The organism is Celeribacter halophilus (assembly GCF_018860305.1).
In the GTDB taxonomy this organism is placed as follows: domain Bacteria; phylum Pseudomonadota; class Alphaproteobacteria; order Rhodobacterales; family Rhodobacteraceae; genus Celeribacter; species Celeribacter halophilus_A.
In genome coordinates this window covers 56,724-169,977 of sequence record NZ_JAHKPE010000021.1, presented here as the reverse complement: position 1 = coordinate 169,977, position 113,254 = coordinate 56,724, and the positions used below count along the sequence as shown (strand labels likewise).

General features: G+C 56.7%; 112 protein-coding genes, 1 tRNA gene and 1 riboswitch (2 of these 114 only partly in view). Of the genes, 63 read left to right on the top strand and 50 right to left on the bottom strand.

Annotated elements, in window-relative coordinates:
- On the top strand, window positions 1–765 hold the 3' portion of the coding sequence (locus KO492_RS08305; RefSeq protein WP_216044525.1) for an L-malyl-CoA/beta-methylmalyl-CoA lyase. 195 nt of this gene lie to the left of the window's left edge; 765 of the gene's 960 nt are visible here — the last part of the coding sequence; its start codon lies beyond the left edge, outside the window; its stop codon occupies window positions 763–765.
- Window positions 766–972: 207 nt separating this feature from the next.
- Window positions 973–1,935, top strand: a complete 963-nt coding sequence (locus tag KO492_RS08300) for an acetyl-CoA carboxylase carboxyltransferase subunit alpha (protein WP_216044524.1) — start codon at window positions 973–975, stop codon at window positions 1,933–1,935.
- A gap of 163 nt (window positions 1,936–2,098) precedes the next feature.
- Here the strand turns inward: KO492_RS08300 and KO492_RS08295 are convergent, their stop codons facing one another.
- Window positions 2,099–3,022: an N-acetylneuraminate synthase family protein gene (locus tag KO492_RS08295; protein ID WP_216044523.1), complete on the bottom strand. Its 924-nt coding sequence runs from the start codon at window positions 3,020–3,022 to the stop codon at window positions 2,099–2,101.
- A gap of 728 nt (window positions 3,023–3,750) precedes the next feature.
- Between KO492_RS08295 and KO492_RS08290 the strand changes: the two genes are divergently transcribed.
- Complete coding sequence (locus KO492_RS08290) at window positions 3,751–4,071, top strand: Hpt domain-containing protein (RefSeq protein ID WP_216044522.1); 321 nt, start codon at window positions 3,751–3,753, stop codon at window positions 4,069–4,071.
- 7 nt (window positions 4,072–4,078) lie between these two features.
- Here KO492_RS08290 and ilvA read toward each other — a convergent pair whose 3' ends face one another.
- Window positions 4,079–5,329: a threonine ammonia-lyase IlvA gene (ilvA, locus tag KO492_RS08285; protein ID WP_216044521.1), complete on the bottom strand. Its 1,251-nt coding sequence runs from the start codon at window positions 5,327–5,329 to the stop codon at window positions 4,079–4,081.
- On the bottom strand, window positions 5,322–6,074 hold the full coding sequence (locus tag KO492_RS08280; RefSeq protein ID WP_216044520.1) for a hypothetical protein: 753 nt from the start codon (window positions 6,072–6,074) through the stop codon (window positions 5,322–5,324). Before KO492_RS08280 ends, ilvA begins: the two co-directional genes overlap by 8 nt.
- 147 nt (window positions 6,075–6,221) lie before the next feature.
- Here KO492_RS08280 and KO492_RS08275 point away from each other — a divergent pair, with 147 nt between their 5' ends.
- The gene (locus KO492_RS08275) at window positions 6,222–7,445 is read left to right on the top strand and encodes an argininosuccinate synthase (protein WP_066600941.1); all 1,224 of its coding nucleotides are present in this window, start codon (window positions 6,222–6,224) and stop codon (window positions 7,443–7,445) included.
- A gap of 103 nt (window positions 7,446–7,548) precedes the next feature.
- Here KO492_RS08275 and KO492_RS08270 read toward each other — a convergent pair whose 3' ends face one another.
- Together KO492_RS08270 and KO492_RS08265 are read right to left on the bottom strand one after the other, a co-directional pair.
- Entirely contained in the window at window positions 7,549–8,424 is an 876-nt protein-coding gene (locus KO492_RS08270) for a ribokinase (protein WP_216044519.1), read from the bottom strand.
- Window positions 8,425–8,447: 23 nt separating this feature from the next.
- Entirely contained in the window at window positions 8,448–10,712 is a 2,265-nt protein-coding gene (locus KO492_RS08265; protein ID WP_216044518.1) for an NADP-dependent malic enzyme, read from the bottom strand.
- Between the two features lie 168 nt (window positions 10,713–10,880).
- Between KO492_RS08265 and mutS the strand changes: the two genes are divergently transcribed.
- A complete protein-coding gene (mutS, locus tag KO492_RS08260; protein ID WP_216044611.1) occupies window positions 10,881–13,496 on the top strand; it encodes a DNA mismatch repair protein MutS in 2,616 nt (871 codons plus the stop codon).
- Window positions 13,497–13,555: 59 nt separating this feature from the next.
- Here the strand turns inward: mutS and KO492_RS08255 are convergent, their stop codons facing one another.
- Both KO492_RS08255 and hrcA read right to left on the bottom strand, forming a co-directional pair.
- Window positions 13,556–14,137: a nucleotide exchange factor GrpE gene (locus KO492_RS08255; RefSeq protein WP_416351223.1), complete on the bottom strand. Its 582-nt coding sequence runs from the start codon at window positions 14,135–14,137 to the stop codon at window positions 13,556–13,558.
- A gap of 10 nt (window positions 14,138–14,147) precedes the next feature.
- Window positions 14,148–15,212, bottom strand: a complete 1,065-nt coding sequence (gene hrcA / locus KO492_RS08250; RefSeq protein ID WP_216044517.1) for a heat-inducible transcriptional repressor HrcA — start codon at window positions 15,210–15,212, stop codon at window positions 14,148–14,150.
- A 121-nt stretch (window positions 15,213–15,333) separates the two neighbouring features.
- Between hrcA and rph the strand changes: the two genes are divergently transcribed.
- The 4 genes from rph to hemW are packed head-to-tail and all read left to right on the top strand — an operon-like array spanning window position 15,334 to window position 18,207.
- Window positions 15,334–16,047, top strand: a complete 714-nt coding sequence (gene rph / locus KO492_RS08245; protein ID WP_216044516.1) for a ribonuclease PH — start codon at window positions 15,334–15,336, stop codon at window positions 16,045–16,047.
- A complete protein-coding gene (rdgB, locus tag KO492_RS08240) occupies window positions 16,047–16,667 on the top strand; it encodes an RdgB/HAM1 family non-canonical purine NTP pyrophosphatase (RefSeq protein WP_216044515.1) in 621 nt (206 codons plus the stop codon). Before rph ends, rdgB begins: the two co-directional genes overlap by 1 nt.
- On the top strand, window positions 16,664–17,050 hold the full coding sequence (locus KO492_RS08235; RefSeq protein ID WP_216044514.1) for a RidA family protein: 387 nt from the start codon (window positions 16,664–16,666) through the stop codon (window positions 17,048–17,050). The genes rdgB and KO492_RS08235 overlap by 4 nt, the downstream gene beginning before the upstream one ends.
- Window positions 17,050–18,207, top strand: a complete 1,158-nt coding sequence (gene hemW / locus KO492_RS08230) for a radical SAM family heme chaperone HemW (RefSeq protein WP_216044609.1) — start codon at window positions 17,050–17,052, stop codon at window positions 18,205–18,207. Before KO492_RS08235 ends, hemW begins: the two co-directional genes overlap by 1 nt.
- Window positions 18,208–18,227: 20 nt before the next feature.
- Here the strand turns inward: hemW and KO492_RS08225 are convergent, their stop codons facing one another.
- The 7 genes from KO492_RS08225 to hemJ form a co-directional block, all read right to left on the bottom strand.
- Window positions 18,228–19,139: a ParB/RepB/Spo0J family partition protein gene (locus tag KO492_RS08225; protein WP_216044513.1), complete on the bottom strand. Its 912-nt coding sequence runs from the start codon at window positions 19,137–19,139 to the stop codon at window positions 18,228–18,230.
- Window position 19,140: 1 nt separating this feature from the next.
- Complete coding sequence (locus KO492_RS08220) at window positions 19,141–19,941, bottom strand: ParA family protein (protein ID WP_216044512.1); 801 nt, start codon at window positions 19,939–19,941, stop codon at window positions 19,141–19,143.
- Complete coding sequence (rsmG, locus tag KO492_RS08215; RefSeq protein WP_216044511.1) at window positions 19,934–20,551, bottom strand: 16S rRNA (guanine(527)-N(7))-methyltransferase RsmG; 618 nt, start codon at window positions 20,549–20,551, stop codon at window positions 19,934–19,936. Before rsmG ends, KO492_RS08220 begins: the two co-directional genes overlap by 8 nt.
- Window positions 20,551–22,419, bottom strand: coding sequence for a tRNA uridine-5-carboxymethylaminomethyl(34) synthesis enzyme MnmG (gene mnmG / locus KO492_RS08210; protein WP_216044510.1), 1,869 nt, complete (start codon window positions 22,417–22,419; stop codon window positions 20,551–20,553). The genes rsmG and mnmG overlap by 1 nt, the downstream gene beginning before the upstream one ends.
- 22 nt (window positions 22,420–22,441) lie before the next feature.
- Window positions 22,442–23,728, bottom strand: coding sequence for a tRNA uridine-5-carboxymethylaminomethyl(34) synthesis GTPase MnmE (gene mnmE / locus KO492_RS08205; protein ID WP_216044509.1), 1,287 nt, complete (start codon window positions 23,726–23,728; stop codon window positions 22,442–22,444).
- 28 nt (window positions 23,729–23,756) lie between these two features.
- Window positions 23,757–25,028, bottom strand: a complete 1,272-nt coding sequence (rho, locus tag KO492_RS08200) for a transcription termination factor Rho (RefSeq protein ID WP_066600965.1) — start codon at window positions 25,026–25,028, stop codon at window positions 23,757–23,759.
- A 124-nt stretch (window positions 25,029–25,152) separates the two neighbouring features.
- The gene (gene hemJ / locus KO492_RS08195) at window positions 25,153–25,605 is read right to left on the bottom strand and encodes a protoporphyrinogen oxidase HemJ (protein ID WP_216044508.1); all 453 of its coding nucleotides are present in this window, start codon (window positions 25,603–25,605) and stop codon (window positions 25,153–25,155) included.
- A gap of 382 nt (window positions 25,606–25,987) precedes the next feature.
- Here hemJ and KO492_RS08190 point away from each other — a divergent pair, with 382 nt between their 5' ends.
- From KO492_RS08190 to dnaQ, 4 genes are read left to right on the top strand one after another with little or no spacing between them, the layout of a single operon-like run.
- Window positions 25,988–26,593, top strand: a complete 606-nt coding sequence (locus KO492_RS08190) for a Maf family protein (protein ID WP_216044507.1) — start codon at window positions 25,988–25,990, stop codon at window positions 26,591–26,593.
- Entirely contained in the window at window positions 26,590–27,420 is an 831-nt protein-coding gene (locus tag KO492_RS08185; protein WP_216044506.1) for a shikimate dehydrogenase, read from the top strand. Before KO492_RS08190 ends, KO492_RS08185 begins: the two co-directional genes overlap by 4 nt.
- Window positions 27,417–28,016 (top strand): dephospho-CoA kinase, encoded by a 600-nt coding sequence (gene coaE / locus KO492_RS08180; RefSeq protein WP_216044505.1) that lies wholly within the window; start codon window positions 27,417–27,419, stop codon window positions 28,014–28,016. Before KO492_RS08185 ends, coaE begins: the two co-directional genes overlap by 4 nt.
- Window positions 28,009–28,752, top strand: coding sequence for a DNA polymerase III subunit epsilon (dnaQ, locus tag KO492_RS08175; RefSeq protein WP_066600979.1), 744 nt, complete (start codon window positions 28,009–28,011; stop codon window positions 28,750–28,752). Before coaE ends, dnaQ begins: the two co-directional genes overlap by 8 nt.
- A gap of 3 nt (window positions 28,753–28,755) precedes the next feature.
- Here the strand turns inward: dnaQ and secB are convergent, their stop codons facing one another.
- Entirely contained in the window at window positions 28,756–29,265 is a 510-nt protein-coding gene (secB, locus tag KO492_RS08170; protein WP_066600980.1) for a protein-export chaperone SecB, read from the bottom strand.
- Between the two features lie 58 nt (window positions 29,266–29,323).
- The gene (locus KO492_RS08165; RefSeq protein ID WP_216044504.1) at window positions 29,324–29,821 is read right to left on the bottom strand and encodes an FxsA family protein; all 498 of its coding nucleotides are present in this window, start codon (window positions 29,819–29,821) and stop codon (window positions 29,324–29,326) included.
- Between the two features lie 106 nt (window positions 29,822–29,927).
- Between KO492_RS08165 and KO492_RS08160 the strand changes: the two genes are divergently transcribed.
- The 3 genes from KO492_RS08160 to KO492_RS08150 are packed head-to-tail and all read left to right on the top strand — an operon-like array spanning window position 29,928 to window position 32,235.
- On the top strand, window positions 29,928–30,593 hold the full coding sequence (locus KO492_RS08160; protein ID WP_216044503.1) for a Tim44/TimA family putative adaptor protein: 666 nt from the start codon (window positions 29,928–29,930) through the stop codon (window positions 30,591–30,593).
- The gene (gene mltA, locus KO492_RS08155; RefSeq protein WP_216044502.1) at window positions 30,593–31,633 is read left to right on the top strand and encodes an MltA domain-containing protein; all 1,041 of its coding nucleotides are present in this window, start codon (window positions 30,593–30,595) and stop codon (window positions 31,631–31,633) included. The genes KO492_RS08160 and mltA overlap by 1 nt, the downstream gene beginning before the upstream one ends.
- Before the next feature lie 50 nt (window positions 31,634–31,683).
- The gene (locus tag KO492_RS08150) at window positions 31,684–32,235 is read left to right on the top strand and encodes a Smr/MutS family protein (protein ID WP_303578305.1); all 552 of its coding nucleotides are present in this window, start codon (window positions 31,684–31,686) and stop codon (window positions 32,233–32,235) included.
- Here the strand turns inward: KO492_RS08150 and hslU are convergent, their stop codons facing one another.
- The 9 genes from hslU to regB all read right to left on the bottom strand — a co-directional run bounded on the left by hslU (window position 32,236) and on the right by regB (window position 45,866).
- A complete protein-coding gene (gene hslU / locus KO492_RS08145; protein WP_216044500.1) occupies window positions 32,236–33,540 on the bottom strand; it encodes an ATP-dependent protease ATPase subunit HslU in 1,305 nt (434 codons plus the stop codon).
- Window positions 33,537–34,094 carry an ATP-dependent protease subunit HslV gene (hslV, locus tag KO492_RS08140; RefSeq protein ID WP_066600992.1) on the bottom strand — a complete coding sequence of 186 codons (558 nt, stop codon included), beginning with the start codon at window positions 34,092–34,094 and terminating at the stop codon, window positions 33,537–33,539. Before hslV ends, hslU begins: the two co-directional genes overlap by 4 nt.
- A gap of 123 nt (window positions 34,095–34,217) precedes the next feature.
- On the bottom strand, window positions 34,218–34,538 hold the full coding sequence (trxA, locus tag KO492_RS08135) for a thioredoxin (protein WP_066600994.1): 321 nt from the start codon (window positions 34,536–34,538) through the stop codon (window positions 34,218–34,220).
- Between the two features lie 56 nt (window positions 34,539–34,594).
- The gene (gene addA, locus KO492_RS08130; protein WP_216044499.1) at window positions 34,595–38,002 is read right to left on the bottom strand and encodes a double-strand break repair helicase AddA; all 3,408 of its coding nucleotides are present in this window, start codon (window positions 38,000–38,002) and stop codon (window positions 34,595–34,597) included.
- Window positions 37,999–40,980, bottom strand: coding sequence for a double-strand break repair protein AddB (addB, locus tag KO492_RS08125; protein WP_216044498.1), 2,982 nt, complete (start codon window positions 40,978–40,980; stop codon window positions 37,999–38,001). The genes addA and addB overlap by 4 nt, the downstream gene beginning before the upstream one ends.
- Complete coding sequence (locus KO492_RS08120; RefSeq protein ID WP_216044497.1) at window positions 40,980–41,657, bottom strand: nucleotidyltransferase family protein; 678 nt, start codon at window positions 41,655–41,657, stop codon at window positions 40,980–40,982. The genes addB and KO492_RS08120 overlap by 1 nt, the downstream gene beginning before the upstream one ends.
- On the bottom strand, window positions 41,630–42,682 hold the full coding sequence (locus tag KO492_RS08115) for an aminoglycoside phosphotransferase family protein (RefSeq protein WP_303578306.1): 1,053 nt from the start codon (window positions 42,680–42,682) through the stop codon (window positions 41,630–41,632). Before KO492_RS08115 ends, KO492_RS08120 begins: the two co-directional genes overlap by 28 nt.
- 87 nt (window positions 42,683–42,769) lie before the next feature.
- Window positions 42,770–44,356 carry a PAS-domain containing protein gene (locus KO492_RS08110; protein ID WP_216044496.1) on the bottom strand — a complete coding sequence of 529 codons (1,587 nt, stop codon included), beginning with the start codon at window positions 44,354–44,356 and terminating at the stop codon, window positions 42,770–42,772.
- 115 nt (window positions 44,357–44,471) lie between these two features.
- The gene (gene regB / locus KO492_RS08105) at window positions 44,472–45,866 is read right to left on the bottom strand and encodes a sensor histidine kinase RegB (RefSeq protein WP_216044495.1); all 1,395 of its coding nucleotides are present in this window, start codon (window positions 45,864–45,866) and stop codon (window positions 44,472–44,474) included.
- Between the two features lie 86 nt (window positions 45,867–45,952).
- On the opposite strand from regB, the gene KO492_RS08100 reads away from it, so the two are divergent.
- Together KO492_RS08100 and KO492_RS08095 are read left to right on the top strand one after the other, a co-directional pair.
- Window positions 45,953–46,579: an SCO family protein gene (locus KO492_RS08100; RefSeq protein ID WP_216044494.1), complete on the top strand. Its 627-nt coding sequence runs from the start codon at window positions 45,953–45,955 to the stop codon at window positions 46,577–46,579.
- A 76-nt stretch (window positions 46,580–46,655) separates the two neighbouring features.
- On the top strand, window positions 46,656–47,210 hold the full coding sequence (locus KO492_RS08095; protein ID WP_066601012.1) for an ActR/PrrA/RegA family redox response regulator transcription factor: 555 nt from the start codon (window positions 46,656–46,658) through the stop codon (window positions 47,208–47,210).
- Between the two features lie 18 nt (window positions 47,211–47,228).
- Here the strand turns inward: KO492_RS08095 and KO492_RS08090 are convergent, their stop codons facing one another.
- Window positions 47,229–48,143: a LysR family transcriptional regulator gene (locus KO492_RS08090; RefSeq protein ID WP_216044493.1), complete on the bottom strand. Its 915-nt coding sequence runs from the start codon at window positions 48,141–48,143 to the stop codon at window positions 47,229–47,231.
- 115 nt (window positions 48,144–48,258) lie between these two features.
- Between KO492_RS08090 and KO492_RS18790 the strand changes: the two genes are divergently transcribed.
- A complete protein-coding gene (locus KO492_RS18790) occupies window positions 48,259–48,390 on the top strand; it encodes a hypothetical protein (protein ID WP_289847577.1) in 132 nt (43 codons plus the stop codon).
- A 79-nt stretch (window positions 48,391–48,469) separates the two neighbouring features.
- Here KO492_RS18790 and KO492_RS08085 read toward each other — a convergent pair whose 3' ends face one another.
- Window positions 48,470–49,060 (bottom strand): HD domain-containing protein, encoded by a 591-nt coding sequence (locus KO492_RS08085; RefSeq protein WP_216044492.1) that lies wholly within the window; start codon window positions 49,058–49,060, stop codon window positions 48,470–48,472.
- 180 nt (window positions 49,061–49,240) lie between these two features.
- On the opposite strand from KO492_RS08085, the gene ahcY reads away from it, so the two are divergent.
- Complete coding sequence (ahcY, locus tag KO492_RS08080; protein ID WP_216044491.1) at window positions 49,241–50,629, top strand: adenosylhomocysteinase; 1,389 nt, start codon at window positions 49,241–49,243, stop codon at window positions 50,627–50,629.
- A gap of 153 nt (window positions 50,630–50,782) precedes the next feature.
- On the top strand, window positions 50,783–51,124 hold the full coding sequence (locus tag KO492_RS08075; RefSeq protein WP_216044490.1) for a DUF2853 family protein: 342 nt from the start codon (window positions 50,783–50,785) through the stop codon (window positions 51,122–51,124).
- 263 nt (window positions 51,125–51,387) lie between these two features.
- Here the strand turns inward: KO492_RS08075 and KO492_RS08070 are convergent, their stop codons facing one another.
- Genes KO492_RS08070 through KO492_RS08060 form a run of 3 tightly spaced genes read right to left on the bottom strand, consistent with a single transcriptional unit; the run spans window position 51,388 to window position 53,054 of the window.
- A complete protein-coding gene (locus tag KO492_RS08070) occupies window positions 51,388–51,810 on the bottom strand; it encodes an EVE domain-containing protein (RefSeq protein ID WP_066601021.1) in 423 nt (140 codons plus the stop codon).
- Entirely contained in the window at window positions 51,807–52,082 is a 276-nt protein-coding gene (locus KO492_RS08065) for a YciI family protein (protein WP_216044489.1), read from the bottom strand. The genes KO492_RS08070 and KO492_RS08065 overlap by 4 nt, the downstream gene beginning before the upstream one ends.
- A 3-nt stretch (window positions 52,083–52,085) precedes the next feature.
- The gene (locus tag KO492_RS08060; protein ID WP_216044488.1) at window positions 52,086–53,054 is read right to left on the bottom strand and encodes an NAD(P)H-dependent glycerol-3-phosphate dehydrogenase; all 969 of its coding nucleotides are present in this window, start codon (window positions 53,052–53,054) and stop codon (window positions 52,086–52,088) included.
- Between the two features lie 109 nt (window positions 53,055–53,163).
- On the opposite strand from KO492_RS08060, the gene KO492_RS08055 reads away from it, so the two are divergent.
- The 4 genes from KO492_RS08055 (at window position 53,164) to KO492_RS08040 (ending at window position 56,830) form a co-directional block, all read left to right on the top strand.
- Window positions 53,164–53,850, top strand: a complete 687-nt coding sequence (locus KO492_RS08055) for a uroporphyrinogen-III synthase (protein WP_216044487.1) — start codon at window positions 53,164–53,166, stop codon at window positions 53,848–53,850.
- 113 nt (window positions 53,851–53,963) lie between these two features.
- On the top strand, window positions 53,964–55,181 hold the full coding sequence (locus KO492_RS18885; protein ID WP_216044486.1) for a COG4223 family protein: 1,218 nt from the start codon (window positions 53,964–53,966) through the stop codon (window positions 55,179–55,181).
- Window positions 55,182–55,195: 14 nt separating this feature from the next.
- A complete protein-coding gene (locus KO492_RS08045) occupies window positions 55,196–56,686 on the top strand; it encodes a heme biosynthesis protein HemY (protein WP_216044485.1) in 1,491 nt (496 codons plus the stop codon).
- A 68-nt stretch (window positions 56,687–56,754) separates the two neighbouring features.
- A tRNA-Thr gene (locus KO492_RS08040) sits at window positions 56,755–56,830 on the top strand.
- Window positions 56,831–56,931: 101 nt separating this feature from the next.
- On the opposite strand, the gene KO492_RS08035 is transcribed toward KO492_RS08040, so the two are convergent.
- Together KO492_RS08035 and KO492_RS08030 are read right to left on the bottom strand one after the other, a co-directional pair.
- Entirely contained in the window at window positions 56,932–57,705 is a 774-nt protein-coding gene (locus tag KO492_RS08035) for a pyrroline-5-carboxylate reductase (protein ID WP_216044484.1), read from the bottom strand.
- Window positions 57,706–57,820: 115 nt separating this feature from the next.
- Window positions 57,821–58,540: a GntR family transcriptional regulator gene (locus tag KO492_RS08030; protein WP_252735443.1), complete on the bottom strand. Its 720-nt coding sequence runs from the start codon at window positions 58,538–58,540 to the stop codon at window positions 57,821–57,823.
- Window positions 58,541–58,653: 113 nt separating this feature from the next.
- Here KO492_RS08030 and uxuA point away from each other — a divergent pair, with 113 nt between their 5' ends.
- The 5 genes from uxuA to KO492_RS08005 all read left to right on the top strand — a co-directional run bounded on the left by uxuA (window position 58,654) and on the right by KO492_RS08005 (window position 63,839).
- On the top strand, window positions 58,654–59,871 hold the full coding sequence (gene uxuA, locus KO492_RS08025) for a mannonate dehydratase (protein ID WP_216044483.1): 1,218 nt from the start codon (window positions 58,654–58,656) through the stop codon (window positions 59,869–59,871).
- Between the two features lie 227 nt (window positions 59,872–60,098).
- Window positions 60,099–61,100: a TRAP transporter substrate-binding protein gene (locus KO492_RS08020; RefSeq protein WP_252735442.1), complete on the top strand. Its 1,002-nt coding sequence runs from the start codon at window positions 60,099–60,101 to the stop codon at window positions 61,098–61,100.
- Window positions 61,101–61,189: 89 nt separating this feature from the next.
- On the top strand, window positions 61,190–61,684 hold the full coding sequence (locus tag KO492_RS08015) for a TRAP transporter small permease (protein WP_216044482.1): 495 nt from the start codon (window positions 61,190–61,192) through the stop codon (window positions 61,682–61,684).
- Complete coding sequence (locus tag KO492_RS08010; protein ID WP_216044481.1) at window positions 61,681–62,988, top strand: TRAP transporter large permease; 1,308 nt, start codon at window positions 61,681–61,683, stop codon at window positions 62,986–62,988. Before KO492_RS08015 ends, KO492_RS08010 begins: the two co-directional genes overlap by 4 nt.
- A 155-nt stretch (window positions 62,989–63,143) precedes the next feature.
- Window positions 63,144–63,839, top strand: a complete 696-nt coding sequence (locus tag KO492_RS08005; protein WP_216044480.1) for a GntR family transcriptional regulator — start codon at window positions 63,144–63,146, stop codon at window positions 63,837–63,839.
- A 75-nt stretch (window positions 63,840–63,914) separates the two neighbouring features.
- Here the strand turns inward: KO492_RS08005 and KO492_RS08000 are convergent, their stop codons facing one another.
- Complete coding sequence (locus KO492_RS08000; protein WP_216044479.1) at window positions 63,915–64,916, bottom strand: Gfo/Idh/MocA family protein; 1,002 nt, start codon at window positions 64,914–64,916, stop codon at window positions 63,915–63,917.
- Window positions 64,917–65,166: 250 nt separating this feature from the next.
- On the opposite strand from KO492_RS08000, the gene KO492_RS07995 reads away from it, so the two are divergent.
- From KO492_RS07995 to KO492_RS07985, 3 genes are all read left to right on the top strand, one after another.
- The gene (locus KO492_RS07995) at window positions 65,167–66,171 is read left to right on the top strand and encodes a Bug family tripartite tricarboxylate transporter substrate binding protein (protein WP_216044478.1); all 1,005 of its coding nucleotides are present in this window, start codon (window positions 65,167–65,169) and stop codon (window positions 66,169–66,171) included.
- Between the two features lie 69 nt (window positions 66,172–66,240).
- Window positions 66,241–66,729 (top strand): tripartite tricarboxylate transporter TctB family protein, encoded by a 489-nt coding sequence (locus KO492_RS07990; RefSeq protein WP_216044477.1) that lies wholly within the window; start codon window positions 66,241–66,243, stop codon window positions 66,727–66,729.
- Window positions 66,730–68,277 (top strand): tripartite tricarboxylate transporter permease, encoded by a 1,548-nt coding sequence (locus tag KO492_RS07985; protein WP_216044476.1) that lies wholly within the window; start codon window positions 66,730–66,732, stop codon window positions 68,275–68,277.
- 67 nt (window positions 68,278–68,344) lie between these two features.
- Here the strand turns inward: KO492_RS07985 and KO492_RS07980 are convergent, their stop codons facing one another.
- From KO492_RS07980 to KO492_RS07965, 4 genes are all read right to left on the bottom strand, one after another.
- On the bottom strand, window positions 68,345–69,124 hold the full coding sequence (locus KO492_RS07980; RefSeq protein ID WP_216044475.1) for an iron ABC transporter ATP-binding protein: 780 nt from the start codon (window positions 69,122–69,124) through the stop codon (window positions 68,345–68,347).
- A complete protein-coding gene (locus KO492_RS07975; RefSeq protein WP_252735441.1) occupies window positions 69,121–70,047 on the bottom strand; it encodes an iron chelate uptake ABC transporter family permease subunit in 927 nt (308 codons plus the stop codon). The genes KO492_RS07980 and KO492_RS07975 overlap by 4 nt, the downstream gene beginning before the upstream one ends.
- Before the next feature lie 61 nt (window positions 70,048–70,108).
- On the bottom strand, window positions 70,109–71,080 hold the full coding sequence (locus tag KO492_RS07970; protein ID WP_252735440.1) for an ABC transporter permease: 972 nt from the start codon (window positions 71,078–71,080) through the stop codon (window positions 70,109–70,111).
- Window positions 71,081–71,086: 6 nt separating this feature from the next.
- On the bottom strand, window positions 71,087–71,989 hold the full coding sequence (locus KO492_RS07965) for a siderophore ABC transporter substrate-binding protein (protein ID WP_216044473.1): 903 nt from the start codon (window positions 71,987–71,989) through the stop codon (window positions 71,087–71,089).
- 225 nt (window positions 71,990–72,214) lie between these two features.
- Between KO492_RS07965 and KO492_RS07960 the strand changes: the two genes are divergently transcribed.
- The 7 genes from KO492_RS07960 (at window position 72,215) to KO492_RS07930 (ending at window position 77,000) form a co-directional block, all read left to right on the top strand.
- Window positions 72,215–72,826: a ribonuclease D gene (locus tag KO492_RS07960; RefSeq protein WP_216044472.1), complete on the top strand. Its 612-nt coding sequence runs from the start codon at window positions 72,215–72,217 to the stop codon at window positions 72,824–72,826.
- A 20-nt stretch (window positions 72,827–72,846) separates the two neighbouring features.
- Window positions 72,847–73,809 carry a KpsF/GutQ family sugar-phosphate isomerase gene (locus KO492_RS07955; RefSeq protein ID WP_216044471.1) on the top strand — a complete coding sequence of 321 codons (963 nt, stop codon included), beginning with the start codon at window positions 72,847–72,849 and terminating at the stop codon, window positions 73,807–73,809.
- 9 nt (window positions 73,810–73,818) lie between these two features.
- A complete protein-coding gene (lptC, locus tag KO492_RS07950) occupies window positions 73,819–74,418 on the top strand; it encodes an LPS export ABC transporter periplasmic protein LptC (protein ID WP_216044470.1) in 600 nt (199 codons plus the stop codon).
- A gap of 26 nt (window positions 74,419–74,444) precedes the next feature.
- A complete protein-coding gene (lptA, locus tag KO492_RS07945) occupies window positions 74,445–74,939 on the top strand; it encodes a lipopolysaccharide transport periplasmic protein LptA (RefSeq protein WP_436835699.1) in 495 nt (164 codons plus the stop codon).
- On the top strand, window positions 74,939–75,670 hold the full coding sequence (gene lptB, locus KO492_RS07940) for an LPS export ABC transporter ATP-binding protein (protein ID WP_216044469.1): 732 nt from the start codon (window positions 74,939–74,941) through the stop codon (window positions 75,668–75,670). Before lptA ends, lptB begins: the two co-directional genes overlap by 1 nt.
- 246 nt (window positions 75,671–75,916) lie before the next feature.
- Complete coding sequence (gene hpf / locus KO492_RS07935; protein WP_066601069.1) at window positions 75,917–76,492, top strand: ribosome hibernation-promoting factor, HPF/YfiA family; 576 nt, start codon at window positions 75,917–75,919, stop codon at window positions 76,490–76,492.
- Between the two features lie 43 nt (window positions 76,493–76,535).
- The gene (locus tag KO492_RS07930) at window positions 76,536–77,000 is read left to right on the top strand and encodes a PTS sugar transporter subunit IIA (protein ID WP_216044468.1); all 465 of its coding nucleotides are present in this window, start codon (window positions 76,536–76,538) and stop codon (window positions 76,998–77,000) included.
- Window positions 77,001–77,168: 168 nt separating this feature from the next.
- Here the strand turns inward: KO492_RS07930 and aroC are convergent, their stop codons facing one another.
- On the bottom strand, window positions 77,169–78,269 hold the full coding sequence (aroC, locus tag KO492_RS07925) for a chorismate synthase (protein WP_216044467.1): 1,101 nt from the start codon (window positions 78,267–78,269) through the stop codon (window positions 77,169–77,171).
- 108 nt (window positions 78,270–78,377) lie between these two features.
- Entirely contained in the window at window positions 78,378–79,145 is a 768-nt protein-coding gene (locus tag KO492_RS07920; RefSeq protein ID WP_216044466.1) for a DeoR/GlpR family DNA-binding transcription regulator, read from the bottom strand.
- A gap of 168 nt (window positions 79,146–79,313) precedes the next feature.
- On the opposite strand from KO492_RS07920, the gene KO492_RS07915 reads away from it, so the two are divergent.
- From KO492_RS07915 to KO492_RS07890, 6 genes are read left to right on the top strand one after another with little or no spacing between them, the layout of a single operon-like run.
- Complete coding sequence (locus tag KO492_RS07915; RefSeq protein ID WP_216044465.1) at window positions 79,314–80,282, top strand: ABC transporter substrate-binding protein; 969 nt, start codon at window positions 79,314–79,316, stop codon at window positions 80,280–80,282.
- Window positions 80,282–81,985: an ABC transporter permease gene (locus KO492_RS07910; RefSeq protein WP_216044464.1), complete on the top strand. Its 1,704-nt coding sequence runs from the start codon at window positions 80,282–80,284 to the stop codon at window positions 81,983–81,985. The genes KO492_RS07915 and KO492_RS07910 overlap by 1 nt, the downstream gene beginning before the upstream one ends.
- A complete protein-coding gene (locus tag KO492_RS07905; protein ID WP_216044463.1) occupies window positions 81,973–83,022 on the top strand; it encodes an ABC transporter ATP-binding protein in 1,050 nt (349 codons plus the stop codon). Before KO492_RS07910 ends, KO492_RS07905 begins: the two co-directional genes overlap by 13 nt.
- Window positions 83,023–83,073: 51 nt before the next feature.
- Window positions 83,074–84,090 (top strand): MBL fold metallo-hydrolase, encoded by a 1,017-nt coding sequence (locus KO492_RS07900; protein ID WP_252735439.1) that lies wholly within the window; start codon window positions 83,074–83,076, stop codon window positions 84,088–84,090.
- Entirely contained in the window at window positions 84,087–84,629 is a 543-nt protein-coding gene (locus KO492_RS07895; protein ID WP_216044461.1) for a histidine phosphatase family protein, read from the top strand. The genes KO492_RS07900 and KO492_RS07895 overlap by 4 nt, the downstream gene beginning before the upstream one ends.
- Window positions 84,626–85,087: an HAD family acid phosphatase gene (locus KO492_RS07890; RefSeq protein ID WP_216044460.1), complete on the top strand. Its 462-nt coding sequence runs from the start codon at window positions 84,626–84,628 to the stop codon at window positions 85,085–85,087. The genes KO492_RS07895 and KO492_RS07890 overlap by 4 nt, the downstream gene beginning before the upstream one ends.
- A gap of 21 nt (window positions 85,088–85,108) precedes the next feature.
- On the opposite strand, the gene tenA is transcribed toward KO492_RS07890, so the two are convergent.
- From tenA to KO492_RS07865, 5 genes are all read right to left on the bottom strand, one after another.
- Window positions 85,109–85,798, bottom strand: a complete 690-nt coding sequence (gene tenA, locus KO492_RS07885; protein ID WP_216044459.1) for a thiaminase II — start codon at window positions 85,796–85,798, stop codon at window positions 85,109–85,111.
- Window positions 85,795–86,604, bottom strand: a complete 810-nt coding sequence (gene thiD / locus KO492_RS07880) for a bifunctional hydroxymethylpyrimidine kinase/phosphomethylpyrimidine kinase (RefSeq protein ID WP_289847576.1) — start codon at window positions 86,602–86,604, stop codon at window positions 85,795–85,797. Before thiD ends, tenA begins: the two co-directional genes overlap by 4 nt.
- Window positions 86,601–87,212: a thiamine phosphate synthase gene (thiE, locus tag KO492_RS07875; protein WP_216044457.1), complete on the bottom strand. Its 612-nt coding sequence runs from the start codon at window positions 87,210–87,212 to the stop codon at window positions 86,601–86,603. The genes thiD and thiE overlap by 4 nt, the downstream gene beginning before the upstream one ends.
- Before the next feature lie 8 nt (window positions 87,213–87,220).
- Window positions 87,221–88,009, bottom strand: a complete 789-nt coding sequence (thiM, locus tag KO492_RS07870; protein ID WP_216044456.1) for a hydroxyethylthiazole kinase — start codon at window positions 88,007–88,009, stop codon at window positions 87,221–87,223.
- A gap of 68 nt (window positions 88,010–88,077) precedes the next feature.
- Window positions 88,078–88,175: riboswitch (TPP riboswitch) on the bottom strand.
- A 118-nt stretch (window positions 88,176–88,293) separates the two neighbouring features.
- On the bottom strand, window positions 88,294–88,815 hold the full coding sequence (locus KO492_RS07865) for a CBS domain-containing protein (RefSeq protein WP_216044455.1): 522 nt from the start codon (window positions 88,813–88,815) through the stop codon (window positions 88,294–88,296).
- A gap of 78 nt (window positions 88,816–88,893) precedes the next feature.
- Between KO492_RS07865 and KO492_RS07860 the strand changes: the two genes are divergently transcribed.
- Together KO492_RS07860 and KO492_RS07855 are read left to right on the top strand one after the other, a co-directional pair.
- Window positions 88,894–89,091, top strand: coding sequence for a hypothetical protein (locus KO492_RS07860; protein ID WP_252735438.1), 198 nt, complete (start codon window positions 88,894–88,896; stop codon window positions 89,089–89,091).
- A 16-nt stretch (window positions 89,092–89,107) separates the two neighbouring features.
- Window positions 89,108–89,974 (top strand): phosphotransferase, encoded by an 867-nt coding sequence (locus KO492_RS07855; RefSeq protein WP_216044454.1) that lies wholly within the window; start codon window positions 89,108–89,110, stop codon window positions 89,972–89,974.
- Here the strand turns inward: KO492_RS07855 and ubiB are convergent.
- Together ubiB and ubiE are read right to left on the bottom strand one after the other, a co-directional pair.
- Window positions 89,971–91,506 (bottom strand): 2-polyprenylphenol 6-hydroxylase, encoded by a 1,536-nt coding sequence (ubiB, locus tag KO492_RS07850; RefSeq protein WP_216044453.1) that lies wholly within the window; start codon window positions 91,504–91,506, stop codon window positions 89,971–89,973. The two genes, KO492_RS07855 and ubiB, sit on opposite strands and share 4 nt — an antisense overlap.
- Window positions 91,506–92,255, bottom strand: a complete 750-nt coding sequence (ubiE, locus tag KO492_RS07845; RefSeq protein ID WP_216044452.1) for a bifunctional demethylmenaquinone methyltransferase/2-methoxy-6-polyprenyl-1,4-benzoquinol methylase UbiE — start codon at window positions 92,253–92,255, stop codon at window positions 91,506–91,508. The genes ubiB and ubiE overlap by 1 nt, the downstream gene beginning before the upstream one ends.
- Window positions 92,256–92,342: 87 nt before the next feature.
- Between ubiE and mutM the strand changes: the two genes are divergently transcribed.
- From mutM to KO492_RS07800, 9 genes are all read left to right on the top strand, one after another.
- On the top strand, window positions 92,343–93,194 hold the full coding sequence (gene mutM, locus KO492_RS07840) for a bifunctional DNA-formamidopyrimidine glycosylase/DNA-(apurinic or apyrimidinic site) lyase (protein ID WP_216044602.1): 852 nt from the start codon (window positions 92,343–92,345) through the stop codon (window positions 93,192–93,194).
- Between the two features lie 60 nt (window positions 93,195–93,254).
- Window positions 93,255–94,031, top strand: coding sequence for an enoyl-CoA hydratase (locus KO492_RS07835; RefSeq protein ID WP_216044451.1), 777 nt, complete (start codon window positions 93,255–93,257; stop codon window positions 94,029–94,031).
- A gap of 169 nt (window positions 94,032–94,200) precedes the next feature.
- Entirely contained in the window at window positions 94,201–94,464 is a 264-nt protein-coding gene (gene rpsT, locus KO492_RS07830; protein WP_066601111.1) for a 30S ribosomal protein S20, read from the top strand.
- Between the two features lie 794 nt (window positions 94,465–95,258).
- Window positions 95,259–96,644, top strand: a complete 1,386-nt coding sequence (gene dnaA / locus KO492_RS07825; protein WP_216044450.1) for a chromosomal replication initiator protein DnaA — start codon at window positions 95,259–95,261, stop codon at window positions 96,642–96,644.
- A gap of 178 nt (window positions 96,645–96,822) precedes the next feature.
- Entirely contained in the window at window positions 96,823–97,941 is a 1,119-nt protein-coding gene (dnaN, locus tag KO492_RS07820) for a DNA polymerase III subunit beta (protein ID WP_216044449.1), read from the top strand.
- 34 nt (window positions 97,942–97,975) lie between these two features.
- Window positions 97,976–99,085 (top strand): DNA replication/repair protein RecF, encoded by a 1,110-nt coding sequence (recF, locus tag KO492_RS07815; protein ID WP_216044448.1) that lies wholly within the window; start codon window positions 97,976–97,978, stop codon window positions 99,083–99,085.
- A complete protein-coding gene (locus KO492_RS07810; RefSeq protein WP_066601117.1) occupies window positions 99,082–99,702 on the top strand; it encodes a LysE family translocator in 621 nt (206 codons plus the stop codon). Before recF ends, KO492_RS07810 begins: the two co-directional genes overlap by 4 nt.
- 101 nt (window positions 99,703–99,803) lie before the next feature.
- Window positions 99,804–102,239: a DNA topoisomerase (ATP-hydrolyzing) subunit B gene (gene gyrB, locus KO492_RS07805; RefSeq protein WP_216044447.1), complete on the top strand. Its 2,436-nt coding sequence runs from the start codon at window positions 99,804–99,806 to the stop codon at window positions 102,237–102,239.
- A gap of 201 nt (window positions 102,240–102,440) precedes the next feature.
- Window positions 102,441–104,903, top strand: coding sequence for a beta-propeller fold lactonase family protein (locus KO492_RS07800; protein ID WP_216044446.1), 2,463 nt, complete (start codon window positions 102,441–102,443; stop codon window positions 104,901–104,903).
- A 116-nt stretch (window positions 104,904–105,019) separates the two neighbouring features.
- Here the strand turns inward: KO492_RS07800 and nqrM are convergent, their stop codons facing one another.
- Entirely contained in the window at window positions 105,020–105,256 is a 237-nt protein-coding gene (gene nqrM / locus KO492_RS07795) for a (Na+)-NQR maturation NqrM (protein WP_216044445.1), read from the bottom strand.
- Between the two features lie 37 nt (window positions 105,257–105,293).
- Window positions 105,294–106,325 carry an FAD:protein FMN transferase gene (locus KO492_RS07790; RefSeq protein WP_252735437.1) on the bottom strand — a complete coding sequence of 344 codons (1,032 nt, stop codon included), beginning with the start codon at window positions 106,323–106,325 and terminating at the stop codon, window positions 105,294–105,296.
- 169 nt (window positions 106,326–106,494) lie between these two features.
- On the opposite strand from KO492_RS07790, the gene KO492_RS07785 reads away from it, so the two are divergent.
- From KO492_RS07785 to nqrF, 6 genes are read left to right on the top strand one after another with little or no spacing between them, the layout of a single operon-like run.
- Window positions 106,495–107,838, top strand: a complete 1,344-nt coding sequence (locus KO492_RS07785) for a Na(+)-translocating NADH-quinone reductase subunit A (protein WP_216044444.1) — start codon at window positions 106,495–106,497, stop codon at window positions 107,836–107,838.
- 4 nt (window positions 107,839–107,842) lie between these two features.
- Entirely contained in the window at window positions 107,843–109,042 is a 1,200-nt protein-coding gene (locus KO492_RS07780) for an NADH:ubiquinone reductase (Na(+)-transporting) subunit B (RefSeq protein WP_216044443.1), read from the top strand.
- On the top strand, window positions 109,035–109,847 hold the full coding sequence (locus tag KO492_RS07775) for a Na(+)-translocating NADH-quinone reductase subunit C (RefSeq protein WP_216044442.1): 813 nt from the start codon (window positions 109,035–109,037) through the stop codon (window positions 109,845–109,847). Before KO492_RS07780 ends, KO492_RS07775 begins: the two co-directional genes overlap by 8 nt.
- Window positions 109,847–110,500, top strand: a complete 654-nt coding sequence (locus tag KO492_RS07770) for an NADH:ubiquinone reductase (Na(+)-transporting) subunit D (protein WP_066601134.1) — start codon at window positions 109,847–109,849, stop codon at window positions 110,498–110,500. The genes KO492_RS07775 and KO492_RS07770 overlap by 1 nt, the downstream gene beginning before the upstream one ends.
- Window positions 110,500–111,108: an NADH:ubiquinone reductase (Na(+)-transporting) subunit E gene (nqrE, locus tag KO492_RS07765; RefSeq protein ID WP_066601138.1), complete on the top strand. Its 609-nt coding sequence runs from the start codon at window positions 110,500–110,502 to the stop codon at window positions 111,106–111,108. Before KO492_RS07770 ends, nqrE begins: the two co-directional genes overlap by 1 nt.
- Window positions 111,109–111,121: 13 nt before the next feature.
- Window positions 111,122–112,345 (top strand): NADH:ubiquinone reductase (Na(+)-transporting) subunit F, encoded by a 1,224-nt coding sequence (gene nqrF, locus KO492_RS07760; RefSeq protein ID WP_066601142.1) that lies wholly within the window; start codon window positions 111,122–111,124, stop codon window positions 112,343–112,345.
- A 140-nt stretch (window positions 112,346–112,485) separates the two neighbouring features.
- On the opposite strand, the gene arfB is transcribed toward nqrF, so the two are convergent.
- Both arfB and KO492_RS07750 read right to left on the bottom strand, forming a co-directional pair.
- Entirely contained in the window at window positions 112,486–112,902 is a 417-nt protein-coding gene (arfB, locus tag KO492_RS07755; protein WP_216044441.1) for an alternative ribosome rescue aminoacyl-tRNA hydrolase ArfB, read from the bottom strand.
- 241 nt (window positions 112,903–113,143) lie between these two features.
- Window positions 113,144–113,254 carry the 3' end of a queuosine precursor transporter gene (locus KO492_RS07750; RefSeq protein WP_216044440.1) on the bottom strand. 531 nt of this gene lie beyond the right edge of the window, so 111 of the gene's 642 nt are visible here — the last part of the coding sequence; its start codon lies off the right edge, out of view — the gene reads right to left on this strand; its stop codon occupies window positions 113,144–113,146.

Here is a 113,254-nt window from a genome sequence, read left to right as displayed (position 1 = left end):
ATTGATTGGGGTAAAAAGACCCTCGCCGTGCGTATCAACTCTCTGGACACTCCTTACTGGTATCGCGATGTGGTCGATCTTCTGGAGCAGGCCAGTGAACGTCTGGACCAGATCATGATCCCGAAAGTAGGCTGTGCCGAAGACGTCTATGCGGTCGATGCGCTTGTCACTGCAATCGAAGCTGCGAAAGGCCGCCAAAAGAAAATCAACTTCGAAGTTATCATCGAATCGGCCGCCGGCATCGCTCATGTCGAGGAGATTGCAAAAAGCTCTCCACGTCTCGTTGCCATGAGTCTTGGGGCGGCCGATTTCGCGGCCTCAATGGGGATGCAAACCACCGGCATCGGCGGCACTCAGGAGAATTACTATATGCTCCACGGTGACACGCGGCATTATTCCGACCCGTGGCACTGGGCCCAGACCGCCATTGTCGCCGCCTGCCGCACTCATGGCGTCTTGCCCGTGGATGGTCCTTTTGGTGATTTCTCTGATGATGAAGGCTATCGTGCTCAAGCACGCCGGTCCGCGACGCTTGGTATGGTCGGGAAATGGGCAATTCACCCGAAACAGATTGCGCTGGCCAATGAAGTCTTCACCCCGTCCGATGAAGCGGTGGCTGAGGCCCGCGAGATTCTCGCCGCTATGGAACAAGCCAAAGCAAACGGTGAAGGCGCAACTGTTTACAAAGGACGCCTTGTCGATATAGCGTCAATCAAGCAAGCTGAAGTGATTGTGGCGCAAGCCGAGCTGATCACGAACAGTTGATATTCCTCCAGTCGGGAGGGGAGGCCCGACTGTTGAGGGAACCGCGCCCCGAGGCTTATGTTTCGGGGCGCTCTTCCACCACAGACAGATCCTGAAGGACATGACAGAAGGCAAAGGAGCAATTCCTGTGCCTTTCCAAGCCTTGCCGAGTTGCACCTTTGGACGAAAATAGCCATATACGGGATCAAGTATGGTTCGGAGGTCCGCATGACTCACTATCTCGAATTCGAAAAACCGCTCGCTGAGATCGAGGGGAAAGCCGAAGAGCTGCGCGCTCTGGCACGGAACAATGAAGAGATGGATGTCGAGAAAGAAGCCGCAGCACTCGACAAGAAAGCGGCTGATTTGCTCAAGGATCTGTATAAAGGTCTGACGCCCTGGCGCAAATGTCAGGTTGCACGCCATCCCGAGCGCCCGCACTGCAAGGACTACATTGACGCCTTGTTTACCGAATACACCCCGCTCGCAGGGGATCGGAACTTTGCCGATGATCATGCCGTGATGGGGGGGCTTGCCCGCTTCAATGATCAGCCCGTCGTGGTGATTGGTCAGGAAAAAGGTCATGACACCAAATCCCGAATCGAACGCAATTTCGGCATGGCGCGCCCCGAGGGCTACCGCAAAGCCATCCGCCTGATGGATCTTGCTGATCGTTTCGGCCTTCCGGTAATCGCATTAGTCGATACTCCCGGTGCCTATCCGGGTAAGGGCGCAGAAGAGCGCGGCCAGTCAGAAGCCATCGCGCGTTCAACCGAAAAATGCCTGAATCTCAAAGTCCCGATGATTTCCGTCATCATTGGTGAGGGTGGCTCTGGTGGCGCTGTGGCTTTTGCCTCGGCCAATAAACTCGCCATGCTGGAACATTCCGTCTATTCCGTAATCTCTCCGGAAGGCTGTGCCTCGATCCTTTGGAAAGACGCGGAGAAGATGCGTGAAGCGGCTGAAGCCCTGCGTCTGACGGCACAGGACTTGCATAAACTCGGTGTGATTGATCAGATTATTCCCGAACCGCTCGGCGGTGCCCAGCGCGACCGGGAGGCAACAATCGCCGCTGTCGGAAAAGCCATCGAAGCGATGCTTGCGCCGCTCAAGAAGAAGAAACCCGAAACGATCCTCAAGGACCGTCGCAAGAAGTTTCTTGAAATCGGCTCCAAGGGGCTGGCTGCCTAAATAAGCGTTTCCCCGTTAATTTCTGCTCATTCTACAAAAGAGCTCTTCAAGGCCACATACGAAAGGTGGCCTTGAAGCGGGCTGTATGAATAGACAATAACCAACTATGTCTCACGACATATAGGATGCCCCTACATACAGCTTTGGCGCTCACAACGATGCATCACGCAAAAGAATGTTCACGGGCAACCCATTTCAGCTTGTCACGCTGAACCTGCTCCACAGGCAGGATTTCCGTGGACTTATAAGCGAGAGCCATATCTACATTCTTCAAATCGCGACAAAGACGGCGCAGCCCATCCGGCTCAAGACTTGCCGCGTGGTCCGTGCCTTTCCATGTCCGATCAAGGGTAAAGTGCCGCTCAATATGGGTGAATTTGCCTTTACCATCAGCCTCCATCGCACGCCCCACCGCCAAAGCAGCTACATCAGCCGCAATTCCAAGGTGGTGACCAGAGAAGCCGATCCCTTTGACTTGGGTGCCGTATTTTTCCATCAGATTGCGGATTTCGAGCAGACAAATATCTTCAAACGCAACCGGATAACCAGAGGTGCAGCTATAGACGACAAGATCTTTGGCACGACCTCGTTCACTATAGAATTTGATCAGGTCTGCAATCTCCTTGCCGGTGGACATACCTGTAGAAACATGAATTTCGCCGCCAAAATTTTCGCAAAGATAATTCTGCAGTTCATAGTGCTGGTTTGTCGCCGACGGAATTTTTAGCAACGGCGGGTTAAGCGGCGCAATTTCTTTGGCCGAAGTCAGGTCCCAGACAGACGTCGAATATTTGATGCCGTTGATCTTACACTCTTCTAGAAGCTCTTGATGCTGATCCTTGTCGAATTCAAGAAATTCACGATGGGCACCATATGTATCCCCATAAGAATTTTTCGGCACAGGATGGGGTGCGTTAAATTGATCGGGTGAGAGCAGTTCACGGTTATGCCGCTTCTGAAACTTCGCAATATCTGCTTTGCAGACATGCGCCGCAACACGAATGAGCTCTTTGGCGATACTCATTTCACCTTTGTGATTGCAGCCAATTTCAGCGATAACTTGAACAGATTTTTTCTCGGTCGTCATATTCAGATCCATCTACAAATAGGGCATCCGGCAAATCTGTTTGCTCATCACCCCGACCTTCACTCATGTGTAGTGAAGAGACGTAGGTAAGGACCAAAGCCCGCATGCGTTCATCTGTGATGTTTATCGACGACAGAGATTTCTAAATGGTTAACAGAAACATAAACGCCTGATATTTGTATTTTACCATTTAGATCAGCTTTGATTTTTCAGGCCTTAAAAATTCTAAGTATTATCGCAACTGATTTTACGTCATTTTAAATAAGTTCTGAGATGAGTTCATGGAGTTTCGATGATAAATATGTATGTAGGGACGACATGATTACTTGGCTGAAACATACTCGCATGGGTAGATTGCTTCACCGCATAAAAAAGCGCTCTCATCTATTTGGCCGGATCGATTGTCTGGAAACGACAGGTTATTTGATTGCACAGGTAAAGCCGGCGCACTTCAGGCATAATCTGAAGCAGAAATCCATGATTATGGCTTTTCGCGAGGACACTAAAACCTGCTCCCGTGAATTATCTGCCTCGCGAAATATGGGCCAAGGATCGTAGTTTCCTGGTGCCCAGTTTCAAACCAACAGCACGTTTTTGAATGGCTGTCTGATGAATTCAAAACCTTCGCGATAGTGAGCCCAATTCGTATCTCACAGCCAGAACTCAACAATTAGAAACAAAAGTTTAGTCATGATTCTCCCACCTGATTTTCGAGAATTGGAGAGCCAATGATTGATTGGAAACACATCGAAGAATTGCGGACTGAGGTTGGCGAAGAAGATTTCACCGAGGTCGCCAGCATTTTTCTAGAGGAAGTTGACGAAACGGTCGCAAGAATACGGAATGATCCAAACCCGAATAGCTTGGAGCAGGATTTACACTTTCTTAAAGGCAGCTCCCTGAACCTCGGCTTCACTGCATTTTCATCCCTTTGCTATGAAGGCGAAATAGCAGCACGCCGAGGTGATTTCGCTCTAATTGATCTACCGAAGCTCTTTGAAACCTACACACATTCCCGCGCAGAATTTCTAAAAAACGTAGCGCTATGAGTAAAAGTTAAAGCACAAATTCGGCAAGCGCCTGATCATTTGTAATGTCGCGATAAACCAAACCTGCCGCATCCATTTTTTCAAACAGCTGGGCAAAATTATCTGGGTTATCCGTTTCAATCCCGATCAAAACCGAACCAAAATTGCGCGCCGATTTCTTCAAATACTCAAACCGCGCAACATCGTCAGTCGGCCCCAGCATATCAAGGAACTCCCGCAATGCCCCCGGGCGCTGAGGCATACGCAGAATGAAATATTTCTTCAGGTTTCGGAATCTCTGCGCCCGTTCTTTGACCTCCGGCAAGCGTTCGAAATCGAAATTGCCACCAGAAGTCACACACAAAACCCGTTTTCCGCGAATTTCATCACGAATGTCTTGAAGCGCATCAATCGACAAAGCACCGGCAGGTTCCAGAACGATACCCTCAACATTCAGCATATCGATCATGGTAGAGCAGATGCGATCCTCCGGACAGGCCAGAATGTGATCGGGGGAAATGTCCTTGAGAACATTAAAGGGCAACGCACCGATACGCGCCACAGCTGCGCCATCCACAAAACTGTCAATGTCAGTCAGGGTCACCGGATGCCCCTCCTGAACAGCCGCCTTGAGCGACCGTCCCCCCATCGGTTCTACAAAATAGATCTCGGCATCGGGGGCTTCTGTTTTGAGGTAGGACAAAACACCCGAAGAAAGCCCGCCGCCACCGACCGGTAGCACAACGATATCAGGCGTCATTTGCGACATGAACTCCACCGCAACAGTCGCTTGCCCCTCAATCACATCAGAATCGTCAAATGGCGCGAGAAAATGGCCGCCCTCTTCCGCACAATATGTTTGCGCGGCTTCAAGAGTATTGTCGAAATAATCCCCGACAAGGCGGATTTCGACCATCTCGCCGCCAAAGACCTTTGTTTTGTCAATCTTCTGCTGCGGTGTCGTAACGGGCATGAAAATCACCCCCCGCACTCCGAACTGACGACAAGCAAAAGCCACGCCCTGAGCGTGATTGCCCGCAGAGGCACAAACGAACAGGCCAATGTTCGGGTTCTTTTCGCGCGCCTTGATCATCGCATTCCACGCCCCACGCAATTTGTAGGACCGAACCGGCGTCAAGTCTTCGCGCTTTAACCAAACGTCACAATCGAACGCCTGAGACAGGTGATCATTGCGCAAACACGGGGTGGGCTCGAAAAGACGGCGCACCAAAGTTTCAGCCGCGCGCGCGTTTTGCGCAAATTCTTTTGGATCAGTCATGCAACTGCCCCTTCAAGGAAAGCTCATAGATCGAAGACAGAAGGCTGACATTGACCATCAACAACAGCCAGCCGACAGCGAGTTCATATAGAAGACCGACAATTCCGCTACCGAACACAGGCGCAACGAACTGAACCACGATTAAAGCAGCAATCGACAGGATCGCGGCCTGAAAAATGGAGGCCGAATACGGTTTCGTCGCGTTCCAAGCGTCTCCAAAAGAAAGTTTGTTCCCCAAGGCAACCGCAGGCAAAACGGGTGAAATCCTCAAGAACATGAACACCGCAGGCAAGCCGATCACAACGATAAGAAACAGCCCGCCAATCGATTGGGACAGCATTGTTCCAAACAGGGAAAACAATACGCCGGCAAAAAGCCCAACAGCCATTCCGATGCCAATGCCAATCAGAATGGAAAGGAAGAAATAGCTAAGGATCCTCTTGCCGTTCCAAGACGGGAAAGCGGATGTCGGGCGTTTGCCCTCAAGCGCGTAACAGTGCCACTCAACCGCGATCCAGCAGGACCCGATCACCATCGCCAGATTGGCGATAAAGAGCAGCATCAACCCATTACCCGACACAGCCGCAGGATCACCCGCCTCAAGGCCCTCCATATCCACCGCGCCGAAGCTCAAAATCTGTATAATCAGGATACCGATCCAGATCAGGCCAGACACAGCCAAGGCTTCGTCGAGATGGTGCAGCACACGCAACACGGCGTTTCGAAAGAGGATAAAACCCGTCATGATGACCCTTTTTGATTATCTTAATCGCAGGTTTAGTGGTTTTTCCCCCCAAGCTAAAGCATTCTTGGTATGAAACCTTGCTCAATCCTTGCTCTCGGGGCAAAAAACCGATAATCGCGCCTGCGATGTCCGAAAAAGGAAAGTCTTATGTCTGCGCCCAAAAAAGTGGTTCTCGCCTATTCCGGCGGCCTTGATACCTCGATCATCCTGAAATGGCTCCAGACCGAATACGGCTGTGAGGTTGTGACCTTTACCGCCGATCTCGGCCAAGGTGAGGAACTGGAACCGGCACGACAAAAGGCTGAGATGCTCGGCATCAAACCGGAAAACATTTACATCGAAGACGTGCGCGAGGAATTTGTTCGTGATTTCGTCTTCCCGATGTTCCGCGCCAATGCGGTGTATGAAGGTCTCTACCTTCTGGGCACGTCCATTGCGCGCCCGCTGATCTCCAAGCGCCTCGTCGAGATTGCCGAAGAAACCGGCGCCGATGCTGTGGCCCATGGCGCAACCGGCAAGGGCAATGACCAGGTGCGTTTCGAGCTGTCCGCCTACGCGCTCAACCCCGATATCAAAGTGATCGCACCGTGGCGCGAATGGGACCTGTCGTCCCGCACGAAGCTGCTTGATTTTGCTGAGAAAAACCAGATTCCGATCGCAAAAGACAAACGGGGCGAGGCGCCCTTCTCTGTTGATGCGAACCTGTTGCACACCTCTTCCGAGGGCAAGGTGCTTGAAGATCCGGCGCAGGAAGCACCGGATTACGTCTACCAGCGCACGGTTCATCCCGAAGATGCGCCGAACGAGCCGGAATTCATCGACATCACCTTTGAAAAAGGCGATGCGGTGGCGATCAACGGTGTGGCGATGAGCCCCGCGACTGTTCTGACCGAGTTGAACGAATACGGTCGCAAGCACGGTATCGGGCGTCTCGACTTTGTGGAGAACCGTTTTGTCGGCATGAAATCCCGTGGTGTTTATGAAACTCCGGGGGGGACTATTTTGTTGGAGGCGCATCGGGGGATTGAGCAGATTACACTCGATTCCGGCGCCGGTCACCTCAAAGACAGCCTGATGCCGCGTTATGCGGAGCTGATCTACAACGGTTTCTGGTTCTCGCCCGAACGTGAAATGCTTCAGGCCGCAATCGACAAATCGCAGGAGCATGTCTCCGGCAATGTTCGCCTAAAACTCTATAAAGGCTCGGCTTTTACGGTTGCACGGTCTTCCGAAGCCTCGCTCTATTCCGAAGCGCACGTCACCTTCGAAGACGACGCTGGCGCTTACGACCAGAAAGATGCGCAGGGCTTTATCCAGCTCAACGCGCTGCGCCTGAAACTTCTGGCCGCACGGAATCGTCGCCTCAAATAAGGGTCGGCAAAGCGTCGGATACCTGTCGGACTTCTGTCGGGCATCATGTAAATCAAAAGGGCGCCCGTCGAGGCGCCCTTTTCAATGCGAGATCACAGCGGCCTCACGCCCCGCGAAAGGCTTTCACCTCATCAGCAGACGGAATCGCATCCGCCGTGCCCGCGCGGGTCACTTTCAGCGCCGCCGCCTGTGTCGCCCATTCCATCGCCGCCTTGATCGGCATTCCAAGATCAAGCCCCGCCGCGACATAGCCGATGTAAGTGTCTCCGGCAGCCGTGGTGTCCACTGGCGTCACCTTCGGAGATGTGACCTCGATCACCTCGCCCGTCTCGTTGGACCGCCACATCGCGCCCTTGCTGCCCAAAGTGACCATGATCTGCGGCACGGGAATCTGATCCAAAGACACACCCATCCCGGAGCTGAGCTGGCTGGCCTCCACGGCGTTCATCACCAACATGGAGAGATCGGGAATGATGTTCTTCACCGCCTCGATGGAAAACGGCGCGGCGGAATAAATCACCCGCATGCCTTTGACCAAGGCAAAGGTGGCGGCGGGCGGTTGCAGGTTGGTTTCGTTTTGCAACAGCAAAGTGTCAGTCGATTTCGCCTGATCAATCGCATTCACAACAAATTCGCTGTCCTGCTTCACATTCGCACCCGGAGCCAGCACGATCGTGTTTTCACCGGCAGCATCGACATAGATCACCGCGTGACCCGTCTCCTCATCCACCTCGCGCAGATATTTGCAATTCACACCATAGCTTTCAATCCGCTCGCGGACCCAGCCATCGCTCTTGCCAATTGCACCGATGTGAAACACCTCGGCCCCTGCTTTCGCCGCGGCAACGGACTGGTTCATCCCTTTGCCGCCGAGGCCGAGTGTGTGATCCAGAGCGCTCAGGGTTTCTCCGGGTTCGGGAAAATGGGCAAGCTTGTAGAAATGGTCGATATTTACCGAACCGAGATTAAAGATTGCCATAAGCGCCCTCCAACAGTATCACATTACGTTGTTTGACCCACCTTGCACGCCGCAAGAACAGCCATGTTCAGAATGTCATTTACCGTGGAAACAGTTGAGCAAATCTGAATCGGCTTATCCACACCGGTCAAAATCGGACCAATCACGGTTGCCTCGGCCATTTCCTGCATCAATTTGACGGAAATAGAGGCAGAGTGACGGGCGGGCACCACGAGAATATTGGCCGGCCCCGACAGACGACAGAAAGGATAAGCCGCCATCACATCGGGATTGAGCGCCACATCAACGGTCATTTCGCCATCATATTCGAAATCGACGCCACGCTTGTCGAGGACTTGCGGTGCCATGTGCATCTTGTTGGCGCGTTCGGACACCGGATAGCCGAATGTCGAGAAGGAAGCAAAAGCCACACGCGGCTCGATCCCCATTTTGCGCGCAACGGCAGCGGCGGCTTCGGCAATATCGGCAAGGTCTTCTTCCTCCGGCCATTCATGCACCAGCGTATCCGCGATGAAGATGATCCGGCCCTTGAGCAGAACAGCCGTTACACCAACCGCGCCATCTTCGGCCTTGGCGTCAAAGACCGAATTGATCCGGTCCAGCACATGAGCCGATTTGCGGGTCGCACCGGTAACAAGGCCATCAGCATGACCATGCGCCAACATCAAAGCGGAGAAGGCATGGCGGTCACGGGCGGCAAGACGGTGGATGTCTTTTTGGTCGAAACCGGAGCGCTGCAACCGTTTGTAAAGGAAGTCCTTGTATTCCGGCAGGTGCTCGGTGTTCGCGGCGTTGACGATTTCGATTTCGGAGATCGCCTCGCCCAGCCCTTCTTCCTGAAGTTTGGCTTGCACATCATCGGTGCGGCCAACGACCAAAGCGCGGCCAAACCCGCCACGATGATAGGCTACGGCAGCACGCAAGACGCGCGGATCGTCGCCCTCGGCAAACACCATCGTTGCCTGAGCCTGACGTGCGCGGGCATAGAGCCCTTGCAATATCTGTGCTGTGGGGTCCATGCGGGCCTTGAGATCCTGCGCATAGCCTTCCATGTCGATGATCGGACGCCGCGCCACGCCGGTGTCCATGCCAACCTGCGCCACAGCGGGCGGGATTGTGTAGATCAGTCGCGGGTCGAACGGGGTCGGAATGATGTAATCGCGCCCGAAGGACAGTTTGCGCCCGTAGGCCAGCGCCACCTCGTCCGGCACATCCTCGCGTGCCAGTGCGGCCAGCGCCTCTGCACAAGCGATTTTCATTTCATCATTGATCGCACGGGCATGAATGTCGAGCGCACCACGGAAGAGATAGGGAAAGCCCAGAACGTTGTTAACCTGGTTCGGGTAATCCGAGCGCCCCGTGGCGACAATCACATCGTCACGCACTTCGTGGGCTTCTTCGGGGGTGATTTCCGGATCGGGGTTGGCCATGGCAAAGATCACGGCGTTGGGCGCCATGCTTTTGACCATGTCCTGCGTCACGGAGCCTTTGGCCGACACGCCAAGGAACACATCAGCATCCACCATTGCCTCGGCGAGCGTGCGGGCATCGGTGGTGGCGGCGTGGGCGGATTTCCATTGGTTCATGCCTTCGGTGCGACCCTGGTAGATCACGCCTTTGGTGTCGCACATGATGCAGTTGTCATGTTGCGCGCCCATGGATTTGATGAGTTCGAGACAGGCGATCCCTGCGGCACCGGCACCGTTTAGGACGATTTTGCAGTCCTCGATCTTTTTGCCGGAGATATAGAGCGCATTGATCAGACCCGCAGCACAGATCACCGCCGTGCCGTGTTGGTCGTCGTGAAAGACCGGAATGTCCATTTCTTCCTTGAGCCGCTGCTCGATGATGAAACATTCCGGTGCTTTGATGTCTTCGAGGTTGATCCCGCCAAAGCTCGGCCCCATGAGGCGGACGGCCTGAATGATCTCTTCGGGGTCTTCGGTATCCAGTTCGATGTCGATGGAGTTCACATCGGCAAAGCGTTTGAACAGAACCGCCTTACCCTCCATCACCGGCTTGGACGCCAGCGCGCCAAGATTGCCAAGGCCGAGAACGGCGGTCCCGTTTGTAATCACGGCGACAAGGTTGCCCTTGTTGGTATAGTCATAGGCGGTTTCGGGAGACTTTGCGATTTCCTCGCAAGGCACGGCCACACCCGGAGAATAGGCCAGAGAGAGGTCTCTTTGAGTGGTCATCGGAACGCTGGGCGCCACATCGAACTTGCCCGGACGGGGTTCCATGTGAAAGGCGAGCGCTTCTTCACGGGTTTGTTTGGTCTTGGACATTCGGGTAGTCTCCTCGCGGTCAATTGGGACTACTTACCCACACCCTGCGCAGGTCTCAACAAAAAGAAAACGATATGGGCCTTTACGCCACATATCGGGCCGCTAAGTTGGGCGGAAAATAAGACAAGGGACAGAACTTTGGCCACCCAAACCTCCGCCCCCACGCCGATGATGGCGCAATATCTCGAAATCAAATCGCGGCATCGCGATGCGCTTTTGTTTTATCGTATGGGCGATTTTTACGAGATGTTCTTCGACGATGCGGTTGCCGCGGCTGAGGCGCTTGATATTGCGCTGACCAAGCGTGGCAAACATGCCGGCGATGACATCCCCATGTGCGGCGTGCCGGTTCATGCCGCCGAGACCTATTTGCTCAACCTCATCCGCAAAGGGTTCAAGGTCGCGGTTTGCGAACAGCTTGAAGATCCGAGCGAGGCGAAAAAGCGCGGGTCCAAGTCTGTGGTCAAGCGTGATGTGGTGCGGCTTGTGACGCCGGGCACGCTGACGGAAGACACGCTGCTCGATGCGCGCCGCCACAATTTCCTCGCCGCCTATGCCGAAATCCGCGAAGAAGGGGCGCTGGCGTGGATTGATATTTCTACGGGTGCGTTTCATGTCATGCCCTGCCCGCTTGTGGGGTTGGGGCCGGAGCTTGCGCGGCTCAACCCGTCGGAGATCGTCGTTTCCGAGGCCCATGAGGCGAATTGGGCCGAGTTTGTGCCTGATTTTCACGACCGCATGACCGAACTCTCCCGCGCCTCTTTTGACAGCACCTCGGCGCAGAACCGCCTCACCGAACTTTTCAGCGTCTCGTCGCTTGAGGCCTTCGGACAGTTCAGCCTGCCGGAAATCGCCGCGATGGGGGCGATTGTCGATTATCTCGACATCACACAAAAAGGCAAACTGCCGCTGGTGCGACGCCCTGTGCGCGAGTCCCTGCGCGGCACGATGCAGATTGACGCGGCCACACGGCGCAACCTTGAGATCTCGCACGCGCTGTCCGGCGGGCGCGACGGCTCCCTGATCGCCACGATGGACCGCACCGTGACCGCCGCAGGTGGACGGCTTCTTGAGCGTAGACTGTCCAGCCCCTCGCGCGATGTCGACATCATCACCGCACGTCTCGACGCCATAGATTTCGCCATCGAAAACACCCGAACCGCAGAGTCCCTCAGAGACGCCCTGCGCAAGGTACCGGATATGGAACGCGCCCTCTCGCGGATCGGCCTGGAGCGCGGCGGCCCGCGTGATCTGGCCGCCATTCGCAACGGGTTGTCACAGGCGGAAAACATCTACAGCCTCTTGGAAGCCGCGCCGGTATCGACCCTAATCCAGCAGAAAATGGGTTTCCTGACCGGACAGGCCGAACTGATCGACCTGTTGGACGCGGCTCTGGTGGCGGAGCCGCCCCTGCTGGCCCGTGACGGCGGGTTCATCGCCGCTGGCTATGACGAGGAACTCGACGAATGTCGCACCCTGCGCGACGAAGGACGCGGGGTCATTGCCTCCTTACAGGTGAAATACGCGGAAATGACAGGGGTGCAGTCGCTCAAGGTGAAGCACAACAACGTCCTCGGCTATTTTATCGAGACGACCGCAACACATGCGGAAAAGATGCTGTCCCTCTCCGACACCTTTATCCATCGCCAGACCACAGCAAATCAGGTGCGGTTCACAACGCTCGAACTCAGCGAACTTGAAACCAAAATCCACAACGCTGGCGGACGTGCGCTTGAAATCGAAAAACGCCTTTTTGAAAAACTGCGCATGGCCATTCTGGAACATGCCCCCGCGATCAACGATGCCTCCGGCGCGCTGGCCGAACTTGACCTGATTACCGCGCTGGCCGATCTGGCAAAAGCCGAAGGATGGACCCGTCCCAAGGTGGATTTGGGTCGGGAATTTCTTATCAAAGGCGGGCGTCATCCCGTTGTCGAACGCGCTCTGCGCAAACAGGGCGGCGACAAATTCGTGGCTAACAGTTGCGATCTCTCAGATGGGCATGATGGCGCGGCGATCTGGCTTTTGACCGGTCCGAACATGGCCGGTAAATCCACCTTTCTGCGCCAGAATGCGCTCATCGCCCTCATCGCGCAGGCCGGTTCCTATGTCCCTGCCGAAAGCGCTCATATCGGGATCGTTTCACAACTGTTTTCCCGTGTCGGCGCCTCCGATGATCTGGCGCGCGGGCGTTCGACATTCATGGTCGAAATGGTCGAAACCGCAGCCATTCTCAATCAGGCGGATGATCGCGCTTTGGTCATCCTCGATGAAATCGGACGCGGCACGGCAACCTATGACGGGCTGTCGATTGCCTGGGCAACGCTTGAGCACCTTCATGACGTCAACAAATGCCGCGCACTTTTTGCGACCCACTACCATGAAATGACCAGCCTCTCGGACAAGCTGTCCGGAGCGGAGAACGCCACCGTCGCCGTCAAGGAGTGGGATGGCGAGGTGATTTTCCTGCATGAGGTGATCAAGGGCAAAGCCGACCGCTCCTATGGTGTGCAGGTCGCACGGCTTGCAGGTCTGCCGGATGCGGTGGTTGAACGGGCGAAATCCGTGCTTGAGGCGCTTGAAAAAGGTCAGGCGGAACACGCGGCCAACCCGAAGGCGATCATTGATGATCTTCCGCTTTTTGCAGCGGTCCCAACTCCGGCGCCATCCGAGAAGCCGAAGGAAAGTGATGTGGAGAAAGCCCTGAGCGAGATCATCCCAGATGAACTGTCGCCGCGTGAGGCGCTTCAGGTTCTCTATGATCTGAAAGCAAAACTGGCATAAGAAAAGGCCCCTGCATTTGCGGGGGCCTTTTGAATTCCGGATCGTTTATATCACAGCGCTTATTTGGACGGTGTCGAAGAGACGCCAACCTGTGCCGGACGCAACAACCGGTCATGAAGCATGAAGCCCACGTTCATCACCTGAATGATGTCGCCCGCCTTGGTATCGGGCACGGCCGCTTCGAACATGGCCTCGTGAATTTGCGGATCAAACGTTTCGCCAACTTCGGGATTGATGATGTGAATCCCGTGTTTGGAGAACGTGTTGAGCAATTCACGCATGGTCAGCTCGATGCCTTCGATCAGAGCGGCTTGCGCCTCGCGCTGGTCTTCAGCAATCGCGTCAATCGCACGTTTCATGTTGTCGAAGACGGGCAACATGTCACGGGCCAGCTTTGAGCCGCCGTAGTTTTCCGCTTCCTTACGATCCCGCTCGGCCCGTTTGCGCGAATTTTCCGCATCGGCCACCGCCCGCATAAAGCGGTCGCGGAATTCATCGCGCTCTGCACGAAGCTGTTCCATTTCTTCCGAAACATCCTCATCTTCCGGCGTTTCAAGCGCCTCTTCTGAGGTGATGTCGATCATCTCGTCATCATTGTTAGCTTCGAACCCTTCGGACATATCTTTCTTCGAATCCGTCATGTTTCACCTTTCACGCTTTGCCGGACAGAATCCGCCCCACAAGCTGGGCCGTATAATCGACAATCGGCACGATCCGCCCATAATTCAGACGAGTCGGTCCAATGACGCCCACGGCACCGATAATTTTTCGTTCAGCGTTCATATATGGAGAAACCACCAAAGAGGAACCCGAAAGTGAGAAAAGTTTGTTCTCTGAGCCAATGAAAATGCGAACACCCTCGCCATCTTCGGTCAGTTCGAGAAATTCGGCGATGTCGCGCTTCTTTTCGAGGTCATCAAAGAGGGTTCTGATCCGGTCCAGTTCCTCGGCTTCCGTGCTTTCTTCCAAAAGATTCGAGCGCCCCCGCACGATGAGACGTTCGTAGTTCGAGCCCTCACCTTCCCAGAAGGCGGCGCCGTTTTCGATCAGGTTTGCCGCGAGGCTATCAAGTTCCTGCCGCCGCGTCTTGATTTCGCGCTCGACGACGGAGCGCAATTCCGCAAGTGTCTTGCCCTCGACCAGCGCATTGAGAAAATTGGTTGCCTCCCGCAAGGAGGACGGGGTTTGCCCGACGGGCGGTTTGAAGATCCGGTTTTCGACGTGACCATCGGCAAAGACCAGCACCACCAAGGCACGGTCAGGTGCGAGGTTGACGAATTCCACATGTTTTACAGGGGCTTCGTGTTTTGGCGCGAGGACAAGGCTGGCCCCGTGGGTCAGGCCGGACAGGGCCGAGCCGACACGATCAAGCATACCCGTGACATCGCTTTGCTCGCTACGGATCGTATCTTCCATCTTTTCGCGCACATCATCGGTCACAGTGCCGACTTCGAGCAAGCCATCGACAAAGAGCCGGAGCCCGAGCTGTGTCGGCACGCGCCCTGCGGAGACATGCGGGCTGTCGAGAAGTCCGAGATACTCCAGATCCTGCATCACGTTGCGCACGGTGGCGGCGGAGACCTTTTCACTCATGCTCCGCGTCAGGGTGCGCGACCCGACAGGCCCGCCGCTATCGAGATAGCCCTCGACCACGCGGCGAAACACTTCCCGCGAACGGTCACTCATTTCAGCGATAAGATTTACACGATCTGTCATTCTACCTGCGTCTTCCGAGACCCTCCGCCATTAAAAGACATCGAGACCGAGGGTCAATGAGGCTTGCGCGTCCGAGCTGCTCTTCGTTATGTCTGCCGCAACAGATGCGGAAGGATATATCATGCGACCCTCAGGTAGAAATTTAGACGAAATGCGCGCGGTTTCAATCGAGACCGGCATCACAAAACACGCAGAGGGCTCTTGTCTGATCCGTTGTGGCGATACGCATGTGCTTTGTACAGCCACTATCGAAGAGCGCGTGCCGCCGTTTATGCGCAATTCCGGTCAGGGTTGGGTCACCGCGGAATACGGAATGCTGCCGCGGTCGACCTCCTCGCGGATGCGTCGTGAAGCCACACAAGGCAAACAAGGTGGGCGCACGGTGGAAATCCAGCGTCTGATCGGTCGCTCCCTGCGCGCCGGCGTGGATCGCGTCGCCCTTGGCGAACGTCAGATCACCGTGGACTGCGATGTCATTCAGGCCGATGGCGGCACCCGTTGCGCTTCCATCACCGGCGGTTGGGTTGCCCTGCGTCTGGCTGTGAACAAATTGCTGAAGTCCGGCGCGGTCACTTCCGATCCGCTGATTTCCAATGTCGCGGCTGTGTCCTGTGGCATCTATGGCGGCCAGCCCGTGCTTGATCTCGACTACCCCGAAGATTCCGAAGCCGGCGTCGACGGCAATTTCATCATGCTGGCCAATGGTCAGATGATCGAAACACAAATGAGCGCCGAAGGGGCAACCTATTCCCGTGCCCAGATGAACGAGCTTCTTGATCTGGCCGAAAAGGGCGTTGCCGAGCTGGTTTCGGCTCAAAACGCAGCGGTGGCGTGATGCGGGCTTTCGATAGCGACAAACTAGTGATCGCCACCCACAACAAAGGCAAGCTGCGCGAAATTGCGGAGCTTCTCGCCCCTTTCGGGATCGAAGTTGTTTCCGCCGGTGATCTCGGTTTTGAAGAGCCGGAAGAGACCGAAGACACTTTCGCGGGAAACGCACGGATCAAAGCGCATTTCGCCGCAAAAGCCAGCGGCCTGCCCGCCCTTTCCGATGACAGCGGTATCATGATTGATGCGCTCGATGGTGCCCCTGGTGTATATACCGCCGATTGGGCGGAGACCCCGAATGGCCGCGATTTTCCGATGGCAATGAAAAAGGTCTGGGACCTGCTGGAAGAAAAGAACGCGCCGGAACCCCGCACCGCCCGTTTCTGTGCCACGCTTTGTCTGGCATGGCCTGATGGACATGACGAGATCTTTGAAGGCACTATCGAAGGCCGCATCGTCTGGCCCATGCGCGGTGAACACGGGTTCGGTTTCGACCCGATTTTCCTGCCTGACGGTGAAACAGAGACGTTCGGAGAAATGGACCCCGAGCGCAAACAGGCCATAAGCCATCGCACGGACGCTTTCCGTCAACTGGTGTCCGGCCCTTTCAAGGATCTCGCAAAATGAGCACCCGCAAACTGGTCTCCTCTGGCTCCGACTTCGAGAAAGTCATGGGCTATTCCCGTGCGGTTGTTCAGGGGGACTGGTGTTTTGTCTCCGGCACCACGGGTTATGATTACACCACAATGACCATGCCGGAGAGCGTCGCAGATCAGGCGCGGAATTGTTTCAAGACGATTTCCGCTGTGCTGGAAGGCGAAGGTTTTTCCCTCTCCGACGCTGTGCGCGTGCAATATACGATCAAGGACGCCACTCTGGTGGATGACGTTGTTCCGGCTTTGGGCGAGTTTCTATCCGACATTCGCCCCGCCGCAACGATGGTGGTCGCCGATCTCATCAAGCCAGAGATGAAAATCGAGATCGAAGTCACGGCGTTTCGGGGCGAATGATGGAAGATTGGCAAAACGGCGGCTTTGGCCTCTACATTCATTGGCCGTTTTGCCAGTCGAAATGTCCCTATTGTGATTTCAATTCCCATGTGGCCGCGACAATCGACCAATCAGATTGGGAACGCGCCTACCTTTCCGAGATCGAGCGCGTTTCACGGGAAACATCGGGACGCGTCCTGAACACGGTGTTTTTCGGCGGTGGCACCCCGTCGCTCATGGATCCGGAGCTTGTAAATTCTATTTTGAGCAAGGTTAGAGACTGTTGGACATTGTCCAATGATGTCGAAATCACCTTGGAAGCCAACCCGACTTCTGTCGAATCCGGTCGGTTTCAAGGCTATCGGGACGCGGGTGTGAACCGTATCTCTATGGGAATTCAATCGCTCAAGGACGAGGATCTCAAACGTCTCGGGCGGTTGCATTCCGTTGCTGAGGCGCAAAAGGCCTTTGATATTGCGCGCAGCACCTTTGATCGGGTGAGTTTTGACCTGATCTATGCACGACAAGGGCAAACAATCGACGCATGGCGCAGCGAACTTCGTGAAGCGCTTTCCATGGCGATCGATCATCTGTCGCTCTATCAGCTCACCATCGAACAAGGCACGGCCTTTGGCGATCGCTACAACCGTGGCCAGTTGCGTGATCTGCCATCCGATGACAGTGCGGCGGATATGTATTTTGTCACACAAGACGAATGTGAAAAGGCCGGTATGCCCGCCTATGAAGTCTCCAATCATGCCCGAGAAGGCTCCGAAAGCCGGCACAACCTGATTTACTGGCGCTATGGGGATTATGTCGGCATAGGTCCGGGAGCGCATGGCCGCCTGACATTGGATGGCAAGAAATATGCGATAGATACACCGCTTGCCCCGACAAGCTGGCTTCAATCCGTCACAGAAAAAGGCCACGGCGAAAACCCGCGAGAGGTATTGAGCGGCTATGATCAAGCTGTAGAATATCTGATGATGGGTCTACGCATCACAGAAGGTATCGATCTGAACCGCCTGTCTTCGCTCTTGGGAAATGAATTTACGTTTAAAAACAAATACTTGATAGAAGACGGGTTTATTTCTACCGAAAGCGGCCGCCTTTCCATAACCGGGAAAGGCAGACCGGTGTTAAATGCCATTATCCGGGAATTGATCCCGGATAACTAAGCTGTTTCACGGGAAACAGGTTACGCGCCGCGTGAAAGGATGCCGCACAGAGCATCCAGCTCATCCAGAGACTCGTAAGAGATCGAGACAACGCCCTTTTCCGTGCCCTCTGTGTGGTTGATGCTCACCTTCATCCGGATGGCTGCGCTGAGATCGGACTCAAGCGCCCGCGTGTCCGCATCTTTTTCCGCAGATTTGCTTTTTCTGGATGTTTTAGGCTGTGTTTGGGTCTTTTCAGCCTTCGCCAGCTTCTCCGTTTGACGGACAGACAGCCCGCCCTGAATAACCTTTTGAGCAAGTTCGGACGGGTTTTCAGCGGTAATCAACGCACGCGCATGTCCGGCAGACAGTTGCCCTGTCACGACGAGGTCTTTCACATCATCAGGCAGATTGAGCAAGCGCATGAGGTTGGCGATATGGCTACGGCTCTTGCCAAGCGCATCGGAAAGTTTTTCCTGCGTATGGCCGAAACGCTCCATCAACTGCTGATACCCTGCCGCCTCTTCGATGGCGTTGAGGTCGGAGCGTTGAATGTTCTCGATAATCGCGACTTCAAGGACTTCTGTGTCCGAATATTCACGGATTAGAACCGGAAGCTCATGCAAACGCGCAATCTGGGATGCACGCCAGCGGCGCTCCCCTGCGACGATTTCATATTCGCCGGCTTTCCGAGGGCTTTCTCGGACAATCAAAGGCTGAATCACACCCTTTTCACGAATTGAATCGGCCAGTTCATCGAGAGCGGATTGATCAAATGTCCGGCGCGGCTGGTCAGGATTCGGGACAATTTGTTCAATCGGAACCATCATATCAGCGCGACGCGGTTCATCCGTCGATGTATTTTCACCGGACGTCTCGGGAGCAACATCTGCCATTAAAGCAGACAAGCCCCGCCCAAGACCTCTATTTTTTGGTTTGCTCGGATTCGCCATTTTATCGTCCTTTTTTTGCGATCACTTCTTTCGCCAGAGCCTGATAGGCCAAACTGCCCTTGGACATAGGATCATAATCCAAAACGGGCAAAGCAAAAGAAGGAGCCTCACTAATCCGCACATTGCGCGGAATTACGGTCTTAAACACAAGATCTCCAAGGTTGTCTCGCGCGTCCTGCTCAACCTGCCGCGACAAATTGTTCCGCTGATCATACATGGTGAGCACAACACCTTCGATGCGCAATTTCGAATTGGCGGTTTGCCGCACTTCGCGCACCGTCAGCATCAACTGGGAAAGCCCCTCCAGTGCGAAAAACTCACTCTGGAGCGGAACAAGAACGGATTCAGCAGCAACCATCGCGTTTACCGTCAGAAGACTCAGGGACGGCGGGCAATCGATCAGGATGAAATCGAAATTGAAGTCATCAATCGCGTGCTGCCGCAGGGCGTCATGCAAAAGAAAGCTCCTTTTTTCATTGGCAACCATCTCGATATCTGCCGAACTCAGATCAACCGTCGCAGGCGAAATCCAAAGATTTTCAAACTCGGTCGTCTGAATGACCTCATGGAGATCGGCGTCTCCGAGAATGAGGTCATAAGTCGTATAACCACGGCTTTCGGTTTCAATACCTAGTCCGGTTGAAGCGTTGCCCTGCGGATCGAGATCAACAACAAGAACGCGGCAACCGTTTTTAACAAGAGCGGCAGCGAGATTGATTGCGGTTGTCGTCTTCCCGACCCCGCCTTTCTGGTTCGCCACGGCAATGATTTTCGGGCCATTTGGACGGGAAATGTCAGACACGCTCAATATCTCCAATCAGTAGGATGACGGATTCAGAATCCGTTAAGCTCGCATATTCTTCGTGGTTGAAACGCCAGGTTTCAAGCGATTTGCTTAGTTCATCGCGAAAAGACGTTCCTTTAAGGAAAATACCGCGGCCGGTCTTCACCAGATGCCGTTCTGCATAATCCAAAAGCTTGGGAAGCGGCGCCAATGCTCTTGCGGTTACTATATCTGTTTGAAGCGGTTCAATATCTTCAATCCGTTTGGAGATCACATTAGCGTTCAAATCCAGTTCCCGAACAACGGTGCGAAGGAACGTGGCTTTGCGCTGGTCGGATTCAACCATTGTAAAGACTATATCCGGAGATTCCTCCTTCGCCAGAGTTGCACAAACCAGACCGGGGAACCCTCCCCCGCTTCCGAGGTCACACCACTTGGACATTCCTTGCGGCGCATAGCGAAACACCTGAGCGGAATCTACAAAATGACGTTCCCACGCCATTTCTATCGTCGATTTGGCGACGAGGTTAATCGCGGGATTCCACTTTTTAAGAAGCAGCCGATAGGCTTCCAAACGGTCCAATGTTTCACGTGAAACATTCAGACCGGCCAATTTTTCCGAAGACATCAGGACGCCTTTGCTCTTTGGTTCTGTTTCAGGCGCGCCAATATCAGCGTTACTGCCGCTGGCGTCATGCCCTCTACCCGTCCCGCTTGCGCAATCGTCTGCGGGCGTGTGTGGCTAAGTTTAGTCCGCAACTCATTGGAAAGCCCGCTCAGAGCGGAATAATCAAAGTCATCAGGGATCAACTGCGTTTCATCACGCTTCATCGCTTCAACATCGCGCTTCTGGCGTTCGATGTAATTCGCGTAGAGAGCATCCCGCGCCAGTTGCACTTGAACCTCAGGCGAAATCTGCGCCACGTTCGGATTCAATGCCGAAATATGATCGAAGGTGACATTCGGGAAAGCAAGAACCTGATATGCTGTGCGACGAGACCCGTCGGAACTGACTGCAACGCCGGCTGCTTTAAGTTCTCTCGGCGTATAGCTTTCGCTCTCGAGAATCTCGCGGCCTTTCTCAAGCTCTTCCATTTTTTGCGTAAACGAAACCTTTCGGTCTTCGTTCACAACCCCAAGTTCAATCCCCATAGGGGTAAGGCGCTGATCCGCGTTATCCGCGCGTAGAGACAAGCGGAATTCGGCGCGCGAGGTAAACATCCGGTAAGGTTCGCTCACACCGCGCGTAACAAGATCATCAATCATTACGCCGATGTAGCTCTCGGAACGGGTAAATGTGGCCTCGTCCTGCCCCATAGATCTACGCGCAGCATTAAGCCCTGCCACAAGACCTTGTGCTGCTGCCTCTTCGTAACCCGTTGTGCCATTGATCTGTCCGGCAAGAAATAGTCCCGGAACATCGCGCAGTTCCAAAGTAAGGCGAAGAGCACGCGGATCGACATAGTCATATTCAATTGCATAACCTGGTTGAAGAATTTCAACATTCTCAAGACCACGAATGGAGCGGACATAGGCCTCCTGCACATCAACAGGCAAAGAAGTCGAAATTCCGTTCGGATAAACCGTGTCGTCAGTCAGCCCTTCCGGTTCGAGAAAAATCTGATGCGATGTCTTGTCGGCAAAACGCACGATTTTATCTTCTATTGATGGGCAATAGCGAGGTCCTACCCCATCGATATGCCCGCCATACATCGCAGAACGCGATAGATTTTCGCGAATTATGTCATGGGTTTTCTCATTTGTATGTGTAATCCCGCAGGACACCTGACGCGCGAATGGTTGACGGTTCATAAAGGAAAACACAACGGGGTCTTCATCACCCGCTTGTTCTTCCAGAATATCCCAAGCAATCGTCTTGCCGTTCAGGCGCGGCGGAGTGCCTGTTTTCAGCCGACCCATCGGCAGATTCAAACCATAGAGACGTTCAGCTAGCGCGATGGAAGGTTTATCGCCCATCCGACCGCCGGCGTGCTTTTCTTCGCCGATATGAATTAGGCCGTTCAAAAATGTTCCTGTCGTCAGGACAACAGCCTTGGCATTGATTCTAGACCCATCACCGAGCACAACACCACTCACAGTTTCCCCTGTAAGAATTAAATCAGAAACCTCGGCTTCGATGATGGTGAGATTTTCTGTTGCTTCCAATTCAGAAAGCATCTCTGTGCGATAGATCGCGCGATCTGCTTGGGCGCGCGGACCTTGGACAGCCGGTCCCTTGCGACGGTTCAAAAGACGGAACTGAATTCCTGCCTTATCCGCGATCCGACCCATAACGCCGTCCAACGCATCGATTTCGCGCACGAGGTGGCCTTTTCCAAGACCTCCAATCGCCGGATTACAGGACATAACCCCGATACCGGATTTCTTCAGCGTGACAAGAGCGGTTTGTGCCCCTGCTCTCGCAGACGCAGCCGCAGCGTCACAACCAGCATGGCCGCCACCTACGACGACAACATCGAAGTCGGTATGTTTCACGTGAAACACTCCTCGCGTTTATTCATTTACCGATGCAAAAACTGGAGAAGATTTCCCCGAGAATGTTCTCGACATCAATCCGCCCGACAAGGCAATTCAGCGCATAGACCGCGCGCCGCAACTCTTCGGCAGCGAGCTCCGCACGATCTGCGCCAATCAATACCTCATTTCGCGCTGATTCCATAGAGACCAGTGCGTCCTGAATTGCAATACGGTGCCGTTCACGAATTGCTGTTGACGCATCGGAAGCGCGTTCGGAGAGCGTTAGCGCAATATGGGAAACCATCGCGTCAATTCCGTGACCGGTTTTTCCGGAAACAGAGTTGGACAGCGCTCCCTGATCATCTTTACCGACCAGAACAAGATCACCCTCTTGCGGCGGCATTTCCGGGTCCGCCCCCTCTGAAGGAAGAAGAATCACACGCAGGTCGGCCTGTGCAGCGCGGTTGCGCGCGCGGTCGATGCCGATTGCCTCAACCACATCAGATGTCTCGCGCAGCCCCGCCGTATCGAGGAGCGTGACTGGCAAGCCCTTCAAGTCCATTCGGACCTCGATAATGTCGCGGGTTGTTCCGGCAAATTCGGACGTGATCGCCGCCTCCCGCCCTGCAAGCGCATTGAGGAGTGTAGACTTTCCTGCATTCGGCGGCCCGACAATCGCGACTTCAAAACCATCGCGAATCCGTTCAGCCATTTTCGAGCCGGCGATTTCCTCCTCCAGTTCCGTCATCGTTCGAGAGATCAGATCAAGGACTTCCGGTGAAACGTCTGTGGGAACTTCTTCATCGGCAAAATCGATGGTCGCTTCGATCAATGCCGCAGCCCGCAACAAAGATGAACGCCAGCGCTCCGCCTTATCCCCAAGCGCGCCGGAAAACACCTTTAGCGCCTGACGCCGTTGCGCCTCTGTTTCCGCTTCGATGAGATCAGCAAGACCTTCGACCTGCGCCAGATCCAGACGTTCATTTTCCAAAGCGCGACGGGTAAATTCCCCCGCTTCTGCAAGGCGCAGTCCCTCTATCTCCGAGAGAGATTGGAGCACAGCATTGATGATGGCGACAGAACCATGAAGCTGAAGCTCCGCGCTTTCTTCTCCGGTAAAAGACGCGCCTTTTTCAAAACAAATAACCAAGGCTTCGTCGAGAACTATTCCCTCGGAATTCTTTAAAACGCGCAACGCTGTCCGGCGCGGAGACGGCACATCTCCTGCCAGTTTTTCAACGGCCAAAAACGCAAGCGGCCCGGAAATCCGGACCACTGCGACGCCCGCCTTACCGCGGGCCGTTGCCAAGGCATATATCGTATCCATAGGCTTAACCTATTGATATCCTTTAATATTAAGCGTTCATCGAGTCGAAGAATTCAGCGTTGGATTTGGTCTGTTTCAACTTGGAAATCAGGAATTCGATCGCATCTGTGGTGCCCATCGGGTTCAGAATACGGCGCAGCACATAGGTTTTCTGAAGGTCTTTGGAATCCACCAGAAGCTCTTCTTTCCGCGTGCCGGATTTGAGGATGTCCATAGCCGGGAAGACGCGTTTGTCAGCGACCTTGCGATCCAGAACGATTTCCGAGTTACCCGTCCCTTTGAATTCCTCAAAGATGACCTCGTCCATCCGCGAACCCGTGTCGATCAGGGCCGTGGCGATAATGGTCAGGGAGCCGCCTTCCTCGATGTTCCGTGCGGCACCGAAGAAACGCTTGGGGCGTTGCAGCGCGTTGGCATCCACACCACCGGTCAGAACCTTACCAGAGGACGGGACAACCGTGTTGAAGGCACGACCAAGGCGGGTGATGGAGTCGAGCAGGATGACGACGTCACGCTTGTGCTCAACCAGACGCTTTGCCTTCTCAATGACCATTTCGGAGACGGCAACGTGGCGTTGTGCCGGTTCGTCAAAGGTTGAGGACACAACCTCCCCTTTCACGCTCCGCTGCATGTCCGTCACCTCTTCGGGGCGCTCATCGATCAGCAGAACGATGAGGTAGCACTCCGGATGGTTCGTCTCGATTGAATTGGCGATGTTTTGCAGCAGAACGGTTTTACCCGTCCGCGGCGGTGCGACGATCAAGGCCCGCTGGCCTTTCCCGATCGGAGATACGAGGTCAATGATCCGCGCAGAACGATCCTTGATCGTGGGATCTTCGATCTCCATTTTCAACCGTTCATCGGGATAAAGCGGCGTCAGGTTGTCAAAGTTGATCTTGTGGCGGGCCTTCTCGGGCGCCTCAAAGTTGATCAAGGTGACTTTGGTAATCGCAAAATAGCGCTCGTTCTCGTCCGGCGCCTGCATCACCCCCTCAACCGTGTCACCGGTGCGCAGACCATGCTGGCGAATGACCTCGGGAGAAACGTAAATATCGTCAGGGCCCGGAAGATAGTTGGCCTCGGGAGAGCGCAGGAACCCGAATCCGTCCTGAAGCACCTCAAGAACGCCATCGCCGGAAATGATCCATTCATCCTCGGCGCGTTCCTTGAGAATCGAAAACATCATCTCGCCTTTACGCATGGTCGAGGCGTTTTCGATTTCCAGCTCTTCTGCCATTGCCAGAAGGTCTTTGGGGCTCTTGGCTTTAAGATCAGCCAGGTTCAGAGTGTTGTCGCTCATAAAAAATCCATATGGACCGGCGTTTTACGCGGGTCTTTCAGTCAAGTCATATCGGAGAATCCCTTGGCCGGACGGCTAGGGTTTGCGCATTGATAGAAACAGAACGGGATTAAGTCAATCTTTCTCAGAATGGCTTGGCAATAATCATCACAACGATGAAAATCATCAAAAGCGTCGGAAGCTCGTTCATCATGCGGTAGTGACGCCCTGTGCGCGTATTTGTTCCGCTAACAAAATCCTTTCTCCGCGCTGCGCACCACATATGAAACCACGTCATTCCAAGCACACTTCCGGCCTTGATCCACGACCAACCGGCGCTCCAGTCGACGATGCCTGGCGTAAAGACCAGACAGAGACCGAAGATCCAGCTTGAGATCATGGCCGGATTCATAATCATCTTCAGCAGTTTTTTTTCCATGTCCTGAAAGAGAAGGTCAGTTTCCGATCCTGCAGTGACGCTTTCAGTGTGACGCACATAGAGGCGGGGCAAATAGAAAATACCGGCCATCCATGCAATGACGGAAATGACATGCATGGATTTGGTCCAAGGATAAATACTCGCGAGAATGTCACTCATTTCGTGTCCCTTCGTTTCCTCCTAAATAAAATAATAAAAGAAAAAGAAAAGGATGATGATTTAGTAGGGCCTGTGGATAATCTGGATTAATGAGTTTTACACAGAGTTTTGCATGTTGTTAAAAACTTCTTACTTCTTATCCACATCTCTGGATAATTCAGATTTTCATTTACATAACAAATGTTTGAGTATCTGGTATAGAGGATGAAACTTACAGAATTCGGGAGAAGACGGCTTTTCCGCCCACAGGCAGATTCTCTTACCCCCAGTGATAAGATGCCTTGGAAGATCATCAGAACTTCCTGTTTATCCCCCGCAACGGTATGAAGCGAGAAACAGGCCCTTTGGTCCTCTGGTTCACACAGGAGTTTTCAACAGATCTATGAACACCTCTGAAAAACTCATTCTGGCGTCGGGATCGGAGATCCGGCAGACGCTTTTGCGCAATGCGGGCGTTTCCTTTGATGTCAGTATCGGTCGAATTGATGAAGAATCTGTAAAAGATGCTCTTCTTGGCGAAGGTGCATCGCCTCGGGACATTGCCGATGCCTTGGCCGAGGGCAAAGCGCGCAAGGTGTCTTTGAAAAATCTTGATGCAATGGTGATCGGCTGCGACCAGACCTTGTCTTTCAAGGGGCGGCTTCTCTCGAAACCGAAAACTGTGGATGAAGCGCGGGCGCAGCTCAAAGAGATGCGCGGCGAACGGCACAAGCTTCTGTCTGCGGCGGTGATATACGAGAACAGAGAGCCGAAATGGCGGCATGTCGGGGAGGTTCGGCTTGAAATGAACCGGTTCAGCGATGCCTATCTTGAGGACTATCTCGCGCGGAATTGGGAGCAGATACGCCATTGTGTCGGCTCTTATATGTTGGAATCCGAAGGCGTGCGGCTGTTTTCGCGGATTGACGGCGATTACTTTACAGTGCTGGGTTTGCCCTTGTTGCCGCTTTTGGCCTATCTTTCCGAACGGGGGGTAATTGCATCATGAGTGATAAGATTTTGTTGGCAGGGGTGATCGGTGCGCCGATTGCTCATAGTAAATCGCCGCTTCTTCATGGCTATTGGTTGAACCGCTACGGAATTGCGGGCCATTATGTTCCGCTTCACGTTGAACAGATGGATTTGGAAGAGGTCCTTCGCATGATGCCTAAAATGGGGTTTGTCGGTGCGAATGTGACGATCCCGCATAAGGAAACCGTGCTGGGGCTGGCCGATATTGTAACCGACCGTGCGGCTTTGATCGGGGCGGCGAATACGTTGATTTTCCGGTCTGACGGGAAATTGCACGCCGATAATACGGATGGGTTCGGGTTTGTGGAAAACCTGCGCTGTAATGCCGATTGGGCGCCGGAGGCCGGCCCTGCGGCAGTCTTGGGTGCGGGGGGTGCATCGCGTGCGGTGATCGCCTCCTTGTTGGAGGTAGGGGTGCCGGAAATCCGTCTGTCCAACCGGACACGCGCCCGCGCAGATGCGCTCAAGGACGAATTTGGCGCGAAAATATCCGTTGTTGAATGGGTTCATGCGGGAGATATGCTCAAAGGTGCGCGTACGGTTGTGAACACGACGTCGCTTGGTATGCATGGACAGCCGGAGTTGAAAATCTCCTTTGATCATCTGGAGGCTGACGCCGTGGTAACCGATCTTGTTTACACGCCACTGAGAACCAGCTTTCTCACGCGCGCGGCGGAAAAGGGCTGCCAGACGGTCGATGGGCTGGGCATGTTGCTTTATCAGGCGGCTCCAGGGTTCGAGCGGTGGTTTGGCAAACGTCCCGAAGTCGATGACGCCACTCGCCAGTTTATTCTTTCCACATGAAAAAGCCTTTCATCATCGGCCTTACCGGCTCTATCGGCATGGGAAAAAGTACCACGGCAAAGATGTTTGCCGAGGCGGGTATCCCCGTTTGGGACGCAGATGCGGCTGTGGCGCGGCTCTATGACCTTGGCGGCGCTGCAGTTGCGCCGATGGCAGAGGCGTTTCCCGATGCTGTGCGTTCCGGAAAAGTGTCGAAAGACCGGCTCAAAGAGATCATTTCCGAAACGCCCGCAGCGTTAAGGAAAATCGAGGAAATCGTTCACCCTCTGGTATCCCAGGATCGGAAGAAATTCATAGAAACCACGGATGCGGAGATCGTCCTTGTTGATATTCCCCTGCTTTTCGAAACAGGGGCAGAGCGCTCCGTCGATGCTGTGGTCGTTGTCTCCGTCGATGCAGAAACCCAAAGAAAACGTGTTTTGGCCCGTGCGGGAATGACAGAGGCGCATTTCGAGACGATTCTTGCCAAACAGGTGCCGGATGCCGAAAAACGTGCCCGCGCTGATTTCGTGATTGAAACAACAAGCCTTGAAGCTGCCAAATCTCAGGTGCAAAACATAGTCGCAACCCTGAGGAGGCAAATCGCCGATGCGTGAAATCGTGCTCGATACAGAAACCACCGGTTTTGATCCGTTCAGCGGGGATCGTCTCGTTGAAATCGGGGCGATCGAACTTATCAATCACATGCCATCGGGCAGCACCTATCACCAATATATCCATCCGGATCGCCACATGCCGGATGAAGCCTTTGGTGTCCACGGGATCGGGCCGGATCTGTTGCAACCCCCGCGCCCGCCGAAAGAGGGAGAAGTCATTCTCTCGGATAAACCGTTTTTCAAGGCGGTCGGGCAAGATTTCCTCGATTTTATCGGCAATGATTCAAAGCTCGTGATCCACAACGCCAGCTTTGACATGAAATTTCTCAATGCCGAGTTGAAATGGATCGGCCTGCCAGAAATTCCTTATGAACGGGCGATTGATACGCTGATGATTGCCCGCAAAAAGTTTCCGGGCTCTCCGGCTACTCTGGATGCGCTGTGTCGTCGCTTCGGGATCGACAACTCGTCGCGGACGCTGCACGGGGCCTTGCTCGACTCCGAAATTCTGGCCGAAGTCTATCTTGAACTGATCGGCGGACGTCAGCCCGATCTCGTGCTTGCGCCGGTTTCAAAGAAAAAGAAAAATGCGGCTGCACGGGAGGCCGAAGATAACTGGCGCCCGACGCGCCGCCCTACCCCTCTTCCGCCACGCATTACAGAGGAAGAAGCCGCCGCCCATGCCTCTTTTATCAAAGAGCTGGGCGACGACCCGATTTGGAACAAGTTCGACTGAACCTTAGTTCGGTGTCGCAGCGGCCTTCTGGGCTTCTGCGCGGCGTGCCATGTCCTGACGGTAAAGCTGGACAAAGTCGATGTTGTCGAGGTTCAGCGGCGGGAAGCCACCGTCACGGGTCACATCATTGACCACACGACGCAGGAACGGGAAGAGCATCCGCGGGCATTCGATCATCAGGAACGGATGCATTTGCTCGTCCGGCACGTTTTCGATGTGGAAAACACCGGCATAATCCAGTTCCAGAATGAAAAGCGTTGCATCACCGGATTCGGTTTTGGATTCGACTTTCACCTTTGTGGCAACTTCGAACTGGTTTTCTTCTTCGCGTTTTTTGGCGTCCAGAGCGACCTGAACGGAAATCGCGGGGCGACCTTCGACCTTGAGCGACTTTTGAGCGAGAATATTCTCAAAAGACATATCGCGGATGAACTGACCCAGAATTTGCATTTTGACTGGGTTCGGCTGGGCGGCAGCCTCGGGTTTCGGAGCGGTGGTGCCGTTTTCGGCCATCTTGTCTGTCCTCAAAAATATAACGTTCGCGGTTTTGTATCAGGTTGAACTCAGCCTCTCAATGGCGAGTCCAGCCCGATGGCCCTTGTTTGGTTGTGTTTTCATCTACCTCTTCCCACTCACCGTCTATGATATTCGGGTTTTGTGAGGGGGAGCGAAACGGATCCGCGCTTTGTCGGGTGGTTTGCTGACCCATGGTAAAGCTCTGAACCTTCACCCTTTTACGCAGTTCTTTCAGCACCAGAGCGCGAAAGGCAGGAACCAGCAGGAGAAATCCCAAGGCATCTGTGAAAAATCCCGGTGTCAGCAGGAGTGCGCCGGACAACAGGATCATCGCCCCGTGTGCCAAAGGTTCGGAAGGATCGTTGAGTTCGGCAAAGGACTGACGCAGTTGTGACATCGCCAAAGCGCCCTGTTGGCGCACCAAAGCGGTCCCCAGAATGGCGGTCACAATGACGATCAAAAGCGTCGGCCACAGGCCGATCAGACCGCCCACCTGTATGAACAGAGCGATCTCGATGATCGGAATAGCGACGAAAAGGGCGAAAAGCCACATGAGAAGTCCTTTCTTATCTCTCTCCCGCAGGTAGACTTAGCGGGGTCCGTCACCTACATAAGGTCGGTAGACAGATTTTGCCACGTTGCACGGAGATCAATCGCCGATGGGGAATTCCCTTCTTTCAATTCTTGTCCTTGCGGGCATTGCCATTTTTCTGATCCTGCGCCTGCGCAGCGTTCTCGGGACGCGCGAGGGGTTTGAAAAACCGCGCGCTGAATTCCCCGGTGCCGAAGAGGCCACGAAAGTGAAACGGGATTTCGAAGTCATCGAAGGTGGCGTGGATCATGACATCATCGACAATGTTGAGGCCGGAAGTCGCACAGCGGACAATCTCGCGGCGATTAAACGTGTCGATCCGAGTTTTAGCGTCAGCGAGTTTCTCTCCGGTGCGCGTGGTGCCTATGAGATGATCCTGATGGCTTTCGAGCATGATGATCTGGACAGCATCAAGCCGTTCCTCTCCGAGGACGTGTTTGAAGCCTTCTCCGAAGTTGTCGCGGACCGTCAGGCCAAGGGTCTCACCATCGAGAGCCAGTTTATCGGTCTGCGTGAACTTCAGATTATCGATGCCGATCTGGACCGCGCCACCGAAGAGGCCGAGATCAAAATTCGCTTCGTCGGCGAAATCACCTCTGTTGTGCGCAATGCGAACGGGGATATCGTCGAAGGCGATGTCAAAGCCATCAACCGCCAGAAAGATATTTGGACCTTTGCCCGCCATCTGGGCAGCGATGATCCGAACTGGCAGCTTGTCGCGACTGGTGCCTGATGTGGAGAAAGCTGGCGAGTGCGGGCTTTGCAGCCTTGCTGGCTTGGACGACGCCGGCAGCATCTTCGGATGATCTGATGGTGCGTGTTCTTTCATTTGATGACCTACCCGGATGGGCCGCAGACGATCACGCTGCGGCTCTTTCCGTTTTCCGCGAGACCTGTTCCCTGATCGACGGACCGGAATGGCCGCAGATTTGCGCCTTTGCGCAGAGCACCACTGATGCGCGCGGTTTTTTCGAGCTTTTGTTTCGTCCGGTTCTGATCGAGGACGGCAATGATCCTCTGTTTACAGGGTATTTCGAGCCTGAATTGCGCGGCTCCCGCCATCAGACGGGACGTTATCGTTATCCTGTCTATCGTATGCCGCCGGATGTGGTGTCCGGCGCGCCCTATCTGGCGCGGCAGGACATTTCTGAAGGCGCTCTTGCGGGGCGTGGTCTGGAAATCGCGTGGGTGGATGATCCGGTCGAACTGTTTTTCCTTCAGGTTCAGGGGTCGGGTCGTATCCGTCTGGAAAACGGCTCTGTCATCCGGATCGGCTATGCGGGTCACAACGGGCGCAATTATCGTTCTATTGGCAAGGAATTGATCCGTCGGGGCGTGTATGATGCCCATCAGGTCTCTGCCAAGGTCATCCAGAACTGGGTGCGTCGCCATCCGGTCGAGGGTGAGGCGCTTTTGAATTTCAATCCGTCCTATGTGTTCTTCCGCGAATTGCCGAAACTACCCGCAGATAAAGGCCCGATTGGCGCGATGCATCGTTCGATCACGACCATGCGTTCAATCGCTGTGGACCCGAAGTTTGTGCCTTTGGGCGCACCTGTGTGGATCGAGAAAGAGGGCGAAAACCCGCTTCATCGTCTCATGATTGCCCAAGATACCGGTTCCGCCATTAAAGGGGCTCAACGCGCGGATATTTTCTTTGGCACGGGTGATTCCGCGGGCGATCAGGCCGGAAAAATCCGTGATCCGGGTCGGATGGTTGTGCTTTTGCCGATCCAGCTTGCCTATGCCTATGAGGAAAGGGCGGAGGGGTGAGCAGGCGGAAAAAACATCTAAGCGATGAGGATAAGGATCTGTGGAATGCCGTGAAGAAAACGGCACGGCCTTTGCATCCTTCATCTTTTCCGGCGCCTTTGGCCCGTCCTGAAAAACCGGACCTCCCGAAACCGGCAAGCGTGCCTGTGCGCGAACCTTTCGAGTTTGACTTGGAAATCGGTCGCAAGGCGCGGTCACAGTCAACGGGTCATAACCTTGCACCTTCAGTGTCTGACACGCTGGCGCAGGCTCCGCTCAGAATGGATCGCAAGAAATTCGGTAAAATGCGTAAAGGTAAACTCGTGCCGGAAGCGCGGATCGACCTGCATGGCATGACCCAAGCACAGGCCCATCCGGCGCTCACACGGTTTATCCTTAACTCATGGGCGATGGATTTCAGGCTGGTGTTGGTGATCACCGGAAAAGGCAAGCATCAGGAGGATGACGGACCAATTCCGGTGCGCAAAGGCGTCCTGAAACATCAGGTGCCCCATTGGCTGCACAGTTCACCTCTGCGCGAAGCGGTGCTGCAAGTCTCCGAAGCACATCTCAAACATGGCGGCACAGGCGCGTATTACGTCTACCTGCGCCGCAAAAAGTGATCAGAGCATATAGCGGCTGACATCCGCAGCCTTGGCCATTTCGTCGACATGGGCATGGACATAGGCCGCATCAATGACGATCTTTTGACCGGGCGTATCGGGAGCCGCAAAAGACAGTTCCTCGAACACCCGCTCCATGATCGTATAAAGCCGCCGTGCGCCGATATTTTCGACCGATGTGTTCACATCTGCGGCGAGTTTTGCAATGGCGGCAATACCGTCTTCCGAGAAGGTCACTTCGACCTCTTCGGTCTCCATCAATGCCGTGTATTGCAGGGTTAGAGCATTGTCTGTTTCGGTCAGAATACGCACAAAATCGCCCTCTTCCAACGCACGCAGCTCTACGCGGATCGGTAGACGGCCCTGCAATTCGGGCAGCAAATCCGAAGGTTTCGCAATATGGAAGGCACCGGAGGCAATGAAGAGGATGTGATCGGTTTTCACAGGCCCGTATTTTGTGGACACTGTCGTTCCTTCGATCAGGGGCAACAGATCGCGCTGGACTCCTTCACGTGAAACATCACCGCCACGGGCTTCCTGTCGGGCGCAGACCTTGTCAATCTCGTCAAGAAAAACGATCCCGTTTTCCTGAACCGATTCCAGCGCCACGCGAGTGACGGTTTCATCGTCCAGTAGTTTGTCAGCTTCTTCACTGATCAAAACGTCATAGCTTTGCGCAACGGTCATTTTCTTTTTCACGGTGCGCCCGCCAAAGGCCTTGCCGAAAATATCACCGAGGTTCATCGCCCCGCCCATTTGCGGCTGACCGGGAATTTCGAACATGCCGACAGAGGGTGCGCTGTCTTGCACATCCAACTCGATTACCGTGTCATCAAGCTCGCCGGAATGGAGCTTTTTGCGAAACATTTCGCGGGTCTGTTCACGCGCATCCGTGCCTGCAATAGCCTCGATAACACGCTCTTCGGCGGCACCTTTGGCCTTGGCTTTTACATCTTCGCGCATGTGTTCGCGGGTCTGGGAAATCGCGGCATCTGCGAGATCGCGAATAATCTGTTCCACATCGCGACCAACATAGCCGACTTCGGTGAATTTCGTCGCCTCGACCTTGATAAAAGGTGCTTTGGCGAGTTTGGCGAGGCGTCGGGAGATTTCCGTCTTGCCGACGCCAGTCGGTCCGATCATCAGGATGTTCTTCGGATAGACTTCATCGCGCAGATCATCCGGCAACTGTTTACGCCGCCAGCGGTTGCGCAGGGCCACAGCGACAGCTCGTTTTGCGTCGTTCTGGCCAATGATAAAACGGTCCAGTTCGGATACGATTTCGCGGGGGGTCAGGTCGGTCATTTGCTAATCTTCTCAACCGTAAGGTTGCCATTGGTGTAAACACAGATGTCGGAGGCGATTTTCATTGCCGCGCGCGCGATGGCTTCGGCATCTTTGTCGGTTTCCATGAGGCCACGGGCCGCCGCGAGCGCAAAGTTCCCGCCCGATCCGATGGCCGCGATGTCATTTTCCGGCTCCAGAACATCGCCTGCGCCGGTCACAACCAAAAGCGCATCGCCATCTGTGACAATCAACATGGCTTCGAGTTTCGAAAGATATTTGTCGGTGCGCCAATCTTTTGCCAGTTCGACACAGGCGCGGGCCAGTTGACCGGGGGTGGCTTCGAGTTTGGTCTCCAGCCGCTCCAGAAGGGTAAACGCATCTGCTGTAGAACCGGCAAATCCGCAGACAACATCCTGACCACCGGGAGAAAGCCGCCGCACCTTGCGCGCGGTGCCTTTGATCACAGTTTGGCCAAGGCTGACCTGACCGTCACCGGCCACGACAACCTCACCACCACGGCGCACGCCGATAATCGTTGTGCCGTGCCATCCGGGAAACTCTTCTTTCGACATTGGTTATCCTTTCGCTTGGCAATCTATATGAGGGCGATGGGGCACAGGTGCAACCTCGCCGGAATTTCTGCCACGAAAAAGGGCGCCCGTTGAGGCGCCCCAATTCAGAATTTCTGATGAAAATCAGACTTCTTCGTTGATCCAGTTTGCCAGAGCGGCTTTCGGTGCAGCACCGATTTTCTGGGAAACAAGTTCGCCGCCTTTGAACATGAACAACGCCGGAATGGAGCGCACACCGAATTGTGCGGCCGAGTTCGAGTTTTCATCGACATTCACTTTGACGATTTTGACCTTGCCGTCATATTCGTCAGAAAGCTCTTCGAGGGACGGGCCGATCTGTTTGCAGGGGCCACACCATTCGGCCCAGAAATCGACAATTACAGGGATGTCGGATTCGAGGACTTCGGTGCTGAATGTGTCATCGCTGACTTTGACGGTTGCCATAGGGCTTCTCCTGAGTTTTTCACTTGGTGAAAAGGTAGGGCGTGCACTGTGCAGGGTCAAGATGTGGCGGCGCGACCCAGTGCCGCCATCACGATATTGAGAGGAACAGGGCAAAGCGTTGCGGTTTTCGTCCAGAGAAGCGCCACCTCCACATCGCGATCCGGATAGATCCGCTGGCAGGCTTCGGCATAGGCGCCAAGCTGACGCAGGAGACCTTCGGGAATATCCCCAATTCGGTCGGGAATGACGGTATTGGATTTATAATCCACGATCTGCACTTTGTCCGGCGTCACAATCAGACGGTCTATGATGCCGTGAATGATGTGTCCGTTCAGAGTGCTTGTGTAGGGCACTTCCGAGAGTGAATTCGGGCCGAATACATCCCACTCGTAAGTCTGGTTGATGACGCCCAAGGCCTCATGGAGAAGACCTGGAACCTCGCTGTCCAGAGCGGGATCCTCCCCAGTCGACAGAATAAACCGCGCCACGTCTTCGCGGCGGTCTTCGGTCACATCGGGTAGAAGCTCGATCAAGCGGTGAAGCTGGCTTCCCCGCCGCATGGCAGCATCTTTATCAAGCGCGGCTTCCTCACCGGAAAGCGCCTTTGCTCCACCGAGGTCCGAGGGCGAGATCCTGTTCGTGTCCTGTGCGACAACACCCGCCGGCGCGCGAGACCACTCTGGCATAACAGGATTTTGTGAGGCGGCATCTTTGCGGGTTTCCGGCGCATCAGGCCAAGCGCCCCATGCGTATCGCTGCCCCGGAGCACCGGCAAGATCAAGGGTCTCTGTCTCCAGTGTGTTCAATCCTGTCTTGATAAGATCATACCAAGTGCCCGCACTTTCCTTCCCCGCACCGCAGACAATCAACCATTTCTCTGCGCGGGTCATCGCCACATATAGAAGGCGTCTGTCTTCTTCCAAATCAGCCATTTTGAGCCGGTTCAGGGTCTCTTTTGTTTGGTCGGATCGCTGGCCTCCTGCCCCTTTCCAGACGATTTGATCCGGTTCGGGAGAGACAAATTCATCTTTGGTTTCCCGCAGGGTTTTCAAAGTGTCAGGCAGGATCACGATTGGAGCTTCGAGACCTTTTGATCCATGTGCCGTCATCACACGGACAAGGTTGGAATTTTCATCCAGAACACGTTTGAGCTGAATGGTTTGGGATTCCAGCCATGCGATAAACCCTGTCAGGCTAGGGGTTTCTGTGGTCTCGTAGTTGCGCGCCTGATGTAACAGCGCATCAAGCCCGTCTTCCGCCTCTTTACCAAGGCGTGCGATGAATTTGCGCCGTCCGTCATGACGGATCAACACACGCTCGATCAGGTCATAAGGACGCAGAAAATCGGCGGTCTGGCGCAGGTCTTCGAGAACCTCGAAAGTTTCGGGCCATTCCTTGCGCCGTTCATAGAGCGCACGCCAAAGGGTGATGGTGGTGCGACCATGGGCGAGTTGATACAGGTCGCGTTCCGACCAATTGAACAGTGGAGACTTCAATGTTTCCGCCAGTGCCAGATCGTCGTCCTGCAACGACAAAAACGCCAGAAGGGACCGCAGGTCTTTTACTGCCATCTCGTCATTGAGCGTCATGCGGTCGGCGCCGGCAACGGGAATTCTGGCGGGGTGGGATTTGAGCTCTTTCAGAATAAGCCGGAACAAGGGGGAGCGGCGCTGAACGAGGATCAGAATGTCGCCCGCCTCGATCTTCCGCCCCTTTCCGTTCTTGTCCGGAAGGGAGCCATGCTCAAGCTGTTCGGCCACAAAATTGGCGATCCGTTTGGCCAGTCGGGGATTGGGCTCTTCGGGATGGATCACGTCAAGCGGCTCTTCCCAGCGGCTTGCCTCTTTCTCCCGCTCTTCTTTTTCCTCTTTTGACAGGTCTTCCGGCGTCTCCAGAGACCAAAGGTCAACACGACCGGGGATGTCATCGAAAAAGGCGATATGTTCGGGAATGCCCCCGACCCCTTCCCCGCCGATTGCGGCAAAAACTGTGTCGGTTGCAGTCAGAATGGCCGGAGAAGAGCGGAAGGAATATTGCAAGGACAGGTCTTGCAAGGGTTGCCCGACGGCTTTCAAACGCTCTCCGAAATGCTCTTTCATTTGGTCAAAGGCTTCGGGAGCGGCGCCTTGGAACGAATAGATGGACTGTTTGTGGTCGCCCACGACAAAGATCGTGCGGGTCACATCGGCTCGCGCCCCCTCGCCCGCGGTAAACTCACCGGCCAGAAGCTGAACAACGCGCCACTGATCGGGGCTGGTATCTTGCGCTTCATCGACAAGGATATGGTCAATCCCGCCATCCAGACGGTAAAGCACCCATTGTGACACGTTGGAGATCGACAAAAGATCACGCGCGCGGCGGATCATGTCGTCGAAATCCAACAGGCCTAGCTCGGCTTTGCGCTCCATATAGGGCGGCAGAAGTTCCTGAGCAAAGCGGTGCAGGGCGAGGGTCTTGCGCGCATCTTTGAGCCCGAAGAGATGTGGCCGCGCAGCTTCCACACGTTTCATGAAGGCTTCGAGATGATCGAAGGCGCCGGGATGGGCATCTATGAGTTTGCGCGTCGGAAGGCTGGAGTGCTGTGCATAGAATTTGGATTGAAGAGGATTGGTTTTGGCAGTTTCCTTCGCCAGTAACTTGTCACACAAATTTTCCACAAGGGACAAATCAGGCTCCAACTCAGCCCAATGACGGAAAAGAGCGGCGGTTTTCTGATCGGAGGTGCTGGAGGCTTCCATCAATGTGGCGCATGCAAGCAGCATGTCTTTTTCGCCGCCCAGAAAGACATCTTTCAACAGTCGTGTTTCGTCATATCCGGCGGGAAGGTTGAACCATGACCATATGTCCGCCTTTTGACGAGGCGGGAAAAACTGGTCGCGTTTGCTGACAATGCTGAGGGCCAAATCCGTCAGGTCGAGATCGCTGACATAGAGCGCGACATCGTCGATCACATCACGTTTCGGGCCAAGGGCAATATCTTCGATAATTTCGGAGACCATCCGGCGGGACTGGCGATCGTCCATTTCCTTGAACTGCGGCGAAACCCCCGCTTCCAGCGGAAACCGCCGTAGCAAGGCACTACAAAACGAGTGAATGGTCTGGATTTTCAGACCTCCGGGAGTCTCGATTGCGCGGGCAAAGAGTGTGCGGGCATGTCGCAAGGTCTCGCTATCCAGAGACTTTTCCGGGGCGAGGGCGGTAAGCTCCTTGATAAGCTCCGGATCGGGCAGCATGGCCCAATCCCCCAGACGCTTGAACAAGCGGTTCTGCATCTCTGCGGCGGCGGCCTTGGTATAGGTCAGACACAGAATATGCTGCGGCGGTGTTCCATCCAGCAAAAGGCGGGCCACACGGTCCGTCAAAACCTTCGTCTTGCCTGAACCGGCGTTGGCGGACACCCATGTGGACATATCCGGACGCGCCGCCATGATCTGACGACGGGTTGCTTCGTTCATCGTGGTCATTCCAAATCCTCCGGCACGGGCGTGTCGGCGTCGGACCATTCCCCATATCGCGACAGATGTTCGAAATTGGTCTCGTAGCGAACGGTTTTCATCATGCGACGTGCAGTATAGCCAAGCGCAGGGTCGTCATAGGATCGTATCAACTGCACCAGTTTCTTTTTGACCTCGGCCACATCGCCCGGATCAAGCGGCAGCACCGTTTCCGTCAGCTTGTTGTCCAACCCGAGATAGGCCACTTCGGACACTTTCCCTATCGGAACCGAGTCAAAACCGCCCTCCTCCATCATTGCCGCTTCGAGGTGAAGCTGGATGTTGAAGATCTTGGTTTGCTTTTCTGTCGGAGGCGTGCCGGATTTGTAATCATAAATGACGAAGCTGTCGTCTTCCTTACGATCAATTCGGTCGGCCTTGCAGGTCAAGGAAAAGTCGACTTCATGCAGATGCATCGCACCCTTTGCCTCGATCCCGACCGGAGTGCCGAGGGCAAATCTTTCCCGCTCCCGTTTGACAAGTCTGGCCGCAATCCGCCTTACACGGCCAAGCCAGACCCGACGCGCGGACGGCCAAGAGACCTCGCGTTCCAGAACCTCTTCGGCCACATTCAGGAACCGCGCCAAAGCGGCTTCATAGTCTTCCTCGGCAATTTGCGACAGATAGGCTTCCATGATCGCATGGAGTGCCGTGCCTCTTTCGCGCACATCCGGTTCGCGGCTGAGCGGGTCCAGTTTGTTCAAACGCAAAACGCGGCTTGCATAGATTTCATAGGGGTCGCGGATCAGGTTTTCGATGCGCGTGACGGAAAGCTGACGAGGCCGCGCAGCGACCGGAGGTCTCGGGCTGGGGCGATGTGCGGAGGGCAAGGTGAAATCGGGTCGATCCAGATGTTCTGCAAGGGTGATCCATTCGGCGCCACGGTGACGCATGGCCTCCAAACCTTGCCGCCCTTCATCCGACATGCCGGACATCAGGTTGGTCAGCCGGATAAGCCAGCGCGAAGCAACCGTCTCTGCCTCGGCATCACGTTTGGCGCGGGCCAGAACAACTTCGGGTGCGGCAATGGCCTGTTGGAAATCATGTGCGGAAAGGCCGATATTCTGTTCGGGGGACAAAAGCCCTGCCTTGCGTCGCATATCGCGGTTGAACCACGGGTCTTGCCCGACCGATTGCGGCCAGATGCCTTCGTTCAGACCGCCCAGAATGACCAGATCAGCCCCAAGCGCACGGGCTTCGAGCGTACCCCAGATCATGACCTGAGGATGTTTCGGAGAGGGGTCACGCACAATCCCGCGTCCGAGAATGGCGCGAAACAGATCGCCAAATTCCAAGGAACTCATAGACCCGCCATAGTCCGCCTCGCGATATAGCTCCTCTAGGACACGTCGGGCCTCACGTCCGGTATGTTGTGCCCAAAGCTCGCTGTCGTCACCGGCATCCGGTCCTTTGACAAGTTTCGAACTCAGCCCAACAAGCCGATCCAGATGGGTTTTCAGGGAGCCTTCCGATGTCTGTTGAAACTGTTCGGATATATCGGCCACCCAATGCGCCCATGACAGGCGGGCCTCTTTGTCATCCTTGCTTTCGCCGGATTTGATCGCCCAGTGCACAAGGTCGTCTTGTGAGGGAAAGGCAATCCCCTTGCGGCGCAGGTGGACTTCGAGCTCACGGGTCCACAAAAGATGATAGCCGCGGTCATCCTCTCCCGAAGTCTTGTCGTGCCCTCCCCGCGCACATAGCGGATGTTTCAACAAAACGAGCAGGTCTTCTGAAGACAGGACACGGCCAATGAGGCCGACAACATGGCGTAGAAGCCGCCCCGGAGGTGTTTGGCTCAACGGAATACCGGCGCTGTCGTCTGGCACGATATTCCAGCGGGTCAAAAGAGCGGTGACCCGTCTGGCGAGATCACGGTCGGGCGTGACGAGTGCCGCCTTTTTTCCTTCGTGCACGGCATGTCTGAGAACGAGGGCAATCGCATTGGATTCCAGCCGCGTGTCTGGTGCTTCAATCAGGGTCAGCCGCTCTGTCGCAGGCCTGACCTGTTCGAAAGCGGGGCCCTCTTTCATCCATTGGTCGGTGATGGGCGCGGGACGCAGGGCGAGTGATACAAGACGGTTTCGTGCTGCGTTTTCTTCGGTTTCCGTGTCCCATCTCTGGATTTGAGTGGGGTCTATGCCGATGTTTTGTGCCAGACGCGCCATGCGCTCTTGCGGATGCTCGACGGAAATACGGTCTTCGCTACGAATCTGTGTCCAGACATCGGCCGACATATGGAAATCCACGCCGGGCAGGATGACGGCTCCCATCGGCTGTTTGGCGACGAGTGTCATGAAACGTGCCGTTGTGCCGCGCGATCCCGTTGAGCCCACGACCAAGACCGGATGCTCCGGCGGCGCGATTTCCCATTTGCGTTCGAGGCGATCAATAACCAAACGCATCCGCGCTTCCAGACTCAGGTCCGATGTCGAGTCCTCTGTAAACAGACCGAAGAGGATGGAGAGAAATTGTAGAGACTTCTGCCAGTGTCCGGAGGCATCGGGCACTTTCAGGTTTTGAATGTCCTGCGGCGTGACGCCCTCGTCCTGCATTTCCGCCATCAGCAGCGCCAGACTGTCCGAAAGATCGAAAACAGAGGACCGCGTGGCAAATTGAGGTTCTTGCTTCAGAAAATGCGAAACAAGCTGCGCAAGCTCCAACCGGCGTCGCAGGCCGCTGACAGGAACGGGTAGGTCCATGAAGTCATGATCCATGCCGAGATCGGACAAAAGACGGAATTTCGGCAGGAATCGGGTCGAACCATCTTCGAAAGATGCCATGAGTTCCTTTTTCATGCGCGAGGTGTTCACATAGATTTCCGTGCGCGCAACCGTTTCGGGCGACATAGACGCCAGCCGTTGCAAAAGCCCGCGTTTGACTGCTGACGGGTAATGTGCGCCGCAGGGAACGCCGAAGAGCGCGGGGTTTCCGTCTGACGAGAACATTACTGATCCTCCAACATATCTTCGGCGATTGCGATGCCCTCCGGATGACCGACGTCGCACCAATGTCCGCTGTATTCAACACCATAGATACGTCCGCGCGCGAACAAATTTTCCCAGACGCGGTTAAGTGAAAAATATGTCTCTTCGATTTCCGAAACCGGCGCGGTTTTCAGGATTTGCGCTCCGGTGTAAATATAGGACGTTCCACGGCGCAGGCGTCCGTCTGTCTCCAGATCAAAATCACCGGACCCGAGATGCGCATGTGCGCGGGGTTTTGCCACAACCAACAATAGCGCATCCATTTTGTCGGCGTCCCATGCGGCGGAAAGAACATCTGCGGCACGAGGCCCTTTCCAAACAGCGTCAGTGTTCATTGTGAAAACTGCGTCGCTTTTGAAATAAGGCAAAGCGTTCTTAAGCCCCCCGCCTGTTTCCAGCAGAGTTTCCTCGAAAACAGTCTCTAATCCGGCTGATGTAAGGTGATCTCGGAGTATATCAGGCAGATAGTGGAGATTGGCGACACGATGGGGAATACCCTCCAGCTGATCAAGGGCGTGGTCCACCAGAGGGCGGCCGGCGACTTTGATCATCGGTTTCGGTTGGTGTTCCGTGAGTGCTTTCATCCGTGTGCCACGTCCGGCACAGAAGATCATTGCAGAGTCGGGATTGTGCCGCATTTTTCTTTGAGCGCCTTGAGTGCGAGTGTGTCGGGTTCAGGAAAGTGTTTGCGAATAAGTTCTGCAACCTGTCGGAGATCGGGGTGATCGAGATCGCGCTGAAGGTATCCCCAGACGCGCGGGATCAGGTCAACGTAATGCGGACGGGCGAAGTGCAGGGACATTCTTCCGAAAATCATCAAGATACGCAGATTTCGTTGAACGGAACAGATGGCAGCCTCGCGTGAAAACTTCGCCGGATCAAGAGACAGTCCTTCGCAAAACCGGTCCATGCAGCGGGTTCCGATGTCTTCGGAGACATCGCGGCGGGCGTCGGTTGTCAGGGAAATCAGGTCATAGGCCGCCGGTCCGAGCATGGCGTCTTGGAAATCCAACAGGCCGACACGGGCGGCACCATTACGTTCAGGCAACCACAAGAGGTTCTGCGCGTGGTAGTCACGCAGGACCGTGACGCGGCCGGGGTGGAGACTGTCGATCAATGGCCGGAGCGCGGAACTCAATTCTTCACGCTCAGATGCCATGCTACGGCCGAGTATAGGTTCTGCATACCAACGATAACTGGATGTCGCGAGATCCGTCATGAGCGGAACATAGTCATCCAGCCCTTGCATCGGTTTTGCGCAATGCAATTCGATCAGGACATCCACAGCGGCATCATACAGTTCGGGTTCGCTTTCGGGGTGTTGCAAGCACACCTGATCATAAAGTGTGAGGCCGAAATCTTCGAGAATCAGAAAGCCCTGTGTTTCATCCGCCGCGTAGATTTCTGGCGCGGAAAGGCCCGATTTGCGCAGATATGCGGCGACTTTCAGGAAAGGCCGAACATCTTCGCCTGCGTCCGGCGGTGCATCCATCAGGATTGCGGTGCGGCCGGTGTGGTCGGTGAGCCTATGGTAGCGCCTTCTCGAAGCATCCCCTGCCAAAGCTGTGGACAGAGCACCAGACCAAGGGCTTTGAGCCAGAAAATCATCAAGTTTTTGAGCGCGCTCACTCATTGTCTCACGCGCGGGAGTTTTGGTGTTCACAGGGTTGGGCCTTTTGCGTCCGATAGATACCGTCCGACTTTAGTCCCCTTCGCACCGGACACAAGGGCAAGACACAGCTGTGTGCTGTCACATTTTGATAAATCGCGTGTCGTGGGTTTGAGTTTTCAGTGTGGGTCTTAGTGCGTTCGAGCGTTCCTCCGGCGAGAACCCGACAAGTGTCTGGCCCGAAGGAAGCGGGGTGAAACGACAGTTCAGACGGCGACCATCCCACAGGCGGGTCTGGCCATACCATTCAGCCCTTTCCCCTGTGCGGCTGACAAATTTACGGAAATCGCTCCAGATCGGAGTTGGCGCGCATTTTGTGTGCCAGACACGGGTGGCATCCGAAACGCTTGTCTCAGCAAGCCCTTCCAGTTGATCAAGACGCCAGAGCTTTGTGTAGGCGGCATTTGCCATTGCCAATGTGCCATCGCTGGAAAAGACGGCAATCGCTTCGGACAGGCTGTCGAGAACCGCCTGCCCCGTTTCGATTTCGGAGCGGAAGCGTCGGGTGAGTGACATTTCGGCGGAAATATCCTCGAACAGGAAAGCGATTGCGCCGTCGGGATGCGGGCGGCCAGAGATCCGATAGGTCATGCCACCAGGTAGGGTCCAAACCTCTTCATAAGTGCCATCTTCGGCTGCTGTTTCCAGCTCCGCCATTTCTTGCCGCCATGACTTGTAGTCTTTGGGTTCCGGCATCATCTGGCTGTCGCGGAGGCGGTCCAGAAACGAGATCAGCGTCGGGCGGGTGATCAGGAATTCGGCAGGAAGAGAGGTCAGGTCTGTTAACGCCGGATTGAAGAGTGCAAGTTGACGGTTACGGTCGAAGACGGCGAGACCGATGGTCAGGTGCGAGAATGTTTTTGTCAAAGTTTGGGTAAATTCGCGCAGTGTTTCCTCGGCTTTGACAGTGCGATCAACATTGCTGGCAGTATAGAGAAAGCTGTCCCCAAGTTTGAAGCGATAGACATCATACCAATGCGTGTTTCCGTTCTCGTCTTTCAGGCTGAGACGCCGGTTTTCATTCGGCTCGGCTTTTGACAAGAGTTGTGTGTCAAAGAGAGACGCAGGTGGCCAGCTTGGCGTATCCTCCCCCGAGAGACGATCCGCCAAGGTGATATATGCACTGTTTGCCCAACTGATTGCGCCGTTTTCAAGCTCGCGCCATACAAGAAACGGGACATGCTCCGTTGTCGCGCGTAGCGTTTCCAGTTCCTCCTCCATGGCGGCAATCGAGTGACGGTCAAGATTGAGCGGGATGTGGTCGGATTCCTGATCGAACAGAGAAATCCGCGCCAGACCATTGCGCCACTCACAGCTTAAAACGGAACTGCCATCTCTGGATTCAATGTCGATTTTGCCCCGCTCCGCCAGATCAGAGATCTCAGCCTGAAGCGTCGGGAATTTCGTGATCAGAACAGAAAGCAAACGCGACCAGTCAGAGCCCACGTCCACAGCCGCCGACAGAATGCTCTGCGCCGACGAGGTCGCATTGACGAGGGTTTCGTCATCAAACAGGAAGACGATGTCGGTATCCTGACTCTCCAGCGCCAGCGTGGTTTGCTTTTCTTTGCGATCGGCAAGCCACGCGAGGCTGTAGAGAACAAGAAAAGCAACGGCGAGGCTCCCGACAAGCAGGGCCGCAAGGGTGAACAGGAGGTCGAATGACATGTGATTCCCATCAAAACTACGAGTTCGCGATGGGAAGACTCTCCGGCTTTTTAGTTAATGCTCCGTTAAGCGGGTAAAAATAAACCGATGAAAAAAGCAGTAGCTTTGATGTATTTCACTGCGCAAACGGTGCATTTTCGCCCAAGGCTTTATTCTCTTCACCCTCAGCCACGCTAATCCGGTCGCGTTGCCAGCTCAGCTCGACAATGGCACCGGAGCGACGCCCCGCATGGAGATGCTGGTCATGGCGGTCCGAACCGTTGGCAAAGGTGATCTCCGCACCGGTGCGCTCCAAAAGCGTTTTCGCAATGAACAGGCCAAGCCCCATCCCGTTATAGCCGGGTCTCTTTTCGGCCTCCCGCTCGGAACGCCGGTGGCGCATGAACGGATCGCCGATCCGACCGATCACCGAGGCGGGAAAACCGGCACCGTCATCAATGATGCGCAATGTAATACGGCGGGCGCTCCATGAAATATCGATCCAGACCGTCGTTTCGCTAAAATCCACAGCGTTCTGGATGAGGTTGCGCAAGCCGTGGATGATTTCGGGCCTACGGTAAACATAAGGCTGGTCCGAGCCGTCTTCGGACCCCAAGACCTCGATATTGACGGATTTGCCCCGTCCGGTATGAGGTTCGGCAGCTTCATCAATGACGGCTTGCAAAGGGGCAAAACGCATGTGCAGATCGTCTTTCCCCGCCTGCCCCATCGAATGAAGAATGTCCCGACAGCGGTCCGCCTGATCGTGGATCAGTTGCGCATCCTCGCAAAGAACCTCCTGATCCTTGAGCTCGTCGACCAACTCTCCGGCCACCAGCTTGATCGTGGCCAGAGGTGTGCCAAGCTCATGGGCGGCGGCTGCGACGACCCCGCCGATGTCGGTGAGTTTCTGCTCGCGCGTCAAAGCCATCTGTGTTGCCAGAAGGGCTTGGGACATGGTGTGGATTTCCGAGGTGACCTTCCATGAAAACACGCCGAGAAAGATGATCCCGATGACAATTGCGGCCCAGTTTCCAAAGAGGAAAATGTCCGGAATGATGAGTTCGGCCCCGTCGTTCAGATGCAAAGGCACATGATAGAGGGCCAGAATGGTGACGAAGGCGATGGCGACAGATCCGGTCAGGATCGAGGATTTCGGGCGCAGAGCCGAGGCGGAAATCGACACGGGTGCAAGGATAAGAACGGAAAACGGGTTGGTCAGGCCACCGGAAAAATACAAAAGGCAGGTCAACTGGGTGATGTCGAAGAGCAACATCAAGGTTGCTCCGCGTTCACTCAAACGTGTGTTTTCGGGGTAAACGAAACTGGCCACGATATTGAGAATGACCGAGGCGCCGATGATGACCGCGAATGCACCGATTTCCAGATGCAGTTTGAACAGGAGAATTGCGACTATGATGCTGGCGATCTGGCCAAAAATGGCAATCCAGCGTAGGGCAACCAAAGTGCGCAATCTGACCCAGTCGGATCGGCGTTCGACGGTCACAAGGTCGTCTCTGTTCTCTATCATGGGTGTAATCGACCTTCTGCGGCATTAAGCCCCTTGATAGTCACTGCTTTTGACGCAATCAATGCGAAGCGATCAGGAGAATAGATATGTCCGTAAAAACCATAGCCATTTCGGTAGGTGTGGTGCTTGTTGCAGTGATTGGCGCGACTGCATGGTATGCAACGCAATCCACAGGTGATGATGCCTTTGCACAATGCCGCGCCGCCGCCGTAAGCGGTGGAGCTGCCGCCATCGGTGGCCCTTTCGAGCTTGTGAATGAGGACGGGGTAACGGTCACGGATCAGGATGTATTCACAAAACCGACCATCCTGTATTTCGGCTATACCTTCTGTCCGGACGTTTGCCCGCTCGACAACATGCGCAATGCGGATGCTTTACGACTTCTGGAAGAGCGCGGCTATGATGCGCAAACGGCCTTTATCTCCATTGATCCGGAGCGCGACACGCCCGAGGTGATGAAAGAGTTTACAAGTCTGTTTCATGAGGACATGATCGGACTGACCGGCACGCCGGAACAGGTGAAAGCCGCGTCTACCGCTTACAAGACCTATTACAAAATGCAGGACGGTGATCCCGAATACTATCTCGTCGATCACTCGACATTCACCTATCTTGTGTTCCCCGAAATCGGGTTTGTGGACTTTTTCAAACGTGACGACACACCGGAACAGATGGCGGATCGGGTGGCATGTTTCATTGACGCCGCAGGGTAAAATTTGACCCGTCACCGACGGCGCTCTAAAACCCGACAAAACGTATAGGATAGATGCCGCTGGCAGGAGGGCTCAGATGAGCGTGGATGAAAAGATTGACTTAGGTGAGGACAAATCGCTTCTCCTCGTCGATGATGATGAGCCATTTCTGCGGCGTCTTGCACGGGCTATGGAAAAACGTGGCTTTGAGGTCGAGACCGCCGGTTCGGTTGCGGCAGGTAAAGCCATCGCCACCGCCCGCCCGCCCGCCTATGCCGTGGTGGATTTGCGGCTGGAGGACGGGAACGGCCTTGATGTGGTCGAGGTGCTGCGCGAGAAACGGCCGGACAGCCGCATCGTCGTGCTGACAGGCTATGGTGCCATCGCGACCGCCGTTGCTGCGGTCAAAATCGGCGCGACGGATTATCTGTCAAAACCGGCGGATGCCAATGACATCGTGAATGCGCTTGTTGCCGGGGGCAAGGAACTGCCGCCGCCGCCGGAAAATCCGATGTCGGCGGATCGGGTGCGTTGGGAACATATCCAGCGCGTCTACGAGCTTTGTGATCGCAATGTTTCTGAGACCGCTCGTAGGTTGAACATGCACCGCCGCACATTGCAGCGTATTCTGGCAAAGCGTTCTCCGCGCTAAGGTCAGTTGCGCGGCAGTTTAAGGCGTGTCGCTCTCTTCGCTGATCTCGGTTTCGATTTCCTCGACGGTTGTCACATCCTCGGCATTGCGCAAAAGCCAGTTGCGCAATGTCTTGACCTGAGGTGACAGCACGCCGGGCAGGGTGACAATGTAATAGCCGATGCCTTCGGGATCGCCCTCGTAGAGCACTTTCATACGCCCTGACGCGATATCGTCTTCGACCAGCACCCGCGACTGGATCGACACGCCAAGACCCGAACGCACCGCAGAGAGCGTCAGCGCATTACTCGCCAGTTCTCTGAAGTCCTGTTGTTTGAAATCCATGCCGATGCGGTTTCCCCAAGCATATTGTTCTGACGAGAATTCGGAGAAGATCCAGTAGATCTCGTTCAAATCCCCCATCTCGTCGAGTGACTCGGCCTCCGTATAGTCGGGGCTGCACACGACCGCGAAGGGACTCATCAGAAGCGGCACGACATCCAGCCCCGGCCAGTCTCCGGCCCCGAAACGGATTGCAACGTCGATCCCTTCGGAACGCAGGTTGCTCAGCCCCATATAGGGCTGAACTTGCAGATGGATATCCGGATGCTCGGTCCAAAACCCGCCCAGTTTCGGCATCAGCCAGACTTCTGCAAAGGTCGGTGTTGTTGAGATGATGACCGGCCTATGGGTGCGCTCGTCCGTGATTGCCTGCACGCCGCTGACAATCATGCCGAAACCCTCCGTGAGCGACTCGGACAGCGCGTGCCCCGCCTGCGTCAACTCCACGCCCCGCGCGGCGCGGGTAAAGAGTTTCTCGTCAAGATGGGTTTCAAGGCTTCTGATATGTTGCGAGATCGCGGCATGGGTGACGTTCAACGCCCGCGCCGCAGCCGAATAGCTGCCGAGACGCGCGGCAATTTCAAAGGCGCGCAGCGAGGCGAGCGTGGGCATGTCTTTCCAATCCATAGGGACATGTTAGCTCAGCTTACATAGGAAAAGCCATATGAACTTCGGAGAATCGACAAGTGATGCGAGAAGAGAATCAGAAATCGTATGAGGCGCTCCCATGTCCAAACTTAAAAACCTGTTCTCCGCCCCGTCGCGCTCGGCCACATCTTTGATGGAGCGCGAAAAACGCCAGAGACGCGAAATGCGCTATGAGCTGAATTTTCAGCTGAACCGCCGCATTAGCCTCTGATTGACAACATTTTGAAAAGGCCCGCTTCGGCGGGTCTTTTTATGTCTATTGGGCTGGGATCGAGGCGCCAGAACCCGATTTAAAGCGCCGCCATGAGTGCCGCGTGGCGTTCGGTAAAGGCGATGCGCGTTTCCATCGGCGGGCGCAGGCGAAGTTTCAGGTCTCTGATCAGTGCGGCATCCATTTTGCCGAAGAATTTATTGCTTTCTTCAACCGAAAACCCCGCAATTTGCGTCGCTTCCAGCCATGCAGACACTTTATCCGCCTTTTTGATCCTTTTCTTGACCGTCGCAGGCAGTTTAGCAGGCAGTCCGAAACGGATATGGATGGCTGCGGTCAGCCGGTCGTCCAATTCGCCATAGTCGGGACCAATCGCGGCTTTCACAGGCGAAATCATGTCCCCGATCACATATTCAGGCGCATCGTGGAGCAATGCCGCGAGCTGCCATTTGACCGGTTCTTTGGGGTAAAGACGGCGATAGATTTCCTCGACCAGTATGGAATGTTCCGCCACGGAATAGGCGTAGTCGCCGTGGGTCTGACCATTCCAGCGCGCGACAAAGGCCAGCCCGTGGGCAATGTCCTCGATTTCGATGTCCATGGGGGTCGGGTCCAGCAAATCGAGTCGCCGACCTGAAAGCATTCGTTGCCACGCGCGCGGTTGAGCCATGTTATCCTCTTCTATTCCGCCGCTTTGGTATCCAAGCCTTCACGAGGTTTCCATGATTTTTCGCGGCTGAATGTGTTTTGCGAAATGCCTTAACCTGAAATCAATAGCTCTGCGTTGTAAGGATGAGGTCAAGCTGATAATCAGCGGCCAACTCAACCATGTTTATGCAGGAGCCAGACCATGGCCACCGATTTTATCGTAAAAGACATCTCTCTCGCGGAGTTCGGGCGCAAAGAGCTTGATATTGCGGAAACAGAAATGCCGGGCCTGATGGCGCTTCGCAAGGAATACGGCGAAAGCAAACCGCTTAAAGGTTCGCGGATCGTTGGCAGTCTGCACATGACGATTCAGACAGCTGTTCTGATCGAGACGCTTGTGGAACTGGGGGCCGATGTGCGCTGGGCGTCTTGCAACATCTTCTCGACTCAGGATCACGCTGCCGCCGCGATTGCCGCTGCGGGTATTCCGGTTTTTGCGATCAAGGGTCAAAGCCTTGAAGAACATTGGGATTATCTCGACAAATCCTTCCAGTTTGCCGAGGGTCCGAACCTGATCCTTGACGATGGCGGCGATGCGACGCTCTACATTCTGCTCGGTGCGCGCGCCGAAGACGGTGAGGACATTATTGCCGTGCCGACTTCCGAAGAGGAAGAGGTCATCAAGGCGCAGATCAAGAAACGCATGGCGGAAACGCCCGGCTGGTTCACCAAGATGCGCGCCCAGATCAAGGGTGTGTCCGAGGAAACAACCACCGGTGTGCACCGTCTCTATGATCTGGTGAAAAAGGGTCAGCTTCCCTTCCCTGCGATCAACGTGAATGATTCCGTGACCAAGTCGAAATTCGACAACAAATACGGCTGTAAGGAATCTCTTGTGGACGGTATTCGCCGCGCAACGGATGTGATGATGGCCGGCAAGGTTGCGGTCGTGTGCGGCTATGGTGACGTGGGCAAAGGCTCCGCCGCCTCGCTTCGCGGCGCCGGTGCGCGTGTCAAAGTGACCGAAGCCGATCCGATCTGTGCGCTTCAGGCTGCTATGGACGGGTTTGAAGTGGTGCTTCTCGAAGATGTGGTGAGCGACGCCGACATCTTTATCACGACGACGGGCAACAAGGATGTTATCCGCATCGAGCATATGCGCGCGATGAAAGACATGGCCATCGTCGGCAATATCGGCCATTTCGACAACGAAATTCAGGTGGCAGCGCTCAAGAACCACAAATGGACGAACATCAAGGATCAGGTTGATATGATCGAAATGCCCTCGGGCAGCCGGATCATCCTCCTGTCCCAAGGACGTCTTTTGAACCTTGGCAATGCGACCGGTCACCCGTCTTTCGTGATGTCCGCCTCCTTCACCAATCAGGTTCTGGCGCAAATGGAGCTTTGGACCAATGGCGACAATTACGAAAATGACGTCTACATCCTGCCCAAACATCTCGACGAGAAAGTGGCGCGGCTTCACCTTGAGCGGATCGGGGTCAAACTTACCCAGCTTACCAAGGAACAGGCGGAATATATCGGTGTAACAGTCGACGGGCCGTATAAGCCGGAACACTACCGCTACTGATCCATGCAATTGAGAATGCCCCCTATCCTGCGTGAGGGGGCATTTTCTGTTAAATTTTCCCTTTGTATTGTCTCACGATCCCACTAGGCTCTGTCCAAGCCTTTCGAGGCTTTGAGTTGAGCCTTGTAACCCTTTGAATGTTGGGAGAATAAAATGGGAAAACGTGACGAGCTTATCGCCAAATATGCCGAGGACCTGAAAACCAAATGCGGCATGGAGCCGGATATGGATCTTTTGACCAAGGTAACCATCGGCTGTGGCCCCGCGATCTACAATGACGATGCGTCCACTGTGGCATCGTCTCAGGAAAGCGAACTGGAAACGGTTAAAAACAACTTCCTCATCAAAAAACTTGGCCTTGCCGACGGTCCCGAACTGATGGATGCGATCAATTCCGTGATCGAGACCTATGGAAAATCCGAGCGCAACAAATACCGCGCTGTTTTCTACTATCTGCTGGTTAAGCACTTCGGCAAAGAAGCTGTTTATAGCTGATATATCAGCCCATGATAAAAAGCCGCCTCTCTCATCGGGGGCGGCTTTTGTGTGTCCGGTTGTGCGCGCGGGTTAAACAGAAGTTTCCAATTCACTTTCAATGCGAATTACTTCTGATTTGTGCGGAATCGCCCAATCCGCTAAGGTGAGATCACGGACTAGGATGGCCCGGACCCAGATATTCGAACACGTGCGGTGCTTGGGAGCACGTGGGGTGGTGGAGGGTCCCGGGGGGTCGGGACCCTCCTTTTATTTTCTTAAAATCAGGACGGATCGGTTTCGCCAAGTTCGCAGACGATCTTCCATTCCTCTTCGGTCACGGGCTGGACCGACAGACGGCTGTTGTTCACCAGAACCATATCCTTGAGGCGGTGATCTTCCTTACACATGGCAAGGGTCACAGGTTTGGTGAAGGGGCGCACGGCCTTGATGTCCACACATTCCCAACGCGGGTCATTGGCCTTGCTGTCCGGATGCGCTTCGGCACAGACTTCGACGATCCCGACAATCTCGGTTTCCTTGCGGGAATGATAAAAGAACCCGCGGTCTCCGAGCTTCATGGCGCGCATGTTGTTGCGTGCCTGATAGTTGCGCACGCCGTCCCATTCCTCGCCAGCTTCGCCCTTGGCGACCTGCTGATCCCAGGACCACACTTCCGCTTCTGATTTGAAAAGCCAGTAATTCATCCGCCAATCACCCGATTCCAAGCCTCGATTCGCACATCCGCAAAAAGCCCCGCCTTTGCGTAGGGATCATTTGCGGCCCATTCCTGCGCAGCTGCTTTATCTTCCACGTCGATGATAACCAAAGACCCATACATATCACCAGCCTCGTTCAGCAACGCGCCGGCCTGTTCCACAACACCGCAGGTTTTGAGATAGTTGACATGATCGGGACGTGTGTCGAGCCGCACTTGCAGGCTGTCAGGTTTGTCGGTCGCAATGATCGCGAATTTCATAAGTTATTCCCTTTTCAATGGTCGAGAGAGCAGAAGCTCCACAGTTTCGGAAATGGACAGGTTTCCGTTCAGGATTTGGGTCACAGCGGTAGTGATCGGCATATCAACGCCAAGCGTCGCGGACAGATGCGCAACGGCTTTTGCTGTCGCGACACCTTCGACGGTCACGGAGGGGTCGATTTCCACCCCGCGTCCAAGTTTCAGCCCGTGCGAATAGTTGCGCGATTTTTCAGAGGTGCAGGTCAGCACAAGATCGCCAAAGCCCGACAATCCGGCAAGTGTCATGGGATCGGCCCCTTGTTTGACGGCGAGACGCTGCATCTCGGCAAACCCCCGTGTCATCAAGGCCGCACGCGCGCTTTCGCCAAATCCGGCACCGATGGCCAGACCGCAAGCGATGGCAATGACATTCTTGAGCGCACCGCCAAACTCCACCCCCACGGGATCAAGGCTGGTATAGAGGCGAATGTTATCGGTGCTCAGCCGTGTCTGAAGCGTGACCGCAACGGTTTTGTCCCGCGTGGCAAGGGTGAGGGCTGTGGGCAGCCCGTCGGCAATATCCACCGCAAAGGAAGGGCCGGACAAAATGGCGACGGTCGCATCGGGCGCCGTGTCTTCCAACACGGCAATCGGCCCGCGTCCGGTTTTCAGGTCCACGCCCTTGCAACATGACACAAGTGTTTTCTGCTGGAATTGGGCCTTATTTTCCTCTGAAAAACGCGCGAGTTGCTGCATGGGGACAGCAAGCAACAGGATCGGCGCCGCAGTCGCCATCGCCAGATCGGAGGTAACGTCGAGCGGTTCGGGAAATGGCTTGCCGGGCAGGCGCAGGGCATTTTCACGTTGCTTTTGCATCGCGGTCGCGGCCTCGGCAGAGCGCGCCCAAAGCGTGACTTTGCGTCCGGACTGCGCCAGAGAAATCGCCAGAGCTGTCCCAAAAGCACCGGCACCAAGGACCGAAATCTCATTCACGACCTGTGTCTCCCCACGGTTATTCGATGACCGGTCATCCGCAGACGTTGTTCAATCTGTGTCTGGGAGGTATCATTCTAACAAGAGCCAGACAATCCCGAGACCGCTATTGCCCCCAACCGTTCTGATCACGCGCCCGAAAGATGATGCGCAGCGCCTATCGCAGGAACTGGAGCGGTGTGTTCCCGATCTGCGTGTCCTGATCGCACCTGTGATGCAAATTTGCGCGACGTCGTTTGATCTGCCGGATATGTCTTTCGATTATCTCTTGCTGACCTCACGTCACGCGGTTCCTGCGGCGGATGCCTGTCTCGGTCTGCCGGTCTATTGCGTGGGCGATGCCACGCGAGCGGCGGCGCAGGCGCGTGGGCATAGGGTCTGTGCGGTCTATCCCGATGCGGAGGCGCTGGTCACTGATTTGGCAGAGCACAAGGGAAAGCGCGCGCTGCACCTTCATGGACGACATACGCGCGGTAATGTCTCCGATCGCTTGAGTTCGGCTGGATTAGAGACGAAATCACGCGTGGTCTATGAGCAAGTGCCACGGAGATGGAGCGAGGCAGAACGGCAGAACATCCATGCGCAGTCGCATCTCCTCTTGCCGCTCTACTCTCCGAGATCCGCCAGACTTGCGGCGGAAAACCTGCAGGGCTTCGCTGGGGATGTGTCGCTGATTGGTCTGTCGCAAGCCTGTCTGGATGGCTGGTCGGGTATTACGCCTGTTAGCGGCATCTGCCTTGAACGTCCTGACGGGCAGGCTATGGTGCGGGCTATTGCGTCGCATCTGGCAAGATAGCCGCTTGAGGGGGAAGGTCACAGGGACTAGGCTTCTGCTGTGATTGTGCAAATGGGTTTTGGATTCGAAAGGTAGGTCTCGTGTCAGGTGACAAGAAAACTTCTCAGGACGCTGTGAGTGTAGAAACGGAAAACACACAGGCCCAGGATGTTGCAGCCGAAGAAGAAGCGGTGACACCGGAGCCTGACCTGACTTCACCCGAAGCGACAGAAGACTCCGCCGAGACACCAGAGGTGTCCGACGATGAAACCCCGAGTGCCGAGACGGACGCGGATGACAGCGACGCGCCTGCGCCGGAAGAGACAGAGGCCGAAGCGGTAGAAGAAGCTGTAGAACCTACCGAGCCCGAAGCCCCCGAAACGCCGCCTGTTACTCAGCCTGTAACGCAGGTGGTCAAACGCGGCGGCTTTGTTCCGATGGTTCTGGGCGGTGTGGTTTGTGTCGCACTGGGCTATGCGGGTGCGCAATTCCTGAAGCCTGAGGGCTGGCCGTTTCCGGGTGCGAACACGCAAGAGCTGGAGCAACAGATCTCCGCGCTTGAGGGGCAGCTTGCCGAGATCAAGTCCGCCACAGAAGGCAGCGCCGCAGCGCAAACCGCCGCACTGACCGATCTTCGGAGCGAGTTTGAGACCAAGTTTGCCACGCGCGATGATATTGCGAAGCTGGACGAAATTGCAGAACAAATTGCGGGTTTTGAGGCCCGCATGACCGAAATTGAGGCCCGCCCTGTTGCCGAGGCGATTGTATCGCCCGAAGCCACCGCCGCTTACGAACGTCAACTCGCGCAAATGCAGGACTTGCTGGATAGCGAGATTGCACGGCTGGAAGAGGCCAAGGAACAAGCCGTTGCGGAAGAAACCGCGGCGCGCATTGCCACCGCAAAATCACGCCTCCAGACGCGTGTTGATGCGGGTGAACCGTTCGACAGTGTGCTGTCCGAGTTCGGAGATGACATTCCCGAGGCGTTGAAACTTGCAGCAGAGGGAGGAATCCCGAGTGTTTCCGCCCTTCAGGAAAGCTATTCGGACGCGGCGCGTGCGGCTTTGGTCGCATCTTCGCGGGCCGCTTATGAAGCCGGTGAACAGAACTGGTTCCAGACCGCCTTGCAAACCCAGATCGGCTTGAGATCCACCACGCCGAAAGAGGGGGATGATGCGGATGCTGTTCTGTCACGCGCCGAACAATCCGTGCGCGACGGTCTCTTTGCCGAGGCGATTGCCACGCTTGATCTCTTGCCGGACGCAGGCAAGGCCGAGATGCAGGACTGGATCGCACAGGCGCAGAAACGGGTAGATGTGATGATCGCCCTTGATGAATTTCTTGGTCGGTAAGGAAGGCGAAAAATATGCTTTGGTCTCTCGTAAAAATCGTTGTTTTCGTCGTTCTTGTCGCAGCACTGGCCTATGGCGGCACGGTGTTGATGGAAACCCAGGGCGGCGCACAGATCGCTTTTGGAAATTATGAAATCACTCTGACGCCGTTCAAAGCGGTGCTGGCGCTGGTCGCCTTGATCGTCGCGATTTATGTGGCGCTGAAACTCTTGGGCCTGCTGGTCGCGCTGGTCAAATTCCTGCTGGGCGACGAGACGGCCATCTCGCGCTATTTCGACCGCAACCGTGAGAAAAAGGGTATCGAAGCTGTCACCGACGGCATGATGGCCTTGGCCACGGGGGACGGGCGTTTGGCGTTGTCGAAAGCGGCCAAGGCGGAAAAATACCTCCAGAAGCCGGAGCTGACCAACCTTCTCAAGGCGCAAGCCGCCGTGATGAATGGTGACAAACGCACGGCAGAACGCGCTTTCAAGCAACTCGTCGCGGACGAGCGCACCCGTTTCGTCGGCGTTCAGGGCATCATGAAGCAAAAGCTTGAGGAGGGCGACACGGCAACGGCGCTTAAACTGGCGGAAAAAGCTTTTGCGTTGAAGCCGAAACATGTTGAGACGCAGGACATTCTTTTGCGGCTTCAGGCCGAAAAAGGCGACTGGTCCGCCGCGCGTTCGACCCTTTCGGCCAAGCTCAAACACGGGGCCATCCCGCGCGATGTGCACAAACGCCGTGACGCGGTTCTGGCCCTGTCCCAAGCCAAAGGTGTCTTCGAAGAGGGCGCTCCCATCGAAGCACGTGAGGCGGCGATCGAGGCCAACAAGAAATCCCCCGATCTCATTCCTGCGGCGGTCATGGCCTGTGACGAATATGTGGCCGAAGGCAAGAAACGTCAGGCGACACGCGTCATCAAAAAGGCATGGGAAGCGCAACCGCATCCCGATCTCGCCGCCGCTTTCGCGCGAATCGAGCCGGACGAAACGCCCGCACAACGGATCAAACGTTTCATGGCTTTGACCAAGGTGCATCCTGAAAATCCGGAAAGCAAAATGCTTCAGGCGGAACTCTATATCGCCGCCGAGGACTTTCCTGCCGCACGCCGCGCCTTGGGCGATCTGGCCGAAATCAACCCGACCGCACGAAGCCTCACCATCCTCGCCGCCATCGAGCGTGGCGAAGGGGCCGAAGATGTCGTCGTGCGTGGCTGGCTGACCCGCGCCCTGACCGCACCGCGTGGCCCGCAATGGGTCTGTGACAATTGCCAGACGATCCATTCGGAATGGGCCCCTGTCTGTGACCAGTGTGGCGGGTTTGACACCCTGAGCTGGCGCAAACCGACTCACTCCGAAGTGGCCATGCCGTCCGGCACCGAAATGCTCCCGATGATCGTCGGCGCAATGCCGGAACCGGTGGAAAGTGACGAGGCGGAAGAGGTCGAAGACGTGGAAAATGCCCCGACCTTGGTCGACGTGACGCCCGTTGACGAAGAGGAAAATGCAAAGGGTGCAAATTAGGGCTACACACTCTTTGCAGAGGGTGCTAAAGACCCGCTCACGCCGGAAGCGAGGCTTTCGGCAAGAGTGCCGGTGTAGCTCAGCTGGTAGAGCACGTCATTCGTAATGATGGGGTCGTAGGTTCGAGTCCTATCACCGGCACCACTTCTTCCCCCTTCAGACCAAACCCCACCACGCATACCGCTGTCGCAGGCTTGTCTGCGACGGACCCATAACCGTTCGGACCCGCCGCCAAACGCCAAAAGTTAACTGCGCGCTTTGGTGATGCGGTCGGCTACGGCGTTCATGGCGTCGTTCAGCGCATCCTTCCCGCCAGAGCCGCAAAAGACGCGGAACATCTGTTCGTTGAGCCCGCCGGGGGTGGAGTGTTCCGAGCGCAGGACGGAGAAGCTGTCTTCGCTCTGTTCCGCAGTGCGCGACAGGGCGGCAAAGAGGCTGGCGATGAAGCGGCGGGCTTCCTGACGGTCGCCGCCTTGATCCTTGATCCAGTCCGCGATGAGTTCCTGAATGCCGAAATACAGCCCCATGCTTGATCCGGGAACGGTGTAGGCGTCGAATTCGCGCAGGGATTTTGTCACGATGGCGCCGCCCAGCGCGTTGAAGATCATCTCCACGCGTTCGGACGGGCCGGATAGCACGGTGATTCCGTTCAACTCGGCGACCGGCGGCAAAGGCACGGCACGGGTGATGCGGGCAACCTCGCCACCCCAAGCGGTGATCTTTTCGACAGGGATCGTGGCGATGAGGCTACAGACTTCCTGATCGGCGCGGAATGTCAGCGGGGCGATGACCTCTTCCGCGACCTGCGGCAGGACGGCGAGGAAGAGCAGGTCGCTTTGGTCAATGATGTCCTGATTGTCCTCACAGATGCTCACACAGCTATAGCGCGCTGCCAGATCGGCCGAGGTTTTCCGGCTCCGCGCAGAGACAATGATCTCGTCAATCTTGAGACCGGCTTTCATCATGCCGGTAATCACCGCTTCTGAAATGGTGCCCGTGCCGATAAATCCGATTTTCATTGCGTCTCTCCATCCTGTTCATTTCTCTTTGGCTACCTGAACGCAGGTGCGAAGGCCAGTTATCAGGCAGGTCCGCGTCATAGTCCTACCCTCGGTCTGGGCCAGACGCGCGGGATTAGGGTGTTGTGTCATGGGATGTCAGGACGTCCGTGTCTTTGAAATAGTCAGGGTAGCTCGCCACAATGGTCGGCAGATCAATGTTGAATTGGCGCAAATGTCGCCGGATCGCGGTCTCTGCCGCTTCCGCGTCACCTGCTTCCAGCGCATCCACGATGGTGCGATGCTGCGCCACCAGAATGTCTGGGGCAAATTCGCGCACGGTCATGTTGCGCACGCGGTTCATCTGCACATTCAGCGCCTCAAGATAGTCGGACACATCCGGCGCACCGGCGGCCTCGGCCAGATGGCGGTGAAAGGCCTCGTCCAGCAGGATGAAATCGGCAGGCGATCCCTTGGTTGCCACGTCTTCCTGTTGCGCGATCTGTTGGCGCAGGCTCTCTATATCCGCGGCGGTGATGCGCGGGATCAGCATGCGGATCAGTTCGACTTCGACCGCCTCGCGGATCAGTCGCGTGGTCAGGGCTGATGCGACCGAAATCCGGCGCACATAGGTGCCGCGTTGCGGGCGGATTTCAAGCAACCCTTCGGCAGTCAGCCGGATAAAGGCTTCGCGCACCGGTTGGCGGGACACGTCAAAGGAGCTTGCCACCTCCGTTTCCGAAAGCCGCTGTGCGGGCACGAGTGATCCGCGAATAATTTGGTCACGGATACGGGCGCAGACTTGTAAGGAGACGGCCCCTTCTGGCGTGTCCGAGATCGGAATGAGCGGTCTCAACCTGTGTCCTTTCGCATGGATATTTGATAACTGGTATACTTCCATACTAGTAGAATTCATGCAAGCTGTGAAAATATCGTCGGCACAACGGGACAACAGGGGAGGGGGGTGACATGCGACAAACGTGGCGCTGGTTCGGGCCAGAGGATCCGATCAAGACCGATGATGTTCGTCAGGCCGGTGTCGAAGGCATCGTTTCCGCCCTACATCACATCCCGCCCGGAGAGGTCTGGACGCCGGAGGCCATCGCCCGCCGTCAGGCCGAAGTGGGTCTTATGCAGGATGGATTGCCTTCGGGTCTGGCATGGGAGGTGGTTGAAAGCCTGCCCGTTTCCGAAGACATCAAGCGCCAGAGTGGTGCTTGGAAAGATCACATAACAAACTACAAAGATAGCCTGCGAAATCTGGCCGAGGCGGGTATCGAGGTGGTGTGCTACAATTTCATGCCTCTGATCGATTGGACGCGCACCGATCTCGCCCATCGCCTGCCGAATGGTGCGACCTGTATGCGGTTTGACCTTTATGATTTTGCAGCCTTCGACATTCACATTCTGCAACGCTCCGGCGCGGCGGAAAGTTTCACCGAGGAGGTGGTGGAGGAGGCCGCCCGCCGCCATGCTGCGATGACGCCCGCAGATTGTGAGGCACTGGCCCGCAACATTGTCAGCGGCCTGCCCGGTGCCGCCGAACACCTGAGCCTTGACGAATTTCGCGCACGGCTTGCTGTCTATGACAATATCGCGCCCGACTGTCTTCGCCGCAATTTGGCGGACTTCCTGACCGAAGTTGCGCCTGTCGCCCAAGACCTCGGCCTGCGTTTGTGCTGTCATCCTGACGATCCGCCGTTCCCGCTTTTGGGCCTGCCGCGCATCATGTCAACAGAGGCAGACTATCGCGCTCTTGTCGAGGCGGTGGACCTGCCTGCGAACGGTATCACCCTCTGCTCGGGCTCGCTTGGTGCGCGGCTGGTCAATGATCTTCCGGGGATGATGGAGCGGCTTGGTGATCGTGTGCATTTCCTGCATTTGCGCAATGTTCGGGTCGAAGGCGAGGCCGAGGTGAACAGTTTTCACGAGGCCGAACATCTTGGCGGTGGCACGGATATGGTGGCTTTGGTCGCCGCTGTTTTGCGCGAGGAGCGCAAGCGGCGTGCGGCGGGGCGGGCGGATTGCTCTATCCCGTTCCGGCCCGATCACGGGCAGAATATCCTCGACGACCTGACCCGCCAGACGCAGCCGGGCTACCCCGCAATCGGGCGGCTCAAGGGTCTGGCCGAACTTCGCGGCATCATCGCGGCCCTGAGCCATAGCACGGAAGGGACCGTCCGATGACCTTGCCGCGTCTTGATCGTCAGATCCGGTGACTGGCGCATTGTCGGAGTGCATTGCCTGTGCCGCGCGCGAGGCCGCGATTGCTTCAAAGATGCGAATGTGAAAAAGGGAAAATTAAAACTGGTAGACTAGTATTCTTTTATATTAGGGTGACCTGTGAGGGGGCCGTAAATGTCGGGGAGGAACGGCAAGCGGCTCTTTGTGAGACTTTCAAAGGGAGGAAAACCATGAAATTCAAGACACCTACACGCGCCGCAGCCAAGGCTGTCGGACTTGCCGCCACTCTGACGGTGGGAATGCTCGGAGCAGCATCCGCAGAAATCACCCTGCGCGGGGCCAGCATGTTTGACGAGGAACATGCCTATACCAAGACGCTGCGCGAATTCGAGCGGCTGGTTTCGGAAAATTATGACGGGGATGTCGATTTCGAGATGCACCTGAACGGGGAATTGGGCGACGAAAGCGATTTCGTGACCTTCCTTCAACAGGGTGTCGCCGTGGATTATGCGGTGATGGCACCGGCCAATATGGCCGTGTTCTCCCCGTCGATTCCTCTGATGGATATGCCGTTTTTGTTCCGTGATCTCGATCACTGGAACGCGGTGCTGTCCTCAGATGTGTTGTCGCCGTTAGAAGACGAGCTTTACGAGAAGGCCGACATCAAGGTGATCGGTTATGCGGGCGGTGGCACGCGGAACCTTGTGTCGGATGGTGCCATCGCCAATATGGACGACCTGTCCGGCCACAAGATGCGCGTGATGGGCGCACCTATTCAGGCGAAAATCTTTTCGGCGCTGGGCGCGGCCCCGTCGGCCATTGCCTATAACGAGGTCTATAACGCCATCCAGACCGGCGTGATCGCAGGGTTCGAGAACGAAGCGGCCTCCATCCAGAACCTCAAGTTCTACGAAGTCGCCCCGAACGTCACCCTGACCAAGCACACGATCACGGTGCGTCCTGTGGTGATGAGCGGCAAGACCTTCCGCAAACTGCCGGAAGACCTGCAACAGGTGGTGCTTGACGCCGGTGCCAAGGCCGGTGCCTTCGGTCGCGACCTCGAAAGCCGCGAGGATGGCGAGAAGCTGCAACAGATGATTGACGCCGGCCAGATCACGGTGAGCGAGTTCGAGGGCCGTGACCAGATGCTCGAAATCGTCCAACCCGTGCAGGACGCCTACGCCGCGGAGCTTGGAGCGAACGAGCTGCTGGCTGCGATCCGCAGCAAATAAGGCGCATATCTGAAATGCCGGGAGTATCGCTCCCGGCATTTTCGTTTTGTCCTTCGCGCTTTCTCGCGCAGAAAGAATAGGCACAACACATGATTGGTATATTTCTCGAACAGTTCTGCCGTGGCCTGAGAGTCGTGATCGCACTCCTCACCATGGCGCTGGCCATTCCGGTCGCCGCACAGGTTCTCGCCCGCTACACCGGCGTCATTCCGGTCTATTTGTGGACCGAAGAACTGGCGACCTTTATCTTTGTCTGGGTCGTGATGATCGGATCCATGATCGCCGTCTGGGACGGTACCCATTTCGCGGTGCTGGTGCTTCCTGACGCAACCTCTCCCCTCGGCACGCTGATCCAGAACGGCTTTGTCCTCGTCCTGTTGATCGCTTTTGGCATCATGTTTGCATGGTATGGTGTCGCCTACGCAAAATTCGGCGCACTCCAGCATTCGGTGATGATGAACGCCAATATGTTCGTCACCCATGTGTCGGTCCCCATCGCGGGCGCTGTCTGGGCCGTCTTTGCAAGCTACCGCCTCTCGCAGGTGATTGCCAATTTCCGCAACGCAAGGAGCGCCGCAGCATGATCGTTTCAACCGGAATGGCCTGCGCGATCCTCGTGGGCTGCTTTCTTCTCCTTGTCATGCTGCGCGTGCCCGTTGCCTTTGCGCTCGGCCTCGCCACCGTGCCCGTCGTGGTGCTGGACCTGCGGCTGACCCCTTTCATCCTGCTGGACCGTATGTTCCAGTCCTATAATTCCTTCATCCTTCTGGCTGTGCCGTTTTTCCTGCTGGCCGCCAACCTGATGAACTCCGGCAAGATCACCGACAAGCTCATCAATCTGGCCCGTGTGCTCACTGGCTGGATGCCGGGCGGTCTGGGGCATGTGAATGTTATGGTCTCCATGCTGTTTGCGGGCATTTCCGGCTCCTCCACCGCAGATGCGGCGGGCTGTGGCAAAATCCTTATCCCCGCGATGAAGCGCGAGGGTTTCGATCTGCGCTTTGCCGTTGCGATCACCGCCTGTTCCTCTGTCATGGGCGTGATCATCCCGCCGAGCATCCTCATGGTGGTCTGGGGCGGGGTTATGCAGATCTCCGTCGGCGGGCTGTTTCTTGCCGGTGCCATTCCTGGGCTGATGATCGGCGGCGCGTTGCTCGCAACCGTCTATGGTTATGCCAAGGTCTACGGCTACCCGATCAGCGACCGCCCGACATTGGCCAGCTTCTGGGTCGCGTTGCGTGGCGCGATCCTTGCGTTGCTTACCCCCGTCTTCGTGGTCGGCGGCATCATCGGCGGCATCGTGACCCCGACCGAAAGCGCCATCATCGCCGCCTTCTATTCCATGATCCTCGGCCTGTTCGTCTACCGCACGGTCAGCTTCCGGCAGTTGGGCGAAATCTTCTATGACACGGGACGTTTCGCCTCCATCTCGCTTTTCGCCATCGGCACGGCAACGGCCTTTGGCTGGCTTCTGGCCTTCTACAAAGTGCCAAGTCTGATCGTGGGCTGGATGACCATGCTTGATGCAGGCCCCTTCGGCACAGGGCTTGTCATTGCCTTGCTCTTTTTGCTCTTCGGGCTGTTCATCGACGCGATCCCGACGATCATCATTCTTGGCACGGTCCTGATGCCTGTGGCCGCAAGCGCCGGAATCCATCCGGTCACCTTCGCAATCATCGGGATTATCTCTCTGGCCTTCGGGTTGGTGACACCGCCTTACGGGCTTTGTCTTCTGATCTCGGCGGCCATCGGGGAGATCAACGTGGTCAAAGTGCTGCGTGATGTTGTGATCATCCTGTTCCCGATGCTGATCATCCTCTTGCTGGTGATCCTGTTCCCCGAACTTGCCCTGTGGTTGCCGCGTAAACTGATGCCCGGAGCGGTCTGACCGGCGTCTTGACGGAGAAGGCGGGCGGTTGCAAAGCGCGACCGCCCGAAACTGCATAGGCCGCATGAGCAAATGCGTGTGTCAGGCGGGGTCAAGGAACTGGAACTTATGGCACTCTACCCCTATTGTGCGCGAAGCAACAAAGAGCGAGACGAATGGCAGATCTGAATACAAACTGGGACCGTCGCACCGGCGTAGATGTGGTAACAGATCACCTCTACGAGGAAATCATTTCGCTTAAACTGCTGCCTGGCACGAAAATTTCCGAAGCGGAAATCGCCGCGCGGTTCGGGGTGTCGCGTCAGCCCGTGCGTGATGCCTTCACCCGTTTGGCCAATATGGACCTTCTGGTTATTCGTCCGCAGAAGGCGACGGAGATCAAACGCTTCTCCACACGCTCGATTGAAAAGTCCCGCTTTATCCGCGCTGCCGTGGAGGCCGAAGTGCTGCGCCGTGCTGCGGCCCGCTGTGACGCCAAAGACGCGGCTGCCCTTGAGGCCGCGCTGGCCGAACAGCGTGCGGCGCTGGAGAATTGCGACTACGATTCCTTCGCTTCGATGGATTACAACTTTCACAAATTGCTCTGTGATATCAGCGGCGCCGACTTTGCCTTCGATGTCATTCGTGCGGAGAAATCCAAGGTCGACAGGCTTTGCATGCTCGGTCTTGAAAAAGAAAACCGGATGCCGCTTTTGATCGAAGATCACGAGACCATTGCCCGCCATGTCATTGCAGGCGAGCCGGAGGAAGCGGTCACCGCCGGAAAGCTCCATTTGTCGCGTCTCGATTCGACGATCGAGCGGATCAGGGAGCAGAACGCAGCCTATTTCGAGAGTGACAGCCGCCGCTGAGCGGGCTTTGCCTCCCGTGGGAGGTAGCGCCCGCCCGCAGGCGATGTTCGGCGATTTGTGCCTGATTGGCGCGTGTCAGATTTCGACACCTGCGGCGCGATAGATGCTTTCCATCAGACGCAGGGTTTTCAGGTTGTCCAGCCGGTCGGTCCGGAACGCGCGTCCGGTGCGCAGCCCTTCTGTGAAATCCGTGACCGCCCCTGTGAAACAGGCCTGATAATTGGCCGTGAGATCATGCAGAGACACGTTGTCCGGCTCCGAGAGCCGCGTGATCCGGTCTTTGTCATAGATCACCGTGTCGATTTCTCCGAGCAGTTCAAGCCGGTCAGTCGGCAGCGGCGGGTGGCCGGGCGCGGCGATGTCTGCGTCGATAAGCACAAGGGCGCCGTCATCTGTTTTGAGCTGGATTAGAGCCACATCCTCACCCTTGAGGTCGGGGTTCATCCGGTCGAGAGTCGCATTGATAACAGTCATTTCGCCCAGAATTGCGCGCAGCGCATCGAGGTGGTGGATCAGCACTTCAAACACCAACAGGCGACGGAAGTCGGCGAGGTAGGGTTGGCGGTTGAGCAGGAAAGGCACCTTGCCCGGATAGTCCAGAACCGCAGAGGCGCGCACTGTGAGCCGTGCATGGCGCAAGCGGCCAACCTCTCCGGCCCGCATCCGTTGGGCCAGTTCGGCGTAATGCGGGCGGAACCGGTAGTTTTCGTGAATCATGAACCGCACCCGCTCACCCACATCTTTGATCAGGGATTCGGCCTCGGCCACGGTGGGGGTCATGGGTTTCTGGCACATCACATGTACACCATGATCCGCCGCAAGACGCACCAGCGGGGCGTGGCTGTTGACAGGGGTGATGATGTCCACCGCATCGGGCTGCACCGCGTCCAGCATCTGCCCCATGTCGGAGAAAACCCGCGGAATCCCGAAAGCATCCGCCTGCTCCTGTGCCTTTTCACCATCAGGATCGCAAATCGCCACCAGTTCGACACCGTTTTGCGCCTGCCATCCTTTCAGATGGAACTGGCTGATCGCCCCTGCACCCGCCACGGCGACCTTTAGCGTTTCGTAAGCCATCCCTGATTGTCTCCTGAAAATTTCCTTGCGCCCAACTAGGATACTAGTATTGACAAATCAAGTCCACCGGTTACAAATTCAGACAAATATCACGTGACGGATCGAAAACCGGATGTGTGATATGATGACGGTTGTGTCCGGAGGAGGAGCTTTGGGCCCAACATTCTACATAGGTCGAATCGGGCGGGTGAGACCCAATCGATGGGACCATGCGACCCCTTGTGGGGTTTCAGTTCATTGGGAGGACTACATGACTAATTTTTACAAAACCTCGCGTCGCGGTTTCATGAAGGGGGCCGCAACGGTCTCTGCTCTGGCTCTGATGGCCGGTCCCGGCTGGGCGGCGGACTACCCGACGCGTCCGGTGACGATGATTGTGCCTTGGGGCGCAGGCGGCGGCACGGATGCCACGGGCCGCATGATCGCAGCCCTGCTGGAACGCCGCCTTGGCCAGCCCTTCAACGTGGTCAACCGCACAGGCGGCGCAGGCGTCATCGGCCACTCGGCCATCGCCACCGCACCCAACGACGGCTACACTCTCGGCGTGGTCACGGTCGAAATCGCCATGATGCACCACCTCGGCCTGACCGAGCTGACCTATGAGGATTACACCCCGCTCGGCCTGATGAATGCGGACAGCCCCGCGATCACCGTTTCCGCCAAGAGCGACTACAAAGACATCCAGAGCCTCACCGAAGCCGTGGTCAATTCCGAACCGGGCACCTTCAAGGCCTCCGGCACATCGCAAGGCGGCATCTGGCATCTGGCTCTGGTCGGCTGGCTCAAGTCTCTGGGCCTCGAAGGCAACCACGTCACATGGGTGCCCTCCGAAGGCTCCGCCCCCGCGATGCAGGATCTCATCGCCGGTGGTGTCGATATTGTCACCGTCTCTCTGGCCGAAACCAAAGCAATGGTGGATGCGGGCCGTGCCCTCAACATCGCGCTGATGGGCTCCGAACGCGCAGCGAGCCATCCGGATGTGCCGACACTCATCGAAACCGGCGCTGCCGATTTCGCACTGGCAACATGGCGCGGGATTTGTGGCCCGAAAGACATGCCGCAGGAGGCCGCCGATAAGGTGTCCGCAGCACTGGCCGAGATCGCGGTTGATCCCGAATTTGTCGAGTTCATGAACGGTCGCGGGTTCAACATCTCCTACCTTGATCCGGCGGCACACGGGAAAATGATGGCAGAGGCTGACGCGCTGATGGGCGAGACAATGGCCGCAGCCGGTCTCATCCAGAAACCCATGTAATCGACGAAATCCAAAAGGCCGTGCGACCGGATCATCAAGGTCCGGTCGCCCTTTCGATGCGAGGGTGCCATGAAACTTACCGACGCCTTATTGGGTGGCTTTTTCATCTTGTTCGGAGGCGTGATGCTATGGATGGCATCGCAATTCCCCAGTTTTCAGGGCCAGCCCTACGGGGCCTCCTTTCTGCCCTCGATTCTCGCTGTAGGCTTCGTGCTTTCGGGCGGGCTTCTGGTGCTGCGTGATGTCAGGGTACGCCGCCTTCCCGCGCCGGACGGCGTCAGTCGGCCCATATTTTCCTTTGTGTCTGACCTGAAAAACGGCGGCACACCCGCGCTTCTCGCTGTTCTCGGCAATATCCTCGCGCAGATTTTTCTGGCTCCGGGCATCGGGTTTCTGCCCGTCTCCCTCGTCGGGCTTTGTGTTCTCTTTCTCCTGTTGCGTCTGTCATTCGTGAAATCATTCATTCTCGCCCTTGCCGTCACTCTGGTCTGTTGGTGGATGTTTGCCGGTCTGTTGCGCGTGCCTTTGCCGCGTGGATTGCTTGAGGGGGTTCTCTAAATGGGCAGTTTTGACATCATTCTTCAGGCGCTGGATCTGGTGCTCACCCCCGAAGTGCTTCTGACCGCACTTCTGGCCGGAACATTCGGTCTGTTTGTCGGGGCGATGCCGGGCCTGACCGCCACGATGGCGACCGCGCTTCTGGTGCCTCTGACCTTCTTTATGGACCCGATTCCGGCACTGGCCGCCATTGTGTCCGCAAGTGGCATGGCGATCTTTGCCGGAGATATTCCCGGTGCCTTGCTGCGTATTCCGGGCACACCCGCCTCCGCCGCCTATGTCGAGGACAGCTACCGGCTGACCATGCGCGGGCGGATGAACGAGGCGCTGGGCGTCAATCTGATTGTGTCCTGCATCGGCGGGTTGATCGGCATTGCCGTGCTGGTCATCGCTGCGCCGCTGCTGGCGGAATTTGCCCTGCGTTTCACCTCTTATGAATATTTCTGGCTGGCGACGATGGGCCTGTCCTGCGCCATTTTCGTGGCATCCAGCGACCCTTTGAAAGCAGCGATTGCGCTTTTGCTGGGGCTTGCTCTGGCCACGGTCGGTCTTGATCCGACGACCGGCGTGCCGCGTTTCACCTTTGGCCAGACGAACCTGCTGGCGGGTATCGAGTTCATTCCGGCGATGATCGGTCTTTTCGCACTGGCCGAGGTCATGCGCGGGATGATCCGTCTGCACGGCGGCACCGCGCCGATCAACATGCCGAAGAACCCAGGTCCGCTGTTCAAAGGGGTCGGCGGCATTATCCGGCGTCACCCGACCAATGTGGTGCGCGGCTCTCTTATGGGCGTGCTGATTGGTGCGTTGCCCGGCGCGGGGGCTGATATCGCCGCATGGATGTCCTATGCGGTGTCCAAGAAGTTTTCCAAGACGCCCGAGAAATACGGCACCGGTCATGTCGAGGGGTTGGTGGATGCCTCCGCAGGGAACAACGCCGCGATTGGCGGGTCGTGGATTCCCGCGCTGGTGTTCGGCATTCCCGGCGACAGCGTGACCGCTATCGTCATCGGTGTGCTTTATATGAAGGGCATGAATCCCGGCCCGACCGTGTTCCTGCAAAACCCGCAGTTGATTTACGCCGTGTTCATCATCTTTGTGCTGACCACGCTGATGATGGTGCCGCTGGGCTGGGGGGCGGTGAAGCTCGCCAAACAGGCGTTGCGCGTGCCGTCGCGGGTGTTGCTGCCGATCATCATGAGCCTGTGCATTGTCGGGGCCTTTGCCATGACCAATTCCGTATTCGGCATTGTCATCATGCTCGGGATGGGTGTGACGGGCTGGATTCTCGAAGAGAACGGTGTGCCTGTGGCTCCGATCATTTTGGGTCTCGTGCTCGGTCCGATGTTCGAGCGCATGTTCATGACCTCGATGATCAAGTCGAACGGAGATCTTCTGGCGTTCTTCGAGCGTCCTATTGCTGCCGGTTTGGGGATTTGTGTGCTGTTGATCTGGACCGTTTCGATCGTCAAAGCGCTGCGCAAGCGTCGCGCTCCGGTGGCTGTTGTGGCGGAGCAGGGGTCTGACGACACCTCGCCGCCGGCCTGATTTTTGCCCGACAAGTATCCGACATAAGTCCGACGTGTTGCAGACGGGCTTTTGCGGCCTTATTCGTTCACGTCCCCGTTTGTGGGGGCGGGGCGATCTGGTGGAGTGCAAGCGGGTGGCCCCCCACGGTTTCCACGACAATATCGAGGTCGAAGACTTCGCCCAGTCTGGGGCGGGTGACGATCTCGGCAGGGGTGCCAAGCGAGTGGACCCGCCCGTCTTTGAGCGCCACGATCAGGTCGGCATAGGCGGCGGCAAAGTTGATGTCATGCACGACGATGACAAAGCTTTTGCCCTGTGAGGCCGCCGTTTTCAGGCGTTCCATCATCTCGCGGGCGTGTTTCATGTCGAGGTTGTTAAGTGGTTCATCCAAAAGGACATAATCCGTGTCCTGTGCCAGCACCATCGCCACATAGGCGCGTTGGCGCTGACCGCCGGACAGTTCGTCGAGGAAGCGGTCGCGCAGCTGTGTCAGCCCCATCATCTCAAGCGCATGATCGACGAGCGCATGATCCTCCGGCGCGGGGCGGCCCTTGTGATGTGGGTAGCGGCCAAAGCCCACGAGGTCGGCCACGGTCAGCCGCGCGGCGACGGAATTGTCCTGACGCAGGATTGAAAGTTTGCGTGCGAGGGCATCCGTGGGCGTCGTCGAGACATCCGCCCCGTCCACTGTGATCGCCCCGCTTTGCAGCCGAACCAACCGCGCAATCAACGACAACAACGTAGATTTCCCCGCCCCGTTCGGCCCGATTAGAGCCGTTATTCCGCCGCGCGGAATCGTCAGGGATATATCGCTAAGGATCGGCGCGCCGTCGATGTTGTGGCTCACATTCGAGATTTCGATCATCGTCTGACTCCTTTGAGCAGAAGGTAGAGAAAGGTGATGCCTCCGAGCGCGTCGATCACCACGGACAGTGTGCCTTGTAGCCCCAGAACATGCTCATAAATGGCCTGCCCGCCCACCAGCGTGACTATGGCAACGAGGGAGCTGGCGAGGAGGGTTGGCGCAAAACGTGCGCCGGGCAAAAGGCGATAGGCCAGATGCACGACCAGCAGACCAAAAAAGGTCACAGGCCCGACAAGAGCGGTGGAGACCGATACAAGCAAGCCGATCATGGCAAAAGCGGCGAGCATCACGCGCCGGTAGTGCAGGCCCAAGCCAATCGCGGTTTCGCGCCCCAGAGCCAGCACGTCGAACTGGTGCCGCATGTGCCAGAGCACCGGCAGGGTGAGCGCGGTGAGGGCAATCGCGACCCATAACAGATCGGTATTCACGGAATTGAACCGTGCAAACATCGCGCCTTGCACGACAACAAATTCATTGGGGTCGATCATGCGCGCGATGAAATTCGAGAGGCTGCGGAACAGTGTGCCAAAGATGATCCCGACCAGCACCAGCAGGTGCAAATCGCGGGATTTCGCTGTGAAAAGCCAGAGAAAAAGGCCGGTAGAGAAGGCCATCATGACAAAGGTCTCGGCGGCGAATTTGGTCATCGGATCGATATCCAGCATCGCCATAGAGCCCAGCCCGAAGACCAGAAGGGTCTGGATCATCATATAGAGCGCGTCAAAGCCCATGATGGCAGGGGTCAGAATCTGGTTTCGTGTAGCGGCGTGAAAAAGCTGAGTCGAGGTGGCGATGGCAAAGGCCACAAGGATCAGCCCTGCAAGCTTGCCTGCCCGAAAGCTCAGAGCAAATTCCCATGCGCCGGATGGCACGCCTAACGTGAGAAAGAGCCCGATTGCGAAAACGGCAAGCAGAGCCAACATGGTCAGACGCTTTGTCTGTTGAGACAAACGTGGTTTGAACACTGTGCTGTGGGGGAGGGCGCTATCGGACGGCATGGCTTTGACGTCCGAGCAGGAGGTAGAGGAAGACAGCGGCCCCGACCACGCCGAAAATTGTGCCAATCGGGATTTCATATGGCTGGCGGATAACCCGACCGATGATGTCGCACAACAATAGCGCCCCTGCACCAAGGCTGGCGGCCCACGGCACGGCGGCGCGTAGGTTGTCGCCCATGATGCGGCTGACAATATTTGGCACGATCAGGCCGAGAAACGGGATCGCACCGACTGTGACGACGACAACGGCGGTGGTGACAGACACGATGATCAGCCCGATCCACATCACCGTGCGGTGGTCAAGACCGAGCGTGATCGACACATCACGCCCCATCCCCATGATCGAAAACTGATCCGCGTAAAGATACCCGATCAGAGCCAGTATGCCTGTGATCCACAAAAGCTCGTAACGCCCTCGCAGAACGCCGGAAAACTCGCCTGTGGTCCAGATGCCGAGATATTGCAAAAGATCCGCCTGATAAGCGAAAAAAGTCGCCACCGCGCCGATCACCCCGCCCAGCATCAAGCCCACCAAGGGCACGAGAAGAGGCTCATGCGGCGGGAGGCGGTCAAGGATGCGCAGGAACAAAAGCGTGCCCGCAATCGCACAGAGCGCGGCGATGGACATTTTAACCAGCAAGGGCGCTGCGGGGAAAAATGCAATGGCGATCAAAAGGCCGAGCCCCGCGCTTTCGGCGGTGCCTGCCGTGGCGGGTTCGACGAATTTGTTGCGCGTGAGCATCTGAAAGATCAGACCCGAGATGGCCATAGAGACGCCGGTCAGAATGATGGCCAGCGTGCGCGGGATGCGGCTGGCCAGAAAAATAAGCGTATCATCGCCCTCACCGCGTATGACCGCGCCGAGGTTCATGTCGGAGGCTCCGATCATGAGGCTCAGCGCCGCCATTATGACAAGGCTCGTCAAGGCGAGCAGCATATGCAGTGCGGGCGATTTCATGCGCGTTTACTTCGTGTCCTTGAAGGCTTCGATGAACTGGTCCACCGTGTCCTGAAGCGAGCGCACCCCTGTGGTGGCAATGTAGAAATCGGCGGGATGCACATAGATCACCTGACCTTTTTGCATCGCGGTGGTTTCAGCGACCAGTTCGTTGTCGAGGGTCTCTTCGGCTTTCGGCCCATCTGCATTGACCGCACGCGTCCGGTCGAAGACGATCAGCCAGTCGGGGTTCACGTCGTGCAGGAATTCGAAGCTGACAGCCTCACCGTGAGTTTGAGCCTCCACATCTTCCAGAAGCGGCTCGACGCCGAGCGTGTCATGGACCCAGCCAAAGCGCGAACCGGGCCCGAAGACTGAAATTTTCGGCCCGTTGGTCATCACGACGAGACCCTTGCCCGCATCCTTGGTCAGACCGCGCAGCTCCTCCAGTGAGCTGTGCAGCTGATCGACCAGAGCGTTGGCCTTGTCTTCTTTGCCAAACAGCGCACCCAATTCCAGTGTCTGGGTCTTCACAACGGTTTCAATGTCCTCGGAGAACGGGCTGAAGTCGACAGTGGGAGCAATTTTGGAGAGTGGTTCGATTTGATCGCGGGTGCGTGTCCCTGTGATGATCAGGTCGGGTTTGAGCGCAAAGACCTGCTCGAAATCCGGCTCGAACAAGGAGCCGACAGTTGTGCGCGATCCGTCATAAAGCCCTTCGAGAGCCGGAACACGGTTGGGTGCGGGGAGGCCTGCAACATCAACCCCCAGCGCGGTCAGTGTATCAAGCGCGCCCACATCAAAAGTGACGATTGTTTCGGGGGTGCCTTCGACCGTGACAGGGCCGGAGATGGTGGTGATTTCGGTGGCCGCCGCAGCCGTACACAGGGTAGTGGCGAGGGCCGCGCCTCTGACAAAATGAGCAAACATGACGATCTCTTTCGCTGTTGGGAGACCGGTTGTCTGGCGGCGGCTGGACGCGCGGTCATATCGGGCGTGTTGATAGCAAGTGTTTTAACTGACAAAAAGCATAAAGTTTTACCCCGTGTTCACTAAAACGCGCGTGGATGCGGAAAACAGCCAGCTCTCTTGCCCCTTCTGGGCCAAAGCCTTAAGACCCTGTTTCAATGCATTTGACAGAGCAAGGGCATGGCGATGGCGAATTTTCTCTATAAAAACGATCTTCCGGACGATCTCGACCTCGGGCCGGTCGTTGCCATTGATTGCGAAACCATGGGGTTGAACCCGCATCGGGACCGTCTTTGCCTTGTTCAAATGTCCGGCGGCGACGGGAATGCGCATCTGGTCCAGATCGAACGCGGACAGACAGAAGCACCAAACCTGTGCAAAATGCTTGCCGATCCCGATGTGTTGAAGTTGTTCCATTTCGGGCGGTTCGACATTGCGGCGATGTATCATACCTTCGGCACCTTGGCCGAGCCCGTGTATTGCACCAAGATCGCATCGAAACTCGTGCGCACCTTCACCGACCGGCACGGGCTGAAAAACCTGCTCGATCAGCTGTTGAAAGTGGATATTTCCAAGTATCAGCAAATGAGCGACTGGGGCGCGCGGGATCTGACCAAGGCGCAACTCGACTATGCGGCGTCCGATGTTCTCTATCTGCACCGGCTGCGGGACAAGTTGAACGAGATGCTGGTCCGCGAAGGTCGTATGGAGATCGCGCAATCCTGCTTCGATTTCCTGCCGACCCGCGCCAAGCTGGATCTCGAAGGCTGGCCCGATACTGACATTTTCGCCCATTGAGGCCCTTTAAGGATCGAAACATGACCAAATCCGACGCATTTCTGTCCACGGCGAAACGGGTGATTGCCCAAGAAGCCGAAGCTCTGGGCCTTTTGTCCGACAGTCTTGGTGAGGAATTCACTAAAGCCATCGAGACCGTCCTTTCAGCGAAGGGCCGCACCATTGTCACAGGTATGGGCAAATCCGGCCATATCGCGCGCAAGATTGCCGCCACTCTGGCATCCACCGGAACGCCTGCGTATTTCGTGCATCCGGCAGAGGCGAGCCACGGGGATCTGGGCATGATCGGGGATGGCGACATCTGTCTTGTCCTTTCCAACTCCGGTGAAACGCCGGAACTGGCCGACCTCATTGCCTATACGCGGCGGTTTAAAATTCCGATGATCGGAGTGGCGTCCAACCCCGACAGCACGCTGATCCGCGCCTGTGATGTGGCTCTTATCCTGCCCAAAGCGCCCGAAGCCTGTGGTCATGGCATCGTGCCGACCACGTCGACCACCATGACGCTGGCGCTGGGCGATGCTTTGGCGATTGCGCTGATGGAACACCGTGCCTTCACCGCCGATCATTTCCGTGTGCTGCATCCGGGCGGCAAACTCGGGTCGCGGCTTACAAAAGTGCGTGACCTTATGCACAGCGATATGCCCTTGGTGCCCACCGACACGCCGATGCGGGAGGCTCTTTCGGTCGTGTCCGCGAAAGGTTTCGGTGTGGTCGGTGTTGTCGATGCCGAAGGGCATCTGCGCGGGATCATTACGGATGGTGACTTGCGTCGCCATATCGACGGACTGTTGGAAAAGACAGCAGGCGACATCATGACCGCCGACCCGCTGACCATTTCTCCTGATGCGCTGGCCGAAAAAGCCGTTGCGCGTATGGATGAACGCGCCATCACCTGTCTGTTTGTGCGGGATCCTGCCGAAGACGGGCGGCCTTGCGGGATTTTGAAAATTCAGGACTGCCTTCGCGCCGGTGTCGTGTAAGACGTCCTTATGGCGCGGTTCGATAACAGGTACTCAAAATTCGTGGCATTTGCCAAAGTTGCCCTGCCTTTGGGCAGTCTGGCGATTCTGGCCACGCTTTTCCTGTTCGCGCGCGGGCGCGAGGTCGATCTCTCCATTCCCTATGCGGATGTCGACATTGAAACGCTGGCCCGCGAACAACGTGTCGAGGGGCCGGCCTTTGCCACGGTCACGCAGGATGGTGCCGAGCTTGAAATCTCTGCCGATCTGGTGCGCCCCGATCTTTCCGCTGAAGATGTGGTTAACTCCACCACGATTCGCGGCGCGCTTCGATTGCCCGGAAACGGGTCGGTGACGCTCAAGGCCGACGATGGGGTTATTGATGGATCCGGTCAGGTTGCCGAGCTTTCCGGCCATGTCGAGATCGAAACCTCAACCGGCTACACGATCACCTCCGAGCGGATCGCCACGATGCTGGATATCTCGAAAATCGAAAGCCCCGGAACCGTTGATGCGATTGGCCCCGCGGGCGATTTGACGGCGGGTTCCATGGTTATTTCACAAGATGCCGAGACAGAAGCCTACCTTCTGGTTTTCAAGGACGGTGTAAAGCTGGTATATCAGCCCTGACTTTCGAGGACTTTGCCGTGACAATCATTCGTACCATGTCTTTCACAGCCGCGCTGGTTTGCACGCTTGGCCTTTTTAACCTGCCTGCGCAGGCCCAAGGTACGCAGATTGCGTTCGGCGGCCTCAAACATGACAGCAGCCTGCCGATCGAGGTGACCTCCGACCAGCTCAGCGTGGATCAGGGCACCGGAAAAGCGTTGTTTTCCGGCAATGTCATCATCGGACAGGGGAGTATGCGACTTTCGGCGCAGACGGTCGAAGTGATCTATGCCAGCGAGAGCAGCGAGATTGCGCGACTTTTGGCCTCTGGTGGCGTAACGATCACCAATGCGGGTGAGGCGGCGGAGGCCCAGCGTGCGGAATATGATCTCGAATCAGGCACTGTGGTGCTTACGGGCAACGTGCTTTTGACACAGGAAAATAGCGCCCTGTCCGGCGAGCGCATGGTGATTGATCTCAACACCGGCACAGGGCGGATGGATGGACGTGTGAAAACGATCCTGCAATCCGGAAAAGAGTGATGAGCGACACCTCGGGGCTCAAGGTCCGCAATCTTCGCAAAGGCTATCGCAAGCGCACCGTGATCCGGGATGTTTCTCTCGATCTTGAGCGCGGCGAAGTGGTGGCTTTGCTTGGCCCCAACGGCTCCGGTAAGACAACGTGTTTTTATTCCATCGCGGGTCTCGTTATGCCGGAGGGCGGCGAGGTGATCGTGGACGGGCGCGATATTACGCTCTTGCCAATGTATCGCCGCGCGAAACTCGGGGTCGGTTATCTGCCGCAGGAGGCCTCTGTTTTTCGGGGCCTTTGCGTCGAGGACAACATTCTTGCCATTCTCGAAGTCTCCGAAAGCGACCCGCTTTTACGGCGCGAAAAGCTGGAAGACCTCCTCTCCGAATTTTCCATTTCCCACCTGCGGCGCGCACCGGCCCTGTCGCTGTCTGGCGGTGAGCGCCGGCGAGTCGAAATCGCGCGCTGTCTGGCGTCTGATCCGTCCTATGTGCTGCTCGACGAACCTTTCGCCGGCGTTGACCCCATCGCGGTGGCGGAAATTCGCGGGCTTGTCTCCGCGCTCAAGACCCGCGGTATCGGTGTTTTGATTACGGATCATAACGTGCAGGAAACATTGGGAATTATCGACCGTGCCTATATTTTGCATGACGGGCACGTTCTGATGTCCGGCAGCAAGGAAGACATTGTTGCCGATGAAACTGTGCGGCGCGTTTACCTTGGTGACAATTTCCGGATTTAACTGCGGGTTTTGATTGACATTCCCCCGGATTCTGACGCCAAATAGAGTAGATGTATGACGTAAGAATGACACTCTGCGCCACGACTAGTAGACGTCACAAGGCGCCGGAAAAGCTCCCCGACAAGCTGTCTGGGCACTCTCTCAAGCGTTTGCATTCTCATCCCGCTTCAAACAAAACCCCAAGACCACTCTTGGACGCCGGAGGAGGCGTCGGAAGACGGGTCTGAACAAAGAAGGAGGTATCATATGCGGTACCAAATCAGCGGAAAACAAATCGACATCGGCAGTGCGCTTCAAACGCATGTAAAAACCGAGCTTGGCGCCGTGCTGGAAAAATATGCACAACGTCCGACGGATGCGAATGTCGTTTTTTCCAAGAGTGGGGCGGAATACAGCTGTGAGGCTGTGGTTCATTTGTCGACCGGCCTGACAGCACAAGCCAGTGCGCGTGCGCATGAAATTTACGCTGCCTTTGATGCTTGCGCCGAGAAAATGGACAAGCAACTGCGTCGCTACAAGCGCCGGTTGAAAGACCACCACAAGGAGCGTTCGGAGCCGGTTGAACTCTTCGGCGGTTCCCAGTATATCCTCGCCGCATCGGAGCATGAAGACGAGCAAGAGCCCGAAAGCTTGCAGCCGATGATCATTGCCGAGATGGAGGCATCGATTCCGACCCTGACGGTAGGGGAAGCTGTGATGCAGATGGAACTTGCCGAAGCTCCGGTCCTTGTGTTCCGCAAGGAAGGAAAAACTGGAGTGAACGTGGTCTACCGCCGCCCTGACGGGAATATCGGCTGGATTGACCCTAACGACGCGACTTAATGAAACCGACCCGCCTCGACGGGTCGAGGCGGGTAGTTTTTAGATGGATATCTCGAAGATTTTGGATCCACAGGCCGTTAAGGTTGTGGGCAAAATGACCAGCAAGAAGCGCTTGTTTCAGGACCTGGGAGAGATTGCAGCAAGCGCCTATGATCTGTCTTTGAACGAGACGGTCGATGCGCTTCAGGAGCGCGAAAGCCTTGGCCCGACTGGTGTGGGCCATGGCGTTGCTCTGCCTCATGCGCGGATCGAGGGGCTGGATTCTGTCGTCGGTGCATTCCTGCGGCTTGAAAGCCCTATGGATTTTGATGCTGTAGACCGTCAGCCTGTCGATTTGGTCTTTGCATTGTTTGCGCCAGCTGAATCCGGTGTTGATCATCTCAAGGCCTTGGCTCTCGTATCCCGCACCATGCGCGATGCCGACATTTGCGCCAAGCTGCGGGCCAATAGCGAGCCAGCCACGCTCCACGCGATTCTGACAGAAGGTCCGGCCACGAAAGCGGCCTGACATGATTTGGTGGGTTTCGCGAAAGGGTTTGAATTAAAACGTTTCTCAAAAAAACTTGAGGTACTCAATTTTTGAGAAACGCAGCAACATCAATGCCGCGTGGAAAGGTTTTTCGCTCAATCTGATTCAGATTAAACGAAAAACGCTTTAACGCCTTTCACGATCTCCTTAGCCGATGTGACCACGCGGACCGTCGCCGACTTGCCCGCGATGCAACAGAAGGTGGTCGAGAATGACACAGGCCATCATCGCTTCGCCGACGGGAACAGCACGGATGCCGACGCAGGGGTCATGACGCCCCTTGGTGATCAGGTCGGTCTCTTTGCCGGATTTCGTGACGGTCTTGCGCGGGGTCAGGATTGAAGAGGTTGGCTTGACCGCAAACCGCACCACCACGTCCTGTCCCGTAGAAATCCCGCCAAGAATTCCACCCGCGTGATTGGAGCCGAACTCGGGACCATCAGGCCCCATTCGCATCTCGTCCGCGTTTTCCTCGCCGGTCAGACAAGCGGCATTCATGCCCTCGCCAATTTCAACGGCTTTGACAGCATTAATAGACATCATCGCCGCAGCCAGATCCGTGTCCAGCTTGGCGTAGATCGGTGCGCCAAGACCGGCAGGTGCGCCTTTTGCGACCACTTCGATCACAGCGCCAACCGAAGAGCCGTTTTTGCGAATGGCGCTCAGGTAATCTGCCCAGATCTCAGCGGTTTTCGCGGAGGGCACCCAGAACGGATTGTTGTCGATTTCGCTCATGTCACGGGGCCCCTCGATCCCGTGAGGGCCGATCTGCGTCATGTAGCCTTTGATCTCCAGAGCAGGCACCAACTTGGCCAGAACGGCTCGTGCTATTCCGCCAGCGGCCACACGCGCCGCTGTTTCCCGCGCCGAAGAACGACCGCCGCCACGGTAGTCCCGAAGGCCGTATTTCTGGAAATAGGTGATGTCGGCATGGCCCGGACGAAAGGCCTGCGCAATCTCGCCGTAGTCTTTCGAGCGCTGGTCCGTGTTGCGGATCATAAGCTGGATCGGCGTGCCGGTGGTTTTGCCCTCGAAGACGCCGGAGAGGATTTCCACCTGATCCGGTTCCTGACGTTGGGTGGTGAACTTCGACGTGCCGGGTTTGCGTTTGTCGAGCCAGACCTGAAGCATCTCTTCATTGATCTCGATTCCCGGAGGGCAGCCATCAACCGTGGCCCCCAAAGCGGGCCCGTGGCTTTCGCCCCAAGTGGTGAAGCGGAAAAGATGTCCGAATGTATTCATGCTCATGGGCGGCTCCTCACGTTACATGTGCTTTATCCGATGTCACATCGTTGGGCAATCAATGTGCGCAAGGATGCAGGGAAGAAGCTGCTTTGCGACAGGCATGACGGAGGCTTACACCTTGATAATCCGGCAACCGGATTGATCGCAGGCGCGCAACACATCATCTGGTAAATGTGCGCCGGTGACGACCATGTCATAATCGCGCAGATGCGCGTGGTGGCAGGCCAGATCGAGACCGAACTTTTCGGAATCCATGACCAGAATCGTTGTGTTCGCGCAACCTGCGATGGCTTTTCGTGTGGAAATCTCCTCGGAGTTATAATCCATCACCGTCCCGCTCTCCGACAGGCCGCCACAACTGAAAATCGCATAATCCACGCGATATTTCGTAAAGAACTCTAACGCCGGAACGCCGATCATATCCAGATCTCGCATACGCACAGCCCCGCCTGCCATCTCGACGACAACTCTTGGTGCGTTTTGCAGGGCGCAGACGGCGTGGATGCTGTTGGTCACAACGAACAGGTCTTTGTGAGAGGCCAGTAGACGTGCGCAATGTTCGACCGTGGTTCCGGTGCCGAGGGCAACGCGCGCGCCATTCGGGATCAGGTTCTTCACCGCCAATGCGATCCGCTGTTTTTCCTGCCGCGATAGGCTTTCGCGAGGCAGGTATCCGATATTCTCGCTTTGTTGCCGCAATCGCGCCGAGCCATTCCGCCGCTGCACGAGTGCGGCCGCATCCAGATCGCGCAAATCGGTGCGGATCGTCTGAACCGACACGGCAAGACGTTCGGACAGTTCCGCAGCCGACAACTCTTCGTTCTCCGACAAGAGCGCAATGATACGGTCGCGCCGCTCTGTCATATCCAGCCGCTTCATGACTTTCCTTCGAAAACAAACTGTGCTTGCAGGGATGGTAGAAAGGAAACAAACCCCGCGCAATATCATTAAAAAAGTTACAGATTTGTCACAAAACCTTATCACTCCGGAGGAATAAGGCTCTCGTGAATTACTTTCGAACGAAAGCAACACCCTCAGGAGAGCCCGATGAAGTCCTTCCTCACCACCACCGCTTTTGCCCTCATGGCGAGTACCGCCATGGCCGATACGATCACGCTTTACACCTCCCAGCCCAATGCCGATGCGCAGAAGACGGTCGATGCCTTTATGGCGGCCAATCCGGGCACAGAGGTGGATTGGGTGCGTGACGGCACGACCAAACTCATGGCCCGTTTGCGCGCGGAAATCGAAGCGGGCAATCCGCAGCCTGACGTGCTTTTGATTGCCGACACGGTCACGCTGGAAGGCATGGCGCAGGAGGGGCTCTTGGTCGCGTATCAGTCGCCGGAGGCCGCAAACTACGACGCGGCCCTCTATTCGCCGGAGGGTTACTACTACTCCACCAAGCTCATCACCACCGGCATCGTGTATAACACAGGCGTTGAAACCGCGCCGACCTCTTGGACCGATCTCGCGGATCCGGCCATCAAAGGCCAGATCGCAATGCCCTCGCCGCTTTATTCGGGTGCTGCGCTGATCCATCTCGCCACGCTTACAGGTGACGAGAGCCTTGGCTGGGACTATTACGAAAATCTGGCGGCCAATGATGCCCGCGCCCAAGGTGGCAACGGCGGCACGTTCAAAGCCGTGGCATCGGGCGAAAAGCCTTACGGTATGGTCGTGGACTTCCTCGCAATCCGGAACAAGGCAGACGGTTCTCCGGTTGATTTCGTCTTCCCTGAAGAGGGCGTATCTTATGTGACCGAGCCTGTGGCTATCCTGTCCACTGCGAAGAATATGGACGGCGCACAGAAATTCGTTGACTTCCTGATCAGCCAAGAGGGGCAGGATCTTGTCCTCGACATGGGCTATATTCCGGCACGTGACGGCATGGGGGTGCCCGAAGGTTTCCCCGCCCGCGAGGACATCAAGCTGATGGCATTCGATCCGGCCACCGCACTGGAAAACGCCGAGGCCAATAAGGCCAGGTTCGCAGAGCTTTTCGGCGCTGAGTGATGGGCGTCTCGATGCAAATGGGAGGCAGCCGGTCCGAAGGTCGGCTGCTCTCCGCGATTCTGATTGTCGCGATCTGTCTGACGCTGGCCCCCGTCTTGCGCCTCTTTGTCGAAGGGGTCACGGATCAGGGTGCACCGAGCCTGTCCTTAATGGGCGATGTGTTGTCAAAATCCTCGACGATGAGTGCGCTCAAACATTCGCTCGTTACTGCGGGTCTGGGCACAGTCCTGTCGCTGGTGCTTGGCGCGGCGTTTGCCTTTCTGGTCGCGCTGACAGATTTGCGCGCCAAGGCGGCGTTGGTCTTTTGTCTGATGATCCCGATGATGATCCCGCCCCAAATCACCGCGCTCTCATGGACGCAGATCATGGGGCCATCTTCAGTCCTGCTGAAAACACTTGGCATCGCGCCGCCACTGGGCGCGCCGCAACCGCTATATTCGGCAGAAGGCATCATCGTGCTTTTGGGTATCCAGCATATGTCGATCATTTTTCTGACCCTGCGTGCGGGGCTGCGCTCGATCCCGCAAGAAGTGGTCGAAGCGGCTCGGATCAGCGGTGCCAAGGGGCTGCGCACATGGTGGCAGGTGGTGATGCCTCTGACATTGCCTAGTCTGGCCGCAGGGACGGCGATCACCTTTGTCACCGCGCTGGGCAACTTCGGTATTCCGGCCATGTTGGGGATTCCTGCGGGCTATGTGACGCTTCCGACATTGGTGTATCAGAAGCTTGCCGGAATGGGCACAACCGTGCTGGCCGAAGTCTCTGTTCTCGCCATGCTGATCGGAACGGTGGCCGTGATCGGTATTCTGTTACAGCGTTTCTTTCAGAGCCGTCAGAAACTGCATCTTGTGGGAGCCACCTCCCGCCCGCTTGCCATTCCGTTGGGCGCGGCACGTCTGCCGGTGGAGCTTTTGCTTTGGGCTGTGGTTCTGGTGATCCTCGTGTTGCCTATGTCGGGTCTGCTTGCGACCTCCTTGGTGCCCGCATATGGTGTTGCCTTGAGTTTGGACACGGTGACCTTTGCCGCATGGCATGAGGTTTTGTTCCGCCAGCCTTCGACATCGCGGGCCTTTGTCAATTCCTTCAGTCTGGCGGTGGGCGCCTCTCTGGTTCTGATGGTGGTCTGCCTGCCTCTGGCGTGGTTGATGGAGCGGCACAAAACACGGCTCTCGCGTCTGTTCGACAGCCTTCTGGATCTGCCCTACGCGCTTCCGGGGGTTGTTCTGTCGATTGCGATGATCCTTTTGCTCATCAAACTGCCCTTTACCGAAGCCACGCTCTACGGCACGATCTGGATCATCTTCCTCGCCTATCTCGCACGTTTTTTCGCGGTCATGTTCCGCCCTGTGCAGGCAAGTCTGAAGCAACTTGATCCGGCCATGAATGAGGCGGCGCAATCGGTCGGGGCCTCTTTGTTCCGTCGTCTGCGCGATGTGATCCTGCCGCTTTCGGCTCCGGCGGCGGCGGCGGGGGCGATCCTCGTGTTTCTCACCGCGTTTAATGAACTTACGGTCTCTGCGCTTTTGTGGTCGTCGGGCACAGAGACGCTTGGCGTGGTGATTTTCAATCTTGATGACAGTGGCGAAACAGCGATGGCCAGCGCGCTGGCCATGACCATCGTGCTGGTGGTCATGGCGCTTATGGCGGTGATCCAGCTGCTGTCGCGCCGCTTTCCCAAAGGAGTTGTCCCATGGCAGACATAGACCTGTCCTCTGTCGGCAAAACATTCGCGGGCACGCCTGCGCTACAAGACATCACCACGCGGTTCGAAGATGGCGAATTTATCGCGCTTCTGGGGCCATCGGGCTGTGGCAAGACCACGTTGCTACGGATTCTGGCGGGGTTTGAACTGCCGACCCGTGGACAAATCCGCATCGGCGGGCGTGACATGGCCAATGCTGACACAGGCGTGATGATGCCGCCCGAAGAGCGCAACATCGGCTTTGTGTTCCAGTCCTACGCGCTCTGGCCGCATATGTCCGTGCGTCGCAATGTGTCTTATCCGCTCGAAATCCGGCGGTTTTCCAAAGCCGACATTGCAACACAGACAGACGCCGCCCTCGCGGCAACGGGGCTGGGCGATTATGCGGATCGTATGCCATCCGATCTCTCCGGCGGGCAGCGGCAGCGGGTGGCGCTGGCGCGGTGCCTCGTGTCTGATCCCTGCGCTGTCTTGCTCGATGAGCCGCTCGCCAATCTGGATGTGGCGCTGCGAGCTTCGATGCAGGGGGTGTTTACGGATTTCCACAAACGCACCGGCGCAACTATGGTCTATGTCACCCATGATCAGGCCGAAGCGATGGCGATGGCCGACCGGATTGCGGTGATGGATCAGGGCCGAACCCAGCAATTTGATACGCCCCAAACCCTTTATGAACGTCCCAAGAACCGCTTTGTGGCGGAGTTTGTCGGGCGCGGGGCCGTGGTGCCTGTGCATGGGGTCGCGCGAAGGGGGGAGGAGCTTCGGGCGCAGATTTTGGGCACGGAGGTTGCTGTGCAAACCGATCCGGAAAAATCGCGTGTCAGCCATGTTTGCCTGCGGCCTGAAAATCTCAGCATCGCGGAGACGGGTGATCTGCGGGCCAAGGTGGCGCGGGTCACTTATCTGGGCGGCAAATACTTGCTGGAAACCGTGTCCGAATGTGGCACGCGGCTTTTGGCGGAAACGCGGGCGAAATTCGATGTCGGCGCACAGCTCGGCCTGACCATCACAACCCCTTGGGCATTTTCAGAGGACTAAATGCAAACTGTAAGATTACTCTCTGGCATCGGGGACAAGGGCCCCGCATGTATGCAACTGAGCTTGGATGACCGCATCTGGCTTCTGGATTGCGGCTTTGGTCCCGAGGCCAATGCGCATTTCAATCCCGAATGGCTCAAGGGTGCGGAAGCGGTGTTTATCACCCATGACCATATCGATCACATCGGTGGGGCTTCGCATGCGGTTGAGGCGGGTCTGCCGATCTATGCCACGCCCCAGACGGCCAAGTCCTTGCCTCCCGCGGCGAAGGTGCATCTTTTGCCCGAACAAGGGGAAACGGTCATCGATGGTGTGACGCTTACCACCGGACGCAATGGTCATGCGATGGGTGGTGTCTGGATGCATTTCGCGCTGGGCGAGGGTTTTTTCTATTCGGGTGACTGGTCCGAGGAATCCGACTGGTTCCCTTTTGACCCTCCGCCCGCTGCTGCGACGGCTATTCTGGATTGTTCCTATCACCTGGACGATGTGCCCCAGTCTGAACGGTTCGCGGCGCTGGATGCCTTGCTGGACGGTCTGCACGGGCAGGTGCTTTTACCGGTGCCGCCGTCCGGTCGGGCCGGTGAAATGGCCCTGCATCTGATCCGGCGTTTCGGGGTCGAAAGCGTGATGCTGGATCCTGAATGTCAGGCCGCTTTAAAGGCCGCGCTTGCCAGCCAGACGCTAAGCCCCGATGTGCAGGAAATTGCGCCGCTTCTGGAACGTGGTCCGATGGAGCAGGCGCGTTTTCTTATCTGCGACACACCAAATGCTGATGGCGGTGCCGCTTGGGGCTATGTGCGGGCATGGAACGAAAGCGGACGTTTGGGCCGCGATGCGCATGTGGTTTTCACTGGCCACATGACCGCCCATGCACGCGGTATCTGTGCTGTGCCGGGGGGATATTTCCAACGCTGGAATGTGCACCCGCCGTTGCGCGATCAGGTCAGGATGCTCGAACGCCTCGGTGCGAAACGCTTTGCGCCTGCCTTTTGTGCGCAGCCAGAAGACTATCTGGTCGAAGATCTCGGTGTGGAGGTTTTCCTGCATGATCCGGTGCGGCTATGACCGTGCCTTTGCCGTCCGGAAGCTTCTGTTTGATTCGCCACGGCGAGACTACGGCGAATGCGGACGGGATTATCGCGGGGCGTACGGATGTGCCCTTGACCGAGCGCGGCAGGCAACAAGCGCGTGAACTGTCCCGTCGAGACTGGCCGGAGCCGATCGTGCTTTATGCAAGCCCGATGTCGCGGGCGCAGGATACATGCAAACTGGCCTTTCCTGATCGGGCATTTACGCGTCACGACGGGTTGCGGGAACGCGATTGGGGCGTCTTTGAAATGCGTCCTCTGGATCAGCAACCTGCGCGCGAAGATACGCCGGAATCCGGCGAAAGCTGGCCCGCCATGTTGTCTCGAATCCAGCGCACAATCACCGAAATTTGCGCGGTGTCACAGAACAAATTGCCGGTTCTTGTATGCCATTCCGGCGTGATCCGCGCTGCGCGTGTGCTTTGGACCACAGGCGATGTCGGGACACGCCCACCCAACGCAACACCGATCCTGTTCGAGAGGGTGGGCGAAACCTTCGAGGAAAAAGAGTTATGACAAATCCAGCCAAACCCTGTGTCGTGTTTGATGTTGATGGGACGCTGGCGGAGTTTGACGCCGGAAGCCTCGGCCATCTTGTGCATGGGGTCGAAAAACAATGGGATGCGTTTCACGATGCGATGGCCGATGCGCCTTTGATTGCTCCCGTCGCGAAACTCATGCGGCGTCTGAAGGCCAGCGGCGAAACCATCGTGATCTGTTCGGGCCGGCCACGAGGCTGGGCGGAGCATACGATTGCGTGGCTGCGCAAACATGATCTGCCGTTCGATGGCATCTATTTGCGGGCTGAGGATCAGGACGAGGCGAGCGATCCGGACGTCAAGCGCCGCGCCTTGGCGGAGATGAAAGCTGACGGGTTGATCCCTTGGCTTGTGATCGACGACCGGAATTCTGTTGTGGAGGCCTGGCGCGCCGAAGGGCTTGTCTGCCTGCAATGCGCACCAGGGGATTTTTGATCAGGGAGTGACGCGCTCTCGTTAACCCGTCATCGCATCTTCAGGACGCGGTTGTTTCCAGCCCTCCCGATGATAGGCGCTGTCCCAGAACCGCCATTCGTGCCAGCAACTCCGTTGAAAAGCGTGATGCATCCGCGCACGGGTCGCGTCACTTGCATCGTCCGCCACCTTGTTGACGAGGTCGAGCATACGCTGGACGCTCTGGTCAAAAGCCTCGCCGGAATAGGTGGCAATCCATGCGCTATAGGGATTGTCCGCGCGACTGGTTTGCGCGATTTCCATGCCGATATCGCGATAGATCCAGAAACAGGGCAAAAGAGCCGTGACTGCTTCGGGGAAATCTCCGATCGCGGCGGAGCGGAGCAGGAAAGAGACGTAGTGATCGCAGGCGGCTGACACATCGGTTCCTTCGAAATCGTCGGATGTGACACCAAACAGGCCCATATAATGCGCGTGAAGTTCACGTTCGACCGCGATAGCTCCGGCGGCAGAGCCAGCAAGCTGCGCAATGGACTGTGCATCCGGGGCTTTGGAGGCGGCCAGAGAGAGGGCGCGAGCGAAGCCTTCGAGGTAATGGGCATCCTGAATGATGTAGCCTTGGAAAATCTCCGGCGTCAGGCTGCCATCCGCCAAAGCACGGTTGAAGGGCATCGCGTGAATCTGCTGGCGTAGCTCTTGGGTGTGCGCGGCCAGTTCTTGGGTAAAGCTCATTGTGTGCTGTCTTTCAGAAAGTGGAAATGATGGACGGGGCCGTGGCCCGACCCGACGTGGAGTTGGTCCGCCGCCGCGATGGACGCGCTGATATAGGCCTTTGCACGCCGTGCGGCCTCCTCAAGCGCCAGCCCCGCGCCAATGTAGGTCGCCAGAGCCGATGCGTAGGTGCAGCCTGTTCCGTGGGTGTTTTTCGTCGCAACGCGGAGGCTTTCGAACCAAACTTCTTTCCCACCCTTGCGCGTGAGCAAAAGGTCGGGACTATCATCTCCGCCGAGATGCCCGCCTTTGAGCAGAACCGCCTCGGGCCCAAGGCCGAGCAGAGCCTGTGCCTGTGCCTGCATCTCGCGGGTTGTGGAGGCCTCGTCACAGTCCAGAATGTCGGCGGCTTCCGGCAGGTTGGGGGTGATGAGCGTTGCTTGCGGCAGAAGGCTGCGGAGCGCGGAAACGGCCTCTTGCTGCAACAGACGGTCCCCGCCCTTGGCCACCATCACAGGGTCGAGCACAACGGGGCAGTCCAGACCGGAAATGCCCTGTGCCACGCAGTCGATGATCTGCGCATCTCCCAGCATACCGATCTTGATGGCGTCAATTCGGATGTCGTCACGAATGGCGGCGATCTGAGCGGCGATCATTCCTGTGTCACACAGGCTGACAGCCGAGACGCCCCGCGTGTTCTGGGCGGTCAGGGCGGTGATGACAGACATCGCATAACCGCCATTGGCCGAAATGGATTTGATATCCGCCTGAATACCGGCCCCGCCGGAACAATCGGACCCTGCAATCGACAGGATGTTCGGGATCATGCTTTTCTCCATGCGTTCAGAAGTGTGCGGGTTGCGGCTTCCATGTCAGGGGCGCGGGAAATGGCGGAGACGACGGCCAGTCCGGCCCCTCCTGCGCATTTGATCGCTGCGGCATCGCGCTCTGTGACGCCGCCGATGGCGAGACAGGGCAGGGAGGTCAGAGATGCGATCTCGGCAAAGCCTTCGACCCCGATAGGAGCCGCGTGGTCGGGTTTCGATCCGGTCGCATAAATCGGCCCGACCCCGAGGTAATCAGCCCCGTCCGGCACGGCTTGGATATGTTCTGCTTCCTCGACAGAAAGGCCGAGCAGCATTTCGGAGCCGATGCGGCTGCGGATTTCGGCGGGATCGCCATCGCCTTGCCCGATATGTAGCCCTGGCGTCCCCACTTCGATGGCCACGTCAATGCGGTCGTTCACCAGAAGCTTGGCCCCGTAAGGCGCGATTTCCACCATGATCTGACGGGCCAGCGCGGCAAACTCTGTGTCAGGCAAGGTCTTGTGACGCAACTGTATCCACCCTGCGCCGCCTCTGGCGGCAGCGCGGCATTGGGCGAGCATGGAGGGGCTGTCCGATGCTTCGGTGATAAAACAAAGGGGCGGGATCATCGGGAGCGTCATTGAACCGTGACCCTCGCGCCTTGGGTCAATGTCGCCGGATCAAGCTGGTAGAGCGCGTCGATAAAGGCGGTCTGGAACGAGGCCGGCCCCTCAGCCCTCTGGCTCGCCAGTTCACCGGCCAAACCGTAATAGGCCAGCGCTGCCACGGTGGCGTCGAACGGGTCCTGACCGACCAGAAACGCGCCGATGATCCCGTTCAGAGAACATCCCAGCGCCGTAATGCGCGGCATCATCTCGTGACCGTTTGCGATGAGAGCCGTGCGATCCCCGTCTGTGACGAAATCAACCGGCCCTGTGACCGCAACAATGCCGCCGCTTTGGCGCGCCAGGTCGCGAGCGGCGGTTTGGGCGGCATCGACCGAATCCGTTGCATCCGCGCCCTTTCCTGCGGTGCCCACGCCCGCAAGCGCCAGAATTTCGGAGGCATTTCCCCGAATCACACTGGGCGAAAGCGCAAGAAGCCGTGGCCCGAGTTCGCGACGATAGGCGGTAGCACCGACCGCAACCGGATCAAACACCCACGGGGTCTTGTGCGCGTTGGCGGTTTTGGCGGCCATTTCCATCGCTTCGGCCCACGCGGGGGAGGGGGTGCCGATGTTGATCGTGATGGCCTGCGCAAGGGCCGCGAATTCCTCGACCTCTTCGCGGGCATGTAGCATCGCGGGCGATGCTCCGGCGGCGAGCATGACATTCGCCATGACATTCATCGCGACGTAATTGGTGATGTTGTGAACCAACGGCGCGGTTTGCCGCATATGGTCAAGCGATTGGCCCAAGTCTTCCATCGTAATCTCCTCTCGCGTAGGCAGGGGAGGAGATCGAAAGAGGAGCGCAGGCACCGAGTAAAAGCCCGCAATCGTCTTACGCGCCTCCCTCCGCCGGCATTATCCGGTTCAGGTTCTAAGGGTTCGTCTCAGCCCGGAAATCCTCCGAGCGCCCCTGTCGCTATTCGTGCGCTAGTGCTGGCATCCATTCGGGCGGGCGTCAAGCCTTCTGACGCGGTTCAGCGCACATAGCGCGTCCGCGTGATAGAAACAGACACGCTGATATTGCGGCCTGCGTTCGGGTTTCAGCCGACAATGAGCTGCTTGAGCTTCAAAGCCTCGTATTCCAGCGCGGCCAGGCGATAGCTCACCACATCCCCGATGGAGATCAGCCCCACCAGCGTCCCGTCGTCTATCACGGGCATATGCCGGAATCGCCCGTCGGTCATGCGACGCAAAACGCTTACAAGCTGTTCCTGAGATGTTGCGGTTTCGATTTCGCGCGTCATCAGGTCGGCCACGGTTTTGGGCAGGGTCTGGCCCGGCGTATCCGCAAGCTGTCGCACAATGTCGCGTTCCGACAGGACGCCGACCAATGCGTCTTGTGCATCCTTGACCAGAACAATCCCGATGCGATTGTCGCGCATCAGTTCGACGGCGTGTTTGATGGTGTCGAGCGGTTTGACGGCAAAAATGTCAGCGCCCTTCTGCGCCAGAACATCCGCGACAGTGGCCTCTGCGGCGGCTGTGTTGGTCTCGACGGTTTGGCTATGGCTGTGTTCATGTGCCATGGCTCCCCGCGTCTTTGGTGTGTATGAAGCTGGCATGTCTTTTCCTCCCTAAGGTGTCTCTTAGGGTAGAGAGATTCGCGCCTGAGTAAACTTTTTCCAGCCGGGAGACCCGTTTTGATTGAAGCCCTGACCGGATCGCCGCTGTCGCTTACGCCTGTAACGGCAACGATTCTCTTCGTGATTGCCTGTCTCGCGGGCTACCGCTATCGCAGCGTCTGGAAGGCCGAAGGGCCGCGTACACAGCTCTGGATTTACGGGCTGATCGCGGCTGTGATCTTGCTTGTGCTTGGGTTGGTGCCGGTCACCCGTTGAGTTGAAGGTCGCGCATGTGAAACACAATCCGGATGAAGTGCCTGACGCGTTACAGGCCTTTGCGACACAGAATTACGGCGCACCGCAGGAGTGGAAACCTCTTTCCGGCGGGCGGAGCAATCGGTCCTGGTGTTTGCGCGTTGGTGCGGAGGATCGGGTGTTCAAACTCTTCGATCCCGCGCGGGGCAATCGCCTGTTTCCGAATGAGGCGTCGGCAGAGGCTTCAGCCCTGAAAACCTTGCACGGAACAGGGTTGGCGCCGGAGTTCGTGACCTCTTTTGAGACCCGTCGCGGAATGTGTCTGGTCTATCGGTATGTCGAGGGAGAGAGGGCCGCGACAACCGATGCGGCCACGATGCGGGTGCTTGCGCGCCTTCACAGTCTCAAACCGATTACGACCTTGCGACGGGTTTGCGTTACGTCCGAAGGGCTGTTGCGTGAAGGCATGGATTTTCTGTCGGGGCTGGCAACATATGAGGCGGGTTGGCTTTTGCGTCACATGCCGGAGCCGGAAGACATAGCAACCGGAGCGGATGTTTTCTTACATGGAGACCCAGTGCCCGCGAATGTCATTGCGGCAGGTTCTGAGCGTGTTCTGATTGATTGGCAATGTCCTGCATATGGCGATGCAACCGCAGATCTGGCAATTGCGCTCTCGCCTGCGATGCATGTGGTTTACGGCATGGAGCCGTTGACGCCGGAAGCCGAGGTCGAGGCGCTTCAGGGGTATCCCGACACAGAAACCATAGCGAGGTATCGGGCGCTTGAACCTTACTATCATTGGCGCATGGCCGCCTATTGCGCATGGAAGGCCGCGCAAGGGGAGGCCATTTATACGCAGGCGCTTGAGGCCGAGCTTAACGCTTTGCGGGACGCGCCTTAACCAAAGATAAGCACCGCTGCCGCGCCGAGTCCGGCAGACACCACTCCCCCCGCAACCAGCCAAGCGGCTTGCCAATGGTTTGACGGCTTGGCAGGCTCTTCATTGGCCTTGCTCTGGGCAATCAGGAGAGATTCGGCCAGTTGCGGCAGGCGCGGCCCGAAACGGGCCAGAACAGTCGCGGTTCGCAGCAGGTCGCGGCTGAGTGCGCGCGGGCCAATATTGGATTTGATGTATTCTTCCACCACGGGTTTGGAGACTTCCCAGATGTTGATATGCGGATCAAGCGAGCGGGAAACGCCCTCAACCACCACCATAGTGCGCTGCAAAAGAATGAGTTCCGTGCGGGTCTGCATGCCGAACCGTTCGGTGACTTCAAACAGGTAGGACAAAAGACGCGCCATAGAAATACGGCTGGCATCCATGCCGAAAATCGGATCCCCCACAGCGCGCAGCGCGCGGGCGAACTCGTCCACATCACGATCCGCAGGCACATAGCCCGCTTCAAAATGGACCTCGGCAACCCGTTTGTAGTCTTTTTTAATAAAGCCATACAAAATTTCGGCGTAAACACGTCGTGTATACTCGTCGAGCATGCCCATAATGCCGAAATCCAGCGCGACAATATCACCATTCGGGGCGACCTTGAGGTTGCCTTGATGCATGTCTGCATGGAAAAAACCGTCACGCAGCGCATGGGTCAGGAACATCTGCAAGACCCGTGGACCGAGGCTGGAGCGATCATGACCCGCAGCAACGATCTCGTCGATGTCGGATGCGGTGATCCCTTCTACCCATTCGAGTGTCATCACCCGTTTGGCGGACAGGTTCCAATCGACGGCAGGGACGGAAAACCCTTCGTCTTTCGCCGTGTTGGCCGCGTATTCGGAGGCAGAGGCGCTTTCCAGCCGCAGATCCAGCTCTCCATGCACGACCCCTTCAAAATGCGCGATCACATCGGTTGGGCGCAGGCGACGTGACGCCGGAGAGAAAAACTCGATGACCGAAGCCATAAAGTAAAAGGCATCGATGTCGGTGCGGAATGCTTTTTCGATACCGGGGCGAAGCACTTTGACCGCAACGGCTTTGCCCGTGTCCGCGCGGACGGCCTTGTGAACCTGTGCGATCGAGGCGGCGGCGACCGGTTCCGAGAACTCGGAAAACAGGTCGGAGATCGGCGCTTGAAGCTCGGCCTCGATGGTTTTGATGGCCGCATCTCGCGGGAAGGGCGGCATCCGGTCCTGAAGCACCTGAAGCTGTTTCGCAAGATCAACCCCGACAACATCGGGGCGGGTCGAGAGAATCTGGCCGAATTTGATATAGGCCGGCCCCAGCGCGGTGATCGCGCGCGTGACCGGCGGCAGGTTCGGATCCCCCTTGTAGCCCAGCCAGCGGAACGGCCACGCCAGAGTGCGGGCCATAACACGAAGGGCTTTCGGCGCGTCCATAGCGTCCATGGCCTGTGTCATCGCGCCCGTGCGTTCCATCGTTGCGCCGGTGCGGATGAGCCGCCAGATATTGTGAGGCCCGCGCATCAGAGTTTCCACCCGGAATGCAGGGCCGCAATGCCCATGGTCAAATTGCGATATTTGACGTTGGAAAATCCGGCGGTGCGGATCATCTGTGCAAATGTGTCCTGATCCGGAAATTTCCGGATGCTTTCCACAAGATATTGGTAGCTGTCATGGTCGCCCGCGATCATCTGGCCCATGCGGGGAATGACGTTGAACGAATAGAGATCATAGGCTTTCTGCATCATCGGGTTGGGCAGTTGCGAAAACTCCAGCACCATGAGACGCCCGCCGGGCTTGAGCACGCGGTAGGCTTCGGACAGGGCGTCCTGAATGCGTGTGACGTTCCGGATGCCAAAGGAGATGGTGTAAACGTCGAACTGGTTGTCCTCGAACGGAAGCTGCATCGCATCGCCCGTGACCCAGTCGAGACTGTCGGCCATTTGCGCGGCTTCGGCACGTTTGCGCCCTTCGATCAGCATCGATTCGGTCATGTCGAGCACAACGGATTTTGCCCCCGGCGCACGTTTCAGGAAGCGGAAGGAAATGTCGCCAGTCCCGCCCGCAACATCCAGAAGGCGCTGTCCGGGGCGCGGTGCGAGCCAGTCCATCATGGCATCTTTCCAGACGCGGTGAATGCCCATCGACATGACATCGTTCATAATGTCGTATTTCGAGGCAACGGAGGTGAACACCCCATGGACGAGATCTGCCTTCTGATCCTCGGCCACGTCCTTGAAACCGAAATGGGTGGTTTTGCCGTTCTCGCTCATCGCTCTTGAACCTTTCTCGAAACTCACTCTTCTTATAGGGCTCATGTCGGGCGTGACAATCGCATGTCGCAAAGCGAAGGGGCCAAAATGCCGGAATTGCCAGAAGTCGAGACGGTTCGTCGCGGGTTGGAACCTTCGATGACGGGACAGAAGATCCTGCGCGCCGATGTGAACCGGCCTGATTTGCGCTGGCCGTTTCCCGAACGGATGGCGGAACGGCTGACCGGAGCCACGGTTTTGCAGTTGCGGCGGCGCTCGAAATACATCCTTGCCGATCTCGACAGCGCGGAGACGCTTTTGATTCATCTTGGTATGTCGGGGCGGATGACTGTGTCCGGCGATCCGCTCGGGCAGTTTGTGCACGAGCATCCGGCACAGGGGAAGCACGATCATGTGGTATTTCACATGAACAATGGCGCGCGTATCACGTTTAACGACCCGCGGCGTTTCGGCGCGATGGATCTTATGGCAACGGGTGCGGAGGGAACGCATCCGCTTCTGGCCAAGCTGGGGCCCGAGCCCTTGGGCAACAGTTTCAGCGAAGACCATCTGATTGCCGCGCTCAAGGGCAAGAACAGTCCGATCAAATCGGCGCTTCTGGACCAGCATATCGTTGCGGGATTGGGCAATATCTACGTCTGCGAAGTGCTGTTTCGGGCGGGGATTCATCCGGCGCGCAAAGCTTCTCGAATCTCTGACGCGCGGATTGCCGCACTTGTCCCGATCATTCGCGAGGTGTTGCTGGAGGCGATTGACGCGGGCGGGTCTTCGCTCAAGGATTTCCGGCAGGCTGACGGTGAGCTTGGCTATTTCCAGCATAATTTCCGTGTTTACGGTCGCGAGGGGCAGCCCTGTGTGACGCCGGATTGTGCATCCGGGATCAAAAGAATCACGCAATCGGGGCGTTCCAGCTTCTTTTGTCCGAGCTGTCAAAGATGACTTGATCCGTTCGGGTCAGATGTTAGGACTCCCCCGCATAGACCAGAACCGGAGGGCGATATGGCCTACAAAACGCTTCTTATCGAGACCAAGGACAATGTCGAATTGATCCGGCTGAACCGGCCGGAGGCGCTCAACGCGCTCAATTCCGAATTGCTCTCGGAGCTGGCGGATGCGCTGTCTAAGGCGGATCTTGATCCGAAAGTCCGCGCCATTGTGATCACCGGATCGGAGAAAGCCTTTGCCGCTGGCGCCGATATCAAGGAAATGTCGGAGAAATCCTATGCAGATCTGGCGGCGGAGAGGTTGTTTGCGGATGATGCCGACCGGATCACGGCCACCCGCAAGCCTGTGATTGCGGCTGTGGCGGGGTATGCGCTGGGCGGTGGTTGCGAGCTGGCGATGATGTGCGATTTCATCCTTGCTGCGGATAATGCGAAATTCGGGCAGCCGGAAATCAACCTTGGCATCATTCCCGGTATTGGCGGGACACAGCGCCTGACCCGTTTCGTCGGGAAGTCCAAGGCGATGGAAATGATTCTGACCGGACGGTTCATGGAGGCCGAGGAAGCCGAGCGTGCGGGCCTTGTTTCACGCATTGTTCCGGCCAAAAAGCTGGTCGAGGAAGCGGTATCTGTCGCGGACAAGATCGCAGAGAAAAGTGCGATTTCCGTGGCGGCTGCGAAAGAGGCGGTGAATCGCTCCTACGAGATGACACTGGCCGAGGGGGTGCGCTTTGAGCGCGCGAGTTTCCAGGGCCTGTTTGCGACGGAAGACCAGAAAGAAGGCATGGCGGCCTTTGCGGAAAAACGCGAGCCGCAGTTCCGCGACAAGTGATCGGGCGCGGATAAGTGAAATACAGGCTTTCCTTTCGGGTGATTCTCGCCTAAAGGAACGCCTTACATGCGCGTGGAGCCCGCTTTAGGCTATGATAATCCTCCCCGAAAGGGTGGCGAGGCCGTTCGCGCAATCGAAATTGTAACACGACCTCGAAGAGGAATAGATCATGGCTAATTCGCCCCAGTCCAAAAAACGCGCCCGTCAGGCCGTCCGTCGCACAGACGTCAACAAAGCCCGTCGCTCCCGTATCCGCACCTACCTGCGCAAAGTTGAAGAAGCGATTGCATCTGGCGATCAGGCCGCAGCGAAAGCCGCTCTGCAAGCTGCTCAGCCGGAACTGATGCGCGGTGTGACCAAAGGTGTGGTTCACAAGAACACAGCATCCCGCAAGGTTTCCCGTCTTGCTGCGCGCGTGAAAGCTCTCGGCTGATCGCAACGCATTGATGCCAAGATGAAAACGCGCCTGAGGGCGCGTTTTTTGTGCGTATTGCCTTATAAATACGTCCTATTTATTGCGCAGGTGCAGCGAATCTTTCGAGAGAAACGCGGCTAGCAAATCCGGCGCTGTTAGCGCAATTCCCCTGACCGAAAAAATATTCGATGCCCGCTCGAATGAGGCAAAACCGCCACGTTGAACGGCTCGTTATTGAGGAATCTGGATTCGGTTTTCGTAAAGACAGAGTCAAGCGCGAAGATAGATTGCGACTCTGCTCGACAGGTTGCTAGCTTGTCCATGCGATTCACGTCGTCTTGGGGGGACATTCAGAATCGTGTCGTTCAAATTCTTGGATCTTGAGAAGGTGCGCTGCCGTATCTTCGATCCGGGAAATTCAATGGCACGTCCCTGAGGTCATATTTCGGATAGGGGTATCCGGATTATGGCTGTCCGTGCCTGATCATGCTTTCAAAGCAAATGACCAGCCGGTCTGTCCGCAAAAACCCGTGTCGTCGTTGTGGAGCCTGTGCGCCGAAGAGTGAGGTCTTGGTGCTGTGACAGGTTTTGAACGGGACACGAATTATGGGAGCCGGTGTCGGCAACACGCGACTTGTGAGGGTGTCGCGTGGCCGATGGTCTTTTCCGTCCCGTAGACTCAAGACGATTCGAAACGCACGAGCCGTGATCTTTGCGGGCAACCGCAGAGGTCCGACGCTTACTCCGACGCTTACAAAGCGTTGGTTACATAAAAACGATAACGAATATCGATAATGGGTCGAAAAAAGAAAATGAAAAACGATACGTGGGGACGTGTTAAGCAGCAACTTCTTGAAAGCGTGGGCCGCAATAACTACGCAAACTGGATCGAGCCGCTCGAACTCAAAACAGTAGATAATGGCGTGGCGGTGTTCTCCGTGCCGACAAGTTTTATGGCGAACTGGGTCTCTCGTAACTTTTCAGATACGATCCTGCTTCACCTCAAAGCCGCAAATGAATCTGCGTCTCGCGTAGAATTCAAAGTCGAGCCGCATCAGGCGGGGGCATCCGCAGCGGCTCCAACGGCGAAACCGGCGGTCAAATCCGGTGAACCCGCACAAGCTGCCGCACCAAGCCCGGAGCCCCGCGCCGATGAGCTGCCCGGTGCGCCGCTCGATTCGCGTTTTACATTTGATAATTTCGTCGTCGGGAAGCCGAACGAACTGGCCCATGCTGCTGCGCGCCGCGTGGCCGAGGGCGGCCCCGTGACCTTTAACCCTTTGTTCCTCTATGGCGGCGTTGGCCTTGGTAAGACCCACCTCATGCACGCCATCGCCCATGAAATCCGTGAACGCGACCCCGAGCTTCGGGTTCTCTACCTCTCTGCCGAACAGTTCATGTACCGCTTTGTTCAGGCGTTGCGTGATCGTCAGATGATTGATTTCAAACAGATTTTCCGTTCTGTCGATGTTCTCATGGTGGATGATGTCCAGTTCATCGCTGGTAAGGATTCGACGCAGGAAGAGTTTTTCCACACGTTCAACGCGCTGGTGGACCAGAACAAACAGATCATTATTTCGGCAGATCGTGCGCCGGGGGAAATCGTCGGCCTCGAAGACCGGATCAAGTCGCGTCTGCAATGTGGTCTTGTGGTGGACCTGCATCCGACGGATTACGAATTGCGTCTGGGTGTTTTGCAAACCAAGGCGGAAAGCTATCGCAACCAATATCCGGGGCTGAAATTCGCGGATGGCGTGCTGGAGTTCCTTGCTCACCGCATTTCGACCAACGTGCGCGTTCTGGAAGGCGCCTTGATGCGGCTCTTTGCCTTTGCCTCTCTGGTCGGTCGTGAGATTGATCTGGATCTGACGCAGGAGTGCCTTGCCGATATTCTCAAGGCATCCGAGCGCAAGGTCACTGTCGAGGAAATCCAGCGCAAAGTTTCTGAGCATTACGCCATTCGCCTGTCCGACATGATTGGTCCGAAACGTGTGCGCTCTATCGCCCGCCCGCGTCAGGTCGCCATGTATCTTGCGAAACACATGACAACCCGCTCCCTGCCGGAGATCGGTCGCCGGTTTGGCGGACGTGATCACACCACGGTCATGCACGGGGTGAAGCGGATTGAGGAGCTGAAAGGGACAGACAGCCAGATCGCGGATGATCTGGAAATGTTGCGCCGGACGCTTGAAGCCTGATCCGTTTGATGGAAGTTGAGTCCAAATCGCTGCACTGCCACGACAAATGTCTCGTGGTGTGCGGCCTTCTCTTGACGATCCCGACTGTTATCCACACAGTCTGTGCAAACAAACTATTGCGCCCGGCGTTGGATCGTTTACCTTCAACGCCCCGGCTCATGAGACATACGAGGGTGGTATGAAAATCAGCATCGAACGCGGCACGCTTTTGAAAGCCGTCGGTCAGGCGCAATCTGTTGTCGAGCGCCGGAACACCATTCCGATCTTGGCCAATGTTCTGATCGAGGCTGAGGGGGACACGGTGTCCTTCCGCGCAACCGATCTCGACATCGAGGTCGTGGACAAATGTGCGGCGATGGTCGAACGCGCCGGAGCAACAACGGTGTCCGCCGTCACGCTCCACGAGATTGTCCGCAAACTGCCCGACGGGGCGATGGTCCAGCTCACCGATGATGGCGCAAACGGGCGCCTGACGGTTGAGGCAGGGCGGTCGAACTTCTCTCTCGCGACTTTGCCGAAAGAAGACTTCCCCGTGATGGCCTCTGCCGAATACGAGAGCAATTTTGCGGTCCCTGCGCCGGTTCTTCGCCGTCTTTTCGATAAATCGAAATTTGCCATCTCGACCGAGGAAACCCGTTACTATCTGAACGGCGTTTATATGCATGTGGCGGATAGCGAAAACGGCAAGGCGCTTCGTTGTGTGGCAACCGATGGCCACCGCCTTGCGCGCATTGATGCCGAACTGCCGCCGGAAGCGGCCGATATGCCGGGTGTGATTGTGCCGCGTAAAACCGTGGGCGAGCTGCGCAAACTTCTGGACGATGACGATATGACCATCGCGGTTTCTGTGTCTGAGGCCAAGATCCGCTTTGCAACGCCGGAAATCACCCTGACTTCCAAGGTCATCGACGGAACCTTCCCTGATTACACCCGCGTGATTCCTGTCGGAAACACCCGCAAGCTGGAAGTGGATGCGTCCGATTTTGCCAAGGCTGTGGACCGTGTGGCCACCGTGTCTTCGGAACGCTCGCGTGCGGTGAAGCTGACGCTGGACGAAGACAAGCTGACTCTGTCCGTGAATGCGCCCGATAGTGGGGCCGCCGAAGAAGAACTGGCGGTTGCCTATAATGACGAACGTCTGGAAATTGGCTTTAACGCCAAATACCTGCTGGAAATCGCGTCTCAGGTTGACCGCGAGAACGCGGTGTTCCTGTTCAACTCTTCGGGTGATCCGACCCTGATGCGTGAAGGCAATGATACATCCGCTGTCTATGTCGTCATGCCGATGCGCGTGTGAGTATTTTCGCAGCAAAGGAAACGAGTGAGGCGCGATGGGCGGCCTGTTCATAGAAGAGCTGAGCCTGTCGCACTTCCGCTCCCATAGGGCCGCGCGTCTAGAATTGGACGGGCGGCCTGTCGCCATTTGGGGTGCCAATGGTGCGGGCAAGACCAATATTCTCGAAGCTGTTTCTCTTTTGTCTCCGGGGCGTGGTCTCAGGCGGGCCGCTCCGGATGAGATCGCCCGCAAGCCTGAGGGCGTGGGCTGGAAGGTGCGCGCTGATCTTCATTCCCTGCATCAGTTTCATGAGTTGGAGACCTGGGCCGAGCCCGGAAGCTCCCGCTCCGTGCGTATTGATGGCAAGGCGGCAGCGCAGGTGGCGCTTGGACGGATTGCGCGGGTTGTCTGGCTTATTCCGGCGATGGACCGGCTCTGGATCGAAGCGCCGGAAGGGCGGCGGCGGTTTCTTGACCGTATGGTGATGTCGTTCGAGCCGCGCCATGCCGAGGTGGTTCTGGCTTATGAAAAGGCCATGCGTGAACGCAACCGGCTGCTCAAGGATATGGTGCGCGATGCCCATTGGTATGGTGCGCTGGAGGCGCAGATGGCAGAGCACGGGGCGGCGATCATGGCCAATCGCCTGTCGACGCTAGAGAGAATTGCACAAGCGCAAGAAGGCGCGGAGACGGCGTTCCCGACGGCGGCGCTCTCGTTGAAAGCCTCCGACGGCATGGTGTTCCCCGAGACGCAGGAAGCGCTATTGTCGGCGTTTCGGGATGGGCGGCCGCGTGATCTTGCGGCGGGGCGGACCTTGGTCGGGCCGCATCGCGCGGATTTGGAAGGGGTCTACACGGCCAAAGGCGTGACTGCAGACCAGTGTTCGACGGGAGAGCAAAAGGCGCTTCTGATTTCGCTGATCCTCGCCAATGGCCGTGCCTTGGCCGAAGATTTCGGCGCGGCTCCGATCTTTTTGCTCGACGAGGTGGCGGCGCATCTTGACGCGAACCGTCGCGCCGCGCTTTACGACGAGATCTGTGCTCTGGGGGCGCAGGCTTTCATGACGGGCACAGGGCCTGAACTGTTTGCAGAACTGGGAACGCGAGCGGCGACGTTCGAGGTGACGGAAGAGAGCGGAAGCTCCATTGTGAAGGAACGGGTATGACAGTCACTTATAGCGATCTGGGTCTCTATGCCTTTGCGCTTTTGATCCTGTTTCTGACGCCCGGTCCCGTGTGGCTTGCGATGCTCGCGCGGTCTCTGTCAGGCGGTTTCAAGGCTGCGTGGCCCTTGGCGCTTGGCGTTGTGGTTGGCGATGTGCTGTGGTCCTTGTTGGCCATTCTGGGTGTCTCCTGGATCGTGTCGGAGTTCGAGGGCTTTCTCACTGTGTTGCGCTGGGTCGCTGTGGGGATGTTCCTTGTCATGGGCGCGCTCCTGATCCGTCATGCAGACAAGCAAATCGCAGCCGACAGCCGCCTCACCCGCCCCGGTATGTGGGCGGGCTTTGTCGCAGGGTTGGTGGTGATCCTGAGCAACCCGAAAGCGATCCTGTTTTACATGGGCTTCCTGCCGGGCTTCTTTGATCTTTCCGGACTGCGCCTCCCCGATATCGTCGCAATCTGCGGAATTTCCGCTGTGGTGCCCTTGGTCGGAAACCTTATTCTCGGCGCTTCTATCGGGGCGGTGCGTAAAATTATGACGGCCCCGAAGGCGCTGCGCCGGATGAATATTTCCGCCGGATGCCTGTTGATATTTGTCGCGCTGATCCTGCCGTTTGTGTGAGCGGAACCGACAGCGGTTTTCCCCGCTTTTTCCATGTCATTTGCGTGACATTCCCTGCTGGCTCGCGTATAAATTAGGCAAGCAAGAATAGGGAAAACCGCATGACCGACACGCCGCAGCAGTCCACCGAATATGGCGCAGATTCTATCAAGGTTCTCAAAGGCTTGGAAGCTGTCCGCAAACGCCCCGGTATGTATATCGGGGACACGGATGACGGGTCTGGCTTGCACCACATGGTCTACGAGGTCGTGGACAACGGGATTGACGAGGCTCTCGCGGGCCACGCCGATTTCGTTCAGGTGATTATTCACAAAGACAGCTCCGTTTCCGTGCGCGATAACGGGCGGGGCATTCCGACTGACATGCACCACGAAGAAGGGGTTTCGGCCGCCGAAGTCATCATGACCCAGCTTCACGCCGGTGGTAAATTCGACAGCAACTCCTACAAGGTTTCTGGCGGTCTGCACGGTGTGGGTGTGTCCGTGGTGAACGCGCTGTCCGAGTGGCTGGAACTCAAGGTCTGGCGCAATGGCAAGATCCACAAAGCCAAGTTCGTCAAAGGCGAGACGGCCGAGCATCTCGAAGTGATCGGTGACGCCGGTGATGAAACAGGGACCGAGGTTCGCTTCCTCGCATCGGCCAAAACCTCCGATCCGGAAGGCACCTTCTCCAACCTCGAATACTCCTTCGAGACGCTGGAAAAACGTCTGCGCGAACTGGCGTTTCTGAACTCCGGCGTGCGGATCATTCTCGAAGATCACCGCCCTGCGGAGCCGATTAAAACCGAGCTGTATTACGATGGCGGTGTGAAGGAATTTGTAAAATACCTTGATCGTCATAAAACGGCGATGATGCCCGAACCCATTTTCGTCACCGGTGAGCGTGACGATATCGGGGTTGAAGTCGCGATGTGGTGGAATGACAGCTACCATGAAAACGTCCTGCCGTTTACCAACAACATTCCGCAGCGCGATGGCGGCACGCACCTTGCGGGTTTCCGTGGCGCATTGACGCGGACGCTGACGAAATATGCGCAGGAAAGCGGGATTGCGAAAAAGGAAAAGGTGAGCTTCACAGGGGATGATGCCCGTGAAGGTCTGACCTGCGTCCTGTCTGTCAAAGTGCCCGATCCGAAATTCTCGTCCCAAACCAAAGACAAACTGGTATCTTCCGAGGTCCGGCCTGCGGTCGAAAACCTTGTGAGTGAAAAGCTCACGGAATGGATGGACGAGAACCCGAACGAGGCGAGGATGATCGTCTCCAAGATTGTCGAGGCTGCACACGCCCGTGAAGCCGCCCGCAAGGCGCGGGAGTTGACGCGGCGCAAATCGGCGCTGGATGTGAACTTCCTGTCCGGCAAGCTCAAGGATTGTTCGGAAAAGGATCCGAGCAAGACCGAAGTCTTCCTCGTCGAGGGTGATTCCGCTGGTGGCTCCGCACAAACGGGGCGGGACCGTCAGACGCAGGCCATTTTGCCGCTCAAAGGTAAAATCCTCAACGTGGAACGTGCCCGTTTTGACCGGATGCTCGGCTCGCAAGAGATCGGCAACCTTGTCATGGCGCTGGGCACGGGGATCGGGCGCGATGAGTTCAATCTCGACAAGCTGCGTTACCACAAGATCGTCATCATGACCGATGCTGACGTTGACGGTGCGCACATCCGGACGCTTTTGCTCACCTTCTTCTTCCGTCAGATGCCGGAGTTGATCGAGGCGGGGCACCTCTTTATCGCCCAGCCGCCGCTCTACAAGGTCGCGCGTGGCAAGTCCGAGGTCTATCTCAAGGATCAGGCCGCGATGGAGGATTACCTGATCCAGCAAGGGGTTGAGGGCGCTGTGCTGCGGCTGAAATCCGGCGAGGAAATTGCCGGTGCGGATCTCGCCCGCGTGGTTGAGGGGGCGCGTAGCTTCAAACGGATTCTCGAAGCCTTCCCGACCCATTACCCGCGTCACATTCTGGAACAGGCCGCCTTGGCCGGAGCGTTCGAGCCGGGTCGGGTTGATGCCGATCTCACGGGCACGGCCGATGCCGTGGCGAAACGTCTCGATCTGATTGCTTTGGAATATGAGCGCGGATGGACCGGACGTCCGACTCAGGATGTCGGTATTCGCCTCACCCGCGTGTTGCGCGGTGTCGAAGAGGTGCGGACACTTGATGGTGCGATCCTGCGTGGCGGCGAAGCCCGTCGGATCAATCAGGAAGTGCAGGCCACGGAAGGGCGCTATACGGACCCGTCGAAACTTGTGCGCAAGGATCGGGAAACCGCGATCTACGGACCGATCGACCTGTTGAACGCCATTCTTGAAGAGGGCGAAAAAGGTCTTTCGATCCAGCGGTATAAAGGTCTCGGGGAGATGAACCCCGAACAGCTTTGGGAAACCACACTGGACCCCGATGCCCGCACGCTTTTGCAGGTGAAAATCGAGGATTTCGTCGAAGCCGACGACATTTTCACCAAGCTGATGGGCGATGTCGTGGAACCGCGTCGAGAATTTATTCAGGACAACGCGCTGAACGTTGAAAATCTGGATGCGTAAGCCTGTCGGGCGTATGGGGGAGGTTCTCCATGCGCCCGAACGGGATCGGGTTGTCTTTATGAAACCCTAATATATTTCGGGCAATTGTCTTTAAAACATTTTAAAAACAATTACATAGTCCAAAATATCGCCACATTTCCACCTCTAAATCCAGTCGATAAATGTGCCACGCTCCATTTCGGGTAATGGAGTGGGGCAAAAATGGCATTGTTCATTGGACAGGAGCACATCAGCGGCAATCTGGATGTATGGGATGCGACCGTCCCTTATCTCGTGACGCAAGGTTCAGAGCATGACACGCGGGTGACGGTCTATAGCGGGGCGAGCAGCAGCTATCAGACATACAGGTCTGTAGGCGGGCAGCTTGTCGAATTCGAGGTCGGAAATGCGACGCTGAATTGGGTCGGGCTGACGCTCAACGGGGAAAGCTATCTGCTGCCGGACTATGTGATGGCCGCATTGGAAGGTCAGAGCGGGGCACAAGGCGCGTCTATGCTGACTAGCTATTCCGCCCTCAGCGGTCAGGAGAAAGACCGAATCCAGCTTCTTCCGGTGACAATCGGAAATACCGATCTGGTGATCGCCATCACGCCGGAGATGTCGGGTCTGTCCGTGCAGAAAGCGGGCGAGGACGGCTATGAGGAAATCAACTATGTCGCGGACAGTTCCACGCTGTTCCTGTCAAACCCGACGGCAGTGGCCACGCTTCATCTCGCAGGGAATTGCTATCTGGCAGTTGCCTCCGCCACAGAAGGCGCAGTCTCGGTTTTCCGAATTCATGAGGACGGAGCGCTTGATTTTGTAACACAGGAAGATGTGGACATCGGCATCGCAACGCCAAATGTCCTGACAACGCTCACTATGCCCGACGACAGGGCCTATGTGTTGTTGGGCGGCTATGGGTCGGGAACGATCACGGTCTATGAGATGGATGCGAATGGCACCCTGTCGGTGACCGATCACATTCTGGACGATCTCACCACACGGTTCGGCGGCATTAGTGTCCTGAAATCTATCGTGGTTGGAGAGAATGCCTATGTCATTGCGGGCGGAAATGATGGGGGCTTGTCGCTTTTCACCCTTCTCCCTGACGGAAACCTCGTCTTTCTTGAGCAGGTTGTGGATAGCGATTCGCTGGGGCTTATGAACCTCAACGCCTTGGACGTGCGGGCAAAAGGGAACCTGATCGAGATATTTGTCACATCATCTCACGAAGCGGGGCTGACACAGCTCACCGTTGACCCGTCCGCGAGACCGATTGTCCTTGGCACTGATGGTAATGACGCCCTGCAAGGCACCAACGGTTCGGATATTATTTATGATGCAGGTGGTGAGGATAGATTGACGGGCGGCGCGGGGGCGGATTGGTTCGTGATGACGCCGGACGGGGTACCGGATCGAATCGTAGACTTTGAACTCGGTGTGGACCTGATTGATCTCTCTCTCTGGGTGGGTCTCTATACCACAGACCAGCTTGAGTTTCGCTATACATCTACCGGCATGGAACTGAGCTACGGCACGGAAACCCTCGTGGTTGAAACCCATGACGGGTATGGATTGACCCCGCTGGATATCGAGAAGGAAAAGATTTTCAACATCCCCTTTTGGGAAGCGGACGAACTCACTCCGGTTACTACCGTGGATCGGGGAGAACCTGACGAGGAGGAGGCGGATGAGAGTAAGGGCACCGATAGTCCCGACACGCTCATAGGCACGCCCGGTCAGGATGTCTTGGAAGGCTTCGCCGGAGACGACCACATAGAAGGCCGTGGCGCAAATGACCTCATCTATGGCGGAGATGGCAATGACTATATCTCCGGCGGGAATAGTGTGGATGTCATTTATGGCGGCGCCGGAGATGACGTGATCTATGGCAACACCGGCTTTGATGAAATCTACGGTGGTGACGGGGATGATTATATCAGCGGCGGTGATGCAGGTGACAGGCTGTATGGCGGGGACGGTGATGATGAAATCATTGGCCTGTCCGGTCTGGATTTCATCGACGGTGGTGCAGGAGAGGATGAACTCTACGGCAGTCAGGGGCGGGACACGATTTCAGGCGGGGATGGCAATGACTGGATAAGCGGAGGAAGCGCCGCCGACCAACTCTATGGCGGGGACGGTGATGACGTAATTTACGGCAACGAAGGCATAGACAGCATCTTTGGCGGCTTCGGCGATGACTATATTGCAGGTGGCTCGGGGGGAGATGTGATCTATGGCGAAGAGGGCGATGATGAGATCGTCGGCAATATGGGGCTTGATCAACTCTACGGCGGCGCGGGTGACGACACCCTGCGCGGCAGCACCGGGGATGACGAACTCTACGGAGGCACGGGCGCAGACCGTCTCTACGGTGGCAATGGCGCGGATATCCTGTCAGGAGGTGAGGGGGATGATGTGCTGATCGGCGGCAGTCATGCCGACACTTTTGTGTTTGAGGAAGGCTTTGGCGCCGATAAAATTCGTGATTTCGAAAGCATCGACATTCTCTCTCTGAGCTCGGAATTGACCGATGGGCGTACGGATGTGTCCTCCATTTTAAGGACGTTCGGAGAGGTGACAGAAGACGGCTATCTGCTGGATTTCGGACATGGCGACTCCATTCTTTTGCAGGGAGTCGAACACATGTCTCAAATTGAAAATATGTTGATATTTTAAGGGGGTAAGGCCCAGCTTAGGGGCGCTTTACGCGCTTTCACTCCGCGGTTCGCCTCCCATGAGGAAGGCGAATCAGCGCGCAAATATCTTTGGAGTCTGGTCTATGGAGACAGGTGCTAGGCCTCGTTTTCCATATCTTCGACCATCTTGCGTGCCCGTGGGCATTTCAGGCGTTCACGCAGAGGGCTGTCGGGGTCGATTTCCTTGTTGCAGACAAGGCAATGGTCGGCGTCGGAGATCGCGTTCAACCCACCGCAGCTTCCTTTGATCGTTCGCCCGCTGAACATGACGCCAAGCGCCATACCGGCCATTACAATCAAAAGAATCCCGAAGGTAAGAATGAACGTCGACATGAATCGACTCCCAGAAGTTTAAGTAACCCGTTTCAGATCACGCGGTCAGCGCGGTGAACTTGTCGGAGGCGTAGCTCACACGACCATGTTCGCCGTCTTTCACGGCGTGGTCAATGAAGAGCACCGCGAGATCACGTTGATTTGCGATTTCGAGACCGCGTTCGCGACCCAGCACCAGAAGGGCTGTGGCCCAAGCATCGGCCAGCATGGCATTTTCCGTCATCACGGTCACAGAGGCTGTGTTGTGCGTGACAGGGCGGCCCGTGGTCGCGTCGATGATGTGCGAGTAGCGCTTGCCGTCAAAGTCGAAGAAATTGCGGTAATCGCCGGAGGTCGCCATGCCCATGTCGGAAATGCCAACAACTTTTGCTACACCGCGATCAAAGGCTTCCGGTGTTTCGATGCCGATTTGCCAGGCCTTGCCCTCAGGGTTGCGACCGGCGGTGTAGAGATCGCCACCGATTTCAACCATGTAATCGGTGATGCCGAAGCTCTTGAGCGTGCGGGCCACCTGATCAACGCCGAAACCTTTGCCGATTGCGGAGAGGTAGACTTCCGCTCCGCCATTCAGCTTTTTCAGAGCGCCATTCTCGACTTTCAGAGCGCGGGACTGGCCACAGCAGGCCATAGCCTCCGCAATCTGCGCATCGGTTGGTGTATCGGCACGGGTGCCTTGAGCGCCAAAGCCCCAGAGATCAATGAGCGGACCAACCGTGACGTCGAAACGCCCGTCGGTTGCCGCGTTCACGTGCTCGGCGGCGAGCATGACATGCTCCAGCTCGGGCGAGACGGACACGCTGTCGCCAGCGGCGGCGGCATTGAAACGGGAAATCTCGGAGGAGGCATCCCAGTTCGACATCTGGGTGTTGACCTCGGCCAGCGCCAGATCGACAGCCTTTTGCAGCTCTGCCTTGTTCACGTCTTTGGTGTGATCAACGGCCACGATGGAGTAGCTTGTGCCCATCGTCAGCCCGGTGAGTTCCAGAACAGACCAGCCTTTCTTGCAGGCGGCCAGACAGAGCGGCATGACCATGAAGCTACGGCGAGAAAGGAGAAGAGAGTTCGACAAGGGTCTGCTCCACTTAAGCTGCGAAGTTACAAAATTAGGTATTGCGCATGCTTCTGCGGCAGATTGGCATGGGTTTCAACACAAAATTTAAAGAACTGTGTCGCGAAGCCTTCCAAACCGCGCCTTGGTGTCGCATAAGGTAGCCGAATTTTGGACAGGACAAGAAGACGTGCAGCAACATGTGTTGAAGAAAGGTCTCGACGTTCCGGTGCTTGGTGCACCCGACGCCAGGATCGACGATGCAGCAACGGTCCGAACCGTGGCCATACTCGGGCAAGACTATCTTGGGCTTAAACCGCGCCTTGCGGTTGAAGAGGGAGATGTCGTTGCCGCTGGTGCTCCGATTCTGGCGCATAAGGACACGCCGGACGTAAAAGTGACCGCGCCGGTTTCCGGACGAATCAAGGCAATCAATCGCGGGGCCCGTCGGGTTCTCGTCTCTGTCGAGATCGAGGTGGATCCCGCAGCGGCCGAGCCGGTTGATTTTTCACAAATTGGTGATGATCACTCCGCCGACGGCATTGTGCAAAAATTGTGCGCTTCCGGTCTTTGGACCTCGTTCCGCACGCGGCCCTATTCCAAGGTGCCCGCGCTGGAATCGAGACCCGCCGCGATCTATGTCACCGCGATGGATAGCGAACCGCTTTCGGGCGATGCCGCGCAGATCATCAATGAAGATGCCGAAGCCTTTGCACGCGGCCTGTCCGCTGTCGCTGTGCTTACCGAGGGCAAGACCTACCTCTGTCAGGAAATCGGGGCCGATGTTCCGGGTGCCGACCTTGACGGCATCACGCCTGTCGGCTTCTCCGGTCCGCATCCCGCAGGTCTGGCCGGCACGCATATGCATTTTCTTGAGCCGCCCACGGCGTCCAAGACGGTCTGGACCATCGGCTATCATGACGTGATCACCATCGGGAAGCTGATGCTCACAGGAAAGCTGGACTCGAGCCGTATCATCGCGCTTTGCGGTCCCATGTGCTCCGATCCGCGTCTTGTCCGCACGGTGTCGGGCGCGTCGATGACCGACCTTTGCGCCGATGACCTGAAAACGGACACACCCATTCGCGTGATCTCCGGCTCGATCCTGAGCGGGCGCGCGGGCGAGGGGCAAACGGGTTATCTCGGGCGCTATGCCCGCCAGATCACTCTGATCGAAGAAGATCAGAAACAGATCCCGATGGGTTGGATTCGTCCGATGCCGTCGAAATATGCGTTCCAACCGGTTCTTGGCTCGGCTTTCTCGAAAAAGCTCTATGCTCTGACGTCTAACCTGAATGGCGGGCGTCGTGCGATGGTGCCGCTGGGCACGTTCGAAGAGCTGATGCCGCAGGACTTCCTGCCGACGCAACTGCTGCGCGCGCTTCTGGTGATGGACACGGATCAGGCGCAGGCGCTCGGTGCGCTGGAACTGGACGAAGAAGATCTCGGGCTGTGCGGCTTTGCCTGCCCGGCAAAATATGAATATGGCCTCGCACTTCGCGACAGCCTCACCAAGATCGAGAAGGAGGGGTAAGGCTTTGGGTCTTCGCAATTTCTTCGACCGGATCGAACCGCACTTTGTTAAGGGCGGGAAGTATGAGAAATATTTTGCCATTTACGAGATGGTGGAAAGTTTCATCTATACGCCGAAAACGGTCACCACCGTCGCGCCTCACGCGCGATCTTATATCGATATGAAGCGGATCATGACCTATGTGGTCATCGCGACGATCCCCTGTATCCTGTTCGGCCTGTATAACACCGGCCTTCAGACCAATCTGGCGATTGCCGAATACGGCCCGTCGGGCTGGCGCGCTGCGGTGATCGAGGCACTGGGCATCGGTTTCAACCCGAACAATGTGCTGGCCAATATGGCGCATGGGCTGATGTATTTCCTGCCGATCTATATCGTGACGCTGATCGCGGGCGGGATTTTCGAAGTGCTCTTCGCGGTCGTGCGCGGCCATGAGGTGAACGAAGGTTTCCTCGTGACCTCCATGCTTTACACGCTGATCATGCCCGCCTCCGCGCCGCTCTGGCAGGTCGCATTGGGCATCATCTTCGGCGTCGTGATCGGTAAGGAAGTCTTTGGCGGCACGGGCAAGAACTTCCTCAACCCTGCTCTGGTGGGGCGCGCCTTCCTGTATTTCGCCTATCCGGCCTATATGTCGGGCGATTCGGTCTGGACGCCCGTTGACGGCTTCTCCGGCGCAACCGCACTGGCCATCGGGGCTTCCGAGGGTGTCAGCGCATTTGCAGAACATGGCATCAGCTGGATGGACGCTTTCGTTGGCACCATTCAGGGCTCGCTTGGGGAAACCTCGACCATCGCCTGTCTGATAGGTCTGGCCTTCCTGCTGTTGACCAAGATTGCCAACTGGCGACTGATTGTCGGCTGTATGCTGGGGATGATGGCTTTCTCCGGTCTGCTGAACCTGATCGGCTCTGACTCGAACCCGATGTTCGCCATGCCGTGGTATTGGCACCTCGTGACGGGCGGCTTCGCCTTTGGTCTCGTGTTCATGGTGACCGAGCCCGTTTCCGGCGCACATACGAATACAGGGCGCTATATCTATGGCGCGCTGATCGGCTTCATGGTGGTGATGATCCGCGTGGTGAACCCGGCCTTCCCCGAAGGCATGATGCTTGCCATCCTGTTCGGCAACGTGTTTGCCCCGCTGATCGATTATTTCGTCGTGCAGGCCAACATCAAACGGAGGGCCAAGCGCAATGCCTGAGGGAACTGAAAACAAAGGCCTCATTCGTCGTTTTCTGGATGCGCCGCCGGACAGTGTTGGCAAGACGATTTTCGTCGCTGTCGCGCTCTGCCTTGTGGCATCCATGATCGTGTCGGCGGCCGCTGTGGCGCTGCGTCCGGTTCAGGAAGAGAACAAGCTGCGCGACAAACGCATCAACGTTCTTCAGGTCGCGGGCGTCTATGACGAGAACGTGCCGGTGAATGACGCGTTCGAAGCCTTCGAGCCGCATGTGCTTGATCTCTCCACGGGCGAATTCACCGATGCCTTCGCGCTGGACGAGTTCGATGCCCTTGCCGCGAAAAGCGACCCTGCGATCATGCGCCCGCTCGACGACGACCCTGCGGGTCTGGGCGGTCAGATGCAGGCCTATCGTCTGGTCTATCTCCTGCGTGACGGGAATGGCGAGATCGACAAGGTGGTGTTGCCGATCGAGGGCTACGGGCTTTGGTCCACGCTCTACGGCTTTATCGCGCTGGAAGAGAACGGCAACGACATCTTTGGTCTGCAATTCTACCAGCATGGCGAAACGCCCGGCCTCGGGGCAGAGGTGGACAACCCCCGCTGGAAGGCGCTTTGGAACGGCAAGAAGCTCTTTGCCGAGGATGGCAACCTTGCCATCACTGTGGCAAAAACGCCCCCGCCCGAAGGCACCGATTACTATGTGGACGCGCTTGCGGGTGCGACCCTGACATCGCGCGGGGTGGACAACCTTGTCCACTTCTGGATGGGGCAGGCCGGTTACGGCAGCTTCCTTGAGCATCTGCAAGCAGGAGAGGTGAACTGATGGCACAGACATACCGTTCGCAACTGATCGACCCGTTGGTCGACAACAACCCGATCACTTTGCAGGTTCTGGGCATCTGTTCCGCGCTTGCTGTGACCTCTTCGATGCAGGTGGCTTTCGTCATGGCGCTGGCCGTGACCTTGGTGACCGGCTTTTCGTCGATGTTCATCTCCATGCTGCGCAACCAGATCCCGAGCTCGATCCGGATCATTGTGCAGATGGTCATTATCGCCTCGCTCGTGATCCTCGTGGATCAGGTGCTCAAGGCCTATGCCTACGAAATCTCGAAAACGCTTTCGGTCTTTGTCGGGCTGATCATCACCAACTGTATCGTGATGGGCCGCGCCGAAGCCTTCGCCATGAAGAACCCGCCGATTGCGAGTTTCATTGACGGTGTCGGCAACGGGCTTGGCTACGGGCTGTTGCTCATGGTCGTTTCCGTGATCCGCGAACTGTTCGGTTCCGGTTCGCTGTGGGGCATCACCATCCTAAAAACCGTGAACAACGGTGGCTGGTATGTGCCCAACGGCCTGCTGCTTCTGCCTCCGTCGGCGTTCTTCGTGATCGGGCTGATCATCTGGGCCGTGCGCACATGGAAGCCGGAACAGGTCGAAGAGCGTGAATATAAAATCCAGACGGTGGAGGGCCACTGATGGAAGGTCTCATTTCACTGGCGGTCAAAGCCGTCTTTATTGAAAACCTCGCCCTGTCGTTCTTTCTCGGCATGTGCACATTCCTCGCCGTGTCGAAAAAGATTTCGACGGCGATGGGCTTGGGTATCTCCGTGATGGTGGTGCAGGCGCTGACAGTGCCGGCCAACAACCTGATCCTGACCAAACTGCTCGCGCCCGGTGCGCTTGCATGGGCGGGCTTCCCCGATGTCGATCTGACCTTCCTTGGTCTGATCTCCTACATCGGTGTGATCGCCGCCTTGGTGCAGATCCTCGAGATGGTGCTCGATAAGTATTTCCCGCCGCTTTACAACGCGTTGGGTGTCTATCTTCCGCTCATCACCGTGAACTGCGCCATCATGGGTGGTTCTCTGTTCATGGTGGAACGCGGCTACAACTTTGCCGAATCCGCCACCTACGGGCTGTCTTCGGGCTTTGGTTGGGCGCTTGCCATCACCGCGATGGCGGGTGTGCGCGAAAAGCTGAAATACTCTGACATCCCCGACGGGCTTCAGGGTCTCGGCATCACCTTTATCACCGCGGGTCTGATGGCTATGGCCTTCATGTCCTTCTCCGGCGTGAAACTTTAAGGGGGCCGGACTCATGATGACATTCAGTCTGGGCGTTGTCCTTTTCACTCTGATCGTGATTGCGCTTGTGGCGGTTATTCTTGTCGCACGCTCGAAACTCGTCAGCACGGGCAACGTCAACATCACCATCAACGGCGAAAAGACGATCACCGTCCCCGCCGGTGGCAAACTGTTGCAGACGCTCGCAGCCGAAAAGCTCTTTGTGCCTTCGGCCTGTGGCGGCGGCGGAACCTGTGCGCAATGTCGTGTGCGGGTGAAGTCGGGCGGCGGGTCGATCCTGCCGACCGAGGAAAGCCATATTACCAAACGTGAGGCCGCCTGTGGCGACCGCCTGTCCTGTCAGGTGGCCGTGAAGCAGGATATGGAGATCGAAGTCCCAGAAGAGGTCTTCGGCGTCAAGAAGTGGGAGTGCACCGTGCGCTCGAACCACAACGTGGCGACCTTCATCAAGGCACTGGTTCTGGAACTGCCCGAAGGCGAGGACGTCAACTTCCGTGCCGGTGGCTATATCCAGATCGCGGCTCCGCCCCACAAACTGTCCTACAAGGACTTCGATATTGAAGAAGAATATCGTGCCGATTGGGACAAGTTTAACCTCTGGCAATATGAATCCGTTGTCGAAGAGCCGATTGAGCGCGCCTATTCCATGGCGAACTATCCGGACGAAAAGGGTATCATCATGCTCAACGTCCGCGTCGCCTCGCCGCCTCCGGGCTCCGAAGGCATCCCGCCGGGTCAGATGTCCTCCTACATCTTCAACCTCAAACCCGGTGACAAGGTCACGATTTCCGGTCCGTTCGGTGAATTCTTCGCCCGCGATACGGATAAGGAAATGGTCTTCATCGGTGGCGGGGCCGGTATGGCACCGATGCGCTCGCACATCTTCGACCAGCTCAAACGCCTGAAGAACAAGGATCGCAAGATCACCTTCTGGTATGGTGCACGTTCGAAACGCGAGATGTTCTTTGTCGAGGACTTCGACGAGCTGGCCAAGGAGTTCCCGAACTTCACATGGCATGTGGCGCTGTCGGATGCTCTGCCCGAAGATGACTGGGGCGGTTACACCGGCTTCATTCACAACGTGCTGTATGAAGAATATCTCAAGAACCACCCCGCACCGGAAGATTGCGAATACTACATGTGTGGTCCGCCCATCATGAACCAGTCCGTGATCAACATGCTTCTGGATCTTGGTGTGGATCGTGAAGACATCATGCTGGATGATTTCGGGGGCTGATCTTTATCGGGCAGGGTTTCGGACTTGCCGATAAAATCCCCGACACAAAAAATCGGCCAGACCCTGTTCTGCGGGGTCTGGCCGAAATGCGTTTGAGCCGGATGGAATTGTGGGAATCGCAGGTGATTAGGCGCGTCAGTTTACTCCGGTTTCCCGCGGAGTTTTTTGACCTCGCTGCGCACTTTTTTGGCCTTGATCCGTCGCTCGATACTGCCGCGCGTCGGTTTCGTCTTGATCCGGCGTTTGGGTTTCTCGGTGGCTTTGCGGATTAGTTCGGCCAGACGCTCCCGCGCAATCTCGCGGTTGCGGGCTTGGGAGCGGGTCTCCTCCACCTGAATGATGATCGCCCCGTCTTTGGTCCAGCGCCGTCCCGCCAGCCTGCGCAGACGGTGTTTGACTTGCTCGGGCAGGTTCGGGGAACGCGCCGCCTCGAACCGCAACTCAACGGCGGTGGAGACTTTGTTCACATTCTGCCCGCCGGGGCCGGAGCTTCGCACGAATTGCTCGGTCAGTTCCCAGTCGGCGATGGTGATTTGTTCTGTAACGGTCAGGGGCATGGGGCATCTATACAGCAAAGGAAAAGGGCTGCCAGATAAAGCAGCCCTCCGAGATCTCAGGAGATGGGCCAATTAGGAAGCCCAATCAGGAGTGTTTCACACTAGATTGTTCCTCTAGGTGGCGGCCCCCCCGACTGTCTTGACCTCGCTCTCCAACATCACTCTAGACACTGGACCACCTCCTTTCGATGAATTGCCGATAGGTTCATGGTGGCACAGATTTGGTATATGGCAAGTAAAATTATACCATACGTGCTGTCAGGCGCTTAACAATTAGGCGGAAAGGCACGAGCGCGATCAAAGCAAGGGCGAGTTTGACACCCCAATCGGCTACCGCGAGCGAGATCCACAG

What these genes read in the sequence shown, in the direction of transcription:
- KO492_RS08300 (WP_216044524.1), top strand. Translation starts at nt 973, where the DNA reads ATGACTCACTATCTCGAATTCGAAAAACCGCTCGCTGAGATCGAGGGG.
- KO492_RS08295 (WP_216044523.1), bottom strand. Translation starts at nt 3,022, where the DNA reads ATGACGACCGAGAAAAAATCTGTTCAAGTTATCGCTGAAATTGGCTGC.
- KO492_RS08290 (WP_216044522.1), top strand. Translation starts at nt 3,751, where the DNA reads ATGATTGATTGGAAACACATCGAAGAATTGCGGACTGAGGTTGGCGAA.
- ilvA (WP_216044521.1), bottom strand. Translation starts at nt 5,329, where the DNA reads ATGACTGATCCAAAAGAATTTGCGCAAAACGCGCGCGCGGCTGAAACT.
- KO492_RS08280 (WP_216044520.1), bottom strand. Translation starts at nt 6,074, where the DNA reads ATGACGGGTTTTATCCTCTTTCGAAACGCCGTGTTGCGTGTGCTGCAC.
- KO492_RS08275 (WP_066600941.1), top strand. Translation starts at nt 6,222, where the DNA reads ATGTCTGCGCCCAAAAAAGTGGTTCTCGCCTATTCCGGCGGCCTTGAT.
- KO492_RS08270 (WP_216044519.1), bottom strand. Translation starts at nt 8,424, where the DNA reads ATGGCAATCTTTAATCTCGGTTCGGTAAATATCGACCATTTCTACAAG.
- KO492_RS08265 (WP_216044518.1), bottom strand. Translation starts at nt 10,712, where the DNA reads ATGTCCAAGACCAAACAAACCCGTGAAGAAGCGCTCGCCTTTCACATG.
- mutS (WP_216044611.1), top strand. Translation starts at nt 10,881, where the DNA reads ATGATGGCGCAATATCTCGAAATCAAATCGCGGCATCGCGATGCGCTT.
- KO492_RS08255 (WP_416351223.1), bottom strand. Translation starts at nt 14,137, where the DNA reads ATGACGGATTCGAAGAAAGATATGTCCGAAGGGTTCGAAGCTAACAAT.
- hrcA (WP_216044517.1), bottom strand. Translation starts at nt 15,212, where the DNA reads ATGACAGATCGTGTAAATCTTATCGCTGAAATGAGTGACCGTTCGCGG.
- rph (WP_216044516.1), top strand. Translation starts at nt 15,334, where the DNA reads ATGCGACCCTCAGGTAGAAATTTAGACGAAATGCGCGCGGTTTCAATC.
- rdgB (WP_216044515.1), top strand. Translation starts at nt 16,047, where the DNA reads ATGCGGGCTTTCGATAGCGACAAACTAGTGATCGCCACCCACAACAAA.
- KO492_RS08235 (WP_216044514.1), top strand. Translation starts at nt 16,664, where the DNA reads ATGAGCACCCGCAAACTGGTCTCCTCTGGCTCCGACTTCGAGAAAGTC.
- hemW (WP_216044609.1), top strand. Translation starts at nt 17,050, where the DNA reads ATGGAAGATTGGCAAAACGGCGGCTTTGGCCTCTACATTCATTGGCCG.
- KO492_RS08225 (WP_216044513.1), bottom strand. Translation starts at nt 19,139, where the DNA reads ATGGCGAATCCGAGCAAACCAAAAAATAGAGGTCTTGGGCGGGGCTTG.
- rsmG (WP_216044511.1), bottom strand. Translation starts at nt 20,551, where the DNA reads ATGTCTTCGGAAAAATTGGCCGGTCTGAATGTTTCACGTGAAACATTG.
- mnmE (WP_216044509.1), bottom strand. Translation starts at nt 23,728, where the DNA reads ATGGATACGATATATGCCTTGGCAACGGCCCGCGGTAAGGCGGGCGTC.
- rho (WP_066600965.1), bottom strand. Translation starts at nt 25,028, where the DNA reads ATGAGCGACAACACTCTGAACCTGGCTGATCTTAAAGCCAAGAGCCCC.
- hemJ (WP_216044508.1), bottom strand. Translation starts at nt 25,605, where the DNA reads ATGAGTGACATTCTCGCGAGTATTTATCCTTGGACCAAATCCATGCAT.
- KO492_RS08190 (WP_216044507.1), top strand. Translation starts at nt 25,988, where the DNA reads ATGAACACCTCTGAAAAACTCATTCTGGCGTCGGGATCGGAGATCCGG.
- KO492_RS08185 (WP_216044506.1), top strand. Translation starts at nt 26,590, where the DNA reads ATGAGTGATAAGATTTTGTTGGCAGGGGTGATCGGTGCGCCGATTGCT.
- coaE (WP_216044505.1), top strand. Translation starts at nt 27,417, where the DNA reads ATGAAAAAGCCTTTCATCATCGGCCTTACCGGCTCTATCGGCATGGGA.
- dnaQ (WP_066600979.1), top strand. Translation starts at nt 28,009, where the DNA reads ATGCGTGAAATCGTGCTCGATACAGAAACCACCGGTTTTGATCCGTTC.
- secB (WP_066600980.1), bottom strand. Translation starts at nt 29,265, where the DNA reads ATGGCCGAAAACGGCACCACCGCTCCGAAACCCGAGGCTGCCGCCCAG.
- KO492_RS08165 (WP_216044504.1), bottom strand. Translation starts at nt 29,821, where the DNA reads ATGTGGCTTTTCGCCCTTTTCGTCGCTATTCCGATCATCGAGATCGCT.
- KO492_RS08160 (WP_216044503.1), top strand. Translation starts at nt 29,928, where the DNA reads ATGGGGAATTCCCTTCTTTCAATTCTTGTCCTTGCGGGCATTGCCATT.
- mltA (WP_216044502.1), top strand. Translation starts at nt 30,593, where the DNA reads ATGTGGAGAAAGCTGGCGAGTGCGGGCTTTGCAGCCTTGCTGGCTTGG.
- hslU (WP_216044500.1), bottom strand. Translation starts at nt 33,540, where the DNA reads ATGACCGACCTGACCCCCCGCGAAATCGTATCCGAACTGGACCGTTTT.
- hslV (WP_066600992.1), bottom strand. Translation starts at nt 34,094, where the DNA reads ATGTCGAAAGAAGAGTTTCCCGGATGGCACGGCACAACGATTATCGGC.
- trxA (WP_066600994.1), bottom strand. Translation starts at nt 34,538, where the DNA reads ATGGCAACCGTCAAAGTCAGCGATGACACATTCAGCACCGAAGTCCTC.
- addA (WP_216044499.1), bottom strand. Translation starts at nt 38,002, where the DNA reads ATGACCACGATGAACGAAGCAACCCGTCGTCAGATCATGGCGGCGCGT.
- addB (WP_216044498.1), bottom strand. Translation starts at nt 40,980, where the DNA reads ATGTTCTCGTCAGACGGAAACCCCGCGCTCTTCGGCGTTCCCTGCGGC.
- KO492_RS08120 (WP_216044497.1), bottom strand. Translation starts at nt 41,657, where the DNA reads ATGCGGCACAATCCCGACTCTGCAATGATCTTCTGTGCCGGACGTGGC.
- KO492_RS08110 (WP_216044496.1), bottom strand. Translation starts at nt 44,356, where the DNA reads ATGTCATTCGACCTCCTGTTCACCCTTGCGGCCCTGCTTGTCGGGAGC.
- regB (WP_216044495.1), bottom strand. Translation starts at nt 45,866, where the DNA reads ATGATAGAGAACAGAGACGACCTTGTGACCGTCGAACGCCGATCCGAC.
- KO492_RS08100 (WP_216044494.1), top strand. Translation starts at nt 45,953, where the DNA reads ATGTCCGTAAAAACCATAGCCATTTCGGTAGGTGTGGTGCTTGTTGCA.
- KO492_RS08095 (WP_066601012.1), top strand. Translation starts at nt 46,656, where the DNA reads ATGAGCGTGGATGAAAAGATTGACTTAGGTGAGGACAAATCGCTTCTC.
- KO492_RS08090 (WP_216044493.1), bottom strand. Translation starts at nt 48,143, where the DNA reads ATGCCCACGCTCGCCTCGCTGCGCGCCTTTGAAATTGCCGCGCGTCTC.
- KO492_RS18790 (WP_289847577.1), top strand. Translation starts at nt 48,259, where the DNA reads ATGTCCAAACTTAAAAACCTGTTCTCCGCCCCGTCGCGCTCGGCCACA.
- KO492_RS08085 (WP_216044492.1), bottom strand. Translation starts at nt 49,060, where the DNA reads ATGGCTCAACCGCGCGCGTGGCAACGAATGCTTTCAGGTCGGCGACTC.
- ahcY (WP_216044491.1), top strand. Translation starts at nt 49,241, where the DNA reads ATGGCCACCGATTTTATCGTAAAAGACATCTCTCTCGCGGAGTTCGGG.
- KO492_RS08075 (WP_216044490.1), top strand. Translation starts at nt 50,783, where the DNA reads ATGGGAAAACGTGACGAGCTTATCGCCAAATATGCCGAGGACCTGAAA.
- KO492_RS08070 (WP_066601021.1), bottom strand. Translation starts at nt 51,810, where the DNA reads ATGAATTACTGGCTTTTCAAATCAGAAGCGGAAGTGTGGTCCTGGGAT.
- KO492_RS08065 (WP_216044489.1), bottom strand. Translation starts at nt 52,082, where the DNA reads ATGAAATTCGCGATCATTGCGACCGACAAACCTGACAGCCTGCAAGTG.
- KO492_RS08045 (WP_216044485.1), top strand. Translation starts at nt 55,196, where the DNA reads ATGCTTTGGTCTCTCGTAAAAATCGTTGTTTTCGTCGTTCTTGTCGCA.
- KO492_RS08035 (WP_216044484.1), bottom strand. Translation starts at nt 57,705, where the DNA reads ATGAAAATCGGATTTATCGGCACGGGCACCATTTCAGAAGCGGTGATT.
- uxuA (WP_216044483.1), top strand. Translation starts at nt 58,654, where the DNA reads ATGCGACAAACGTGGCGCTGGTTCGGGCCAGAGGATCCGATCAAGACC.
- KO492_RS08020 (WP_252735442.1), top strand. Translation starts at nt 60,099, where the DNA reads ATGAAATTCAAGACACCTACACGCGCCGCAGCCAAGGCTGTCGGACTT.
- KO492_RS08015 (WP_216044482.1), top strand. Translation starts at nt 61,190, where the DNA reads ATGATTGGTATATTTCTCGAACAGTTCTGCCGTGGCCTGAGAGTCGTG.
- KO492_RS08010 (WP_216044481.1), top strand. Translation starts at nt 61,681, where the DNA reads ATGATCGTTTCAACCGGAATGGCCTGCGCGATCCTCGTGGGCTGCTTT.
- KO492_RS08005 (WP_216044480.1), top strand. Translation starts at nt 63,144, where the DNA reads ATGGCAGATCTGAATACAAACTGGGACCGTCGCACCGGCGTAGATGTG.
- KO492_RS08000 (WP_216044479.1), bottom strand. Translation starts at nt 64,916, where the DNA reads ATGGCTTACGAAACGCTAAAGGTCGCCGTGGCGGGTGCAGGGGCGATC.
- KO492_RS07995 (WP_216044478.1), top strand. Translation starts at nt 65,167, where the DNA reads ATGACTAATTTTTACAAAACCTCGCGTCGCGGTTTCATGAAGGGGGCC.
- KO492_RS07990 (WP_216044477.1), top strand. Translation starts at nt 66,241, where the DNA reads ATGAAACTTACCGACGCCTTATTGGGTGGCTTTTTCATCTTGTTCGGA.
- KO492_RS07985 (WP_216044476.1), top strand. Translation starts at nt 66,730, where the DNA reads ATGGGCAGTTTTGACATCATTCTTCAGGCGCTGGATCTGGTGCTCACC.
- KO492_RS07980 (WP_216044475.1), bottom strand. Translation starts at nt 69,124, where the DNA reads ATGATCGAAATCTCGAATGTGAGCCACAACATCGACGGCGCGCCGATC.
- KO492_RS07975 (WP_252735441.1), bottom strand. Translation starts at nt 70,047, where the DNA reads ATGTTGGCTCTGCTTGCCGTTTTCGCAATCGGGCTCTTTCTCACGTTA.
- KO492_RS07970 (WP_252735440.1), bottom strand. Translation starts at nt 71,080, where the DNA reads ATGAAATCGCCCGCACTGCATATGCTGCTCGCCTTGACGAGCCTTGTC.
- KO492_RS07965 (WP_216044473.1), bottom strand. Translation starts at nt 71,989, where the DNA reads ATGTTTGCTCATTTTGTCAGAGGCGCGGCCCTCGCCACTACCCTGTGT.
- KO492_RS07960 (WP_216044472.1), top strand. Translation starts at nt 72,215, where the DNA reads ATGGCGAATTTTCTCTATAAAAACGATCTTCCGGACGATCTCGACCTC.
- KO492_RS07955 (WP_216044471.1), top strand. Translation starts at nt 72,847, where the DNA reads ATGACCAAATCCGACGCATTTCTGTCCACGGCGAAACGGGTGATTGCC.
- lptC (WP_216044470.1), top strand. Translation starts at nt 73,819, where the DNA reads ATGGCGCGGTTCGATAACAGGTACTCAAAATTCGTGGCATTTGCCAAA.
- lptB (WP_216044469.1), top strand. Translation starts at nt 74,939, where the DNA reads ATGAGCGACACCTCGGGGCTCAAGGTCCGCAATCTTCGCAAAGGCTAT.
- hpf (WP_066601069.1), top strand. Translation starts at nt 75,917, where the DNA reads ATGCGGTACCAAATCAGCGGAAAACAAATCGACATCGGCAGTGCGCTT.
- KO492_RS07930 (WP_216044468.1), top strand. Translation starts at nt 76,536, where the DNA reads ATGGATATCTCGAAGATTTTGGATCCACAGGCCGTTAAGGTTGTGGGC.
- aroC (WP_216044467.1), bottom strand. Translation starts at nt 78,269, where the DNA reads ATGAGCATGAATACATTCGGACATCTTTTCCGCTTCACCACTTGGGGC.
- KO492_RS07920 (WP_216044466.1), bottom strand. Translation starts at nt 79,145, where the DNA reads ATGAAGCGGCTGGATATGACAGAGCGGCGCGACCGTATCATTGCGCTC.
- KO492_RS07915 (WP_216044465.1), top strand. Translation starts at nt 79,314, where the DNA reads ATGAAGTCCTTCCTCACCACCACCGCTTTTGCCCTCATGGCGAGTACC.
- KO492_RS07910 (WP_216044464.1), top strand. Translation starts at nt 80,282, where the DNA reads ATGGGCGTCTCGATGCAAATGGGAGGCAGCCGGTCCGAAGGTCGGCTG.
- KO492_RS07905 (WP_216044463.1), top strand. Translation starts at nt 81,973, where the DNA reads ATGGCAGACATAGACCTGTCCTCTGTCGGCAAAACATTCGCGGGCACG.
- KO492_RS07900 (WP_252735439.1), top strand. Translation starts at nt 83,074, where the DNA reads ATGCAACTGAGCTTGGATGACCGCATCTGGCTTCTGGATTGCGGCTTT.
- KO492_RS07895 (WP_216044461.1), top strand. Translation starts at nt 84,087, where the DNA reads ATGACCGTGCCTTTGCCGTCCGGAAGCTTCTGTTTGATTCGCCACGGC.
- KO492_RS07890 (WP_216044460.1), top strand. Translation starts at nt 84,626, where the DNA reads ATGACAAATCCAGCCAAACCCTGTGTCGTGTTTGATGTTGATGGGACG.
- tenA (WP_216044459.1), bottom strand. Translation starts at nt 85,798, where the DNA reads ATGAGCTTTACCCAAGAACTGGCCGCGCACACCCAAGAGCTACGCCAG.
- thiD (WP_289847576.1), bottom strand. Translation starts at nt 86,604, where the DNA reads ATGATCCCGAACATCCTGTCGATTGCAGGGTCCGATTGTTCCGGCGGG.
- thiE (WP_216044457.1), bottom strand. Translation starts at nt 87,212, where the DNA reads ATGATCCCGCCCCTTTGTTTTATCACCGAAGCATCGGACAGCCCCTCC.
- thiM (WP_216044456.1), bottom strand. Translation starts at nt 88,009, where the DNA reads ATGGAAGACTTGGGCCAATCGCTTGACCATATGCGGCAAACCGCGCCG.
- KO492_RS07865 (WP_216044455.1), bottom strand. Translation starts at nt 88,815, where the DNA reads ATGCCAGCTTCATACACACCAAAGACGCGGGGAGCCATGGCACATGAA.
- ubiB (WP_216044453.1), bottom strand. Translation starts at nt 91,506, where the DNA reads ATGCGCGGGCCTCACAATATCTGGCGGCTCATCCGCACCGGCGCAACG.
- ubiE (WP_216044452.1), bottom strand. Translation starts at nt 92,255, where the DNA reads ATGAGCGAGAACGGCAAAACCACCCATTTCGGTTTCAAGGACGTGGCC.
- mutM (WP_216044602.1), top strand. Translation starts at nt 92,343, where the DNA reads ATGCCGGAATTGCCAGAAGTCGAGACGGTTCGTCGCGGGTTGGAACCT.
- KO492_RS07835 (WP_216044451.1), top strand. Translation starts at nt 93,255, where the DNA reads ATGGCCTACAAAACGCTTCTTATCGAGACCAAGGACAATGTCGAATTG.
- rpsT (WP_066601111.1), top strand. Translation starts at nt 94,201, where the DNA reads ATGGCTAATTCGCCCCAGTCCAAAAAACGCGCCCGTCAGGCCGTCCGT.
- dnaA (WP_216044450.1), top strand. Translation starts at nt 95,259, where the DNA reads ATGAAAAACGATACGTGGGGACGTGTTAAGCAGCAACTTCTTGAAAGC.
- dnaN (WP_216044449.1), top strand. Translation starts at nt 96,823, where the DNA reads ATGAAAATCAGCATCGAACGCGGCACGCTTTTGAAAGCCGTCGGTCAG.
- recF (WP_216044448.1), top strand. Translation starts at nt 97,976, where the DNA reads ATGGGCGGCCTGTTCATAGAAGAGCTGAGCCTGTCGCACTTCCGCTCC.
- KO492_RS07810 (WP_066601117.1), top strand. Translation starts at nt 99,082, where the DNA reads ATGACAGTCACTTATAGCGATCTGGGTCTCTATGCCTTTGCGCTTTTG.
- gyrB (WP_216044447.1), top strand. Translation starts at nt 99,804, where the DNA reads ATGACCGACACGCCGCAGCAGTCCACCGAATATGGCGCAGATTCTATC.
- KO492_RS07800 (WP_216044446.1), top strand. Translation starts at nt 102,441, where the DNA reads ATGGCATTGTTCATTGGACAGGAGCACATCAGCGGCAATCTGGATGTA.
- nqrM (WP_216044445.1), bottom strand. Translation starts at nt 105,256, where the DNA reads ATGTCGACGTTCATTCTTACCTTCGGGATTCTTTTGATTGTAATGGCC.
- KO492_RS07775 (WP_216044442.1), top strand. Translation starts at nt 109,035, where the DNA reads ATGCCTGAGGGAACTGAAAACAAAGGCCTCATTCGTCGTTTTCTGGAT.
- KO492_RS07770 (WP_066601134.1), top strand. Translation starts at nt 109,847, where the DNA reads ATGGCACAGACATACCGTTCGCAACTGATCGACCCGTTGGTCGACAAC.
- nqrE (WP_066601138.1), top strand. Translation starts at nt 110,500, where the DNA reads ATGGAAGGTCTCATTTCACTGGCGGTCAAAGCCGTCTTTATTGAAAAC.
- nqrF (WP_066601142.1), top strand. Translation starts at nt 111,122, where the DNA reads ATGATGACATTCAGTCTGGGCGTTGTCCTTTTCACTCTGATCGTGATT.
- arfB (WP_216044441.1), bottom strand. Translation starts at nt 112,902, where the DNA reads ATGCCCCTGACCGTTACAGAACAAATCACCATCGCCGACTGGGAACTG.